This window comes from Mesorhizobium sp. M0701, from assembly GCF_040320365.1.
GTDB lineage: Bacteria > Pseudomonadota > Alphaproteobacteria > Rhizobiales > Rhizobiaceae > Mesorhizobium.
Map to the genome: position 1 here is coordinate 1 of NZ_JAMYPO010000016.1, position 112970 is coordinate 112970.

Genomic DNA, 112970 nt, shown 5'->3' on the forward strand with positions numbered 1-112970 from the left:
GTTCCCATCAGCCATCGCATCAAGAAATGCGCCTGGAACGACGACTATCTCATCAATGCCATCACTCATATGCGATAGCCCTGCCCTTGAGGGGGAGATGGCCGGCAGGCCAGAGGGGGGCGCCGTAGAGCGCCGCACCGGCGATTGCTGGATCCAAAAACACCATCAATCGCCCTCGTCCTCGTAGCCGACCAGATGCAGCGGCCTGGCGGCGATGCCTTCGAGTTCGCACCAGCGCACCAGCGCCTCCTCGCGGCCATGCGTCACCCAGATTTCTTCCGCGCCGGTCTCCTTGATCGTCGCCGTCAGCTCGTCCCAGTCGGAGTGATCGGAGATGATCAGCGGCAGCTCGACGCCGCCCTGCTTGGCGCGCTGGCGGATGCGCATCCAGCCTGAGGCGAAGCACGACATCGGATCGGGAAAACGCCGCGCCCAGCGATCGGCGAAGGCGGATGGTGGGCCGACGACGATGGCGCCGGCAAAGTCGCTTTTTTGGCCGGTCTCGACGGTCGCCGATTCCAATGTGCCGAGATCGATATTCTGGCTCTGGTAATACTCGCTGAGCTTGGCCAGAGCGCCGTGGATGTAGATCGGCTTTTCGTAGCCGGCATCGCGCAGCAGCCGCATGACGCGCTGCGCCTTGCCCAGCGCATAGGCGCCGACCAGATGCGTTCGCTCGGGAAACTGCTCGGTCGATTTCAGCAGCCGGGCGATCTCTTCGGTATCGGGCGGATGCCGAAACACCGGCAGACCGAACGTCGCCTCGGTGATGAAGACGTCGCATTTGAGCGGCTCGAACGGCTCGCAGGTCGCGTCCTTCTGGCGTTTATAGTCGCCGGACGCGACGATGCATGTGCCCTGATGCGCGACCTTGATCTGGGCCGAGCCAAGCACATGACCAGCCGGGTGAAAGCTGACGGCCACACCGCCAAGCGCAATCGTCTCGCCGAGCACGGCGGCTTGCGTCGTTCCGGCAAAACTGTCGCCGTAGCGCAGCCCCATGATGTCGAGCGTCTGCTGCGTCGCCATCACCGAGCGGTGGCCGGAGCGGGCATGGTCGGAATGGCCATGTGTGATCAGCGCCCGGTTGACCGGCCGCACCGGGTCGATGAAGAAATCGCCGGGCGGGCAATACAGCCCTTCCGGCCGGGGATGAAGCAGGTCGCTGGCGCGCATGGCCCCAAGATAGGCGCTAATTCCGGCGCGGGAAGCCTGTTGTAAGTCACTGCTGACTCCAGCATAGAGCGCAAGCCGGCTGCAAACACCCGGCGGAACCCGATCGCCATGAAACCGCTCCAGACCTCGTCCGGCGATTTGAATGCCGACCGCCGCGCCGACTATGCCGAAATGCTCTATGCATCCGGCGATCATGCGGCAGCGGCGGAATTGCTGCGCGGCGCGCTCGAACTGACGCCGCACTGGGCGGCCGGATGGTTCCGTCTCGGCGAGATGCAGGAGGCGGCAGGCGCGCGCGATCTCGCCGCGCAGGCCTGGATGACGGCGCTGCGGCTCGACCCGGCGGACAGGCTCGGCGCGGTGCTCAAGCTGCAATTGATCGGCAGGGCAGCGGCGGCCCAGGCGCCGCCCATCGCCTTTGTCGAGACGCTTTACGACCACTATGCCGGGAGCTTCGAGGGTGAGCTGGTCGACAGGCTCGGCTACCGTCTGCCCGAATGCCTCGACCGCGCCATCCAGGCAGCACGGCCGGGCCGGTTTTCGCTGGCGCTCGATCTCGGCTGCGGCACCGGCCTCATGGGCCAGAAGCTGCGGCCGATCGCCGATCGGCTGGAGGGTTACGACATCTCGGCCGGCATGCTGAGGCAGGCGCACGCCAAAGGCGTCTACGATCTGCTCGTCAAGACGGACCTGCAGGATTTTTGCTATTCTGGCCCGAAAGCCGATCTGGTGACGGCGGCCGATGTGTTCATCTATGTCGGCGCACTCGACAAGGTGGTGAACAAGATTGCCGGAATGCTTGCCGGCGGCGGTCTGTTTGCGTTCTCCGTCGAAACGCTCCCGGGCGGAGAATCGTCTGACAGCGCCGGCTTCGCCCTGCAGCCGTCGCGCCGCTACGCGCATTCGCAAGGCTATGTAGAGCGGGTTCTGGATGCCGACGGCTTTTCGATCCTGTCGCTGCAGGCAACGATCATCCGGCAGGATCGCCGCGAACCGGTCGAAGGGCTGGCCGTACTGGCAAGCTTGCTTTCCGGCAGCGTAAAATCTGGCTAAGACTCCTGCCGCTGCGCATGAGAAGCCGCAGCTGCGAACGACAAGGAGCACGTTCATGCGCTGGAACATGATGGTCTTGGCATCTTGCCTGGCGATGGCCGGCTGCGTCGGCAATTCGATGTCCGAACGGCAGGACGAAAACGTCCAGTCCTCGCTGCTATATGACAAGGTGCCTTGCGATCAATTGCTGGCGCGACGAAACGGCCTGGCGCAGCAATATCATTTGCCGGTGGACGCCAAGCCGTCCTTCTCCAATCCGGCGACGGGCTTTGGCCCGTTCACGCCGGATATGCGCTCGAAAGCCAAACGCGAAGCCGACCAGGCAAGCGGCAAGATCGACGCCATGAACCGTTCGATCAGCCGGCGCGAATGCGGCAAGCCGGCCAAGCAGAACAAGCTCGGCCTGACCTGACCGGATCCTAATCCGCTACCTTCCACTGCTCGCGCGACGCGCTGGCGGGATAGACGCCGAGAATGCGCATTTCACGCGAGAAAAAGCGCAACTCGTCGAGTGCCAGCTTCACCAGCGGATCGTCGGGATGGCCCTCTATGTCGGCGTAGAACAGCGTCGCCGTAAACGCGCCGAGCTGGTAGCTTTCCAGCTTGGTCATGTTGATGCCGTTGGTGGCGAAGCCGCCCATCGCCTTGTAGAGCGCCGCCGGCACGTTGCGGACGCGGAAGATGAAGGTCGTCATCATCCTGGCGTCGGCCGAGGGACGTTCGGCCCATTGCTTGTTCTTGGTCAGCACGACGAAGCGGGTGACGTTGCTGTCGGTGTCCTCGACATTCTCCTCGATGATGTCGAGCCCGTAGAGGGTCGAGGCCAGCGCCGGCGCCAGCGCGGCCATGGTGCGGTCCTTCATCGCGGCGACCATCTTGGCGGCGCCCGCGGTGTCGCCGGCCACCGTCGCCTTCCAGCCGTTCTTGCGGATGTATTTGCGGCATTGGCCGAGCGCGTGGATGTGGCTGTGCACGGTCCTGATCTCGTCGCGCCTGACGCCGGGCAGCACCATCAGCTGGAAGTGGATCGGCAGAAAGTATTCGCCGATGATGTGCAGCTTCGATTCCGGCAAGAGGTGATGGATGTCGGCGACGCGGCCGGCAATGGTGTTCTCGATCGGAATCATCGCCAGATCGGCCTTGCCGGTCTCGACGGCGTTGAAGGCGTCCTCGAAGGTCGGGCACGGCAACGGCTCCATCGACGGGAACATGTTGCGGCAGGCGGTGTCGGAATTGGCGCCCGGCTCGCCCTGGAAGGATATTTTGTTGGTCTTTTCAGGCATGCGCAGAGTCTCGGGAATTGGGGGAAGAATTTCTTAGTTGGAAAGGAGCGCCCTGGCGCGTTCGAGATCGTCCGGCGTATCGACGCCAAGCGGCACCGACTGCACGATCTCCGCATCGATGCGCATGCCGGCCTCCAGCGCCCGCAATTGCTCCAGCCGCTCGCGGCGCTCCAGCGGCGACGGCCTCAGCGCAACGAAGCGTTCGAGTGCGGCGCGGCGATAGGCATAGAGGCCGATGTGATGGTAGAGCGGGCCTTCGCCCCAGGGCGCGGTGGCGCGGGTGAAATAGAGCGCCCTGAGCCGCGTCGTCGAGAGTGGCGAGCCGACCAGCTTGACGACGTTCGGATTGGTCTTTTCCTCGTCGCGGACGATCTCGACGCAGAGCGTGGCGATATCGACCGCTGCGTTCTCGAAAGGCTTCAGCGCGGCGCCGATAACAAGGGGGTCGATGGTCGGCAGATCGCCCTGCACATTGACGATGGTCTCGACGCTGTTGCCAGGGTCGAGAATGGTCAGCGCTTCGAAGATGCGGTCGGAACCGGTTTCGTGGCCCGCCCGCGTCATCACCGCCTCGAAACCATGCGCGCGCACCGCCTCCGCAACGCCTTGCGTATCGGTGGCGACGACCACCCGGCCGAGCCCGGCCTCGGCAGCACGGCGGGCGACGTGGACGATCATCGGAGTGCCGGCAATGTCGGCGAGCGGCTTGCCCGGCAGGCGCGTCGAGGCCATGCGGGCCGGGATCAGGATGAGCGTGGACATGAGGCGGGCAGGGGCTCGAAAAAGAGGAGGACAAAGTGGCAAAAGGTCTCACTGGCAGCGCCCTTATAGGTGTTGCAACGCCGGAGCAAAAGACCTAGTTTCCGCGCGATTTGGCCGGTTCCACCGGGTGGATCACGATACCGACGGACGGAGTGGACGGATCGGTCCGCCGGAAAGGGAGCCTGGGGCGTATGGATTCCAACGAAGTCAACAAGCTGCTCGCCGGTCTCCTCGGAACCGTGTTCATCGTCTTTTCCGTTGGCATCGTGTCCGACGCGCTGTTTGCCTCGCCGGCGCCGGAAAAGCCCGGCTTCGCCATCGAGGCGACCGAGCCCGCCGAAGGCGGCCCGGCCGCTCCCGCCGCGGCCGTGAAGCCGATTGCCGAGCTGCTGACCACTGCCAACGCCGAAGCGGGCGCCGCCATCTTCAAGAAATGCCAGGCTTGCCACTCCGGCGAAAAGGGTGGCCCCAATAAGGTCGGCCCCGATCTCTGGGACATCGTCGACCGTCCGGTCGCCGAGCATGAGGGCTTTGCCTATTCGGCCGGCATGAAGGAGTTCTCCAAGGGCGGCAGCGAGAAGTGGACCTACGACAATCTCAACCACTTCATCACCTCGCCGAAGAAGTTCGTGAAGGGCACCGCGATGGGCTTCGCCGGCCTGCCCAAGGATGAGGACCGCGCCAACGTCATCGCCTATCTGCGCACGCTGTCGGACAATCCGAAGCCGCTGCCGGCGCCCGGCGCCTCGGCCGAAAATGAGCCCGCCAAGCCGGCCGAAGGTGCGGCCCCTGCCAAGCCGGCAGAAGGCGCGGCGCCAGCCGCTCCGGCCGCACCCGCAAAATAACAAAACCGTAATGACATAATCCTTGAAAAAGCCGGGTTCAGCCCGGCTTTTTCGTTAGGAAAAATGCATAAGCGACGACAAAGCCGCTCGGTTGCGGTTTTCAGCGCCGCCAAATGATCTAGATTGGGCCCAGACGCTATGGTGACGGCGCTATATCGCGAGAGGAGAACGCATGACGGTTGGCCGAGCGCGGACGCTTCTGAAATCGGTGCTGATGCTGGCTGCTTTTGCCGGCGGCCTGCAGGCGGCCTTCGCGGACGAATGGCGCACGACCTCGTCGCTGATCGGCGAATCCAAATACGGCGACAATTTCCAGCACTACGATTACGTCAATCCGGATGCGCCGAAGGGCGGCACAGTGAACTCGGTGGTGCTCGGCACGTTCGACAGCTTCAATCCTTACATCGTGCAGGGTTCGCCGGCCGCCGGCTTCGCTCAGTTCGGCGGCGGCCTGCTCTACGACACGCTGATGGAGCAGGCGACGGACGAGGGCAGCACCAGCCATACGCTGATCGCCGACGGCTACAAATATCCGGCCGACTATTCCTCGGCGACCTACCGGCTCGATCCACGGGCCAAATGGCATGACGGGCAGCGGATCACCACCGAGGACGTGATCTGGTCGTTCCAGGTGCTGAAGGCCAACAGCCCGATGTACAGCCGCTATTTCGAAAACGTCACCGACGCCGTCGCGGTGTCCGACCGCGAGGTCGAATTCCACTTCAGCCAGAAGGGCAACCGGGAGCTACCGAAGATCATCGGCGATCTCGTTGTGCTGCCCAAGCACTGGTGGGAAGGCACCGACGCCAACGGCAAGAAGCGCGACGTCACAAAGCCGACGCAGGAGCCGCCGCTCGGCTCCGCCGCCTACAAGATCGCCAGCTTCAAGCCTGGCTCCGAAATCATCTGGCAGCGCGTGCCCGATTACTGGGCGGCCAAGCTGCCCGTAAAAATCGGCCGCGAGAATTTCGACAGGCAGCGTTTCACCTATTTTCTCGACGACAATGCCGCCTGGCAGGCCTTCACCAAGGGCGGGCTGGACGACATCAAGCCGGAGAACAGTTCGAGGCGCTGGAACACGGCCTATAATTTCCCGGCAGTTCAGGCCGGCGACGTCATCAAGAAGGAATTCAAGACCGCGTCGCCCGAACCGATGCAGGCCTTCATGCTCAACACCAGGCGCCCGCTGTTCCAGGATCGCCTGGTGCGCGCCGCGTTGATGTATCCGTTCGACTTCGAGACGATGAACCGGACCCTGTTCTTCGGATCCAACACCCGCACCAGCAGCTATTTCCAGGGCACTGAACTGGCGTCGAGCGGCCTGCCGCAAGGCAAGGAACTGGAAATCCTCGAGCAGTACCGCGACAAGCTGCCGCCTGAAGTCTTCACCCAGGAATTCAAGCTGCCGGTCTACGACACCCCGCAGGCGGAGCGCAAATATCTGAAGACCGCGGTCGATCTGTTCGCCAAGGCGGGCTGGGTGATCAAGGGCGGCAAGATGGTCAACGCCAAGACTGGCGAACCATTCAAATTCGAAATCCTCGGCTGGAACGACACCGACCAGGTCATCGCCAGCCCGTATATCGCCAATCTGCGCAAAATCGGCGTCGACGCCACACTGCGCCTGAGCGACCAGACCCAGTACATCAACCGCGTCAAGCATTTCGATTACGACGTCATCATAGGGCAACTTGGCCAGTCGGACTCTCCCGGCAACGAACAGCGCGACTTCTGGAGCTCCAAGGCTGCCGATACGCCCGCGTCGCGCAATTACGCCGGCATCAAGAATCCGGTCGTCGATGCGCTGGTCGACCGCATCATCTTTGCCACCGACCGCGACGATCTGGTTGCCGCCACCCATGCGCTCGACCGGGTGCTGCTGTGGAACTACTATGTCGTGCCGCAATATTACCGTGCCGTGGTCTGGCTCGCCTACTGGAACAAGTTCGGTATGCCGGAGAAGCAGCCCGCCTATAGCGGCGTCGACCAGAATTCCTGGTGGATCGATCCGGTCAAGGAAAAGGCGCTGGCGGCCAAATACAAGAGTGGCAATTGATGGCGGTGCTGCCCCGTCGCGACTTCCTCGCCCTGGGCGGTGCCGCCGCGGCCGCGGCGCTGCTGCCCGGCCGGGCTTTCGCCACGATCCCGACCGGCGTGAAACTGCACGGCCTGTCGGCCTTCGGCGATCTCAAATATCCTCCGGATTTCGCGCATTTCGACTATGTCAATCCGGACGCTCCCAAGGGCGGCCGGATGAATTTCGCCCCGCCGAACTCCACCCTCAATCAGAGCTTCCTGACTTTCAACACGCTGAACTCGCTGGTGTTGAAAGGGGATTCGCCGCCGCGCACCGAGCTCTGCTTCGATTCCCTGATGGCAAGGGCAGTCGATGAGCCGGATGCGGTCTACGGCCTGCTTGCCGAATCCGTTACCTTGTCGCAGGACCGCAACGGCTTCCGCTTCAGCCTGCGGCCACAAGCGCGCTTTCATGACGGCTCGCCGCTGACGGCTGAGGACGTTGTCTTCGCATTGAACCTCTACAAAGACCGAGGACACCCGAACCTTTCCCAAGCGCTGCGGCATATGACGGATGCGGCCGCAATCGATCCGCTTACAGTCAGCCTTACCTTCAACGGCCAGCAGTCCGCGCAGAATATCCTCGCCATCGTCGTAATGCCGATCGTGTCCAAAGTTTTCTACACGGCCAATGATTTCGACGCCTCGACGATGACCCCACCGCTCAGTTCCGGACCGTACAGAGTGGGGCGGGTGGTGGCCGGGCAGACCATCGAATATGAACGCGTCGCCGACTATTGGGGCCGCGATCTGGCCGTGAACCGCGGCAGCTACAATTTCGACCGTATCCGTATCGATTTCTACCTTGATCGCCAGGCAGCCTTTGAAGGGTTCAAGAAAGGGGATACGCATTTTCGCGAGGAGTTCACCGCGCGGGTATGGGCGACCGGCTACGACTTTCCAGCGCTGAAGGATGGCAGGGTCGTCAAACGCGAATTTCCCGGCGAGAAAACGCCATCCATGCAGGCTGTCGCATTCAATCAGCGCCGTCCGCAGTTCCGCGACATTCGCGTGAGACAGGCAATCGCCTATTGCTTCGACTTCGAATGGACCAGGCGGGTTCTGTTTTTCGACTCCTACGAGCGTTCGCAATCGAACTTCGAGCGGTCGGATTACAAGGCCAAGGGCCTACCCTCACCCCAGGAATTGAAACTGCTGGAGCCGTTTCGAGCCGAGTTGCCGCCGGAGACCTTCGGCGATCCGGTGATGCAACCCGTCTCTGACGGTTCGGGCCACGACCGCAAGCTGCTGCGCGAGGCTTCGAGACTGCTTGCGGAAGCCGGCTGGAAGCGAACGGGCAATTTCCTCGTCAATGAAAAGGGCGACCGGCTGCGGGTGGAAATGCTGGCCGAGGACGATGGCCTCGTTCGCATCTTCCTTCCGTGGTCCGAGAATATGAAGGCGATCGGCATCGACGCTTCGGTCCGCCAAGTCGATTCGGCGCAGTTTGAAGCGCGGCAGAGCAATTTCGACTTCGACTTCAACATGCTCGCATGGTCGATCGGAGCGACGCCAACCGCCGATGGTTTGGAGATCCTCTATGCTTCCCGGATGGCGAAAACGCCGGGGATGCGCAACTATCCGGGCACGGAAAGCAAAGCCATCGACGCGCTGATCGAGGCAGCCGGCAAGGCGCAGAGCCGGATCGAACTCGTCACAGCGCTCAACGCGCTCGATCGGGTCTTGCGCGCGCGGCTAGACTGGATTCCAACATATCATCTGGCGAATCACCGGGCAGCCTTCTGGGACATGTTCGGCTTTCCCGCTCAAAAGCCGGATTACGACTTTCCGGTCGAGACGCTGTGGTGGTTCGACAAAGACAAGGCGGCAAAAATTGGCAAAGCCTGAGATTTTTGCACAAGCGAGGCAGGGAACCTGATGGGCGCCTATATACTGCGCCGCATCCTTTTGATGATCCCGACCCTGTTCGGCATCATGGCGGTGTCGTTCGCCGTCATCCAGTTCGCGCCGGGCGGGCCGGTCGAGCAGGTCATCGCCAGGCTGACCAACCAGGGCGGCAGCGATCGCCTCGGCGGCGGCGGCGGCGATGCCGGCGGCGCCAATGTCGACGTCGCCGGCGACGTCGGCTCGAAATACCGCGGCGCGCAAGGGCTCGATCCGGAATTCATCAAGAAGCTGGAGAAGCAGTTCGGCTTCGACAAGCCGCCGCTCGAGCGCTTCGGCATGATGCTGTGGAACTATCTCCGCTTCGATTTCGGCGACAGCTACTTCCGCGACATCTCAGTGCTCGACCTGATCCTGGAAAAGATGCCGGTGTCGATCTCGATCGGGCTGTGGATCACGCTTTTATCCTACCTGATCTCGATCCCGCTCGGCATCCGCAAGGCGGTCAAGGACGGCTCCACTTTCGACGTCTGGACCAGCGGCGTCGTCATCGTCGGCTACGCCATTCCGGGCTTCCTGTTCGGCATCTTGCTGATGGTGCTGTTTGCCGGCGGCTCGTTCTGGGACTGGTTTCCGCTGCGCGGCATCACCTCCGACAATTGGGACCAGCTGTCCTGGCCGCAGCGGATCGTCGACTATTTCTGGCATATGACCTTGCCGCTGACCGCGCTGGTGCTGTCGGCCTTCGCCACGACGACGCTGCTCACCAAGAATTCCTTCCTCGAGGAAATCCGCAAGCAATATGTCGTCACCGCCCGCGCCAAGGGCCTGTCGGAGCGGCAGGTGCTCTATGGCCACGTTTTCCGCAATGCCATGCTGATCGTCATCGCCGGTTTTCCCGGTGCTTTCATCTCGGCCTTCTTCACCGGCTCGCTGCTGATCGAGAACATATTTTCGCTCGACGGCCTCGGCCTGCTCGGCTTCAACTCGGTGGTGCAGCGCGATTACCCGGTGGTGTTCGCCAATCTCTACATCTTCTCGCTGCTTGGCCTGTTCGTCGGGCTTTTGTCCGACCTGATCTATACCTGGGTCGATCCGCGCATCGATTTCGAGCGGAGAGACGTCTGATGGCGCGGACCATGGCCGAAACGGCGCCGGCTCGGATCGCGCGGCCCTTTCTGTCGCCGCTCAATCAGCGGCGCCTGCAGAACTTCAAGTCCAACCGGCGCGGCTACTGGTCGTTGTGGATATTCCTGTTCCTGTTCGTGCTGTCGCTGGTTTCGGAATTGGTCGCCAACGACAGGCCGATCATCGCCTCCTACAAGGGCGAGATCCTGTTTCCGGTCCTGGTCGCTTATCCCGAGGAGAAGTTCGGCGGCTTCTATGCCGTCACCGACTACCGCGATCCGGTGATCCAGGACGAGATCAACGCCAATGGCTGGATGGTCTGGCCGCCGGTGCGCTACTCCTACCAGACCGTCAACAACGCTATTCCCGAAGCAGCACCGACCAAGCCGTCCTGGCTCTACGACAAGAAGACGCGCTGCAACCAGTATCCGAAAGGCGAGGCAGACCCCAATTGCAACGTCGGCAACTGGAACTGGCTGGGCACCGACGACCAGGCCCGCGACGTGCTGGCGCGCGTCATCTACGGCTTCAGGATCTCGGTGCTGTTTGGCCTGATCCTGACTGCCGGCTCGGCGCTGATCGGCGTGGCGGCCGGCGCTCTGCAGGGCTATTTCGGCGGCTGGACCGACCTCCTGTTCCAGCGTTTCATCGAGATCTGGTCGGCCATCCCGGTGCTGTACCTGCTCTTGATCGTCGCCGCCATCCTGCCGCCTGGCTTCTTCATCCTGCTCGGATTGATGCTGCTGTTCTCCTGGGTGGCACTGGTTGGCGTGGTGCGGGCCGAGTTCCTGCGCGCCCGCAATTTCGAATATGTCAACGCGGCGCGCGCGCTCGGCGTCTCCAACATCACCATCATGTTCCGGCATCTGCTGCCCAACGCCATGGTGGCGACCCTGACCTTCCTGCCCTTCCTGCTCAGCGGCTCGATCTCGACGCTGACCTCGCTCGACTATCTCGGCTTCGGTCTGCCGCCCGGCGCCGCCTCGCTGGGTGAGTTGCTGAAGCAGGCACAGCGCAATCTCAACGCGCCATGGCTCGGCATTTCCGGCTTCGTCGTCATCTCGCTGATGCTGTCGCTGCTGGTCTTCGTCGGCGAGGCCACGCGCGACGCCTTCGATCCGCGCAAGACGTTCAGATGACCGACACCCCGCTGCTTTCGGTCCAGGATCTCAGCGTCGCCTTCACGCAAGCCGGCGACCAGTCGATGGCCGTCGACCATATTTCCTTCGACCTTGCCAAGGGCGAGACGGTGGCGCTGGTCGGCGAATCCGGCTCCGGCAAGTCGGTCACCGCGCTGTCGGTTCTGAAGCTGCTGCCCTATCCGACCGCCAGCCACCCGTCGGGAAAGATCCTGTTCCTCGGCGCCGACCTGCTTGCCGCCGACGAGAGAGACCTGCGCCGCGTGCGCGGCAACAAGATCACCATGATCTTCCAGGAGCCGATGACCTCGCTCAACCCGCTGCATACGATAGAGCAGCAGATCGTCGAGGTATTGAAGCTGCATCAGGGCCTGGGGGATCGCAAAGCCAAGGCGCGCACGCTGGAACTTCTGCGCGAGGTCGGCATCCGCGAGCCGGAGAAGCGGCTCGACGCCTATCCGCACCAGCTTTCCGGCGGCCAGCGCCAGCGCGTCATGATCGCCATGTCGCTGGCCAACGAGCCTGAACTTTTGATCGCCGACGAGCCGACGACGGCGCTCGACGTCACCGTCCAGGCGCAGATCCTCGAGCTACTCGCCGGCCTGAAAAGCCGCAAGAACATGTCGATGCTGTTCATCACCCACGATCTCGGCATCGTCAGGAAGATCGCCGACCGGGTCTGCGTGATGACCAAGGGCAAGATCGTCGAGACCGGCCCGACCAAGGAGATATTCGCCAATCCGCAGCACGCCTACACGCGGCATCTGCTTGCCGCCGAGCCGAAAGGCAAGCCGCCGGCGGCCAACCAGGCCGCCAAGCCGGTGATGGTCGGCAAGGACGTCAAGGTCTGGTTTCCGATCAAGAAGGGCTTCTTCCGGCGCACCGTCGACAATGTGAAGGCGGTCGACGGCATCGACGTCACCGTGCGGGCCGGCCAGACGCTCGGCGTCGTCGGCGAATCCGGCTCAGGCAAGACGACGCTCGGCCTGGCGCTGGCCAGGATGATCTCGTCGACCGGGACCATCCAGTTCAACGGACGCGGCATCGATCAGCTGTCCTTCAACGAAATGCGGCCGTTGCGGCGCGCGTTGCAGATCGTCTTCCAGGATCCGTTCGGTTCGCTCAGTCCGCGCATGTCGGTCGCCGAGATCATCGAGGAAGGGTTGAAGATCCATGAGCCGAAGCTGTCGCCCGATGAGCGCGACAGCAGAGTCGTCGACGTGCTCGGGGAAGTCGGCCTCGATCCGGCGACGCGCAACCGCTATCCGCACGAATTCTCCGGCGGCCAGCGCCAGCGCGTCGCCATCGCGCGCGCCATGGTGCTCAACCCGCGTTTCGTCATGCTGGACGAGCCGACCTCGGCGCTCGACATGAGCGTGCAGGCGCAGGTCGTCGACCTCTTGCGCAGCCTGCAGGCCAAGCACGACCTCGCCTACCTCTTCATCAGCCACGATCTGAGGGTCATCCGCGCGCTCGCCAACGAAGTCATCGTCATGCGCAACGGCAGGATCGTCGAGGCCGGTCCTTCCGAACAGATTTTCGGCAGCCCGCGGACCGACTATACAAAGGCGTTGATCTCGGCCGCCTTCAAGATCGAAACGGCGCCGGTCGGCATCGTCAGCGAGTAGATTTTCGCCAGAGATCATGCACAAAATCAAAACGCTGCCGCGCCTTGCGCGTCGGGACTCGAACGCTGTTGGTAAAAAGGGAAAAACAATCCGCAATGGAAAAAGGCCGCATCCTGCTTGCCCTCACCGGTATTCATCCGCTGCGCTGGCGCGAACTGCTGTCGGCGGAGCGCGAGGTGGTGCTCGAGCCGAATGGTGCCGGCGATCCCTCGATTACCTATGCTGTGGTGTGGAAACAGCGGCCGAACCTGTTGTCGTCGCTGCCCAATCTGCGCGCCATCTTCTCGATCGGCGCCGGCGTCGACCACATCTTCGCCGATCCCACCTTGCCCGACGTACCGGTCGTCAAGGTGGTGGCCGACAACCTGACCCAGTACATGACCGAATACGTCGTCTGGCGGGTGCTCGACCACCATCGCCAAGGCATGCTCTACCGCGCCCAGCAGCAGAAGAAGCTCTGGCATGAACCGCAGCAGCGGCCGGCCAGCGACATCTCGGTCGGCATTATGGGGCTCGGCACGCTTGGCCGCGCGGCGGCATCGGTGCTGTTGTCGCTCGGCTTTCCCGTCAATGGCTGGTCGCGCAGCGATCGGCCGATGCAAGGTGTCTCGACTTACGCGGGCGAGGCCGGCCTGATCCCGTTCCTCAACGCCACCGATATCCTGGTGGTGCTGCTGCCGCTGACGCCAGAGACGCACGGTATCATCAACCACGGCGTGCTGAAGGAGCTGCGGAAGCGCAACGGCCTCGGCGGCTCAGTGCTGATCAATGCCGGGCGCGGCAGGCTGCAGAAGGACGCCGACATTTTGCGCGCGCTGGACGACGGCACGCTGAAGGAAGCCAGCCTCGACGTGTTCGAGGTCGAGCCGCTGCCGAAGACCAGCCCGCTATGGAGCCACCCCAAAGTGTTCGTGACGCCGCACGCGGCGGCAACCTCCGATCCGGTCCACCTGGCGCCGATCATGCTGCGTCAGATGGATGCTTTCGAGCGCGGCGAAGCGCTGGAAAATGTGGTGGATCGCGACGCCGGGTATTGATTTGTTAGAGCGCCGCTTTCCAGTCTCAGCCCCAGCCGAGCGGCACGTAGTCGATCTCCATAAACGCCTCGACTTCCGGGATCCAGCGGTCGCGGACGAAGGCGACGTGGTCGGGATGGTCGTTGTAGCCGGAATAGGCCCGCTGATCGGCGAACTCCATCGAGAAGCCGAAGCGGTAGTCGTTCTTGGGACTGACCTGCCGCAACTGCTCGAAATGCGTGACGCCCTTTATCGCCGTGAGAATCCTCTTGGCGTCGGCGAGGAACCGTTTTTCCTCGAGCGAATGCGGCGGGTGTTTCAGCGTGAACACGACGGTGTGACGGATCATTTTTTGCTCCTGCGATGTCTTCGTGTCACGCGCTGTCAGCCCAGGCGCGGATGAGGTTATAGGCGATCGCCCCCTTCGGCGGCGTCACCAGGCCGCCCGGATGCTCGCGGGCCAGCATCGAGAGCACCTCGTCGCGAAAGAACCAGCGGCAATCTTCCAGCTCGTTGAGGTCGGGCTGGATATCGTCGTTGAGCGGTTCGCCGAAGCAGCCGATCATCAGCGAATAGGGAAACGGCCAGGGCTGGCTGGCGTGGTAGACGACGCGGCCTAGCCGGATGCCGGCTTCCTCCAGCGTTTCGCGGCGCACCGCCGCCTCGATCGTCTCGCCCGGCTCGATGAAACCGGCGAGCGCCGAATACATGCCGGGCCCGAAATGCCGGCCGCGGCCGAGCAGGCATTTTTCGCGTGTTGCCGTCAGCATGATCGCTACCGGGTCGGTGCGCGGAAAGTGCTCCGTACCGCAGGCCGGGCAATGCCGCTTGTAACCGCCCGCCCGCATCTCGGCTTCGGTGCCGCATTTGCTGCAGAAGCGATGGCTGGCATGCCAGGCGAGCAGCGCCGCCCCTTGCGCCAGCGCGCCGGCCGCCGCTTCGTCGATCAGCCCCTGCATATAGACCGAGCGATAGTCGATCGCCTTGATCGTCTCGGGAAGCTGCTCGGGCTCGACCCCGGCCGGCACCGCCAGCACCGGGCCGCTTTCGGAAAAACCGAGCAGGACGCCGTTTTCGAGCGATGCTTCGAGCGGCCGGCATTCGGCCACCCCGAACCAGGGGTCGAATGCGCCTTGCGCAAGCTTCAAATAGAGCCGGCCGCCACGCATCAGCAAAAGCCGCGCCGAGGGATCGGCGAGTGCCTTTTCGACGGAATCGTCGGCGCGGTTTTCGGACTGCCGGTCGATAATGTTGCCGGCGAAGCCGACGAACTGGCTCGGCTCGCGCAAGGGCGCGTCAAACAGGCGAAAGCTCATGCAGACTCGGGAAGGTTCAAGGTGGACACGGGAGAGGCTTATAGCGCTGCCTTGATCTTTTCCGCAAACTTGCGAAGGTCGGAGCGCTGATAGGGCTCGCGCAGGCCGTGCCCCCACACCGGGCCGGGCCAGCCGGGATCGCCTTCCGAGCGCGCGACGACGTGTACATGCAGCTGGCGCACGATGTTGCCGAGTGCGCCGGTGTTGATCTTGGTGCAGCCGGTCACCCGCTTCAGCGCCAGCGCCACCATGTTGGTCTCGAAGGTCAGCATCGCCTGGTCCAGCGGCGTCATGTCGTGGATTTCCTCGATGCCCGGCCGCTGCGGCACCAGCAGCAGCCATGGCCAGCGGCGGTCGTTCATGACGCGCAATTCGCACAGGCCGAGCCACATCAGCTGTTCGCTGTCGGCTTCCAACTGGGCGTCAAGCGTGAATCCGGCCTTGAGGCCCGGCAGCATCGGCGTTTCCCTCACTTTTTGACGTTTTTTGAACTCCATCGACGCTAGAGCGGCTTCCGAAGGGCCGCAAGGGGCAGCAAGCAACATTGGCCGTCGCGGCGCTGATTGTGCGCGAAGAAGTGAGGGCCCGGGCAAATTGCATCAGGTTGGCGCTGCCCCGCCGAGGCCGACGATTTTGATCGCGGCCACATTTTGTTCTTGCTTTGTGCCGGCAGCTATGCTACTAATCTCGGTGATTATTCGCACCAACGACCCGCCCGCCGAGGCGGGTTTTTGGTTTCAGCTTTCGCCGTCGCTCAAGGCCCCTATCATCCGCACTTGCATTTCATCGCCGGATTGCCGATATGGGGGCTGGGAGGTTGGTGGTGGACGGTCCACTCGCCAACCGGGTCAGGTCCGGAAGGAAGCAGCCCTAACGAGCCCGGAACGGGTCATTGTTCCAGCCTCCCGCCTCTTCGCCTTTTGCCCTGACATTGACGGCGCCAAGCCGTGCGGGCGAAACTATGCGCAGGAATCGGCCGCCTCCAGTGGCAGCCCTTGGAGCTTAACGGGCGAATGAGCGAAGCCGGAAACGAGGCCGGGAAATTGGACAAGCCTGCCGCCTACCGCGTGCTGGCGCGCAAATACCGACCGTCGAATTTCTCCGAACTGATCGGCCAGGAGCCGATGGTCCGCACGTTGACCAATGCCTTTGCCACCGGCCGCATCGCCCAGGCCTGGATGCTGACCGGCGTGCGTGGCGTCGGCAAGACGACGACCGCGCGCATACTCGCGCGGGCCCTGAACTACAAAACATCGACCGTCGATCAGCCGTCCGTCGACCTTGCCGTGCTCGGCGAGCATTGCCAGGCGATCATGGAAGGCCGGCATGTCGACGTCATCGAGATGGACGCCGCCTCGCATACCGGCATCGACGACATCAGGGACATCATCGAGCGTGTGCGCTACGCCCCGGTGTCGGCGCGCTACAAGGTCTACATCATCGACGAAGTGCACATGCTTTCCAACCAGGCCTTCAACGGCCTGCTGAAGACGCTGGAAGAGCCGCCGCCGCACGTCAAGTTCATCTTCGCCACCACCGAAATCCGCAAGGTGCCGATCACCGTCCTGTCGCGCTGCCAGCGTTTCGACCTCAGGCGCATCGATGCGGCAATGATCAAGGCCGACCTTGCCAGGATAGCCGGTCTGGAGGGCATCGAAGTCGAAGACGATGCGCTGGCGATGATCGCGCGCGCGGCCGAAGGCTCGATGCGCGATGCGCAGTCGATCCTCGACCAGGCGATCGCCCATGGCGGCGGCGCGGTCAGCGCCGAAGCGGTGCGCGCCATGCTCGGCCTTGCCGACCGTGCCCGCATCGTCGACCTGTTCGAACATGTCATGAAGGGCGACGTCGCCGCCGCACTTGCCGAATTCCGTGCCCAGTACGATACCGGCGCCGATCCTGCCGCGGTGCTGACCGACCTTGCCGAGTTCAACCATCTGGTCACCCGTCTGCGTTTCGTGCCTGCTGCCATCGACGACGCCTCGCTGTCCGAGGACGAGCGCCGGCGCGGCGCCGATTTCGCCAGCACGATGTCGGTCAAGGTGCTGTCGCGGACTTGGCAGATGCTCTTGAAAGGTATTCCCGAGGTGCAGACCTCCAACCGCCCGGTCAGCGCCGCCGAGATGGTGCTGATCCGGCTGGCCCATGCCGCCGACCTGCCGACGCTGGACGAGGCGCTGAAATCGCTGGAGAACGGCGGTACCCTGCCGGGCGCTGCGCCGCGCGTGAATGGCACGCCGGCAAGCCCCGGCCCGGCAAACCATGCGCCTGCAAGCGGTGGTGCCGGCGCCGTGGCGCAGGCGCGGATGCCGACGGCCAATGGCGGCGCCCAGACAATGCGCCTGGTCGAGACGATGCGCCTGGTCGAAGCCGAGCCCGTGCCGACCAACTTCGTTGCTCCGCCGGAGCCGGCGGTCGAGGCGCCGCCGGTGCCGGTGAAATCGCTGGCCGACATTGTCGCCCTTGCCGACGTCCAGCGCGACATGGCCTTCAAGGTGCTGGTGAAGCGTTGCGTGCGCCTGGTGCGCATCGAGCCCGGTCGTATCGACGTCAGCCTGACCGACGATGCGCCGAAGATGTTGCTCAATGATTTGACCGCCAAGCTGCGCGCCTGGACGGGCCGCAACTGGCTGGTGTCGCTGTCGAAGGACGAGGGCGGCCAGACCTTGGCCGAGCTGGAATCGACAAAGCGCGAAAACGCCTTCCTCGATGCCAAGAGCGACCCGACGGTCGCCGCCATCCTGGCGCGCTTTCCCGGTGCCAAGATCATCGACGTGCGCATTCCCGACGCGCCGGAAGCCGACGAGGCCGAAGTGCCGGTCGAGCCGCCGGCCGACGACGACGAAACCTGAACAACCAGGACCAGCTGCAAAGGACAGTGCGATGAAAGACCTTCTCGGCATGATGGGCAAGGCAAAGGAAATGCAGGCCAAGTTCCAGGCCATGCAGGATGAGATCGCCACGCTGGAAGCCACCGGGCAGGCCGGCGGCGGCCTGGTCAGCGTGACGCTGACCGGCAAATTCGAGATGAAGTCGCTGAAGATCGACCCGTCGCTGTTCAAGGAAGACGAGGTCGAGATTCTCGAGGACCTGCTTCTCGCTGCCCACAACGACGCCAGGACCAAGGTCGAGCAGATCATGCAGGAGAAGACCAGGGCGCTGACCGCGGGCCTACCGATCCCGCCGGGAATGAAACTGCCGTTCTAAGGCTAGTGCATGTCGCGCAAAAGTGTGCAGCGGTTTTGCGATAACGACATGCATCAAAACAAGAACCTAAAGCGCGTCGCATGAGGCCGGTCGAACGCGACGCGCTAGTCAATCGTATGCCGTTACAGTGGCCGAAGAGTGCAGCGGCCCAGTGCTCGCTCTACCGCCAGCTGTGTCTATTGGGCAACGCCCCACACTTAATAACGCTTTAGCCATCTTTTTGCCTGAAAGTGTCTCATTCTTGCCGCAACCAGGGGCGGGCTGGCAGCAGAATTGAGGGGACACCTGTTGATCTCTACCCGATGGAAGACGCCGTTGCGGCTCGGCGTCGTTATCTCGCCGCTGTTTTTGGCCGCTTGCAGTCAGACCGCCTCGCACGGCATGTCCAGCCTGACCGATGCTATTACGCCGAATTTCCTGAGCTCGCGCTCCTACAATTCCACGCCGAAGGAAAAGGAATGCCTGGAGCGGGCGATGTTCTTCGAGTCCAACCGCTCCAGCCGTGACGGCATGATTGCGGTCGGCACCGTGGTGATGAACCGGCTGCGGTCCGGCAATCACGGCAACACCATCTGCCAGGTCGTCGGCGAGCGCGGCCAGTTCGCGCCGGGCGTCATGACACGGCCGATGAATTCGAAGGCGATGCCCGACGTCGAGGAGGCCGCCGAGGCGGTGCTCAAGGGCGAGCGCAAAGCCAAGCTGAAGAACACCATGTATTTCCACACCGCCGGCCTGCGCTTCCCCTACAGGAACATGCACTACACCATGGTCGCCGGCGGTAATGCCTTTTATGAAAAGCGCGGCCGCAACTGGCAGCCGCTGCCGGACGAACCGGTGGTCGCCATGGCCCAGGCCAAGCCGCAAGCGCCTGCCGCTCAGGCCATACTTGTCGCCTCGGCGGAGCCGGCTCGCGAGGTCAAGCCGACATTCGCCAAGGCGACCTATGTGACCGCCGCCGCATCGCAGCCGGCAAAGCAGACAAGGGTGACTGCCGGGATGGCGACCCCGGAGAGGGCGGCCCCAGAGAAGCCCACCCAGGAGAAGCCGGTGCTGGTGGCGCTGCAAGAACCAATGCAGGAGCCCGATGCGGCCCGTTTCGGTGGGACCGCGAGCGCACGGCCTGTCACCTCCTTCGAGGCAGCGCCGGCAGAGCCGACAATGTCGTTCGAGGCGACGCCCGAGAACACCGACGCCATCGGCGCGATGATCGCCGGCCAGACCCGGCCACTGGAAGAAAACTGAGGGCCCTAGTGGCTTGCAGTCGCTTCGGACAAATACGTGGAGTCGGCGCCGCCCCTCATCGCCCTGCCGGGCACTTCTCCCCGTATAGTGACGGGGAGAAGGGGGACGGCCGCAATCCTGGCGTACATTCTGCAACGATGATGATTGGCGAAACCGTCGATAAGAGCGTTCCTCTCCCCGTCACTATACGGGGAGAGGTCGCCGGCAGGCGGGTGAGGGGCAGCGCCAACGCCCGGACAAGGGTGACGGGCGAATTCAAGCCTGAAGCGATTGCCCGGTCGCCCGCCTCAGCAGAGTTCCAAAGCGTGCGGAAAAATCCTAAACCGGTGCGATGTCGAAGCGAATCGCCGGTCCCGAGATCGAACGCCTGATCCAGCTGCTGGCCAAGGTGCCGGGGCTCGGTCCGCGTTCGGCACGCCGCGCCGCGCTCCACCTCATCAAGAAGAAGGAACAGCTGCTGGCGCCGCTCGCCGCCGCCATGGGCGAGGCGGTCGACAAGGTGCGCATCTGCTCGACCTGCGGCAATGTCGATACCTCGGATCCATGCATGATCTGCACCGACCCCCGCCGCGACCCCACTACGCTCATCGTCGTCGAGGACGTGGCCGACCTTTGGGCGCTGGAGCGGGCGACAGCCATGAACGTGCGCTACCATGTGCTCGGCGGTACGCTGTCGCCGCTCGACGGCATTGGTCCTGATGAGCTAAACATCCGTTCGCTGGTCGATCGCGTCGCCGGTGGCGAGGTCAAGGAAGTGATCCTCGCCGTCAACGCCACGGTCGAGGGCCAGACCACCGCGCACTACCTCACCGACCAGCTTTCCGGCTTCGACATCAAGGTGACGCGCCTGGCGCACGGTGTTCCGGTCGGCGGCGAACTCGATTATCTCGACGAAGGTACGCTGGCCGCAGCACTGAAGTCGCGGACAGTGTTTTGAGCAGGTTGGGGGAAGGGTGCTCTTGAGATGACTGCGTTCCTTCGCGCCCCCCTCTGTCCAAAGCGCGCCAAACTGTTCGCGATGTCCTCGCACACCTGTTCGCGATGTCTCCGGTCCAAACACCCCCAAGTGGGGGAGATGTCCGGCAGGACAGAGGGGGGCGCGACAGAACGCCGAGCTCGCACACTAGCCTGCCTCTCGTTTCTAGCAGCCCTACTTGGGTTGATCCTCGCCACTCCCGCCTCCGCCGCAAAAATCGACGACCAGTTCCACGCCTGGCTCAGCAACGACCTCTGGCCCGAAGCCAAGGCCAAAGGCATCTCTAGGAAAACCTTCGATGCCGCTTTCGACGGCGTCAAGCCGAACCTCAGACTGCCCGACCTGGTGAAGCCGGGCGAGAAGGCGACGACGCCGCAGAAGCAGCATCAGGCCGAATTCGGTTCGCCGGGCGCCTATTTCGCTGAAAAGATAGTCCGAGCGGTGACCGCCGGCGGCCGCACCCGCGAGGCGACCAACGCTAGGACTCTTGCCGCGATCGAGAAACGCTACGGCGTGCCTGGCGAAGTGCTGCTGGCGATCTGGGGCCGCGAGAGCGGCTTCGGCGCGGCGAAGATGCCTTATGACGCCTTCGAGGTGCTGGGCACCAAGGCGTTCATGTCGACCAAGAAGGAATTCTTCCGCACCGAGCTCTTGGCTGCGCTCGAGATCGTCGAGCGCGGGCTTGCCCCGGTCGGCGCGATGAAATCGTCTTGGGCAGGCGCGCTTGGCCAGCCGCAGTTCATGCCGACATCGTTCCTCAAGCATGCCGTCGATTTCGACGGCGACGGCCGCACCGACATCTGGAATTCGACGCCCGATATACTGGCATCGATCGCCAATTATCTCGTCCATTATGGCTGGGTCAGGGGCCGCGGCTGGGGCTTCGAGGTGACTGTGCCGGACAGCGTCTCGTGCTCGCTCGAAGGTCCGGACCAGGGCAAGAAGATTTCCCAATGGGCTGATACGGGCATCAGGCGAGTGTCGGGTAAACCGTTCCCGGCGAGCGAACTGAAAGCCGAGGGCTTTCTTTTGATGCCGGCCGGGCGTAGCGGCCCGGCCTTCATCGTCACCCCCAATTTCTATGTGCTGAAGCAGTATAACACCAGCGATCTCTATGCCCTGTTCATCGGCCATGGCGCCGATCGCATCGCCCATGGCGACAGCAATTTCTCGGGCAATTGGGGCGCGGTGGGCGGGCTCTACCGCTCCGACATCGCCGCCCTGCAGCGGGCGCTGGAAGCCAAGGGCTACGATGTCGGCAGCGCCGACGGCCTGCCTGGCTTCAAGACGCGCCGCTCGATCGGCAAATGGCAGGCCAGCAACGGCCGTTCCGCTACCTGCTTTCCCGACGCCGACCTGGTTACCGCGCTGAAATAGCCGGATTTTCGCACCGCCGGTCTGGCCCAATCGACCGTTCTGCAAATGCTCGTTGCCGCGCTCGAAACCGCCGGATATGGTGAACCGGAACCGCACAAAAAATTGCCAAGACAACGGTCCGGGGATCACCGTTCGACGCGGCAAGAAATGCCACAACCCTGAGCCGGGAACTCAGGTCAACAAAAACAGGGAACAGTTAAAATGATGATGGAAAAGTTTGCTCTACGCTCCCGCTTCTTGCTCGCGGGCGCGGCCATGTCCGCGCTGCTTCTGGCCGGTGCGCCTGCCTTCGCGGTCACGCCCGCCGACACGCTGGTCGAGGGTTTCGCCATCGACGACATCATCACCATGGATCCGGGCGAAGCATTCGAATTGTCGACCGCAGAGGTCACCGGCAACACCTATGATCTTCTGGTACGCCTCGACCTCAGCGACACATCCAAGGTCAAGGGCGATCTCGCCGAAAGCTGGAGCGTCTCCGACGACGGCCTGACCTACACGTTCAAGCTCAAGCCCGGCCTCAAATTCGCCTCCGGCAATCCGATCACAGCGGCGGACGTCGCCTATTCGTTCGAGCGCGCCATCAAGCTCGACAAGAGCCCGGCCTTTATTATCGGCCAGTTCGGTATCGATGGCGGCAACGTCACCGAGAAAGCCAAGGCCGTTGATGACACGACGTTCCAGTTCACCGTCGACAAGGCCTATGCGCCGAGCTTCGTGCTGAACTGCCTGTCGGCGACGGTCGCCTCGGTCGTCGATGCCAAGCTGGTCAAGGAGCATGTCGCCGCGGTCACGCCGAGCGCCGACTACAAATGGGACAATGATTTCGGCAACGCCTGGCTGAAGACCGGCTACGCCGGCTCCGGTGCCTTCAAAATGCGCGAATGGCGGGCCAACGAGGCCGTCGTCCTTGAGCGCAACGACAATTACTACGGCGAAAAAGCCAAGCTTGCCCGCGTCATCTATCGCAATATGAAGGAAAGCTCGGGCCAGCGCCTGGCGCTGGAAGCCGGCGACATCGACGTCGCCCGCAATCTCGAGCCGAACGACCTCGATGCCATCGCCAAGAATGCCGATCTCACCACCACCTCGGCGCCGAAGGGCACGGTCTTTTATATCAGCCTCAACCAGAAGAACCCGAACCTCGCCAAGCCCGAGGTTCGCCAGGCGTTCAAATATCTCGTCGACTACGACGCGTTGGGCTCGACCATCCTCAAGGGCATCGGCGAGATCCATCAGACCTTCCTGCCCAAGGGCGTGCTCGGCGAGCTGGACGAAAACCCCTTTAAGCTCGACGTCGCCAAGGCCAAGGAACTGCTTGCCAAGGCCGGCCTCGCCGACGGCTTCAGTGTCACCATGGACGTACGCAGCACCCAGCCGATTACCGGGATGGCGGAATCGATCCAGCAGACGCTGGGACAGGCCGGCATCAAGCTGGAGATCATCCCCGGCGACGGCAAGCAGACGCTGACCAAATACCGCGCCCGCAACCACGACATCTATATCGGCCAGTGGGGCCAGGACTATTTCGACCCGAACTCCAATGCCCAGACCTTTGCCAGCAACCCGGACAATTCGGATGAAGGCAAGACCAAGACGCTGGCCTGGCGCAACGCCTGGGACATTCCGGACTTGACCAAGCAGACCGAAGCCGCCCTGCTCGAGAAGGACGCGGCCAAGCGCGCCGCAATGTACCAGGATCTCGAGAAGAAGATTCTCGATACCAGCCCCTTCGTCATCATCCACCAGCAGCTGGAAGTGGCCGGCCTGCGCAAGAACCTCAAGGGCTTTGCGCTCGGCCCGAGCTTCGACACCAACTTCGTCGGCCCCGTTTCGAAGGAGTGACGCCGGGGAGTGATGCCGGCGGACGCGCCGTATGAGCGTAGTTGAAAGCGAGGTGACGGCAGGGCGCGGCGGCGCCCGCGCCGTTGCCGTGGCCTCATCGATCGCTCGGTTCCTGGTCATCGCGATAACGACTTATCTCGGTCTGCTCGCGGTGACCTTCTTCATCGGCCGCGTGATCCCGATCGACCCGGTGCTGGCGGTGCTCGGCGACCGGGCGCCGGCCAACGTCGTCGAGCGAACGCGCCGCGAGATGGGCCTCGACCTGCCGCTGGTCGAGCAGTTCTACATCTATGTCAAACATGCCCTGAACGGTGATTTCGGCACCTCGGTGCTGACCACCAATCCGGTGATGACCGATATCCGCCGCGCCTTTCCGGCGACGCTCGAACTGGCGACATTGGGAACATTGATCGGTTCGGTGATCGGCGTGCCGCTCGGTGTGCTTGCCGCCGTGCGGCGCGGCAGCGTTATCGACCAGATCGTGCGCATCATCGGCCTTGTCGGCTATTCCGTGCCGATCTTTTGGCTGGGGCTGCTGGCGCTTGTGCTGTTCTACGCCAAGCTGCAATGGGTCGCCTTTCCCGGCCGGCTCGACGTCGTCTACGAATACACCTTCACGCCGATTACCGGCTTTTACCTGCTGGATGCTCTCTGGCAGCGGCAGTGGGACGTATTTGCCGATGCCTTCCGCCACATCATCCTGCCGGCCTCGCTGCTCGGCTATTTCTCGCTCGCCTACATCAGCCGCATGACGCGCTCGTTCATGCTGAACGAACTCACCCAGGAATACATCGTCGCAGCGCGCGCCAAGGGCCTGTCGGAAACGCGCATCATCTGGGGTCACGCGCTGCGCAACGCCGCGGTGCCGATGGTCACGGTGATCGCTCTGTCCTATGCCGGGCTGCTCGAAGGCTCGGTGCTGACCGAGACAGTGTTTTCGTGGCCGGGCATCGGCCTCTACATCACCAACTCGCTGCAGAACGCGGACATGAATGCCGTGCTTGGCGGCACGATCATCATCGGCTCGGTCTTCATCGCCATCAATCTATTCTCCGACCTGCTCTACCGGCTGCTCGATCCAAGGACCAAGGCAGGATGAGGACCAAGGCAGGATGAGCACGGAAGCGATTCAAACCCGCCGCGACTGGCTGCTCAGCGAGCGGCCGGCGTCGCGCGTGCAGGCGAGGCTCGGCCGCGCCTATGTGGCGTGGCGGCGCTTTTCCGCCAACCGGCTGGCGTTTGCCGGCCTGCTCATCATCGTCGCCCTGCTGGTGGTCGCGGCATTCGCCGATGTGCTGGCGCCCTATTCGCCGACATTCGGCGACCTCAAGGGCTCGCGGCTCCTGGCGCCGAGTGCGGCGCACTGGTTCGGCACCGACGATCTCGGCCGCGATATCTATTCGCGCATCATCTTCGGCTCGCGCTGGACACTCTACGTCGTCATTCTGGTTGCCATTATCGCCGCGCCCATCGGCTTGCTGGTCGGCACCGTCGCCGGCTATGCCGGCGGCTGGACCGATGCGATCCTGATGCGCATCACCGACATCTTTCTCGCCTTTCCGAAGCTGATCCTGGCGCTGGCCTTTGTCGCGGCGCTCGGCCCCGGCATCGAAAATGCCGTGCTTGCCATCGCCATCACCTCGTGGCCGCCCTATGCGCGCATTGCCCGCGCCGAAACGCTGACGGTGCGCAATTCCGATTATATCAAGGCGGTGCAGTTGATGGGCGCCTCGCCGTTTCGCATCGTGCTTCGCCACATCATGCCGCTCTGCATCTCCTCGCTGATCATCAGGGTGACGCTCGACATGGCCGGCATCATCCTGACCGCGGCCGGCCTCGGCTTCCTCGGCCTCGGCGCGCAGCCGCCACTGCCCGAATGGGGCGCGATGATCGCGTCGGGCCGCCGCTTCGTGCTCGACCAGTGGTGGGTGGCGGGTGCTCCGGGCTTTGCCATCCTCATCGTCAGCCTCGGCTTCAACCTGCTCGGCGACGGACTGCGCGACGCGCTCGATCCCCGAAGTGGCGACCAATGAGTGGCGACCAATGAGCACGCTTCTCGAAGTCGACGACCTGCGCGTCACCTTCCCGACGCGCACCGGCCTGATCGAGGCGGTGCGCGGCGTCTCCTTCTCGCTCGGCCGCGAGCGGCTCGGCATTGTTGGCGAGAGCGGTTCGGGCAAGTCGCAGACCGGCCGCGCCATCATGGGCGTCACCCCGCCGCAGGCCGAGGTGACCGCGAAGACGCTCGCTTTTGACGGCATCGACCTGCTGGCCGCCTCGCCGCGCGAGCGCCGCGCGCTGCGCGGCAAGCGTATCGCCATGATCCTGCAGGATCCGAAATATTCGCTCGACCCGGTGATGAGCATCGGCCGCCAGATCGTCGAGACGCTGCGCACGCATGAGAAGGTCTCCAAGGCCGAAGCCCGCGACCGCGCGCTGGCCATGCTGGAGGCTGTGCAGATCCGCGATCCGGCCCGTGTCTTCGACCTGCATCCGCACGAGGTTTCCGGCGGCATGGGCCAGCGCGCCATGATCGCCATGATGCTGATCGCCGGGCCGGAAATGATGATCGCCGACGAGCCGACCTCGGCACTCGACGTCACTGTCCAGCTCGACGTGCTCGGCATCCTCGACCGGCTGGTCAGCGAGCGCGGCATGGGGCTGATCTTCATCTCGCACGATCTGCGCCTGGTCTCGTCCTTCTGTGATCGTGTCATCGTCATGTATGCCGGCAAGGTGGTCGAACAGCTCAAAGCCTCGGAGCTCGGCCGCGCCCAGCATCCCTATACGCGCGGCCTGCTCAACTGCATGCCCAAGATCGGCGCCGACCGTCACCCGCTGCCGGTGCTCGACCGCAAGCCGGAGTGGGCGGCATGACGGCAGCCCTTTCCGTCGACAGGCTGGAGGTGGTCTTCGACCGCTTCCGCGCGTTGAAAGGCGTCAGCCTCGAGGTCGAATCCGGTGAATCCTTCGGCCTGGTCGGCGAGTCCGGCTCCGGCAAGTCGACGTTGCTCAGGGCAATCGCCGGCCTGGCGCCGGCCGCATCAGGCACCATCGCGGTCAACGGCAAAACGCTCGGCGCGCGTCGCGACAAGGCGTTTTACCGCGAGGTGCAGATGGTCTTCCAGGACCCGTACGGTTCGCTGCACCCGCGCCAGACCGTCGACCGCCTGCTGCAGGAGCCGCTCGCCATTCACGGCTTCGCCGACGGCGAAAAGCGCATCCAGCGGGCACTCGAAGAGGTCGGCCTCGGCACCGGGTTCCGTTTTCGCTATTCGCATCAATTGTCCGGCGGTCAGCGCCAGCGCGTGGCGATCGCCCGCGCCCTGATTCTGGAACCGTCGATCCTGCTGCTCGACGAGCCGACCTCGGCGCTCGACGCTTCGGTGCAGGCGGAGGTGCTGAACCTGCTGGAAGAGCTCAGGCGCCGCCGCAAGCTGACCTTCCTGATGGTCAGCCACGACCTAGCCATCATCACCCACATGTGCGAGCGGCTGATGGTGATGCAGAACGGCGAGGCGGTCGAGCACCTCAGCGCCGGCGACCTCGTCGATCGCCGCGTCACCAAGGACTACACGCGCAATCTGCTGAGGGCGAGCGAGGGGTTTGTGAGAACCGCTTGAAGCTTCTCACCGTGCGCAGGACCAACTGTCTTCGGGAGATTCCCAAGCAGCAATGGACGTTCCCAGACCCGCCCAATGTCGCGGTGTTTTTGGATCGGGTCATAATTACCCGCGGCGACTGGATTGCACACGTCTCGCATGACGATGACGACGGCAGTTGGCAATTCCACAACAGCGAAATTGGACCTGTTGACGAAGGCGACATAATGATTGTCAGCTTGCAAAACGTTGTGCAGCGGGATGAAAGTATCCTTGCGTTGGCCGACTTGCCGGAAGGCTGGCATGCTTGGCGCGAGTCAAAATCGTCGCCATGGCAGCGAGCCAGGTCGCGCCCTGTACCCTCCAACGATAACGAATGATCCGGCAAAGCCTTAAGTCGGACCTTGCACCGGTTCGCCGGTCTCCAAAACGGGTAGCTCGTTCCAGCCTTTCGGCTCCTTGACCTGAACCACGCCGCATAGCGCGCCGGCAGGAACAGCAGCATGATCGCTGCGCCGGCGATAGTGCCGGCCATCATCGCGTAGCTGCCGGACCGCAGGCCCAATCGCCCGCCGCCAGTGCCAACTTGAGGAAAACCTGAAATAAGCCCAGAAGAGTATCAACAGCCATCAAACGAGAGCGGGCGCCGGCCCGGTGAGGGATACGATGACAAATTCAGCCATTTCCGAACGCAAGAGCCAGTCGATTTCGCGCGGCGTCGGCATGACCACTCAGATCTATGCCGATCGCGCCGAAAACTCGGAGATCTGGGATGTGGAAGGCCGCCGCTACATCGATTTCTCGTCCGGCATCGCCGTCGTCAACACCGGCCACCGTCACCCCAGGGTGATCGAAGCGGTCAAGGCGCAGCTCGACCGCTTCACCCACACCTGCTATCAGGTCGTGCCCTATGAGAGCTATATCAGGCTGGCCGAACGGCTGAATGGCATGCTGCCTGGCAAGTTCGACAAGAAGACGATTTTTGTCACCACCGGCGCCGAGGCGGTCGAGAACGCGATCAAGATTGCGCGCAACGCCACCGGCCGGCCGGCCGTCATCGCTTTTTCCGGCGGCTTTCACGGCCGCACCTTCATGGGTATGGCGCTGACCGGCAAGGTCGTGCCCTACAAGGTCGGCTTCGGCGCCATGCCGGCCGATGTCTTCCATGCACCGTTCCCGGTGGCGCTGCACGGCGTCTCGGTCGCCGATTCGCTGGCGGCGCTCGACCGGCTGTTCAAGGCCGATGTCGATCCGGCCCGCGTAGCCGCCATCATCGTCGAGCCGGTCCAGGGCGAGGGTGGCTTCTACGAGGCGCCGCGCGACTTCATGACCGCATTGCGCAAGATCTGCGACCAGCACGGCATGCTGCTGATCGCCGACGAGGTGCAGACCGGCTTTGCCCGCACCGGCAAGATGTTCGCCATGGACCACCACGAGGTGGCGGCCGACATCACCACCATGGCCAAGAGCCTGGCCGGCGGCTTCCCGTTGGCGGCGGTCACCGGGCGTGCCGAGATCATGGATGCGCCGAACCCCGGCGGACTCGGCGGCACCTATGGCGGCAGCCCGATCGGCGTCGCCGCGGCGCATGCCGTGCTCGACGTCATCGACGAGGAGAAGCTCTGCGACCGCGCCAACACGCTGGGCAACCGTCTGAAGCAGCGCCTGCAAGCGATCCGCGACGAAGCCCCGGAAATCGTCGATATCAGAGGCCCCGGCTTCATGAACGCGGTCGAGTTCAACGATGTGACGAAGGGGCTGCCGTCGCCGGAACTCGCCAATGCGGTCCGGCTGAAGGCGCTCGACAAGGGCCTGATCCTGCTGACCTGCGGCGTCTACGGCAACGTCATCCGCTTCCTCGCGCCGATCACCATCCAGGACGGAGTCATGAACGAGGCGCTCGACATCCTGGAAAGTTCGATCCGCGAGGCCCGCGCCGCCTGAGCGGCGAGGATATCGCCTAGGATTCAACTGCGGCGAAGGCCGAGATAGGTGGCAAGCCGCCGTTCAACGCCCTATGCGAGCACGAAATTCGGCAGTCGAATTGGTGCGTGGAAACGGTTCGGAAGGCAACTGTACACCGAGAAAGGCACAAAGCGGCTCCCACCCTTCGGAGGCCTGATAAGTAAGAAGGCGTTCAGGTGGCAGCGTTGATTTCACGGAAGCGTTATGTGCTTCATAGACAGCGATTGCGTGATCACGGTTATCAAATCGACCGCCAAAGACAGTGTTTCCAACCACCGCCACACCAAAGGACTGTGGATCATTGGTAGCAGCATCCATCGTGAGCCCTATTGTTTGCGCCATGCTGTCATACCAGGCTTCCGGGTCACGAACTGTCAGGATAACCTTTGCATGAGGGTAGTGGTCACTCACTTCGCGCCAAAAATGCGCCGTTGGCCAATCGACCGCGGAAAGATAGCCGGCATATGCCGCATCCCAGGTCGGGAGTTGTCCCTGGCCGGCGGCGCGCCACAGCGCCTTCTGCTCGGGATTGGCGTGGACATCTGCCATGTGATGACACGGCCCGAACCCAAGATGCTCCAACGCGAGCTTCAGCGAATATGTGCCAGTGCGACCCATGCCTGCGCCAATGACATATAGAGCCATGAGCACCCCCCGACGAATTTCAATTGGTCAAAATACCGCTGTTTCCTTTACTTCGCTATATGTTTTGAAGCTCCCGGTCGAACTCGGTCATTCAGGGTGATTGGGTTTGATCTTATCCTGCCGCGCGGGCCGGCTCTGCCTGCTGGAAGGCGGCGAGCGCGGCCTTCAGCCCGTCGGGCCCGGTCGCGACAATCTGCGGCGACGGCGAAAAGCCGGCGCCGAGCATCTTGCGGCCAAGCATGTGGTCGCCGGGCCGGTTGACCGATTCGATGCCGAGCAGCCGGCTTCCAGCATAGTGGTAGATGGAGAATTTGTTCTCGGCCACGTCGCCCAGCACGACATGGCTGTCGCCACCCGCAATCAGGCCGACCATCTGCAGCTTCATGTCACCGATATCGGACCAGAACCACGGCACCGCCGAGTAATTGTCGGTGTGGCCGGCGATGGTGCGTGCGGCGAGCCGCGCCTGGTCAGTGGCGTTCTGCACCGATTCCAGCCGCACGTCGCCGCCGGTGAACCAGTGCCGGTAAGACGCCGCGTCGCCGATGGCGAGGATTTCCGGCACCGACGTGCGCATCTGCTGGTCGACGCGGATGCCGTTGGCGATGGCAATGCCGGCGGCTTCGGCCAGTTCGACATTCGGCACGACGCCGATGCCGATGACGACCATCTGCGCCGGCAATCTTTCGCCGGATGAGGTGATTGCAGCCGAAACACGGCCGTTCTCGTCCTCCAGCCGTTCGATGGTGGTGCCGGTAAGGATGCGCACACCGGTGGCCTCCAGCCGCTGGCGCACATGGCCGGCGATGACCGGTGCCACGGCGCGGCCGAGCAGCCGGTCGACCGCCTCGACCACCGTAACCTTGCGGCCTGCCGCGGTGAGCGTCGCGGCAATCTCCAGGCCGATGAAGCCGCCGCCGAGGATGACGACCTCCTCGCTTTGCGCGCTCAATTCGCGGATCAGGCGGGCATCGCCGAGCGAGCGCAGCGACACAACGCCGGAAAGCTCCGAACCCGGCAGCGGCAGCAGGCGCGGCCGCGCGCCGGTGGCGAGGATCAGCCGGTCAAACGGCAACACACCGCCGCCCGATATCTCCAGCCTGCGGCCGCCTACGTCGATCCGCTCGACCCGGATGCCTGGCCGGAAGTCGATGGCGCTGCCGGTATAAAAAGCCTCGCCGCGCAACGGCTGCGGCTTTGCTTGCTGATCCTTGATGAAGGTCTTCGACAGCGGCGGCTTGTGGTAGGGCAATTCGTTTTCGTCGCCGACCAGGATCACCGGGCCGTCATAGCCTTCTTCGCGCAGGCTGGCGGCCGCTTGCACGCCCGCATGACCCGCACCGACAATGACGACCCCGTTCTTCATAACAGCCCGATTCCTCATCCAAATCTAGGACGTCTCGCCAGGTGGCGATTGTCCGGCGCCGCCGCAAGAGCGCCGATCCGGGTCGCACCCGGAACGGCCGCCTGTCAACTGCGTCATGCGCCGGCATTCCTCATACGTCGGTGTTAAAGTTGACAGTTCTAGTTTAGAATAATTCTAAACTATTGTTTCAATTGAATTTTTTCTACGCCACCAGTTGACATCCGGCGTCTTCGCCGTTTTATGGAAGCTCGCGCGTCAGCGCATCCCTTTGATGTCTGGGCCTTGAACCCTTTCGATTGGAGGCATTTCGGTGTCTTTCTTCCGCGATGGCGCGACCCTTCTTTGCCCGCTGGCAGCTGCCCGCCGAGGCGCCGGCATTTCATTGATTCCCGAGGAGAGACAATCATGAGAACGATGATCACGGCACGGTATGGCGGCAGGCTTGCGGCGATCGGCGCCACCGCAATGCTGACGGCGGCCGTGTTCGTGCTGCCGGCCAAGGCGCAAACCGATGCCAAGGCGGTCATCAAGACCTATTCCGACATTGCGCTCGCCAAATACGAGGATTCGCTGATCGCGGCCGAGGCGCTCGACAAGGCTGTCGATGCGCTGCTCGCCAAGCCATCTGCCGAAACGCTGAACGCCGCCCGCGAGGCCTGGAAGGCATCGCGCGTTCCCTATCAGCAGACCGAGGTCTATCGCTTCGGCAATGCCATCGTCGACGACTGGGAAGGCAAGGTGAACTCCTGGCCGCTCGACGAAGGCTTGATCGACTATGTCGCCAAGAGCTACGGCACTGAGTCGGACGCCAACGCGCTCTACACCGCCAATGTGATCGCCAACAAGTCGATCGAGATCAACGGCAAGAAGGTCGACGCCACCGACCTGACGCCGGAGTTCCTCTCCGGCACCCTGCAGGAGGCCGGCGGTATCGAGGCCAATGTGGCGACCGGCTATCACGCGATCGAATTCCTGCTTTGGGGTCAGGACTTACACGGCACCGGTCCGGGCGCCGGCGAACGGCCCTACACCGATTACGACCTCGCCAATTGCACCGGCGGCAATTGCGACCGCCGCGGACAGTATCTGAAATCGGCGAGCGACCTTCTGGTTTCCGATCTAAAGGATATGGTCGACGACTGGAAGGAAGGCGGCGCCGCCCGCAAGAACCTTGTCGATGGCGAGCCGAACGCCGCCATTTCGACCATCTTCACCGGCATGGGCTCGCTGTCCTATGGCGAGCTCGCCGGAGAGCGGATGAAGCTCGGCCTCTTGTTGCACGACCCGGAAGAGGAGCACGATTGCTTCTCCGACAATACCTACAACTCCCATCTTTACGATGCGATCGGCATCCGTGCCGCCTATCATGGCAGCTACAAGCGGCTCGACGGCACTGTCGTCGAGGGGCCGTCGGTCGCCGACATGGTCAAGGCGGCCGACCCGGCGGTTGACAAGGAATTGTCGGACAAACTGGACGTCACCGTCGCCAAGATGGAGGCCATCAAGGCACGGGCGCTTGCCGGCGAGGCCTATGACCAGCAGATCGGAGAAGGCAACACGGAAGGCAATGCCACTGTGCAGGCGGCGATCGACGCGCTGGTCGATCAGACCAAGTCGATCGAACGCGCCGTCGGTACCCTGAAGCTCAATGCGATAGCCTTCGAGGGCTCGGACAGCCTCGATTCACCGGACAAGGTGTTCCAATAGACTATCGAAACCACCAGCCACGCGACGCAACGAAGCGCCGTTAGCCAGAGCGACAAATGCTGATCTGCCATTGCAACATCATCACCGAAAAGGAGATAGAGCAGACGATCGTCGGACTGCTGGATGAGGACCCCTGGCAGCTGATCGTGCCGGCGAAGGTCTATCACGCCATGCACAAGCGCGGTCGCTGTTGCGGCTGCTTCCCAAATGTGGTCGAAACGATCATTCGGGTCACCGAAAATTACCATGCCCGCTCGGCGGCGAGTGGCGTGGACATCGTTTCACACCTGGATCGCGTCAGAGGCCTGCGCGTCCAATACGGGAGCAGAACCCATGAAAGGCGAACAGCAGATCATAGAGCGGCTTAACGAGGCTCTGTTTCTGGAACTTGGGGCGGTCAATCAATACTGGGTGCATTTCCGGCTGCTGGAAGACTGGGGATATGCCAAGCTAGCGAAGAAGGAACGCGCTGAATCGATCGAGGAAATGCACCATGCCGACCGGCTCGTGGCGCGCATCATCTTCCTCGAGGGCCATCCGAACCTGCAGTCCGTGGCACCGCTGCGCATCGGGCAGAATGTCAAGGAAGTGCTCGAATCCGATCTTGCCGGCGAATATGACGCGCGCACCGCCTACAAGCGTTCGCGCGAGGTTTGTAACGAAGCAGGCGACTACGTGACGATGAAGCTGTTCGAGGAATTGCTGGCTGACGAGGAAGGTCACATCGACTTCCTCGAGACGCAACTCGACCTGCTCGCCTCGATCGGCGAAGAAAAGTACGGCCAACTCAACGCAGCGTCGGCCGACGAGGCGGAATAAGGACATGCCGGAATGCGGCGCCCCCTAGATTTCATGCGCCGCTTGCGGCCGGCCGAGCATTGTGGCCTGCCGCCTCCGCGATACGGTATCCTTCGCGGCGCCTTTCTTGCCGTGGTGGCGACGCTCACAGCCTCGGCGCTGGCCGGGGCGCCGCAACCGGCGGGGCTTGCCACCAGCCGCACGGATCTGACGCCGAAGGATCTGGCGCGCGTCATCGCCATCACCAGGCCGACCAGCGATTTCTCCAAGCCCGAGCAATTCGAGCTGATGCAGGGCGGCGCCGGCACCTCGAAGAAGGACGTCAACAAGGACGCCTTCTCGCAATCCTCCGCCAACATCAGCTTCGAGGAAGAGGGTACCTTCAAGCTCGGCAATGCCATTTTCCGCAAGAACTGGGTGTCCTCGCCATCCTCGACACAAGCCTCGGATGGGCTCGGTCCGCTGTTCAACGAGCGCGCCTGCCAGAACTGTCATCTGAAGGACGGTCGCGGCCATCCGCCCGAAGGCGACAGCGGCACCACCTCGATGTTCCTGCGCCTGGCAAGGGAAGCCAGTACCGAGGAGGAGAAAGCCGCGCTCGCCGATCACAAGGTGCTCAACTTTCCCGACCCGGTCTATGGCACGCAGCTGCAGGAATTGGCCGTTCCCGGCCTGCAGGGCGAAGGCAGGATGCATGTCGACTATCAGGACGAGAAGGTGAAATTGGCGGACGGCAGCACGGTGTCGCTGCGCAAGCCGAGCTATTCGGTCGACGGTCTCGCCTACGGGCCGCTCGATCCGCACACCACGCTGTCGCCGCGCATGACACCGCCGATGATCGGTCTTGGCCTGGTCGAGCAGATCGCTCCTGCCGACATCCTTGCGCGTGCCGATGCGGCCGACCGCGATGGTGACGGGATTTCCGGCAGGCCAAACATAATACGCGACGCCAGCAGCGGTGAACTGACGCTCGGCCGTTTCGGCTGGAAGGCGCAGGCGGCATCGATCCGCCAGCAATCGGCGGACGCTTTTGCCGGCGATATCGGCATTTCGACGCCTGAGGTGCCGAAGCACTGGGGCGATTGCAGCGCCGCGGAAAAGACCTGCCTTGCCCTACCTAACGGTGTACAGGAGCGCCTCGGTCCGGTCGAAGCGCCGCCGCCGGTCATGGACCTCGTGACCTTCTATTCGCAAAACCTTGCTGTGCCGGCCCGGCGCGATCTCGACAGACCGGACGTGCTCGCCGGCAAAAAACTGTTCTACGATATGGGCTGCATCTCCTGCCATACGCCGAAATTTGTCACCCGTCGCGGCACCCCGAACAAGGCGCAGGCCTTCCAGCTGATCTGGCCTTATTCCGATTTCCTGCTGCATGACATGGGACCCGGTCTTGCCGACGGACAGGCGGTGGGCGAGGCCACGGGAAGCGAATGGCGCACGCCGCCACTGTGGGGCATCGGGCTCACCCAGACTGTCAGCGGCAACACCTTCTTCCTGCATGACGGGCGCGCACGAAGCCTGGCCGAGGCGATTCTGTGGCATGGCGGCGAGGGCCAGAAGGCGCGTGACCGCTTTGCCGCTGCCGATGCCGCCGACCGCGCCGCGCTGATCAAGTTTCTGGAGTCGCTCTGATGCGGAAGCGTCTTGCATTCGCTCTGATGCTGGTCCTCGCCGGTGCGCTGCCGGCATCCGCGGCGGTGAAGGCTTCGGATGTGATCCAGCGGGCGATCGACGGCTTCGTCCGCCCGGCCTATGCCAGACTGCATGACCATGCGGACAGCTTGGCCAAGACCATGCACGCGCTTTGCCAAGCGCCCTCGCGAGACAATCTCGATGCGGCACGCGCCGAGTTCGCCGGTGTCGTGGATGCCTGGTCGGTGGTGGAAATCATCCGTTTCGGGCCGATCGCGGAAAACAACCGGCTTGAGCGCATGCTGTTTTGGCCGGACCGCAAGAGCATCGGCCTGAAGCAGGTGCAGGCGGCACTTGCCGGCAAGGATCCGACAGCCGCCGATCCGGCCCAGCTGGCTACAAAGAGCGTCGCCATGCAAGGGCTCGGCGCACTGGAATTCGTCCTCTACGGCGACGGAGCCGGTCAATTGGTCGGCAGGGACGACGCCTATCGCTGCGCCTACGGTGCGGCCATTGCCGGCAATGTCGAGACGATTGCCGGCGAGGTTGGCGATACCTGGAACGAGCCCAACGGCTTTGCCGCGCTCTGGGCCAATCCGGGTCCGCAGAACGCGCTCTACCACGACGGAACTGAAGCGGTGACCGAACTGGTCGGCGTCTTCATCAACGAGCTGGAAATGGTCCGCGACGTACGCCTGAAAGGCTTCCTGGGCGCCAAGCCGGAGGCCGACAAACCGAAACAGGCGATCTATTGGCGCTCGCAAAACACCGCCCGCTCGCTGACCGGGAATCTGGCGGGCATGGACACGCTGTTCCAGGCCTCGCAGCTTGGCGACGCGCTGCCGGCCGATGCGCGCTGGATGGCAGAATCGGTCCACATCCAGCTCACCAACGGGATCGAGGCGGCCAAGGCGATCAGGGGACCGATCGACAAGGCACTTGCCGATCCGGCGCTGCGCCAGAAGCTCGACTATTTCTCGCTGGTGACATCCAGCCTGACGACCCTGATCGGCACCAGGCTGACCGCCGAATTCGGCCTGACCGCCGGGTTCTCGTCATTGGATGGCGACTGATCATGAGGACGCCGCTGATCGATCGGCGCGATTTCCTGAGGGCCGCAGGCGCTGGTTTCGTAGCGGCGATGGCGCCGTCGGCCTGGGCAAAGACACTCGACGCCGACTCGGTCTTCGCCACCGCTTTCGTCAAGCGCGACGGCAGCTATGGCGCGGCCGTCCTGTCCGAGGCCGGCAAGTTGTTGCACACGATCGATCTGCCCGATCGGGGCCACGACGTTACCTTCGACCCGGTGTCCAAGCGTTCGGTGGTGTTTGCCAGGCAGCCGGGCACCTTTGCTGTCGTCTTCGACCATACCGGCCGCGATGAACCGCAGACCGTTGCCAGCGTTGCCGGCCGGCATTTCTTCGGCCACGGCGTGTTCTCGGCCGACGGTACGCTGCTCTACGCCACCGAGAACGATTTCGACAATGCCGCCGGCGTCGTCGGCGTCTATGACGCGCATGCGAAATTCAAGCGCATCGGCGAGTTCCCGACCTACGGCATAGGCCCACACGAGCTTTTGCTGCTTTCCGACGGCAGGACGATTGCTGTGGCTAATGGCGGCATCGAGACGCATCCGGATTATGGCCGCGCCGAGCTCAACATCGCAACGATGCGGCCATCCTACGTGCTGGTCGACCGTCTCACGGGCGATCTCACCGAAAAGCACGAATTGCCGCCGGCGCTGCACCAATTGTCGATCCGCCATATGGATGCCGACCGGTCCGGCACCGTCTGGTTCGGCTGCCAGTACAGGGGGCCGGGCACCGATCGTCCCCCGCTGCTCGGCCGCGCGCCGCCGGGCAAGGACTTGAAATTGCTCGACATGTCGCAGGACGTGCTCTCGGCCTTCAGGAACTATATCGGCTCGGTCGCCGCCAACCCTGCCGCCGGCACTATCGCCGTGTCTTCGCCTGAGGGCAATTCGCTCGCCGTGATCGACACGGCCAGCGGCCGCATCGTCGCCACCAAGGCGCTGGTCGAGGTTTGCGGCGTTGCAGCCGATGGGGAAAGCTTCATGGCGACGACCGGCGCCGGCGAAATCATCGAAGCCGGTGGTGCGACCCGTTCCGAGCCGGACTATGTCTGGGATAATCACGTGCTGCGTATCGAGCAGATCGGCTAGTCCTGGCACCGATTTGTGGCAGTTACGTTCGTCGAAACTTACCGTCTTGAACCTGAGCCGAAGCAAAGTCGCCTGACGATTTATCCATTATGCCCTTGCGGTGATGAGCCCTGGCGGGCAGAGGGAAGCTGTTTTCGAAACTGTCTCAACCGGCCGCTTCATGAATTTACTTGCCATCGACTGTGCCGCCAATCTCTGCGCCGCCTGCGTCTACGACGCGGCGGCTGGGAAGGAACTCGGCCGTTCGGTGATCGATCTTGGCAAGGGCCATGCGGAACATTTGATGGCCGTGATCGAGGGAGCATTGAAGGCGGCTGGAACCGATTATGCCAGCCTCGGCGCCATTGCCGTTTCCACCGGTCCGGGCTCCTTCACCGGTCTGCGCGTCGGCGTCTCGGCGGCGCGCGGCCTTGCGCTGGCGCTGAAAATCCCGGCGATCGGCGTGACGACTCTGGAGGCCCTGGCGGCGCAAGCGAGAGCGGCATTTCCCGGTCGCGCCGTGCTCGCCGCGCTCGATGCAGGGCGCGAGGAAATCCATGCGGCACTCTACGATGAAGCATCCGTTTTGATTTACGGTCCCTCGGTGACCACGCTCTCGCAAGCCGCCGCCATCGCGGTTGACAGCTCCGCGGTTCTCGCCGGTACGGCGGCAACGCAAATTGCCGCCTCGGCCGGGCGCGCCTTCGACGTCGGCGCGACAGCGGCCACCGCCGACATCGCCGTCTATGCCCGGCTGGCCGCCGCCCAACGTGCCGGTAAAAAGGGCAAGGGCGAAAAGCCGAAACCGCTCTATCTGCGCGGCGCCGACGCAAAGCCTCAGGGACTGCGCGGCGCCGACGCAAAGCCTCAGGGAGGCTTTATTCTATCGAGGCAAGACCATGATCCCAAAAAGTGGAAACCGGTTTTGGGAAAAGATCATGGTCCAAACGGAAACAAGTCCTGATGCGCATTCCCTTCCTCCAGTCGCGCCGCAGGGACTATGCGCTCGAGCCGTTGACGGTTGCCGATAGCGCGGCCATGTCGGTGCTGCATCGCGAGGATTTCGCGCGGCCGTGGACCGACGACGAATTCGCCGCGCTGCTCGAGCAGGACACGGTGTTCGGCTATGCCGCGCGCGAGACCGGACAGGGTGCCAAGCCGCCGGTCGGCTTCGTGCTGGCGCGGCTGGCGGCCGGCGAGGGGGAGATCCTGACGGTCGCGGTGGCACGCTCGCATCGGCGCCGGGGGCTCGGCTGGCAATTGATGGATGCGGTGCTGCGTGAACTGCACGCACAGCGCGCCGAGGCGCTTTTCCTGGAGGTCGACGAGACCAATGTCGCCGCGACCGCGCTCTACCGGCGGTTCGGCTTCCGCGAAGTCGGCAAGCGTGCCAACTATTACAAGTCGCCGGAGCACGGCCCGACCGGCGCGCTTGTCATGCGCCGCGATCTTCGTTAGCCAAACGCCGGGGTGGTGCGGATGATCGGAAAAATCAGGATTTTCCTGGCGCTGGGGCTGGTTGTCGTCGGCTCGCTGGTGCTTGTGCCGCTGCAGATCTTGTCGATGCGGACCGGGCTCTGGCGCGAGACCTTCATCCTGAAAATCTGGCACAGGATGATTGTCAGGACGCTGGGGCTGCGCATCCATGTCAAGGGAGCGCTGTCCGGCCAGCGCCCATTGCTGATTGCTGCCAACCACATCTCCTGGACCGACATCATGGTGCTGGGGTCGATGGTCGACGTGACGTTCATCGCCAGGGCCGATATGGCCGGCTGGCCGTTGATCGGCATGCTGTCGAAGCTGCAGCGCACGGTATTCATCGAACGTGAGCGCAAGCGTTCGTCGGGCGACCAGGCCAGCGAGATCGCCGACCGCATGGCCAAGGGCGACGCCATGGTGCTGTTCGCCGAAGGCTCGACCGGCGACGGCAACATGATCCTGCCGTTCAAGAGCACGCTGTTCGGCGCCGCCACAATGGCGATTGCGGAAGGGGCGGCCGAACAGGTCTTCATCCAGCCGGTGGCGATCGTCTATACGCGCCTGCATGGCGTGCCGCTCGGCCGCCGGCATCGGCCGGTTGCCGCCTGGATCGGCGACGAGGAGCTGATGCCGCACCTCAAGGTGCTGATGGCCGAGGGCGCCCTCGACGTCGAGGTGCATTTTGGCGAGGCGATTGCTTTCTCCAAGGGCTCAAGCCGCAAGGAGACGGCAAAGCAGATGGAACGCCAGGTGCGCGAGATGGTGCAGGCGGCGCTCGCCGAACCGCGTCCGAGCCGGTAGGCTGCGCAGGTCCCGGCCAGATTCGTCTGTTTTTTGTCGGGGAAAGGCGCTAGAAGCCGCGAAATGGAATTGAACACGATAGAACGCGACGACATCGGCGCTGCCGCCGAAAACCTGGTCGTTCCGCCTGCCGCGACCAGAAAGGTCTTCGTCAAGACCTATGGCTGCCAGATGAACGTTTACGATTCGCAGCGCATGACCGATGCGCTGGCGGCCGACGGCTATGCCGCGACAGACGCTATCGGCGAGGCCGATCTGGTGCTGCTCAACACCTGCCACATCCGCGAGAAAGCGGCGGAAAAGGTCTATTCCGAACTTGGGCGCATCCGTGAGTTGAAGGCCGAGCGTGCAAAGGCCGGGCGCGAAATGCTGGTCGGCGTCGCCGGCTGCGTGGCGCAGGCCGAGGGTGCCGAGATCATCCGCCGCTCGCCGGCCGTCGACCTGGTCATCGGCCCGCAGACCTACCACCGGCTGCCCGGTGTGCTGGCGAGGTCGCGTGGCGGCGAAAAGATCGTCGAGACCGACTATGCCGTCGAGGACAAGTTCGAGTATCTGCCGCAGCCGAAGCGCGCCGAACTGATCAGGCGCGGCGTGACGGCGTTCTTGACCGTTCAGGAAGGCTGCGACAAGTTCTGCACCTTCTGTGTCGTGCCCTATACGCGCGGCTCGGAAGTCTCGCGGCCGGTCGCACAGATCGTCGCCGAGGCCGAGCGCCTGGCAGATGCCGGCGTGCGCGAGGTGACGCTGCTCGGCCAGAACGTCAATGCCTGGCATGGAAGAGGCGAAAACGGCGAGGAATGGGGCCTTGGCCGGCTGCTGTTCAGGCTGGCCGAGATTCCAGGCCTGGCGCGGCTGCGCTACACAACCAGTCATCCGCGCGACATGGACGATGAATTGATCGCCGCCCATCGTGATTTGCCGACGCTGATGCCCTATCTACATTTACCGGTGCAGTCCGGCTCCGACCACATACTCAAGGCGATGAACCGCAGGCATATGGCCAAAGACTATCTGACGTTGATCGACCGCATCCGTGCCGCACGGAACGATATTGCACTGTCGGGCGATTTTATTGTCGGCTTTCCCGGCGAGACGGAAGACGATTTCGAGGCGACCATGCAGTTGGTCGAAGACGTCAACTATGCCTCGGCCTTTTCGTTCAAATATTCGCCGCGCCCCGGCACGCCGGGCGCCGAGATGAGCGATCACGTGCCGGAGGCCGTCAAGGACGAGCGCCTGCAGCGGCTGCAGGCGCTGCTGCTGAAACAGCAGCAGGATTTCGGCACCAGCCTGATCGGCAGGACCATCGACACGCTGATCGAAAAGCCGGGCCGCCAGGCCGGCCAGAAGGTTGGCCGCTCGCCCTGGCTGCAGCCGGTTATTGTTGATGAAAAGGCCGGCGAAATCGGTGACATTATCCAGGTACGAATCACGAAGACGGGCTACAACAGCCTGTTCGCCGAATTGGCCTGAAGGTCTCGGCAGATGAGGAGAGACGGTTGAGCGCTGCTGAAGTGAAGAACCTGCCCCAGAACCTACCCTCGGGGGCCTCGGATATCGCGCACATCGTACTGACTTTCGACAACAACAAGCTTGCCAGCGCCCTTTACGGCCAGTTCGACGAGAATCTGGCCCGACTCGAGCAGAAGCTCGGCGTCGATATCCGCTCGCGCGGCAATCAATTGACCATCAAGGGCTCTTCCTCGGCCGCCGAGCAGGCACGCCGCGCCTTGGACAATCTTTACGGCATTCTGCAGAAAGGCACCGACATCGGCCAGTCCGATGTCGATGGCGCCGTGCGCATGGCGATCGCCAGCGACGATCAGCTGACGCTGCCGACGCTGGAGCGCAAGGGCAAGGTGTCCGCCGCCCAGATATCGACGCGCAAGAAGACGATCTATGCCCGCTCGCTGAACCAAGACGCCTACATGCGCGCGCTGGAGCGGTCGGAACTCGTCTTCGGCATCGGCCCGGCCGGCACCGGAAAGACCTATCTGGCGGTGGCGCATGCGGCAATGCTGCTCGAACGCGGCATGGTCGAACGCATCGTGCTGTCGCGCCCCGCGGTCGAGGCCGGCGAACGGCTTGGCTTTCTGCCGGGTGACATGAAGGAGAAGGTCGATCCCTATCTGCGGCCGCTCTATGACGCGCTCTACGACATGATGCCGGCCGACAAGGTCGAGCGGGCGATTGCCGCAGAGGTCATCGAGATCGCGCCGCTGGCGTTCATGCGCGGCCGTACGCTGGCGCACGCTGCCGTCATACTCGACGAGGCGCAGAACACCACGCCGATGCAGATGAAGATGTTCCTGACCCGGCTCGGCGAGAACTCGCGCATGATCGTCACCGGTGATCCGACCCAGATCGATCTGCCGCCAAACACCAAGTCCGGCCTGGTCGAGGCGCTGAGAATCCTCGACGGCGTCACCGGCATGGTGACGGTCCGCTTCAACGAAGGCGACGTCGTCAGGCATCCGCTGGTCGCCGAGATCGTCAAGGCCTACGACCGGGACGGCAAGCTGGCCAGGGGTTTGGGTGTCGAAAGCTGATACGATTATGCGGCCGCATGGCTGAGGAGCAAAAGGCGGGGGGACCGCTTCCCGTCGAAATCGATATCGCGATCGAGGCGGGCGACTGGCCCGACGAGACGACGCTGACGCGGCTGGTCGACCACGCCGTCTCGGCCGCCTTTGCCGAAACCGGTGCCGACGGGCGTTCCGAGCTCAGCATCGTCTTTTCCGACGATGCCCGTATCGGCACGCTCAATGCCGGCTGGCGCGGCAAGGACAAGCCGACCAACGTCCTGTCTTTTCCCGCTTTTCCGTTTGCCAGGGGCGGGCCTCTGCCGCCGATGCTCGGCGACATCGTGCTGGCCGCCGAGACTGTCGCGCGCGAGGCGGCACTGGAAGACAAGCCCATCGAGGACCATATCTCCCATCTCGTCATCCATGGCCTGCTGCATTTGCTGGGCTATGATCACGAAACCGATGCCGAAGCGGAACTGATGGAAGCGACAGAGCGCGCAGCACTTGCGAGGCTTGCCATTCCCGATCCCTACACGTAATTACAAAAGACCAATTGACCGGACGATGATGAACGACAAACCAGAGACTGCCGCCCGCTCCGACGCCGGCAGTGTGATCAAGCCTTCCGAAACGACGGAAGAGGGCTCGAGTCCGAGTACCACGACCGGCAGCTTCGCCAGCGAGGCATCGCCTGCCGGTCCTTCCCTGTTCGATCGCGTGCTCGGGCTTTTCAGGCACCGCAACGGCACCAGCCTGCGCGAGGAGATTGCCGGTGCGCTTGCCGAAACGGCGAGCGATGCAGAATCCTTCTCGCCCGGCGAACGCGCCATGCTTAACAACATCCTGCGCCTGCGCGAAGTGCGCGTCGAGGACGTCATGGTGCCGCGCGCCGACATCGAGGCGGTCGAGATCACCACGAAGCTGGGTGATCTTCTGGGGCTGTTCGAGCAGTCCGGCCATTCCCGCATGCCGGTCTATTCGGAGACGCTCGACGATCCGCGCGGCATGGTTCATATCCGCGACGTGCTGGCGCACATCACCAAGGTCGCCCGCGTCAGAAAGGGCAGGACGACCAGGAAAACTCCGGTCGCGACGGTTCTCGATCTCGCCCAGGTCGATCTGGCGCGCACCATCGGCGATCTCAACCTGATCCGACCGGTGCTGTTCGTGCCGCCGTCGATGCTCGCCTCCGACCTGATGGGGCGGATGCAGACGACGCGGACCCAGATGGCTTTGGTCATCGACGAATATGGCGGTACTGACGGTCTCGTCTCGCTCGAGGACATCGTCGAGATGGTGGTCGGCGACATCGAGGACGAGCATGACGAGGACGAGCCGATGATCACCCAGGCCGGTGAAGGCGTCTTCATCGTCGACGGCAAGGCCGAGATCGACGATGTCGCCAAGATGATCGGCGAGGATTTCGCCGCCGGCGAGCACGGCGAATATGTCGACACGATCGGCGGCATGATCTTCAACACGCTTGGCCGGGTGCCGGCGCGCGGCGAAGTGGTGCAGGCCATACCCGGCTTCGAGTTCCATGTGCTCGACGCCGATCCGCGCCGCGTCAAGCGCGTGCGCATCGTCGAGACCCTGAAGGGCGAGCGCCGCCGCCGCGCCGTCCGCACCGAGCAGGCTTGAAGGACGCGGCTTGCCCGATGCCGGTTGAGGACCCGTTCAAGCACTCAACCTTGGGCTCGGGTGTCTTCTACCAGAATCCGCGGGCCGCATTGACATGGCTTGAAAAGGCTTTCGGCTTCGAGCCGAGCATGGTGGTCAGCGATGCTAATGGCAGGCTCGTCCATTCCGAGATGCGGTTCGGCGACGACTATATCATCGTCGATTCCGAATGGGCCGACCATATAGCCAGCCCGGCTTCAGTTGCAGGCAAGAACACGCAGTCGGTCTATGTACGCCTGAAGGACGGGATAGATGCCCACTGCGATCGTGCAAGGGCGGCGGGAGCCGAGATCGTCGAGGAGCCTGCCGACCAGCTCTACGGTGAACGGCAGTACAGGGCGCGCGATCCTGAAGGCCATGTCTGGACCTTTTCCCAGACTGTCCGCTCCGTCCCGCGCGAAGAGGCTGAGCGGCTGGGCGGGCTGAAGATACAAGGCTGGCATCGATAGCTATGAGCGGACTAGGTCGCCCGGTTTGGAGCCAAGCCCGCAGCCTGATAAATCTTGCTTCCTGATTCGCACGACTCGGAAGCATAGATGGAGCGCCAGGCCGGCCGGATAATTCTGCTTTGGGGCTGGCGGCGCGCGCTGGTGGCGTTTCTTGCCGGCGCGCTGGCGGTTCTTGCCCAGGCGCCGTACGATTTCTTCGCCGTCTGTTTCGTTTCGTTTCCCCTGCTGGTGTGGCTACTCGACGGCGCGACCGGCGAAGCCTCGGACGGTTTTCTGCGACGCTTGCTGCCGGCTTTCGCCATCGGCTGGTGGTTCGGTTTCGGCTACTTTCTTGCCGGTCTCTGGTGGGTCGGCTCGGCGCTTCTGGTCGAGGCCGACAGCTTCGCCTGGGCCTTGCCGTTCGCGGTGGTCGGCATCCCCCTCGCGCTCGCCTTCTTCTATGGCTTCGCCGCCGTGGTCGCCCGGCTGTTGTGGAGCAATGACATCGGCCGCATCGCGGCACTTGCCTTCGGCTTTGCCTTGGCGGAATGGCTGCGCGGCTTCCTGTTCACCGGCTTTCCCTGGAATGCCGTCGGCTATGCGGCGATGCCGGTGCCTTTGCTGATGCAGAGCGTATCGGTGACCGGCATGGTCGGCATGAACGCGCTTGCGGTCTTCGTCTTTGCGCTGCCGGCGCTGCTTGCGGCGCGCCGGCATCTCCGCCTCGGCGCGGCATTGCTTGTCGTTCTCGTCGCCGCCCATGCCGGCTTCGGCTATATCCGGCTCGCCGCCCCCGAAAAGCCGGCCGCCCGCAGCCTTGACGTCCGTATAGTGCAGCCTGCCGTCGACCTTACGGAAAAATGGGATACCTCGGTGCGTGACCGCATCTTCGCCACCATGATGGGGCTTTCGGCCAAGGCGCCGGAACCCGGCCATGACAGGCCGCAATTGATCCTGTGGCCGGAGACGTCCGTGCCGTTTCTATTCACCGAACGTCCGGATGCCCTGCCTGCGATCGGAGAGATGCTTGGCGATGGCCAGATGCTGGTCGCCGGCGTCGTTCGCGAGGAAGGCGGCTCGGCGGCCGGCAGCCGTTACTACAACTCTGTGGTGGCGATCGACGAAAGGGGCGAAATCGTCGATGCCGTCGACAAGGTCCACCTGGTACCCTTCGGCGAATACCTGCCTTTCGCCGATCTGCTCGGCCGCTTCGGGCTTGAGCAGCTTGTTGCCGGTCCAATGACCTTCGCGGCGGGCAATGAGCGGCATCCGATCGCGCTGCCCGGCGGTATCCGGGCGCTGCCGTTTATTTGCTATGAGGTCATCTTTCCCGATCTGGTCGCAGTTGACGCAACGTCAGCCGAGCTTATTGTGAACGTCACCAATGACGCCTGGTTCGGCGACACGCCGGGGCCGTACCAGCACTTCAGGCAGGCGCAGATCCGGGCGGTGGAGAATGGGGTGCCCCTGTTGCGCGCGGCTAATAACGGCATTTCGGCCGTTGTCGACCCGCGCGGTCGCATCGTTGACGCGCTGGCAATCGATGCACGCGGCGCGATCGATGTGCGTGTGCCGATCTCCAACACAGCCATCGTTTCCTCCGGCCAACGACGCATTAACGGAATGCTGATCATGTTTTTGCTTGCCGTTGCGGCATGCATTTTGAACGTAAGGCAAAGGCTACGGGCGAATTGACAGCCGACACATTAGAAACTCATACTGTAAGCGCCTGAAAATTTTCGAAGTCGATAAGGTCGTTCTGTTGGGGCACGGGCCGCGGCGTCGTTTGGGCAGCAAAATAGAAAAAGCCGGAAAAATTCGGCGAGGAAAAAATGACAGAAGAAAACAAGAAAAAGCCGAATCCGATCGACATCCACGTCGGAAGCCGCATCCGGCTTCGCCGCAATATGCTGGGAATGAGCCAGGAAAAACTGGGTGAAAACCTCGGCATAACGTTCCAGCAGATCCAAAAGTACGAAAAGGGCACCAATCGCGTCGGCGCCAGCCGTTTGCAGGCAATCGCCTCCATACTCGGCGTCCCCGTCGCCTTCTTTTTCGAGGATGCGCCCGGTCAGGAGCCCGTGGGCAACCGTGGATTTGCCGAGGATGCTTCGATGACCTCCGCCGTCGAATTCTGCGGCAGCCCGGAAGGCCTCCAGCTGAATCGCGCCTTCGTCAAGATCGCTGACGTGAAAGTGCGCCGCAAGATCATCGAGCTGGTGAAGTCGCTTTCCACCGACGAAGTCGATTGACTGGCCCCTGAAGAGTTCAACAAGGAAGGGGTCGTCGTAGCTGGGCATGCAATTTCTCGCGGCTGCGCGCATTGAGGGATGTTCATTCCGCAGATGCGCTAAAGCGCAGATCGATTTCGCTCGACACGCTTCCTCGAAGCCGGTTTCCTCAGTCTGTTGGTGCCAGGGCTGATCGCAGTGCGCCCTGCGGCCGTCTCGGGATGCAAAGATAATAACGTCAAAATTCATGCCGGGACGGCTGCATGGCTTGACGAGCGACGCCCGGCACCGTTAACAACTGGCGCGCCAAAATCGGCGGCCTGCCGATATTTTTTTCAAGAGGGGACACCCGTGACGCGGCACAATTACTTCTTCACCTCGGAATCCGTTGCCGAGGGCCATCCCGACAAGGTCTGCGACCGCATCTCCGACGAGATTGTCGATCTCGTCTATCGCGAAGCCAGAAAGACCGGCATGGACCCGTGGAAGGTCCGCGTTGCCTGCGAGACGCTTGCGACGACCAATCGCGTTGTCATCGCCGGCGAGGTGCGCGTCCCCGAGACGCTGCTCAAGAAGGACAAGGAGGGCAACGTCCTGAAGGATGCGGCCGGCCATCCGATTGTCAACCCGGCCAAGTTCAAGTCGGTCGCTCGCAAGGCGATCCGCGAAATCGGCTACGAGCAGGCCGGCTTCCACTGGAAGACAGCCAAGATCGAGGTCCTGCTGCACGGCCAGTCGCCGGATATCGGCCAAGGCGTCGACAACGCCTCCGACCGGCAAGGCGAGGAGGGAGCCGGCGACCAGGGCATCATGTTTGGCTATGCCTGCCGCGAAACCCCGGACCTGATGCCGGCGCCGATCTATTACAGCCACAAGATCCTCGAATTGCTGGCGGCTGCGCGCCATGAAGGCAGCGGTGATGCCGGCAGGCTCGGGCCGGATGCCAAGAGCCAGGTCACCGTCCGCTATGTCGACGGCAAAGCGGCGGAAGTGACGCAGATCGTGCTGTCGACCCAGCATCTCGATGAGACGTGGGATTCGAAGAAGGTGCGCAACGTCGTCGAGCCCTATATTCGCGAAGCACTGGGCGACCTGAAGATTGCCGACAATTGCAACTGGTACATCAATCCGACCGGCAAGTTCGTCATCGGCGGGCCTGATGGCGACGCCGGCCTGACCGGCCGCAAGATCATCGTCGACACTTATGGTGGAGCTGCGCCTCATGGCGGCGGCGCTTTTTCTGGCAAGGACACCACCAAGGTCGACCGCTCGGCGGCCTATGCGGCGCGTTATCTCGCCAAGAACGTGGTTGCCGCAAAGCTCGCCGATCGCTGCACCATCCAGCTTTCCTATGCGATCGGTGTCGCCCAGCCGCTGTCGATCTACGTCGACCTGCACGGCACCGGCAAGGTCGACGAGGCAAAACTCGAGCGTGCCCTGCGCGCCGTGATGGACCTGTCGCCGTCCGGCATCCGCCGCCACCTCGATCTCAACAAGCCGATCTATGCCAAGACGTCGTCCTACGGCCATTTTGGCCGCAAGGCCGGCCGCGACGGATCCTTCTCCTGGGAGAAGACCGATCTCGCCAAGGCGCTCAAGGACGCTCTCGCCGAACCGGTCGCCGAAGCAGTCGCCGCCTAACCGCGGCGCCTATGGATCCGAAGGACCGGCCAAGCCGTGCGACCGAGGCCTTTTTCGGTCGCCGGCGCGGCAAGGCCATTCGACCACAACAGGCAGCGGCGCTGGAGAGCGGCTTCGCCGCCTACAGGCTCGATCTGACGGTTGAACCGCCGGCCGACTTGCGGAGCCTTTTCGAAGCCGAAGTTTCGGCTGTCCAGCTCGAAATCGGTTTTGGCGGCGGCGAACATCTTCTGCACCGTGCTACGGCCAGCCAGGCGACCGGCTTTATCGGCGTCGAGCCTTTCGTCAACGGCATGGCCAAGATGATGATGGCGGTCCGGGAGCGGCCGCTTGCCAATCTGCGCGTCTACGACGACGACGCCACACGTCTGCTGGACTGGCTGCCGCAGGCTTCGCTTGACGGCATTGACCTTCTCTATCCGGATCCGTGGCCGAAGAAGAAGCACTGGAAGCGGCGCTTCGTCAGCCCGGTCAATCTCAACCGCTTCGCGCGCGTCCTGAAGCACGGCGGAAAGTTCCACTTTGCGTCCGATATCGATAGCTATGTGAACTGGACGCTCCTGCATTGCCGGGCGCACGACGCCTTCACGTGGCAGGCAAGCGAAGCAGCCGACTGGCACCGGCCCTATGATGGCTGGCCGGGGACGCGCTATGAGGCCAAGGCCATTCGCGAAGGCCGACGGCCCGCCTATCTCACCTTCGTGCGGAAATAAGCGGGAAATTAGAGCTGAGCACAAGGCGAGCGGGCCGAAGGCTCTCGGCGCTCACTTGGCTCAGAAGCGACGGATCTTGTCGAAGGCTGCCGGCTCCATGCCGAGATTGCGCAGATCATGCGCACGCGGCTTGCGACCGCTTTCCACAGCCCGCGACGCGGCTACGGCGCTGCCGAACACGCTAAAGACATCGCCTATGGCTGAAAAAAATCCACGATTGTTCATGATGGTACCCTTTTGAGCGCAGTGAGCGCTCCAATTGTGCAATGCAACATAGATAGTCGTGCGTGGCCGGTGCTCAAAGGGGGATCACTGCATGGGCGCCATGCATTTGGCGCAGCGCTGCGGACTCGGAGCCTTGCCGTCATGCAGGACGGGCTTGAAACGAGGACCACGATCGTCTATATCAGCTTCAAATTCTTGGTCGCTATGACGAAGAGTGGGTCCACCCGGTCCCGCTCTTTTTTATTACCTGCCGACCAACAGAAATCGAGTGACAGGACCGAATGACAGTGACGGCAAGCGAAGGCGACGACCGCATCATCCGCGAAAGCGGCATCGATGCGCGCATCGCGCTGATCGTTCAGCCGGTACTGCGCGCCATTGGTTTCCGCTTGGTACGTGTGCACGTGTCGGGCCAGAACGGGCTGACGCTGCAGATCATGGCCGAGCGCGAGGACGGCACCATGACGGTCGAGGATTGTGAAGAGGTCAGCCGCGCGGTGTCGCCGGCGCTCGATGTCGATGATCCGATCGAGAAGGCTTATCATCTCGAAGTGTCGTCGCCGGGCATCGACCGGCCGCTGGTCCGCAAATCGGACTTTGCAGCCTGGACCGGCCATCTGGTGAAGATGGAAACGTCGGTTCTCGTCGCCGACGGTAAGCGCTTCAAGGGCAAGATCGCCGAAAGCGACGCGGACGGTGTGCTGATCGAGCGTGACAAGGCCGCTTACGGCGAGGAGCCGACGGTACGTGTTCCCTACGATGCGATTGCCGAAGCGCGGCTGATTCTGACCGACGACCTTATCCGCGATGCGCTGTCGAAGGACAATCGGGCGCGCAAGGAAGCCAGGAAACGCCGCGGCGAACCCGAAGACGCACCAGAGGGTGCGGAAGACGAAACCGAACAGGAAATGTGATTGGGCTGCCGGCCGTAAAGGTCGGCAACAAGCTCGGGAGAAAGAAGATGGTTGTAAGCGCCAACAGGCTTGAACTGCTGCAGATCGCCGATGCGGTCGCGCGTGAAAAGTCGATCGACAAGTCGATCGTCATCGCCGCCATGGCCGATGCGATCCAGAAGGCCGCGCGCTCGCGCTACGGCCAGGAAACCAATATCCGCGCCGACATCAATGCCAACACCGGCGAGATGAAGCTGCAGCGGCTGATGGAAGTGGTCGAGAAGGTCGATGACTACGCGACGCAGATTGCCATTTCCTCGGCGCGCGAGCGCAATCCGGACGCCCAGCTCGGCGATTTCATTGCCGAACAGCTACCGCCGATGGATTTTGGCCGCATCGCCGCCCAGTCCGCCAAGCAGGTCATCGTGCAGAAGGTGCGCGAGGCCGAGCGCGACCGGCAATATGACGAATACAAGGACCGTATCGGCGAGATCGTCAACGGTACCGTCAAGCGCGTCGAATACGGCAACGTCATCGTCGATCTCGGCCGCGGCGAAGCGATCATCCGCCGCGACGAGCTGATTCCGCGCGAAAACTACAAGTATGGCGATCGCGTCCGTGCCTATGTCTATGACGTGCGCCGCGAACAGCGCGGCCCGCAGATCTTCCTGTCGCGCACCCATCCGCAGTTCATGGCGAAGCTGTTCACCATGGAAGTGCCGGAAATCTACGACGGCATCATCGAGATCAAGTCAGTCGCCCGCGATCCGGGTTCGCGCGCCAAGATCGCTGTCATCTCGCGCGACAGCTCCATCGATCCGGTCGGTGCCTGCGTCGGTATGCGCGGCAGCCGCGTCCAGGCGGTCGTCGGTGAATTGCAGGGCGAGAAGATCGACATCATTCCATGGTCGCCTTCGGCGGCGTCCTTCATTGTCAATGCATTGCAGCCGGCGGAAGTCGCCAAAGTCGTGCTCGACGAGGATGCCGAGCGCATCGAGGTCGTCGTTCCCGACGATCAGCTGTCGCTGGCCATCGGCCGCCGCGGCCAGAACGTCCGTCTTGCCTCGCAGCTCACCGGCTGGGATATCGACATCCTGACCGAGCAGGAAGAGAGCGAACGCCGCCAGAAGGAATTCGTCGAACGGTCGTCGCTGTTCATGGAAGCCCTCGACGTCGACGAGATGGTCGGCCAGGTGCTCGCTTCCGAAGGCTTCACCAGCGTCGAGGAGGTCGCGTATGTCGACTCCGGCGAAATCGCGTCGATCGACGGCTTCGACGAGGACACGGCTTCGGAAATCCAGACCCGCGCCCGCGAATATCTGGAGAAGATCGAAGCCGAGCATGACGAGAAGCGCAAGGCGCTCGGCGTCAAGGACGAGCTGCGCGAGATTCCCGGCATCACCACCGCCATGATGGTGACGCTCGGCGAGGACGGCGTGAAGACGATCGAGGATTTCGCCGGCTACGCCGCCGACGACCTGACCGGTTGGAAGGAACGCAAGGACGGCGAGACGAAGGTATTCCCGGGTGTGCTCGCCAACCACGGCGTATCACGCGCCGATGCCGAGCAGATGGTCCTGGCCGCTCGCCTGAAGGCTGGCTGGATCACCGAAGACGAGCTTGCCGCCGAGGGCGTGCCGGCTGACGAAACCGTCGGTGCGTGAGGTGAAACCGCATCGCACCGAACCCGCCCTTGGACGAGATGAACGATCGCACCTGCATCGTCACCCGCAGGCAAGCCGAACCGGATGAACTGATCCGTTTCGTCGTCGGCCCGGATTCGGCCGTCGTTCCGGACATCAAGAGAAACCTGCCCGGCCGCGGTTGCTGGGTGACGGCCGACCGCCTACATATAGAAAAGGCAGCGGCCAAAAACCTGTTTGCCCGTGCTTTTAAGGCGCAGGTGAGCGTGCCGGCCGATTTTGGCGGCATGGTCGACGCGCTGCTTTCCAGGTCCGCTCTGGGCATGCTTGGCCTGGCCCGCAAGGCGGGCGCCATAGCGCTCGGAGCGACCAAGGTCGAGAGCGCCGTGCGCGGCGGACTTGCACTTTTCGTGCTCCACGCGACCGAGGCTTCCGACGATGGCGTCCGCAAGATAAGCCAGGCGCGACGGGCAACCGTCCACCTCGGCGGGCCTGCGATCCGCGCTTACAAACTTTTCTCCGAGGCCGAGATGAGCTTGGCATTGGGGGGTACAAATGTGATACATGCTGCCGTTCTCGCGGGAGACGCGGGCAGGGCGGTCCAGAAGCGCATGGTTGCGCTCGACCGATATCGGGGCGGTTCCCCGGACGATCTGGCAATGCTTGCGGCCGTTGCTGACGAAGATGATGCCGCAGAGGATATGGAATGAGCGATACGAAATCGGGCGACGACAAGACGCTGAGTGTTACGCCGAAGAAGACCTTGACGCTGAAGCGCCCCGGTATGGAACAGGGCACGGTGCGCCAGAACTTCTCGCACGGCCGCACCAAGTCGGTGGTCGTCGAGACCAAGAAGCGCAAGTTCTCGCTGCCCGGCGACAAGCCGGAGCCGGCGGCAGCGCCTGTGTCTGTCTTCACGCCGAAGCCGGTCGCGGCAGCGCCTGCCGTGCAGGAAGCTCCCAAGGCGCCTCCCCCTCCGCCGCCGGTCGAACGCGGCGGCATGGTGCTGAACGAGTTGTCGCGCCAGGAAATGGAAGCACGCCGCCGGGCTCTCGAGGGCTCGAAGGTCCGCGATGTCGAGGATCGCCAGCGCGCCATCGAGGAAGCCAAGCGCCGCAGCGAGGACGAAGAGCGCCGCCGCCGCGAGCGCGAGGAATCGGCTCGCCGTCAGGCCGAGGAAGAGGCACGGCTGCAAGCCGAGGCCGAATCCCGCCGCCGTGCCGAGGAAGAGGCGCGCCGCCGTGCGCCGCTCGCCGCCGAACTGGCAACAGTCGATGACGAGGAAGAGGTCAAACCGAAGCGGACCGGTGCCGGCGCACCAGTGCGCCGTCTGGTCACGCCGGAAGTGGCGCGTCCGGCCAAACCGACGAAGGGCGAGGAAGACCGCCGCCGCGGCAAGCTGACGCTGAATTCGGCACTTTCCGACGAGGATGCGCGCGCCCGCTCGCTCTCGTCGATGCGCCGCCGTCAGGAGAAATTCAAGCGCGCGTTGCATAACGAGCCACGCGAGAAAGTCATGCGTGAAGTGATCCTGCCCGAAACCATCACCATCCAGGAGCTAGCGCAGCGCATGTCCGAGCGCGCTGTCGACGTGGTCAAGTTCTTCATGAAGCAGGGCCAGATCCTGAAGCCTGGTGACGTCATCGACGCCGACACGGCCGAACTCGTCGCCACCGAATTTGGCCACACGGTCCGCCGCGTCGCCGAGTCCGACATCGAAGAGGGCTTGTTCAACATCGCCGATCGTCCCGAGGATCTGCAGCCGCGTCCGCCGGTGGTAACGATCATGGGCCATGTCGATCACGGCAAGACCTCGTTGCTCGATGCCATCCGCAATGCCAACGTCGTCTCCGGCGAGGCCGGCGGCATTACCCAGCATATCGGCGCCTATCAGGTCGAGAAGAACGGTCACAAGGTTACCTTCATCGACACGCCCGGCCACGCCGCCTTCACGGCGATGCGCGCCCGCGGTGCCCAGGCGACCGATATCGCCATCCTCGTGGTGGCAGCTGACGACAGCGTCATGCCGCAGACGATCGAATCGATCAATCACGCCAAGGCGGCCGGCGTTCCGATCATTGTGGCGATCAACAAGATCGACAAGCATGACGCCGACCCGCAGAAGGTGCGTTCGGAACTGCTGCGCCACGAGGTGTTCGTCGAATCCATGGGCGGTGAGGTGCTGGATGTCGAGGTGTCGGCGACCAAGGGCATCAATCTCGACAAGTTGCTCGAAGCGATCCTGCTGCAGGCCGAAATCCTCGACCTGAAGGCCAATCCGGACCGCACCGCCGAAGGCGTGGTCATCGAAGCCCAGCTCGACAAGGGCCGCGGCCCAGTCGCTACCGTGCTGGTGCAGACCGGCACGTTGATGCCGGGCGACATTCTCGTCGCCGGCAACGAATGGGGCCGGGTACGCGCGCTCGTCAATGATCGCGGCGAGCAGGTCAAGGAAGCGCCGCCGGCAATGCCGGTGGAGGTGCTCGGCCTGCAAGGCACGCCGCAGGCCGGCGACCGCTTCGCCGTTGTCAACAACGAAGCCCGCGCCCGCGAGATCACCGAATATCGCCAGCGTCTGGCGCGTGAGAAGGCGGTGGCCAGGCATGCCGGCCAGCGCGGCTCGCTTGAACAGATGATGTCGCAGTTGCAGACCAGCGGATTGAAGGAATTCCCGCTGGTCATCAAGGGCGACGTGCAGGGCTCGATCGAGGCGATCAACGCCGCGCTCGACAATCTCGGCACCGACGAGGTGCGCGCCCGCATCGTCCATGCGGGGGCTGGCGGCATTACCGAAAGCGACGTGTCGCTGGCGGAAACTTCGGGGGCTGCGATCATCGGCTTCAACGTTCGCGCCAATGCGCAGGCCCGCGCAGCCGCGGCTGCGGCAGGCATCGAGATCCGCTACTATTCGATCATCTACAATCTGGTCGATGATGTGAAAGCGGCGCTCTCCGGCCTGCTCTCGCCGGAGCGTCGCGAGACCTTCATCGGCAATGCCGAGATCCTCGAGATCTTCGACATCACCAAGGTCGGCAAGATCGCCGGCTGCCGTGTCACCGAAGGCAAGGTCGAGCGTGGTGCGGGCGTGCGCCTGATCCGCGACAACGTCGTCATCCACGAAGGCACGCTGAAGACCCTGAAGCGCTTCAAGGACGAGGTTTCGGAAGTTCCGGGCGGCCAGGAATGCGGCATGGCCTTCCAGAACTACGAGGACATGCGCGTCGGCGACGTCATCGAGTGCTTCCGCGTCGAGATGGTGACCAGGACACTATAAAGCGCTTGGCACCGATATGGGCCAGGACGTTCCAAATTTGGAAGGTATGTTCCCTCTATGGGAGTATACCTTCCAGACAAATGATACGCAGCTTAAACGTGCTGCGCGTTCGTTTTCCGATCTGAGGTATGGTCGATCCAGGCGTTGGATTCTTACAGGGCTTGCTTGGCTGATTTTGATAGCCGCAATTCTTTTGATTATCTGGACATCTGCGTTGGTCGTCGCTCTGCTGGAGTACCTTGCAAAGGGCGTGGTTTCCAGTGAGACAATTTACGTTCTGGCCCCAATTGCTATGGGGACAATATATATAATAATAGCTCGTAGTTTTTTGGTTCTTTTAACAAGGAAGGCACATAATAAGAAGCTTGGCAATATCGCTGAATCGGTTAAGATTTTCGACGGGTATATTATCCAGTTTTTGGACGAGAGCTCGATAAAGAATCGAAAGATAGAACGGGTGCATCTCAGCAGCGATTATTTATTCTTCGTTATTGACGACGGCACCCGTTTCGTTTTTGTCCCGAGAGATGTCGTTACCGCCGATGCGCTTGCGAAAATAAAAATCTGGGTAGCTGACGCGCGGTTATAGAATGAGGACCAATTAACGCAGGTTCCCAAGGGTAGCCAAGCCAGTTCAACAGCGCTAAGTGGGCGGCTTGAGGCGGTTCGAACCCGCGCGAAGGAAGAATTTTCATGCCTAGACCATCAACGGCTGGCCCATCCCAGCGCATGCTGCGCGTCGGCGAGCAGGTGCGCCATGCGCTGTCCGAGACCTTGCAACGTGGCGAGATCCTCGATCCGTTGATCGAGAATGCCGTGGTGTCGGTCTCGGAAGTGCGCATGTCGCCCGATCTGAAGATCGCCACCGCCTTCGTCTCGCCGCTTGGCGCCAAGGATGCCGGCGTGGTGGTCGAAGCGCTCAACAAGCATGCGAAGTTCGTCCGCGGCCGTGTCTCCGGCGCGCTGCGGCAGATGAAATACATGCCGGAATTCCGCTTCCGGCTCGACACCAGCTACGACAATTTCCAGAAGATAAACGAGTTGCTGCACTCGCCCGAAGTGGCGCGCGATCTCGACCCCGACGACAAAGACAAAGACGACAGGAAGGACAGCGAATAGTGGCGCGTCGCGGCAAGAAGAAGGGCCGGCCGATCTCGGGCTGGCTGGTGCTGGACAAGCCGGTCGGCATGGGCTCGACTGAAGCCGTCTCCAAGGTCAAATGGCTGTTCCAGGCGGAAAAGGCCGGCCATGCCGGCACGCTCGACCCGCTGGCGTCCGGCATGCTGCCGATCGCGCTCGGCGAAGCGACCAAGACCGTGCCATACGTCCAGGACGGCGCCAAGGTCTACCGCTTCACGGTTGCCTGGGGCGAGGAGCGTTCGACCGACGACCTCGAAGGCCCGGCGACCAAAAGCTCGGACCGCCGTCCGGCGGAAGCCGACGTACGGGCGCTGCTTTCGAAATATACCGGCGTCATCATGCAGACGCCGCCGCAATTTTCGGCGATCAAGATCGCCGGCGAGCGCGCCTACGACCTTGCCCGCGATGGCGAGACGATCGACATTCCGGCACGCGAGGTCGAGATCGGCCGGCTCGATCTGGTCGAGCACATGGCCGATCGCACCATCTTCGAGGTCGAATGCGGCAAGGGCACCTATGTCCGCTCGCTGGCGCGCGACATGGGCCGCGACCTTGGCTGCTTCGGTCACATCGCCGAGCTGCGGCGGGTCGAGGTCGAGCCGTTCACGCAGGAAGATTTCGTTACCCTGGCCGAGCTGGAAGCCGCCCGCTTCGGCGAGCAGGGCGAGCCGCAAGCAGCAGACGCCCCGATCGACTTCGGTGCCATCGATGCACTTCTGGTCGACACCGCCGCCGCGCTCGAATGCCTGCCGCAGGTCGCGATCAGCGATGATGCGGCAACCAAAATCCGCCTCGGCAATCCGGTCATCATTCGCGGCCGTGACGCGCCGGTAGAAGCGGAGGAGGCCTGCGCCACCGCGCGCGGCAAGCTGGTCGCCATCGGCGCCATCGAGCAAGGCATGTTCAAGCCAAAGCGGGTCTTTATCGGGTAACAGCTGTCTCTCGGCGCATGATCTCCAACCGGATTCTATTTTGGGAAAGGATCATGCGCTAAATCAACAGGGCGACGGCGTCGTTTGCCGTCCGAAGGGATGCGCGGCACCGACGCTGCATTCGAGGGGGCACATGGCAAAGGCTGAGACGGGCAGGAAGCGGGCGGCGCTCAAAACACGGAGGCCGCCGGTCGGGGCCTCGCCCGGCACGCTGATCGCCGACCCGGCGGCACGCCGTTCCGAGCTCAGGCTGACATTGATCTCGCCCGAAAAGTTCAAGACCATCGACAATGCCAGCATCGACGACGTCAACACCCATTGCCACAATTGGCCGGTTATCTGGCTCGATTGCACAGGTCTCGCCAACATCCAGCTGATCGAGGAGATCGGCCGGATCTTCAACCTGCATCCGTTGGCGCTGGAAGATGTCGTCAACACCGGCCAGCGGCCGAAGGTGGATTTCTTCGAGGACCATGCCTTTGTCGTCGTCAGGATGATCGACGATGTCACCGCGCATCGCTACGAACAGATCGCCGTCTTCTTCGGCAGGAACTTCGTCGTCACCTTCCAGGAACGCGAAGGCGACCCGTTCGATCCCGTGCGCAAGCGGATCGCAAGCTCGGTGCCCAACCGCTTGCGCTCGCGCGGCCCCGACTATCTCGCCTATGCTTTGATCGACGCCATCGTTGACAGCTATTTCCCGCCGATCGAGGCTGCCGGCGAATTGGTCGACAGCATTGAGGACCAGATGCTGAACCAGGCGCACAAGCATCAGATGCGGCAGCTTCACGAATTGCGGCGCGATGCCAATGTGCTGAAGGGCGTGCTTTGGCCGATGCGCGACGCGCTGGCGACCATGATCCGCAATGACGTCTCTTATGTGAAGGCCGAAACCAAGATATTTCTGAACGACACGCTCGATCATTCGCTGCGATTGATCGAACTGGTCGAAACCCAGCGCGACATGCTGACCGGCCTGATCGAGATGCACTTGTCGCTCAGCCAGGCGCGCACCAACGACGTCATCAGCTATCTGACGATCGTCTCGGTGATCTTCATGCCGCTTACCTTTCTCGTCGGCGTATGGGGCATGAATTTCGACCCCGACACCTCGCCCTGGAACATGCCGGAGCTGAAGGCCTATTACGGCTATCCCCTGTCGCTCGTCTTCATGGCGCTTGTTGCGGTCGGGCTCTTTGCGTACTTCAAATGGAAGAAATGGCTCTGACTAGGCGGAAGTGCCCGTTTATGCAGCAAAAAGCCGGCTTGTGAATTAGGCTGGCCTTTTTGTCGGAATTGCACTATATGCGCCGCAGCCTCGCGCTTTGACGCGTTGCTTGCACCGGCCCCTGCTGGACGACATCCCGGCTGAGGGCGTCCCGTTTCCTCAAACAGACAAGGAAAAACACGATGTCGATTACTGCCGAACGCAAGAAGGAATTGATGGGCGAATTCGCTACCGCCAAAGGCGATACCGGGTCTCCGGAAGTCCAGGTGGCCATCCTTTCGGAGCGCATCAAGAACCTGACCGACCATTTCAAGGACCACAAGAAGGATAACCATTCCCGCCGTGGTCTGCTCGCTCTCGTTTCCCAGCGCCGCAGCCTGCTTGATTATCTCAAGCGCAAGGACGACGCGCGCTATCAGACGCTGATCGAGAAGCTCGGTCTGCGCCGTTGACGAATTGACCGGCGGGTTCTTTCGAGAGCCCGCCGGTCGCGCATTGGAGCATCGGGTCATCCAAGGCTCCATGAAGGAAGTAGAGCGCCGCGCATCGGTTTGGATGCGCAAAGGACGCTCTGAAGTTTAGATTTGCGCAGGATATTTTCCGAAAACCTGGTTTTCGGGTTCACGCGCAAGGCCACTCGGATCGATTGGCCAACCCGGTTTCGAAACAGCAGAGGGCCGCTCGAAACCGCCCATGGACGGTCATGGGGCAGGATTGCAGGACGCTCGTGCGGCACCGCGCCGAATAAACCGAGCCTCCCGTTGTCTTGCCCGTGGCTGCCCGAGAAAGGAAGCCAAGGGAAAGGGGCATCCGCGCACGCTGAAACGGCGCGGCCCTTTCCGCATATGAAGGACAAGACATGTTCAATTACCACAAAGTGGAAATCGAATGGGGCGGCCGTCCGCTCATTCTCGAAACCGGCAAGATCGCACGTCAGGCTGATGGCGCGGTGCTGGCCACCTACGGCGAAACCAAGGTTCTCGCCACCGTCGTCTCGATGAAAGAGCCGAAACCCGGCCTCGATTTCTTCCCGCTGACGGTCAACTACCAGGAGAAGACTTACGCGGCCGGCAAGATCCCGGGTGGCTATTTCAAGCGTGAAGGCCGTCCGAGCGAGAAGGAAACGCTGGTTTCCCGCCTGATCGACCGCCCGATCCGGCCGCTCTTCGCCGAAGGCTACAAGAACGACACCCAGATCGTCGTCACCGTCGTCCAGCACGATCTCGAAAATGACCCGGACATCCTGTCGATCGTCGCCACCTCCGCCGCCCTGACCTTGTCCGGCGTGCCGTTCATGGGTCCGGTTGGCGGCGCCCGCGTCGGCTACATCAACGGCGAATACGTGCTCAACCCGCATGTCGACGAGATGCAGGAATCGAAGCTCGACCTAGTCGTCGCCGGCACCGCCGACGCCGTGCTGATGGTCGAGTCCGAAGCCAAGGAACTCGGCGAGGACCTTATGCTCGGCGCCGTCATGTTCGGCCACAGGGGCTTCCAGCCGGTGATCGACGCGATCATCAAGCTGGCTGAAGTCGCGGCCAAGGACCCGCGCGACTTCACCGCGCCGGACTATTCCGCACTTGAAGCCGAGATGCTCAAGATCGTCGAAGGCGAGCTTCGCGACGCCTACAAGATCACCGACAAGCAGAAGCGCTATGCCGCCGTCGACGCCGTCAAGGCGAAGGTCAAGGCCGCGTTCGCGCCGGCAGAAGGCGAAGAGGCCAAATACACGTCCGAACAGATCGGCACCGTGTTCAAGGAGCTCCAGGCCAAGGTCGTGCGCTGGAACATCCTCGACACCGGCTCGCGCATCGACGGCCGCGACCTGAAGACGGTCCGCAAGATCGTCTCGGAAGTCGGCGTCCTGCCGCGCACGCACGGCTCGGCGCTGTTCACTCGCGGCGAGACCCAGGCACTGGTTGTCGCCACGCTCGGCACCGGCGAGGACGAGCAGTATGTCGATTCGTTGACCGGCATGTACAAGGAGAAGTTCCTCCTGCACTACAACTTCCCTCCCTATTCGGTCGGTGAAACCGGCCGCATGGGTTCGCCGGGCCGCCGCGAAATCGGCCATGGCAAGCTCGCCTGGCGCGCCATCCGGCCGATGCTTCCGACCGCCGACCAGTTCCCCTATACGTTGCGCGTCGTTTCGGAGATCACCGAGTCCAACGGCTCGTCGTCAATGGCTACCGTCTGCGGCACCTCGCTGGCTCTGATGGATGCCGGCGTGCCGCTTGCCAAGCCGGTCGCCGGCATTGCGATGGGCCTGATCAAGGAAGGCGAGCGCTTCGCCGTGCTCTCCGACATCCTTGGCGACGAGGACCACCTCGGCGACATGGACTTCAAGGTTGCCGGCACCGCCTACGGCATCACCTCGCTGCAGATGGACATCAAGATCGAGGGCATCACCGAGGAGATCATGAAGATCGCCCTCGACCAGGCCAAGGATGGCCGTCAGCACATTCTCGGCGAAATGGCCCACGCGCTGTCCGGCGCACGTGCCGAGCTCGGCGAGTTCGCGCCGCGCATCGAGGTCATGCACATCCCGACCGACAAGATCCGCGACGTGATCGGCTCGGGCGGCAAGGTCATCCGCGAGATCGTCGAAAAGACCGGCGCCAAGATCAACATCGAGGACGACGGCACCGTCAAGATCGCCTCGGCCAATGCCAAGGAGATTGAGGCGGCGAAGAAGTGGATACACACCATCGTCGCCGAACCGGAAGTCGGTGAAATCTACGAAGGCACGGTCGTCAAGACCGCCGACTTCGGCGCTTTCGTCAATTTCTTCGGTCCGCGTGACGGCCTCGTCCACATCTCGCAACTCGCCAATGATCGTGTCGCCAAGACCTCCGATGTGGTCAAGGAAGGCGACAAGGTCTGGGTCAAGCTGATGGGCTTCGATGAGCGCGGCAAGGTCCGCCTGTCGATGAAGGTCGTCGACCAGGCCACCGGCAAGGAAATCGTGCGCGACAAGAAGAGCGAAGGCGAAGAAAACGCCGCCTAAGCTGATCTAACTATGCAATCGAAGCGGGCGCGCCGGAAGGTCGCGCCCGTTTGCGTTTCAACAACAGCCTTGCAGTTCAAGAGTCGTGAATGTTCGCCGAGCCGCTGAAAACGCTTTTCCATCCGTTCGAGGCCGGTGCTGTTTCCCTGCCACGAAAGGATGAACGCACACTCTTTCTCGGTGCCGAGCCCGGCTTTCGCTTGCCGGAAGGGTCTGATGCCAAGCTTCATCTTGTCCAAGGCTTCAGGCCGCACTTTCGCGCCTTGCAGGCGTCCGGCTTCGCGGTCACGCCGCAGGTCGAAGGCGAGGCTTTCGACGCGGCATTTGTGCTCGCTGGCCGCCATCGCGGCCAAAACGAGTTGCGCGTTGCCGAAGCGGTCGAACGCGCAGCACCAGGCGGGTTGATCGTCGTCGCCGGCAGCAAGGACGATGGAATCGCCAGCCTGCGCAAGCATGTCGGCGCCCTTGTGCCGCTCGAAGGCCACCTGCCGAAGCATCACGGCATTGCCTTCTGGTTTCGCCGGCCGGCCGATACCGTTGCCGCGGCAACGCTTCGCGCCGCCAATCCGGACTTGGTGGTCGAGGACCGCTTCCGCACGGCCCCAGGCATGTTTTCCTTCGACAAGATCGATGCCGGATCGAAGCTGCTGGTCGAAAATCTGCCCAACGATCTGCGTGGCAGCGTTGCGGATTTCTGTGCCGGTTGGGGCTATGTCGCCGCCGAAGTCGCCGCCCGCTCACCCGGCATATCGGCGCTTGACCTTTACGAAGCGGATTTCGAGGCGCTGGAGGCGGCCAAGGCCAATGTCGGCAACACAGGCGTGGAGCCACATTTCTTCTGGATAGATCTTTTGAGCGAACCGGTCGAGCGCCGCTACGACGTGGTCGTCATGAACCCGCCCTTTCACCGCAGCCGGGCGACTGAGCCGGAAATCGGTGCCGGCATGATCCGCGCGGCAGGCAAGGCGCTGAAGCCCGGCGGCCGGCTGTTCATGGTGGCAAACCGTCAGCTTCCCTACGAACCGGTGCTGGCGGCCGCCTTCTCCAGCCATGCGGAGCTCGCCCGCGACGGCATGTTCAAGGTCTTATCGGCGCGACGCTGAAATCCTGCGGGGCAAGCCCGCGATACGTCGCTCGCGCTATTCCCGCCCGCCGTCGGTCTGCTTCAATTCGTCAAGCGTCGGCATGGAAACGATGTGATAGCCGGAATCGACATAGTGGATTTCGCCGGTGACGCCGGAGGACAGGTCGGACAGCAAATAGAGCGCGGAGCCGCCGACTTCGTCGATCGTCACTGTACGGCGTAGCGGCGAGTTGCGCTGCTGGTAGGAGAACATGTGGCGTGCGTCGGAAATCCCGGCGCCCGCAAGCGTCCGTACCGGTCCCGCCGATATGCCGTTCACCCTGATGCCGCGCGGGCCGTAGTCGTTGGCGAGATAGCGGACGCTGGCCTCCAGCCCCGCCTTAGCGACACCCATAACGTTGTAGTTCGGCATGACGCGGACCGAGCCGGCATAGGTCAGCGTGATCATCGAACCGCTATCCTTCATCAATGTGGCGGCGTGACGGGCGATCTCGGTGAAGGAGTAGCAGGAGATCACCATGGTGCGGATGAAGTTGTCGCGGCTCGTGTCGGCGTAGAGGCCTTTCAGCTCGTTCTTGTCGGAAAAGCCGATGGCATGGACGACGAAATCCAGCCCGCCCCACGCCTTCCCCAAAGTCTCGAAAGTCGCGGCGACCGACACGCTGTCCTCGACGTCGCAAGGCACCACCAGGGATGCGCCCAATTTCTCGGCGAGCGGCTTGACCCGGCGCCCGAAGGCCTCGCCCTGATAGGTGAAGGCGAGGTCCGCGCCATGTTCGGACAGTTTGCGGGCGATACCCCAGGCGATCGAATGATCGTTGGCAACACCCATGACAAGCCCGCGCTTGCCCTTCATCAATCCGTCCATGGTCGGCAAATCCTTATGCGGAATAGCGCTGGAAAATCAGCGTTGCGTTGGTGCCACCGAAACCGAACGAATTGGACAAAACGGTGTCGATCCTTGCATCGTCGATGCGCTTGCGCACGATCGGCATGCCCTCGAATTCCGGATCGAGGTTCTCAATGTGGGCGCTCTCGCCGATGAAGCCGCCTTGCATCATCAGGATCGAGTAGATCGATTCCTGCACGCCGGCGGCGCCCAGAGAATGGCCGGTTAGCGATTTGGTCGACGTGATGAAAGGCATCTTCTCGCCGAACACCTCGCGGATGGCGCCCATTTCCTTGGAGTCGCCGACCGGCGTCGAGGTGCCGTGCGTATTGATGTAGTCGACCGGCGAGGACACCGTTGCGAGCGCCTGCTTCATGCAGCGCGCCGCGCCTTCGCCCGACGGCGCCACCATGTCGTAGCCGTCCGATGTCGCGCCATAGCCGACGATCTCGGCATAGATCTTGGCGCCGCGTGCCTTGGCATGCTCAAGCTCTTCAAGAATCAGCACGCCGGCGCCGCCGGCAATGACGAAACCGTCGCGATCGACGTCGTAGGCGCGTGAGGCGACCGATGCCCTGTCGTTGAACTTGGACGACATGGCGCCCATGGCATCGAAGAGATCCGACATCGTCCAGTCGAGATCCTCATGGCCGCCGGCGAAGACGATGTCCTGCTTGCCCCACTGGATCAGCTCGTAGCCATTGCCGATGCAATGCGCAGACGTCGAGCAGGCCGATGAGATCGAATAGTTGACGCCGTGGATCTTGAACCAGGTGGCAAGCGTCGCCGACGCGGTCGACGACATCGCTTTTGGCACTGCGAACGGCCCGATCCGCTTGGGGCTGCCGTTTTTGACCGTGGTCTCGGCCGCCTCGACGATTGCACGGGTCGACGGTCCGCCGGAGCCCATCACGATACCGGTGCGCTCGTTGGTGATGTCGGCCTCGTCGAGGCCGGCGTCTGCGATCGCCTGGTCCATTGCGACATGGTTCCAGGCAGCACCCTGCGACAGGAAGCGCATGGCGCGACGGTCGATCATGCCCGATGGGTCCAGCGTCGGCGCACCCCACACCCGGCAACGGAAGCCATGCTCAGCGAAAGAGTCGGAGAAGCTGATGCCGGATCTGGCATCGTGCAGCGAGGTCTGCACCTCGTTGGCATTGTTGCCTATCGACGACACGATGCCGAGACCTGTGACTACGACCCGTCTCATTCGCAACTCCTTCCAGCGCGGACCCCGAACCTGAAATCAATTTCCGGAATGGAACCATGCGCAAAATTAAAAGTGCTACAGCGTTCATCAGACGTCCAAGACGTCGTACTGTAGGGTCTTCGTTCAGACGGCGGCCGATTGCTTGGACAGACCGACCTTCAGATCCGTTGCCGCGTATATGGGCTCGCCATCTGCCTTCAGCCAGCCATCGGCGATGCCAAGCACAAGCCGACCGCGCATCACTCGCTTGAAGTCGACGCCATACTCCACCTTCTTGACCGAAGGCGTGACCATGCCTTTGAACCTCACCTCACCGGTCGACAGCGCCATCCCCTTGCCGGGTTCACCGAGCCATCCGAGATAGAACCCCGTCAACTGCCACATGGCGTCCAGGCCTAGGCATCCTGGCATGATCGGATTACCGATGAAATGGCAGGCGAAAAACCACAAATCCGGCTTGATATCGAATTCCGCGCGGATGAAACCCTTGTCGAACGCACCGCCGGTCTCGCTGATCTCGGTGATGCGGTCGAACATCAGCATCGGCGGATAGGGCAGCTGCGCATTTCCCGGTCCGAACAGCTCGCCGCGGGCGCAGGCAAGCAATTCCTCGTAACCGTAGCTGGATTTCGAACCCGCCATCAATCTCGTCCCCGTGATCGTCCCGGGCGATAGGCGCCCTTGTCGGTGGTTTCCTAACACAATCTGTTTCAGGCCGGAAACCGGCGCTTGCGCTTAACCTGCCCGTCTGCCCGGGTCAATGCGCGCTATTGATCGCATTCGGTCGACAGAATATATGTCAGGACACGTCCGGTTTCGGCAGATGCTCAATTTCTGCCATTTTGGACCTGTGTGAGGCGGAACTGTGAGCGCGACGGATAGATGGATCTGGGTTGCCGGAAGGATAATGTCGCTGTGGACAAGCGCGTTCGCGAGGCCGGTCTGAGGCCGACACGCCAGCGCATCGCGCTGGCCGATCTGCTTTTCGCCAAGGGCGACCGCCATCTTTCGGCCGAGGAACTGCACGAGGAGGCGCTTGCCGCCGGCGTGCCGGTGTCTCTGGCCACCGTCTACAATGCTCTGCACCAGTTTACCCAGGCCGGTCTTCTCCGCATCCTTGCCGTCGAGGGATCGAAGACTTATTTCGACACCAACACCTCCGATCACCATCATTTCTATATCGAGGGCGAAAACAGGATCTTCGATATCGACAGCGGCCCGGTGACGGTTTCCAACCTGCCGGAACCGCCGGAGGGCATGGAGATCGCCAATGTCGATATCGTGGTGAGACTGCGTCCGAAACGCTGCGACTGACCGGCGCCTTATGAAATTCCTGGATTTGACGCTCCGGCTCGAATGGGTCGCCGTCGCGGTGGCGGCTATTGTCTTCTATGCAATCGCCGGTGTTTCCTGGTGGCTGTTTGCCGTGCTCATTCTGGCGCCCGACCTGTCGATGCTGGGTTACATGGCCGGGCCGCGCGTCGGGCCGTCGCCTACAACGCCTTGCACATACTGATCTTGCCCGTTCTGCTGGCGCTTGTCGGCAGCGTCTTTGACAATGCAATGGCGATAGCTGTCGCACTGATCTGGATCGCCCACATCGCCATCGACCGCGCTCTGGGCTATGGTTTGAAGCTGTCGAGCAGTTTCCAGGATACCCATCTCGGCCGCATCGGCCGCTAAACCATCCCCGAACCGAAGATCAGCGAAACAAATGCCGGATCCGGTGCTTGCAGCGCTGGCCTGACCTCCGGTTCGGAAAGGTCAGTTCTTGACCTTTTCGCCGGGATAGGCACCCCAGACGAGCGACTGTGCGAGCCAGCCGGTATGGCCGTCGAAGGTCATTTCGCACCATTGGCCATCGCAGGACTTGATTGTGCCCATCACCCCCGGTTCGAGGATCGCAATGACGCCTGCATCTTTTGCCGGGTCGTCAAGGAGGTTGACGCGAGCGTCCTTGCCGCGCTGCCAGGGGGCGACAATCGCCGTGCGACGGCCCGAAAGCAGCGACTGATTGATCCAGCCTTCCGAGCCGTCGGCATCACGCACACGGCGCCACGTATCGAACTCCTGGATGATCTCCATCGGCAGGCCTGGCTTCATATACATCCAGTCGACGGAATAATTGACGCCCGGCCCAACGCGCGAGTTGACGCGGCCGGATTTCAGGCTGACGAAGCGCGGCAGCGGCAAGCCGCTTGGTCCGAGCGTGACGCGCTGGGCGGGTGCGGCGGCACTTTGCGCCATCACCAGTGGGCTGTGGATGAGAGCGCCGAGGAATGCTGCACTGAGGGTCAGGCGGAGCGACGCGAAACCAGACACTTTCGTTCCTTTCGGCGCCCGCCCATCGGCCTTCGCGCCCATTTTTCTTTGTCTTCGGCGGAACCGCTTGTTACATGGATGACCGGTACCGCGATCGGCTCTCAGTTTCGCCGTTCTTGGTTAAAGAGGTCTCAACGAGATCGGGTTCGAGGAAACAATGACAGGCAAAAAGAAGCCCCTCGTCGTCATCACGCGCAAGTTGCCCGACGTAGTCGAGACCCGCATGCGCGAGTTGTTCGACGCCCGCTTGAATGTGGAGGACAGGCCGATGACGCAGCCGGAACTGGTGGCGGCGGTCAAGGAGGCCGACGTGCTGGTGCCGACTGTGACCGACAATATCGACGCGGCGCTGATTGCCCAGGCCGGCGACAACCTCAAGCTGATCGCCAACTTCGGTAATGGCGTCGACAAGATCGACGTTGCGGCAGCGGCCAAGAAAGGCATCACCGTCACCAACACGCCGAACGTGTTGACCGAAGATACGGCCGACATGACCATGGCGCTGATGCTGGCCGTACCGCGGCGGCTGGCTGAAGGCGCCAACGTGCTGACCGGCGATAAGAAATGGGCGGGCTGGTCGCCGACCTGGATGCTCGGCCGGCGCATCTGGGGCAAACGGCTCGGCATTGTCGGCATGGGTCGCATCGGCACCGCTGTCGCCAGACGCGCCAAGGCGTTTGGCCTCTCGATCCACTACCACAACCGCCACCGCGTACTGCCGGCAATCGAGGACGAGTTGGAAGCCACGTATTGGGAAAGCCTTGACCAGATGCTCGCCCGCATGGACATTATCTCGGTCAATTGTCCATCGACACCGGCAACCTTCCACCTGCTTTCGGCGCGGCGGCTGGCGCTTCTGCAACCGTCAGCTTACATAGTCAATACCGCGCGCGGCGATATCATCGATGAGGAATCGCTGGTCAAGCTCATCCATGACGGCAAGATCGCCGGCGCCGGCCTCGACGTCTACGAGCACGAGCCGGCGCTGAACAGCAAGCTGCTGAAACTTGCCCACAAAGGCAAGGTCGTGCTGTTGCCGCATATGGGCTCGGCGACGCTCGAAGGCCGTATCGACATGGGCGAGAAGGTAATCATCAACATCCGCGCCTTCTTCGATGGTCATCGCCCGCCCGACCGCGTGCTGCCGCTGCGGGCGTGACCGGCCAGCGAATTCTGGTCGGGGCAGCTGCCGGCTCGCTTTTGGTTAGCGTTTGCTTACAAAAGCACCTTGCGCATGGTGATTGAGGTCGGCCGGTCGTAACCTTTGTGCGCTGTCCGTTCGGTTTCGCGAAAGCCGAGGCGGGCGAAGGCAGCGTGGTTTCCAGTCAGTTCGACCCGGGTCTGGAGCTCGATGGCGGTCCTGTTGCGGCTGCGGGCAAGATCTTCGACGGCCTGCATCAGCTGTTTTCCGACGCCTTGTCCCTGAAGCGTCGGCTCGACCGCGAGCTTTCCAATATAGAGGTCGTCTGCGCGCTTCAGGACGAAGACGCAACCGACGATCTCGTTTCCCTTCAGTGCCAGGAATGCTGTCTCCTCCAGCGCTCTAGCCCTGAGATTTTCAACGGTGAGCCGATGCGCCGAGGACGGCGGGTCAATAACCTCGTCCATAAAGGCGAAGGCGCGCATGACCAGCGCCAGCACCTCGTCCCAACGGTCGAAATCGGCCGCAAGCTGCACGATGGAAACGTCGGCAGGCAGGCTCACGGGCTGGTTCGCTTGTAGCGGATCGTGTCGAAGCGTGCCGCCAGCGCATCGTAGAGCAGCAGTCGTCCGACCAGCGGCTCGCCAATCCCGGTGATCAGCTTGATCGCTTCCATGGCTTGCAGCGTGCCGATGACCCCGGTCAACGCGCCGACAATGCCGGCCACCGCGCAGGATGGCACCAGTCCCGGCGGCGGCGCCTCGGGAAAGAGATCGCGGTAGCTTGGGTTCAACTTGCCGTCCGGGCCGGTTTCGAATGGCTTCAGTACGGTGACCGAGCCGTCGAAGCGGCCAACGGCGGCATGCACGAGCGGCCGGCTTTCCGCGGCGCAGGCGTCGGCCACCGCGTAGCGTGTCTCGAAATTGTCGGAGCCGTCAACGACGATGTCATAACGGGCAATGAGGGTAGGGGCGTTGTCCACGGTCAGCCTGAAATTGTGCTCTTCCACGACGACGTTTGGATTGATGCGGATGATCGCCGCTCTGGCGCTGTCGGTTTTCGCCACCCCGACATCGCCCGTGGCGTGGATCACTTGTCGTTGCAGGTTGGAAAGCGAAACGATGTCGTCGTCGACGACACCGAGAGTGCCAATCCCTGCGGCGGCGAGATATTCGAGCACCGGCGCTCCCAATCCGCCGGCGCCAATGACGAGCACCCGCGCCCGCTTCAGCCGCTGCTGGCCGGCGCCGCCGATCTCGGGCAGCACGATGTGGCGGGCGTAGCGTTCGAGCTCTTCATCGGTGAGGGCGGCTGTGATCATCGCCGGACCATATAGCGGAGGAAAAAGCTTGTCAGGTATCAATGCATGCCGCTCAGAAGTGCGCCATGAACCAAGTTCAAATGGTCGGCCTGACCGTGCCGTGATCGACGGTCAGGAATTGCGCGCGTCCCTTGAGGCTGTCAAACAACGCGGCATCGGTCCCGGTCATGAAGGCCTGGCAGTTTAGTTCCTCCAGGATCGAGAACAAGGCCGCCCGTCGACCGCCGTCGAGATGGGCGGCGATCTCGTCGAGCAGCAGGATCGGTGTCATGCCCGACATCTCGCCGGTTAGCCGCGCATGCGACAAGACAAGGCCGACCAGCAGCGCCTTCTGCTCGCCGGTCGAACAGAGCTCGGCCGGCATCGCCTTGGGCCGGTGGCGCACCACGAGGTCGGAACGGTGCGGGCCGTCGAGCGTGCGTCCGGCGGTGCGGTCGCGGTCGCGCCCCTGGGCAAGCGCACGACGGAACCGTTCCTCTACGTCGACGGCCGGCAAAATACCGAGTTCGCCTTCCAGTTCGCCAGAGATGCCGATGTCGGCTTGCGGAAACGGTCCGTCGCCGGGCAGCCGGTCGATCATGGCGGCGAGCAGGCGCACCAGTTCGGCACGCGCCGCGGCAATCGCCACGCCGGTCTCGGCCATTTGCATCTCGATCGCATCGAACCAGGCACCGTCGCGTGAACCGTCGGCGAGCAGTCTGTTGCGGCCGCGCATTGCCTTTTCGTAGTCAAGCGCGCGCTGGCCGTGGCCAGGATCGATCGCCAGCACCAGCCGGTCTAGGAAGCGCCGGCGGTCGGCAGCCGGCCCGGGGAACAGGCCGTCCATGGCCGGTGTCAGCCAGACCACGCGCAGCCATTCCAGCATGTCTTCGGCTGAGCGTGCCGTCGCGCCGTTGATCCGCACCCGGCGGCCGGCTTCGCCGTCGCTGCTCGATATTCCGGTACCGATCTCGACCTGGCCTTCCGGTCCGTCAAGCCGGGCATGCAGCGCAAAGCCACCGTCGCCACCTTCGCGCGCCACCTCGGAATAGGGTGCGCGGCGCAGGCCGCGGCCCGGCGTGAGCAGCGAGATCGCTTCAAGCAGATTGGTCTTGCCGGCGCCATTGTCGCCGGAGAAAACCACAGCGCCGGGATCAAGGTCGATTGCCAACGCCGCATAGTTGCGGAAATTCGTAAGTGTGAGCTTACTTATGTACATCTGCTGCGGTTTTGCAGATCTGGTCACGACAGCAAGATGGTCCCGTTCGGGCCCTACACCCGCATCGGCATCAGCACGTAGAGCGCGGTCTCGTCGGCCATGTCGTGGATCAGCGTCGGGGAACCGGCATCCGCCAGCATGAACTTCGCCTCCGTGCCGGTCAGTTGCGCGGCAACGTCGAGCAGGTATTTGGCGTTGAAGCCGATTTCGATCGGATCGGACGAATAGTCGGCCGCCAGTTCCTCGGTGGCACTGCCCGAATCCGGGTTGTTGACCGCAAGCGTGACCTGCCCTTCGGCGATCGAAAGCTTCACCGCCCGGCCGCGTTCGGACGAAATGGTCGAAACGCGATCGACGGCAGCGGCGAAACTCTGGCGATCGATAATCAGCTTCTTGTCGTTGCCGGTCGGAATGACGCGCTGGTAGTCCGGGAAAGTGCCGTCGATCAGCTTGGAGGTCAAGATAACGCTGCCGATGGTGAAACGGATCTTGGTGTCGGACAACTCGGTGGTGACTGCAACATCGGGATCGTCGACCAGCTTTTGCAGCTCGCTGACCGTCTTTCGCGGGATTATGACGCCAGGCATGCCCTCAGAGCCTGCCGGCGCATCGATCTCGGCGCGCGCCAGCCGGTGGCCGTCGGTCGCGACAGAGCGCAGCTTCAGCTTGCCGCCGGCCTCGTGCGTGTGCAGATAAATGCCGTTCAGATAATAGCGCGTCTCCTCGGTCGAGATGGCGAACTGGGTCTTTTCGATGAGGCCTTTTAGTCCGACGGAATCGAGCCGGAAAATATGCGAGAACGACCCGGCTGAAAGCTCGGGAAAGTCGGACTGCGGCAGGCATTGCAGGCGGAAGCTCGAGCGCCCCGACGTCACCGTCATGGCGTTGCCGTCTTCGTCGGTCTTCAGCGCCACCTCCGCGCCGTCGGCAAGCTTGCGCACGATGTCGTAGAGCAGATGTGCCGGGACCGTCGTCGCCCCGCCACGTTCGACCTTTGCCGGCGTTGCTTCGGTCACCTCCAGGTCGAGGTCGGTCGCCTTCATTTCAAGGCTGGCCCCCTCGGCGCTAAGCAGCACGTTCGACAGGATCGGAATGGTATTGCGCCGCTCGACCACGCGGTGAACATGGTTGAGCGACTTCAGGAGATTTGACCGTTCCAGGATAACACGCATGACGAAACAGGCTCGCTTGAATGAATGAACGGGTCTCCGGCAAGCGGCGCCCCGCGAAAGGTCTGAACAGGCTCAGAATCTGCGTAAACTGACAGGAAAAACCCGGCAAACGCAAGCCCGCGCCACCGGTTCGGACCGGCTGCACGGGCTTTCTGGGGATAAAAAGGCCGGAGTCCGCGAGCCGGCGTTTTTCGGGCCGTCAGGCCTGGTCGTTGATCAGCCTTCTCAGCAATTCGAGTTCCTGCGCCAGTGTGTTGTCGGCACCGGAAAGATCCTCGATCTTGCGCACCGCATGCAGCACGGTCGTATGGTCACGACCGCCGAACCGCCGCCCGATCTCCGGCAGCGAGCGCGGCGTCATCACCTTCGACAGATACATGGCGACCTGCCGTGGCTTGACGATGGTGCGTGTGCGCCGGTTGGACAGAAGTTCGGTCTTCGACACGTTGTAGTGGCGCGCGACGATGCGCTGGATGTCCTCGATACGCACCCGCTTGGGTTCGCCCGAACGATAGATGTGGCCAAGGATCTCGTCGATGCGGTCGATGGTGATCTGCGGTTCGAAGGATTGACGAAACAAAAGCTGGTTGAAGGCACCTTCGAGCTCGCGTCCGCTGCCGGTCACAGTGCGGGCGACGTGGTTGAGGATCTCTTCGGAAATATCGAGCGACGCATCATCGAGCTTGGCGGTGGCAAGCCTGAGCTTGAGCATACCGATACGCATGGCGAAATCCGGGGCTGACATTTCCAGCGCGACGCCGCCGTTGAGGCGCGAGCGGACGCGTGGCTCCAGCGACTCCAATTCCGACGGCGGCCGGTCGGCAGCGACCACCACTTGCTTGGCGCTGTCGAGCAGCATGTTGATCAAATGGCAGAATTCGTGCTGGATCGACTTGCCCTGCAGGAACTGCATGTCGTCGATGATGAGGAGGTCGATGTCGCGCAGCTGTTCTTTCAGCGTCAGTGCGTTGTTGTCGCGGATCGCGGTGGCGAACCGCCACATGAAATACTCAGCCGTCAGATAGACGACCCGCGATTTCGGATTCTGCTTCAGCGATTCTGCGGCGATCGCCTGCAACAGGTGCGTTTTGCCCAGCCCGACCGTCGCGTGAAGAAAGAGCGGATTGAAACGCACCGCGCTCGACTGCGATTCCGCGACCGCCTTGGCGGCGGCAAAAGCCACTCGGTTCGATGGTCCTTCGATGAAGGAGGTGAAAGTATAGCGTGGATCGAGTGGCGAACCGAGAACATTGTGCCGGAACTCGGTTTCTGCCGGCATCCCCGGGCGGGGTACCGGGACCCGTTCGACCCTGCTGGGGCTCGCCGTGCCCGCAGAGAGCGCGGTTTGCGTCTGCCTGGTCATCTTGCGCGCCGGGGCCACTTCTGGCTCGACGCTGTTGCGGCCCTGCCGTGTGGCGGTGCGAACCACGATCTCGATCTTGAGGATCTCCGGATCCTCGTGCTTCCACAACTCGGTGATGAGATCGAGATAGTGGCCGTTGATCCATGAACGCAGGAATGCGGTTGGCACTGAGATGCGGACAATGCCCTTAGAGGATTCAGCGACCTTCATGCGCCCGAACCAGCTCGAATAGACCTCGGTTCCCAGACGCGCCTTCAACTGGGCCTTGACCCGATCGAACTTCTGTTCAGCTTCATTGGAAGCCGCCATGTCGTTCCTTCCGATTAACGTTCCAGGAAATGGGAGGTCGCCTGTAAGCTCCCTTTCGATGCCGCCGCTCTGCATGATCGAGTTCCTTGTCTCTTGTACCTGTTTTCCGCCGGGGATGCGCCTCCTGCATCCATGTTTCCGGCGACCGTGTCTTCGCTGCGACACCATCGCCGCCGCCGGCTGATGAATCGCCTCGTTGTCGGTCCGGCGCCGAAGAGCCGATCCGCTTTGGTCATGTCAGGGCAACAAAATGCCGTCCGGCGAAAAACCGCCGGCGCACCGTCGACCTGCCATGTACAATTACGCCAGTCCCCTACCGTATCGAAAAGACAAACCAACCCCGTCCGCGGAGTTGAATCCGCGGTGTAAACTCTGCCAATTTGAGCTGGCCGGTTTCAGGCTGGTCAAGGGCCAAGGGCCCGTCCCTTCGATGGACAGACATTACCGAAATCGCTGTGGATAGGGCAAGGCCACCCCTAACGGATTTTTAAGGAATCTGACTAGCAAGGGACGTTTCGAACGCCATGCTGCAACAGTAGATTTTGACAAAGCCATTGTGATTCAAACCCTTTTCCGGCGAATATGAAAAAGGCCACACAACGCGAAATTTTCTGAAATAATTCACTTGACAGCCAATTGTCGCCTATCGGCCGCAGCTGATGTGAACAAGCTGTGGATCACCATCGGTAAGCTTCTGAAAAGAAAAGGTAATCTGTGACGCTCGGAAATTTTCGCATTGGCAGTTTCGAAGGCTCCGAATATCAGCGGGCATGTATATGCCGGCAAAGCATTTCGAACTTTGAAATGCACCCGGAGCGCCATTTTGCGGGCTTTCTTTTAAGTACTTGCCGGCAAACGAAAAAAACCCGGCGCGATTGGCCGGGTTTGAAGAAGCGCAGTTCAGGAAAAGGTATATTAGGCCGACAGCACCTTGACCCGTTGGGCCAACCGCGACACCTTGCGCGATGCCGTGTTCTTGTGCACCACGCCCTTGGTCGCGGCGCGCATCAATTCCGGCTCGGCCACCTTGAAGGCAGCCTGTGCGGCCGCCTTGTCGCCAGCCGCGAGCGCCTCTTCGACCTGGCGGATGTAGGTCCGGACGCGGGAGCGGCGGTTCTTGTTGATCGCTGCGCGACGGGCGATCTTGCGCGTTGCCTTTTTGGCCGAGGAGGTATTGGCCATGGTGCCTCTCTTCTGATCTGGTGGGCGCTTGCGGGATACCGCAGGGCGCAAAAAACAAACGGGCAGCCACAGGGCCGCCTCGGTTGGTGCGGCTTATAGTTCAGCTTTTCCGGCGCGTCAACGCTGCAGCGATTTCTTTTTGACCGGCGCCTTCGTCATCTCATCGGTTCGTGAAATTCGGCTTCCGCTTGCCGCTGAAGGCCGCCATGCCTTCCTTCTGGTCATCCAGCGCAAACAGCGAATGAAATAGCCGGCGCTCGAACCGCAGACCCTCGGTGAGCGTCGTCTCATAGGCGCGGTTGACGGCCTCCTTTGCCATCATCACCGACGGCAAGGAAAAACCAGCGATCTTGGACGCTGCCTTAAGCGCTTCCTCGATCAACTCGCCGGCTGGCACCACGCGCGAGACAAGGCCGGAACGCTCGGCCTCGGCTGCGTCCATCATTCGACCCGTCAGGCACATATCCATCGCCTTCGACTTGCCGACAAAGCGGGTCAGGCGCTGCGATCCGCCCATGCCGGGCATGACGCCCAGCGTGATCTCGGGTTGGCCAAACTTGGCGGTGTCGGCGGCGATGATGAAGTCGCACATCATCGCCAGTTCGCAGCCGCCCCCCAGCGCATAGCCCGCCACCGCCGCGATGATCGGCTTTCGTGCCCGCGTAAATTCTTCCCAGCCGACGAAGAAATCCTGCAGATAGGCATCCACATAGGAGATGGACTGCATTTCCTTGATATCGGCACCTGCCGCGAAAGCCTTTTCCGAACCAGTGATGACCATGGCGCCGATGTCGGCATTGGCGCCCATGCTATTCACCGACGCGACCAGTTCCGCCAGCACTTGTGAATTCAGCGCGTTGAGCGCCTGCGGCCGGTTCAGCGTAATCAGCCCGACCTTGCCGCGGGTTTCGACGATGATGGTTTCATAGCCCATGCTTTGCTCCTCCTCGCTTCTGGTTCAAGCCTGACAGGCCCGGCAGTGGAAAGTCGAACGACCGCTTTGCACGATACGCTCGATGTGGCCGCCACAACCAGGCTTGGAGCAGGCTTCCCCCTCGCGATCGTAAACCGCGAAGGAATGCTGGAAGTAGCCCAGCGATCCATCGGTCTGCATATAATCGCGCAACGACGAGCCGCCGGCGGCGATCGCATCGGCGACGACCGAGCGGATTGCTTCGGCCAGGCGTTCGCTCTGCTCTTTGGCTTTCTTGCCGGCTCTCGCGAGGGTGCCCGCTTCGCGCAGCGGCGACAGGCCGGCCCGCCAAAGCGCTTCCGAGACGTAGATATTGCCTAGCCCGGCAATCAGCCTCTGGTCCAGAAGTGCCGCTTTCAGCGGTGACTTGCGACCTTTCAGCAACGAAGCGAGCAGCGCGCCGTCCAGTGCGTTGCCTGTAGGCTCGACGCCTAATCCCGCCAGCATCGGATGCATGTCGGGCTCGCCTTCCGAAAACAGCATGAACCCGAAGCGGCGCGGGTCGTTGAAGATCACGCGAGAGCGGACGCCGGCAGGGGATGCGATGTCGAAGACGACGTGATCGTGAGCAGTGTTTTTCGAACGTTCGTGGTGGAACGCGCCGGGCGTTGCGCTCTCGTCGGCCGTTTCGATGCGAAACGAACCCGACATGCCGAGATGGCAGATCAGAACCGGGCCGTTGTCCATGTGCATTGTCAGATATTTGGCACGGCGGCCGAGCGCCGCAATCGTCTTGCCGGTCAGCCGCTCCGAAAATCTCTCGGGGAACGGAAACCGCAAATCCGGCCGGCGTGCCTCGACACCGACAATGCGGGCACCTTCAAGGGCCGGCTGCAGACCGCGCCTGACTGTCTCTACCTCCGGCAGCTCAGGCATGGCCACCTATCGTGGCATGGAAGGAGGTGCCGTAACGGCCGCGCGCCAGCCCGAGATGTTCGGCCACGGTTTCGCCGATGTCGGCAAATGTTGTCCTCAGTCCGATGTCTGCGCCTTTGAAACCCGGCCGTGTCCCGATAATCGGAATACGCTCGCGCGTGTGGTCGGTGCCGCGCCACGTCGGATCGTTGCCGTGATCGGCGGTCAAAATGAGCAGATCGCCTGGCCTCAGCCGTGCGAATGCCTCGGGCAGGCGCCGGTCGAAAGCTTCGAGTGCGGCGGCATATCCCGCAACGTCGCGCCGATGCCCGAACTCGGTGTCGAAGTCGACAAAGTTCGCGAAGACGAGGTCGCCGTCGCGGGCGTCTTCCATGGCACCAAGCGTTTTGTCGAACATCGCCATGTTGCCGGCAGCCTTGCGGACTTCCGAGATCCCGCGATGGGCGAAAATGTCGCCGATCTTGCCGATCGCGATAACCCGGCTGCCGCGCGCCGTCAGCCGATCGAGCAGCGTCGGTTCCGGCGGCGGTACGGCATAGTCGCGACGATTATGCGTTCGCTCGAACGTGGCGGCGGTTTCACCGATAAACGGCCTCGCGATGACGCGGCCGATATTCAGCGGATCGACGAGCCTGCGCACCACTTTGCAGAACTCGTAAAGCCGTTCCAGGCCGAAATGAACCTCATGCGCGGCGATCTGCAGGACGGAGTCGATCGAGGTGTAGCAGATCGGCTTGCCGGTGCGGATATGGTCTTCGCCGAACCGTTCGATAATCTCGGTGCCCGGAGCATGGCAATTGCCGAGGATGCCAGGCACCTTCCCTTCACGCACCATTGCTTCGGTCAACTCGGCCGGAAAGGCGGGAATCTTGTCTGGGAAGTAACCCCAGTCGAAACGGACCGGCAGGCCGGCTATTTCCCAATGGCCCGATGGCGTGTCCTTGCCGCTCGAAACCTCTTGGGCCGCGCCGTGAAAGGCGGCGGCAAGCGGCGCACTGCCGGCATTCTCGAACCTGAAACCCGTCGCCGTTGCCGCGGCCTGGCCGAGGCCGAGTGCGAGCATGTTTGGTACAAGAAGGGGTCCGGCACGCAGGCCTTCGCGATCGGCGCGGCCTTCTGCGCAGGCCCGCGCGATGTGTGCGAACGTATTGGAGCCGGTGTCGCCATAACGTTCGGCATCGGCCGCGCCGCCGATGCCGAAGGAGTCGAGGACAAAAAGGAAGGCGCGTGCCATCGAAAGGTTCATCATTGCCTGTGCGTTGGCTCAGACATAGGGTTCCGCGCTGCCATTGGCAATTCGGAAACCCAAACAGCACGGCTTGGCGTGCTGGTCCCGGAGAGACGAATCGCGGCATGGTCGATCCGCGGATGGAAATGCGCGGCGCGGAGCTCGCATGAGGCTTGCCCTGACAGCATTCGCCGCCGTACTGGCTTTGCTGCCGGATGCGTCTTGCACAAATCTGGCGCGAGCCGACTGGCGCGATGTTATCGGAACGTTCCGTATCGGTATCGTCGCCGAACCGTTGCCGGTCCGAGGGACTATGTGCTGGCTGCAGCCATCGTGCGTCTAGTCTCGGCCCGCGGTCGCAAGCAATAGCAACAGACCGGTTAGCGGGCTTCAGGCGTCAGCAATCGCTGCACGGAATGGTCGGGCTCCTGCGCGGCCGCAGATAATAAGTTTCCGCCATCGATATCGAATTGAAGACCGAGCTCAACCCGAACCGGCTTTGGCCGTCCGCCGACCAGGTGATGATTGGCTTGTAGGCGAGATCGCTTTCGACCCGAATGAGGAACGTGCCTTTGATCTTGAGCGCGCTCGGGACCGTTGTGGTGGAATCCTTGACAGCGTCGACGCTAGAGACGCCATCGACCAGTTTGCGCGACCACACGACCAGGACTTTCGGCGTCGTCTCGTTGGTCACCTGTATCGCCGTGATAATGATCTTCGGTTTCGAGCGGTTGTAGGGCTGGAGCGTGGAACTGCCGATCGCCATGATGGCATCGACATCGGCCGCCTTGACGGTCTGCTGCTGCGTGACGAGGTCCGCTACCATGCTGCCGATGCGGCTGACCTTCTTGCTGGTCTCGATGGCTTGCGAGGCCTCCATTGTCATAAAGTACATGATCAACAGGACAGGCACGATGAGGGCAAACTCGACAGCCGCAATACCGCGGCGGTCCGAGCAAAGCCGGACTGCTCTTGTACAAATCCCTGCGATGCCCAGCTGTGCCCCCGCACGAATCATGGCTTTGCCCTTTTCAAGCGACTACGTGTTTCAGTTGTCGAACGGCTCGTTCTGCCAAGTGATCGAAGCAAAATGCAGCGTTTTGCCGTCCTTCAGGTTGGCCATCGATTTGGCCATGAAGTCGGTCATCACCGGCCATTTGTAAAAAACACGCAGCATGTTTCTCGACTCCGCCAGGCCAGGTGCGACGGTGAAGGTCTGTGTGCTCGTGCCCTTGGTCAGCACGACGTCGCCATCCTGGATCTTGAAACCGGCCAGCGCCGCATCGGCGAAGGTCGGATATTCGCGCAAGTCCACCAGCAATCCGGGACAGGTCTTGGCGACCATGATCTCCAATTTGGTGCAGATCATATCCCGCAGCTTGGTGCCGGACACATCGGCCGGTCTTAGTTGGCCGGTACGCAGCTGGCGCGCGATGTCGTCGGTTGCGTTTGCCATCACTTCCTGTGCGGCGAAAGAAATGCAGCTCTCCAGGATGGCGAAGACAAGAAGCGCGAAAGGAATTGCAAGCATGGCGAATTCGATCGCCGTGCTTCCGCGGCGGTCGCCCAAAAACCGTCTTGGAGAACCTGCTCGTCCTGCCTTGCTCATGTCCTCTGCCCGCCGATGCCGCTTCTGTATCGGTCCCACCCTTAGTCGGAACCGATTGAAGTCCGGTTGGAATGACCGTTAAATTCAACGGGAAGGCCTTAACCCGGCGATAACCGAAGCACGTACTCGCCAAAGACGGAGACGTCGGCTACTAATGCGCGGCGCTCATTTCGGCTTCAGAGGCCTTCTCGGCATCGCTCTTATACGAGCTTTCGCAATATGGCGCGCAGGACATGGTCTGTACTTCGGAACGCCGATAGATGCGCACCGACGACGCTGCCTGGCGTACGACGGTTATTTGCTCATCGACGATCGGGTTGCCCTCCTGGTCGAGGACGACGAGATTGGTGACGCCAAATCCCTTGCCGGTCAGTACGATCGTCGATGCGTCCTGCACGGAGGCGTCGGCGATCGCCGGATTGCCGACGACAATCGTATCGGCGGCGCGCGACAATTTGATGATCTTTGCCTGGTTCATCGTCACCTCGATGCCGGCGCCGGCCTTGGCTGGAAAGGCGAAAGCCGCTGCGGCAAAAAGCACGGCAACTGGAAATGATGATCTCGGCCCGGCCATTGAGGCGCCCCCTGGCAAACTGTTCAACGGAACATGAACGAGATTGGTGAACCAACCGTTAAGCGGCTGGAGTTCAGGATCAAGCCGGAACCGGCATTGGGCCTAGCCGGCACGGCTGGAACGTCTTTGCCGAATTGCGCCTTTTGCGCCTTTTGTCAGCCCGGTGGCCTGGCGGCGGGTATTTTAGTTCTGGGTTAACCACGCAATGTCGTCGAAGCGGGAAAGGAATCGGTAAGCCTGTTTATTAAGCCGATTGAAACAGCTTCTCCTTAGATTCGCAGTATCCGATCAGCCACCAAGAGAAGTTGACGGAAGTGCTGTAACAATTGGAGTAGGAGCTCGAATGTCTAACCTCATCGCACGTTTTGTGAAGGACGAATCCGGCGCAACCGCTATCGAATACGGTCTGATCGCCGCTCTTATCGCACTCGCCATCATGGTCGGCGCCGGCCAGCTCGGCAACTCGCTGAACGCCAAGTTCACCGCCATCTCCACCAAGGTGAACGGTAGCTGACCGTAACGGGTTCGGTTGTTCTGAAATAAGGGCCGCCGCTCTGGCGGCCCTTATTTAGTCCTGGTATGATTTGAAACTTAGGCCTCATCAGTCGTTAATCGAATAGGATTAGGTTGGGGCCAGATGCAATTGGGTCATAGGCGCGCCGATGCTTGAAGCCTTGATCTTCGTCGTGTTTCCGTTTTGCATGCTTTTTGCCGCGATCTCCGACATGCTTTCGATGACGATCGCCAATCGCGTGCCGGTGTTGCTTGTGGTTGTCTTCGCCTTGGTTGCGCCTTTGACCGGTATGGACTGGGCCACCTATGGCTGGCATTTCGCCGCCGCCGGCCTGGTTCTCGCGGTGACGTTCGGCCTGTTCGCGCTGGGCGGCATGGGCGGCGGCGACGCCAAGCTTCTGGCTGCCACTGCCATGTGGATGGGACTGAACATCCATCTCATCGAATACCTCGTCGCCTCGACATTCATCGGCGGCCTGCTGACGCTAGCCATCCTCGCCTATCGAAAATCGCCGCTTGCCGCCGTCACAAGCCACAATCCGTTCCTGCGCCATTTCGCCGATGAGGCGACCGGCGTTCCGTACGGCATCGCGCTTGGCATTGGCGGTCTGCTCACCTATTCCGACTCGCCATTGATGGCCTGGGCACTTACCAGGCTGGCGGGCTGAATTTCGCTTTACGCCTTTGGCGCCGAGCAGGCGAGTTGACCACGTTTTCCTTCGGGCCGGGCTTGTCGGTCCAATTTATATAAACGTTAAATTAATCACGATCGTAAGTATAACATTAACCTTGTTTTGACGATTGCCGCTGCAAAGTCCCGCTTGGCTACGTGGTTTGCCAAGGCGAGGTTCGGACAGATGCCAGCATCCCGATTGATTATTCTGAGCGTGGCGATAGCCGCGGCCGGTGGTGCAGGCTATGTCGCGAAGAACATGGTCGTGGCTCCGCCGCCTCCGGTTGTCGATTCCGGTCCTCAGGCGCCGGCGATCGCGCTGCAGGATGTGCTTGTCCTTTCCGGCGACGTTCCGATGGGCAGTCCGCTTGAAAACAACATTTCCTGGGAGTCATGGCCGTCCGCCGGCATCAACGCAAATTTCATCACCCGCGCCGCCGAGCCTGAAGCGCTGGACAAGCTGAAGGGCGCCGTCGCTCGCGTGGCGCTCTACGCCGGCGAGCCGCTGCGGCGCTCGAAGCTGATCGGTGAAGGGCAAAGCTTCATGTCGTCGATCCTGCCCTCCGGCATGCGGGCCGTTGCCACAAGCATCTCGGCCGACACCTCGGCCGGTGGCTTTATTCTTCCCAACGATTTCGTCGACGTCATCATGACCCGCAGAGCCGATCCCGCCAATGGCGGTGGTCCGGGCTTCACGACCGAAACTATCCTGAAGAACATTCGCGTCCTGGCGATCGACCAGACCATTCAGGAGGACGAGGAAGGTAAGAAGACCAGGGTTGGCCAGACCGCCACCCTGGAACTGACGCCGCAGCAGTCCGAGATCATCACCGTCGCACAGCAGATGGCGGATCGCCTGACATTGGCGCTGCGCTCGATCAAGGACAGTCAGGACAAGAATGTGGGCGAAGCCGATTACCTGGTTTCCGGCAATGGCCGGCGCGGAACCGTGCGGCTGATCAAGTCGGGCGAAGTTTCCGAAGTGGGGGCAAGGAAATGAGGCTAAAAACCAAACTGCCGCTCATCCTGGCTGCGGCGATCGGCCTGTTTCTCCTTGGAACGAATGCATATGGCATTGTCGATGCCAGTGCGGCGGGCAATGCCAGGGTGACGGCTTCGACCGCCACCCAGCGGGTCAAGCTCGGACTGAACAAGTCGGTGGTCATCGACCTCCCGAGCGATGCCTACGACATTCTCGTCGCCAACCCCGCTGTAGCCGACGCGGTGACCCGCACTGCCAGGCGCATCTATCTGTTTGGAAAGGCGGTCGGCGAGACAAATATCTTCGTCTTTGGCCCGAATGGCGAGCAGATCGTCAGCCTTGACCTAGCGGTCGAACGTGACGTTGCCGGGCTGGAGGATTATATCAAACGCTTCATCCCGTCATCGGAGGTTAAGGTCGAGTTGCTGAACGACAACGTCGTTCTGACCGGAACCGTGGACACTCCTCTGGACGCCAAGCGCGCGGCCGATCTGGCAACCATTTTCGTGTCCGGCGGCGAGGCAACCACGGGTCAATATTCGCAGACCGCTGCCGGCGGTTCGGCTGAAGCCGGCGTCGCGATCGATAACCCGGATGCCGAGCGCCGCGTCAGCAAGATCGTCAACTTGCTGCAGATCATCGGCGACGACCAGGTGACGCTGAAGGTGACGGTCGCGGAAGTCAGCCGCTCGGTGATGAAGCAGCTCGGCGTCAACATGGTGGGCAACGGCAGCAGCAACGGCATCAGCTGGGGCGCGGTAAGCGACAATTTCACTGGTTTGGGCAAGTCGCTGTCGAACTCGGGCCTCTCTATCGGCAGCTCGACGCTGCAGGCCTACATCAATGCCATGGAACAGTCCGGTGTCATGAAAACCCTCGCCGAACCAACATTGACGGCCGTATCCGGCGAGAAAGCGACCTTCAAGGTTGGCGGCGAATACAATATGGTGACCAGCGTTTCCCAAGCCGTATCAAATGATAACCAGACCGGTCTGAAGACGTATTCTGTCGAGAAGATCGAATACGGCATTGGCCTGGAATTCCAGCCGGTGGTGCTGTCTCCCGGCCGTATCAGCCTGAAAGTCAGAACCTCGGTTTCCGAGCCGACAACGGAGGGGTCTGTGTCTTTGTCCGAAGGTGTAACGAGCCCGGGCATGAATGCCCTGTCTCTCCGCAAGCGCTTGGCCGACACAACGGTGGAACTGCCTTCGGGCGGCTCGATGATGATTGCCGGCCTTGTCCGCGATGATCTCAGGCAAGCTGTTAACGGCTTGCCCGGTCTGACAAAGATTCCAGTGCTTGGCGCGCTGTTCCGCAGCAGGGATTTCGTTCGCAACGAGACCGAGCTCGTCATCATCATTACGCCCTATCTGGTGAAGCCGGTGGCGCGCAATGATCTTGCCAAGCCGGATGACAATTTCAACGCCGCCAGCGATGGCGCCGGCATTTTCCTTGGCCGCGTCAACCGTGTCTACGGCACCATGCAGACCGACAAGCCCAACGGCCGTTACCACGGCGTTGTCGGCTTTATCTACAAGTAAGCGGGGAAGCGGTCATGTCTAAGGCAACATCGAAGGCACGGGCGATCACCGCGACGCGGTCAGTCCATTCGCGAATCTGGCGGCCGGCCGTTCCCATTATGGCGATCGCGGTGGCGGCATTGCTGGCCGGCTGCGCCAATCGCGACAGCGTCACGGTGGGTGCCATACCGGACGATTATCGCACCACCCATCCGATCGTCATAGCCGAGAAGATACAGAAGATCGACCTTCCGGTCGGCGCCGGCGACCGTGGCATGACCAGATCCCAGCGTGACACGCTCCTGGGCTTTCTGGACGGATACGACAGGAGCGCGGCTCCGGTGCTGACGATCGAGATTCCGAGCGGCTCAGCCAACGAAATCGCAGCGGCCGCGGCCGGCCGCGATTTCGCCAGGCTGGCCATAGCCAGCGGCATCAGCCGGAAGCGGATCGACATGCGGTCCTACCAGTCTGTTTCGGCCGAAGCGTCGGCACCGGTCCGTGTTGCCTACGTCTCGGTGAAGGCTCAGACGGATAAATGCGGTCGCTGGCCCGAAGACCTGCTGCAGACTTCGGAAAACAAGCACTATGCCGATTTCGGCTGTTCGTATCAGAACAACCTGGCTGCCCAGATGGCCAATCCGTCCGATCTGATCGGGCCACGCAAGCCGACGCCGATCGACGCGGAAAATCGCGGTGCTGTGATCGACGTCTATCGTGACAGAGGTATTTCGGACGAATTCCTCGGCAATTCGGAAGTCGAATATTAACGAGTGTTGAGGCTCAACAAACCCTAAGCCGCGCAAGTCACGGAAAGTGATGACAATGAGCAATCTTGCCTACGACACAGAGGTACCGGGCGGCGAAACTTCGGAGCAGGATATTGCCGCGATGCAGGCGTTGCGGCCGATCCCGCGCATTTCGATCCAGGCATTTTGCGAGACCGAAGGCGTAGCCAATCCGGTCGAGCGCGCCGGCGAGGATCGCCGCATGGCCAAGGCCCATCTGAAGGTGCATATGGGGGGCATCCCCACCGCTATCGAATTCTATCAGTCGGCGCCGACACCAAACCTGATCCTGCTTGAATCGCGCAGCGAGCCGAAGCTGTTGCTGGAACAACTCGCGCAGCTCTCCGAGCATTGTGACCCGAGCTCCAAGGTGGTGGTTGTCGGCCACTACAACGATGTCGGCCTGTACCGCGAACTCATCCGTTCGGGCATTTCCGAATATGTCATCGCGCCCGTATCGATGGCCGACATCGTCAGCGTGGTGTCTTCGATCTTCGTTGATCCGGAAGCTGAGCCGATCGGCCGCTCGATTGCGTTCATCGGCGCCAAAGGCGGCGTCGGCTCCTCGACCATAGCCCATAATGTGGCCTGGGCCATGTCGTCCCTTTTCAAATCCGAAGTGGTTGTCGCCGATCTCGACCTCGCCTTCGGAACGGCCAATATCAATTTCGACCAGGATCCGGCGCAAGGCATTGCCGAGGCAGTCTTCTCGCCGGAACGCGTCGACGAGGTCTATCTCGACCGGCTGCTCGCCCAATGCGCCGAGCACCTGTCGCTGCTTGCGGCCCCTTCGACCCTGGAGCGGGTCTACGATTTCGATCCCGACGCCTTCACCCAGCTTATCGACATAGCCCAGCGTAGCGCGCCGCTCCTCGTGCTCGATGTTCCCCACGTGTGGGCCGGCTGGACCAAGAACACGCTGGTCAAGGCTGACGAGATCGTCATCACGGCGACGCCCGAACTGGCCAATCTGCGCAACACGAAGAACCTGGTCGACATGCTGAAGCGGCTTCGTCCGAACGATCCCGCGCCAAAGCTTGTGATCAACCAGGCCGGTGTGCCGAAACGTCCTGAGATTACGCCGTCCGACTTCTCCGAATCGCTCGGCCTTTCGCCGATGTCGGTCATCCCGTTCGAGCCGCTTTTGTTCGGAAATGCTGCCAACAACGGACGTATGCTCGGTGAAATGGATGCCAAGAGTCCGGTTGTCGCCACGATCAACGAGATCGCCCATGTGCTGACAGGGCGCAGCGAAATCAAGGTGAAGAAAAAGGCTGGCCTCGGCAATCTGATCGGCAAGCTTTCGCGCAACAAGAAGTGATGCCTCAGCGGTGGAATTGGTAAGCGATCATGTTTGGTAAAAGAGGCAGCGACGACGGCAACCGGACCATTCCGGAATTCCGTCAGCCAGCACCCGCACCTGCTGCGCCGGCGGCCGCAAACCCTGTGGAAGCGGCTATAGCTGCCAGACCCGCGACGCTGCCGCCATCCGGCGCGCCTGCCGCGCCGGTTCGCCGTGCGGTCGAGCCGCCGCCATTGGCCCCGGAGCCGAAAAGTATCCAGCGCCAAAAGAGCGAAACCTACTACGACACCAAAAGCCAGGTCTTCGCCGCACTGATCGACACGATCGACCTGTCGCAGCTGGCCAAGCTCGATCCCGAAAGCGCGCGCGAGGAAATCCGCGACATCGTCAACGACATCATCGCGATCAAGAATTTCGCGATGTCCATCGCCGAGCAGGAAGAGCTTCTCGAGGATATCTGCAACGACGTTTTGGGCTACGGGCCGCTGGAGCCACTGCTTGCCCGCGACGATATTGCCGACATCATGGTCAACGGCTCCAAGAACGTCTACATCGAAGTCAACGGCAAGGTCGAGCAGACCGGCATCCGTTTCCGCGACAACCAGCAGCTCCTCAACATCTGCCAGCGTATCGTCAGCCAGGTCGGCCGCCGCGTCGATGAATCAAGCCCGATCTGCGATGCGCGTCTTCCTGATGGCTCCCGTGTCAACGTCATCGCACCGCCCCTGGCTATTGACGGCACCGCACTTACCATCCGCAAGTTCAAGAAGGACAAGCTGACGCTCGACCAGCTGGTCAAGTTCGGCTCGATTTCGCCGCAAGGGGCCGAGATTCTCAAGATCATCGGCCGTGTCCGTTGCAACATCGTCATCTCGGGCGGTACCGGCTCGGGCAAGACGACGCTGCTCAATTGCCTGACCAACTATATCGACCGGGAGGAACGCGTCATCACCTGCGAAGACTCGGCTGAGCTGCAATTGCAGCAGCCGCATGTGGTGCGTCTCGAAACCCGTCCGCCCAACCTCGAAGGCGAGGGCGAAGTGACCATGCGCGACCTGGTCAAGAACTGTCTGCGCATGCGCCCCGAACGTATTATCGTCGGCGAAGTGCGCGGACCCGAAGTGTTCGACCTGCTGCAGGCGATGAACACCGGCCATGACGGCTCGATGGGAACGATCCACTCGAACAGCCCGCGCGAATGCCTCAACCGTATAGAGTCGATGATCGCTATGGGCGGCTACACGCTGCCGCAAAAAACCGTGCGCGAAATCGTCGTCGGCTCCGTCGACGTGATCATACAGGCTGCACGCCTGCGCGACGGATCGCGGCGTATCACCCACATCACCGAGGTGATCGGCATGGAAGGCGACGTCATCATCACCCAGGACATCGTTCTCTATAACATCAAGGGCGAGGACGCGAACGGCAGGCTGCTGGGCGAGCACGTGTCGACTGGCATCGGCCGTCCGCATTTCTGGGAGCGCGCCCGCTACTACGGTGAGGAGCAGCGCCTCGCGGTTGCGCTCGAGGCGATGGAGAAACGCGCTGATTGATCCGTCTGGAAGCGTGGGGGCCAGGGTCGATGTTCGGAATTGACGGCACCGTATTGGCATTCGTCGTGCTCGCCGGCTTCAGCGCCGGCGCTGTGGCCTATGCTTTCCTGTTCAACCGGATCAGCACCGAGAAGCAGGTCGGCAAGCGGCTTGAATCGATCAAGACCGCCGAGACGGATCGTTCCGTCGTCAAGGCGTCGCGCGATCGCGTGGCGGAAGCGGCCAAGCGTCGCAAGTCCGTCCAGGATTCGCTGAAGGATCTCGATCAAAAGCAAAAGTCCAATCAGAGCCTGGTCAAGAAGCCACCGCTGAAGATCCAAATCCGTCAGGCCGGCATGAAGATCTCGCTTGAGCGCTTCTATGTCTACTCGGCGGTCTGCGGCGTCGTCTTGACGGCTCTTGTCTATTTCATCGGCGCACCGTTGCTGGTCTTGCCGGCTGCGCTGCTGGTCGGCGTCTTGGGTCTGCCCCGCTGGTTCGTCTCGTTTCGCCGCGCGCACCGCGTCAAGGCGTTCCTCAACGAATTTCCGAACGCGCTCGATATCATCGTGCGTGCGGTAAAATCCGGCCTGCCGCTGAACGACGCCGTGCGCCTGATCGCCAACGAATCCCCCGAGCCGGTCAAGACCGAGTTCCGCCGCATGGTCGATTCGCAGCAAATGGGTTTGTCGATCCCCGACGCGGCCATGCGCATGCCAGAAACGATGCCGTGCACCGAGGCGAGCTTCTTCGGCATCGTCATCCAGATCCAGTCTCAGGCCGGCGGCAATCTTTCCGAAGCGCTGGGCAATCTTTCGCGCGTGCTTCGCGACCGCAAGAAAATGAAAGCCAAGGTCCAGGCACTGTCCATGGAAGCCAAGGCATCCGCCGTGATCATCGGCGCGTTGCCTTTCGTCGTCGCCTTTCTCGTCTATTTGACGAGCCCGAACTACATCATGCCCCTCTTCATCACCAGCACCGGCCATCTGATCCTCGGTTGTTCCGGCATCTGGATGTCGATGGGCGTCCTCGTAATGCGCAAGATGATGAATTTCGAAGTCTAGGACTCGCGTATGACCGATCACGTCATCAGAACTCTCACCGACCCGTCCCTGCTGATCGCACTGCTGGTCGGCATCGCGGTGTTTGCGACCGTCTTCACGCTGCTGCCCGCTTTTGGCGGGAACCAGCTCAAGGCGCGCATGAAATCCGTAGCGCTGGAGCGCGATGAGCTGCGCGCCAAGCAGCGCGCGCGGCTGGCAGTCGAAGCCGACCGCCGCCGCAAGGGCCTGCGCGAAGAACAGTCGGTCGGCATGCGCAATATTGTCGATCGCCTGGATCTCAGGCGTGCGCTGGCGGATGAAGGTACCTTGCAGAAATTGAAAGTGGCGGGTTTTCGCGGGCAAAATCCGCTGACGCGCTTCCTTTTCTTCCGTCTCGTCCTGCCCTTCATCGGCTTTGCATTGGCGGCGATGTATCTGTTCGTGCTCGGCGGATTACCCGAGCAGCCGCTTTTCGTGAAGCTGTTCGTGTGCATCGTGGTAGCCTATGCGGGATTCTACGCGCCGGTGCTCTACGTCAACAACCGCGCTACCAAGCGCAAGCAATCGATTCAGATGGCGTGGCCGGACGCGCTCGACCTGTTGCTGATATGCGTCGAGTCCGGCATGTCGGTGGAAGCGGCGCTTCGCAAGGTCGCCGATGAGATCGGCGCGCAATCGGTGGCATTGGCGGAAGAATTCATCCTGACAAACGCCGAGCTTTCCTATCTGCAGGAGCGCAAGCAGGCCTACGAGAACCTTGCAAGCCGAACTGGCCTGGAATCCGTCAGGTCGGTGTCCCAGGCGTTGGTTCAGGCCGAGCGCTACGGCACGCCCGTGGCGCATGCGTTGCGGGTGCTTGCCAGTGAGAGCCGCGACATGCGCATGAATGCCGCCGAGAAGAAAGCGGCCGCGCTGCCGCCGAAGCTCACCGTGCCGATGATCCTGTTCTTCCTGCCAGTGCTGTTCGCCATCATTCTGGGTCCCGCCGGCATCCAGGTGAGCCAGCGCGGCATCTTTGGCGACCAGCCGAAATCCAGCAGCGAGTAGCGCCAGCGGCGTTGCCAGAAACGCTGATACGATTCAGAGCCACGCTGCCGGTGCAGCGCGGCTCTTTGCGTTAGACATGTTGCGGAATTCGCGCGCCGGTTCGGCGCTCGAAGCGGTCAGTTGGTGGCGGGCTTTGCCTTGTCCTGGTCCTTGAGCTGGCTCCAGGCATTCTGCTGCGCCAGCATCTGGCGAAGGTAAGCGACGTTAGCCTGCGCCTGATCCGGCGACAGCTCTTGCGAGGCGATCTTCTCTGCCTCGTCGAAACGGCCTTGCAGACCGACGACCAGCGCAAGGTTCTGGCGGACGCGGCTATCTGCATTCGGCTGCTGGGCGGCTGAGCGCATATAGGTTTCGGCTGTGCGCAAATCGCCTTCCAGCACGTACGACATGCCGAGATTGGACAGGATCGACGGTTCGTTCGGCCTGAGATCAAGCGCCTTGCGATAGCCTTGGCGCGCCTCGTCCTTCTGGCCGAGCTGGTCGAGAATAGCAGCTTCCGCCGATACCAATTTCCAGTCAGGATATTCGGGCGTCTGGGCGCGGCGCACGGCATCGAGAGCCGGCTCGAACTGTCCGTTGGCGGCAAGCGCCTTGCCATAGGCGGCGAGCACGTCGCGATCCTTCGGCAAGGCGATCGCCAGCTTGCGCATCACCGCAAGCGATTGGTCTGCGTCGCCGTCCATCTGCAGCGCCGCGGCATAATTTGTCGCGATCCGCTTGTCGCTGGGGTTTTTCGAATAGGACTGGCCGAGCGCCATCGTAGCGTTGTGCAGTTCGCCCGCCGACATTGTTTCCAGCGGCTTGCCGCTTGGACGAGAAATCGAGCCAGTCGTCAATTTGCTGGTTCCGCAGCCAGCGACGCCTGCGGCAAGCGCCATCATCAACGCCGTGCTGATCAGCCTATTTGCGCTGGCGTTCATCCTGCGGTTGGTCGGCATCGGCACCAGGGCTCCGTTCATGCGCGTGACCATTTGCGAGGTCATCTTTCCTCCCGCAGAAATATTCTGTTAACCCTAACGGAGAGTTAAGAAACGCCGACTCGGAAGCCGGAGGCCAGCGAATGCCTGTCGAACTCGTCGAGAAAGAATTGAGCAATGCGCTGCCGGTCCATCTGGTGGCGAAGGATGCTCTGGCGGCGGCGGGCCTTGCGCCATCGTCGGTCGCCTGGGCCAAGGCCAACGGCTTTTCCGGCGAGCCCGGCAGGACGCTGATCGTGCCTGGCGACAACGGCGCGATTGCCGGAGCCCTGTTCGGCACCGGTGATGGCGAGGGCGCACTGGCCATCGGCGCACTAGCGAGAGCCTTGCCCGCAGGCGAGTGGCATTTTGCGTCCGCACCGGCCAAGCCGGAGCTTACGGCACTCGCCGTGGCGCTCGGCGGCTATGTCTTCACCCGCTACGGCAAGAAGCCAGGCAAGACGCTTCGCCTCGCGCTGCCGGCAGGCACCGACGCCGCCCGCATCCGCCGCCTCGCCGATGGCATTTTCCTGGCGCGCGATCTGGTTAACACGCCGACCAGCGATATGGGCCCCGGGCAGTTGGAGAAGGCCGCCCGGACCTTGGCCGCGACGCACAAGGCCGAAATATCGGTGACCAAAGGCGACGATCTTCTTACCGCCAACTTTCCGATGATCCACGCCGTCGGTCGGGCTTCTGCCGACGCGCCACGCCTGATCGACATGATTTGGGGGCCGAACAATGCCCCCAAGATAACGCTGGTCGGCAAGGGCGTCTGCTTCGATACAGGCGGTCTCGACATCAAGCCGTCCTCGGGCATGCTTTTGATGAAGAAGGACATGGGTGGCGCTGCCAACGTGCTGGGTCTCGCCTCCATGATCATGGCCACCGGGTTGAAGGTTCGGCTGCGCGTGCTCATCCCGGCTGTCGAGAATTCGATAGCCGGCAACGCCTTCCGGCCAGGCGACGTGCTGGTGAGCCGCAAGGGCATTACCGTCGAAATCGGCAACACCGACGCCGAAGGACGGCTGGTGCTCGCCGATGCCCTGGCCTTGGCCGATGACGAAGAGCCGCAGATGCTGGTCGATATGGCAACGCTGACAGGCGCTGCCCGTGTTGCGCTCGGTCCCGACTTGCCGCCGTTCTATACCGGTGACGAGACGCTTGCATCCGAGCTGGCGGACGCCTCCGTTGCGGTCGAGGATCCGCTATGGCGGATGCCGTTGTGGAAGCCCTATGACGCCAAGCTGGCGTCGAAGGTGGCCGACGTCAACAACGTCACGCCGGACGGTTTCGCCGGCTCGATCACGGCGGCGCTTTTCCTGAAGCGCTTCGTGGAAAAGACCGCCGGCTGGGCGCATGTCGACATCTTCGCCTGGAACCCGTTCGACCGCCCGCACGGCCTTGCCGGTGGCGAAGCGCAAGGCATCCGGGCGCTGGAGCAGGTCATTTCGAACCGCTACGGCTGATTCTCGAGCATAGCCGACGAAGGTATTGACTGAAACGGAACCGAAACAATTTTCCGTCATGCTGGACGGATGTCGATTATCATGCGTCCAAGCCAGGCCTTGCGACTATGGCAACAGGTGGTGCTGTCCGAGGTGCGTGACGACGCGCCCGATCTCACTATGCGCCAGACGGCGATCCTGTTCACCATCTATCTCGATCCGCCGCCACATACGGTGCGGGGGTTAGCCGCCCGCCTCAACGTCACCAAGCCGGTGATCACCCGTGCGCTCGATACGATGGGGGCGCTGAAACTGGTGTCGCGCCACCGCGACGAGCTCGACAAGCGCAACGTGCTGGTCAGGCGTACAGTCGAAGGCGCGCTCTTTGTCGAGCGCTTTGGCGATGTTATCATTGCCAGAGCCCAAGAGTTGCCCATTTGAACGAGTTGCCGATTTGACCGCCAGGGATGCCCGCCTCCATGCCTTCCGCTCCGATCTCGCCGACGCCAGGCTGAGAGGCGAGGTCGCTGCCGACCGTTTCGTCGCCGGCCGGCCGGCTCGCATATCAGCCTCCGTCGCCGACATCCGCAAGGCGCCGTGCCCGGACGCCGGCGTCGATACCCAGCTTCTGTTCGGCGAAGACGTCCTCGTCTTCGAGGACGTTGAGGGCTGGGCCTGGATACAGGCCGAGCGCGACGGCTATGTCGGCTACGTCGCCGACACCGTGCTGGGCGGTCGGGAGCATGCGCCCACCCATGTTGTCTCGGTGCCGCGCACTTTCCTCTATCCGGGACCGGATTTGCGGTTCCCGGTGGGCGGGGAGCTCTCGATGGGGTCATTGGTGGCGGTGACGGGCTCAGCGGAAACGCGCGGCACGCATTATGCTCTGCTGCCGTCCGGCCAGGCGGTCATCTCGGGTCATCTCAGGCCGGTCGCCGAGGTTCACCCCGACTACGTCGCGGTCGCCGAGGCGTTTCTCGGCACGCCTTATCTGTGGGGCGGCGTCTCCGGATTCGGCATCGATTGTTCCGGTCTCGTGCAACTTGCAATGCACATGGCTGGCAGGCAAGTGCTGCGCGACACCGACATGCAGGCGGCGACCGTTGGTGAACCGCTCGACCCCGGGCCGGATTTTGCCGGGCTGCGGCGCGGCGACCTGGTCTTCTGGAAAGGCCACGTCGCGATCATGACGGACCCGGAGACCATGATCCACGCCAACGGCCACACCATGCTGGTGTCGCGTGAAGGACTGAGGGAGGCGGTCGCCCGTATCGGCTATCTCTATGGCGGACCGACCGGGTTTCGCCGGCCGTAACGCGAATCGATCACCTTTTGTTCTGATTCTGCTTGGCGATTGCGCGCCGCCGCGCTACCTCTGGCGCGTGACAGAGCAGCCGCGCCTTGCCCAACAGAATGCCGCCGTCGTCCTGCCCGAGCCATTTGTCAAATGGTTTGAGGAAAAGGGCTGGTCGCCGCGCGCCCACCAGATCGATTTGCTGGCCAAAGCCCAGGGCGGCCGGTCGGTATTGCTGATCGCCCCGACCGGCGCCGGCAAGACGCTGGCCGGGTTCTTGCCATCGCTGACCGAACTGGCCGGCCGACCGAGGAGAAGGCCGGGGCAGGCGCATCGAGGCATCCACACGCTCTACATCTCGCCGCTGAAGGCGCTGGCCGTCGACATCGAGCGCAATCTCGGCAAACCCGTCGAAGAAATCGGGCTGCCGGTCACCGTCGAGACGCGCACCGGCGACACGCCCGCACACAAGCGCCAGCGGCAGAAGCTGGCGCCGCCCGACATTCTCCTGACCACGCCCGAGCAATTGGCGCTGCTGATTGCTGCGCCCGATGCCAGGCGCTTCTTCGAGGACCTGCGCTATGTCGTGCTCGACGAATTGCATTCGCTGGTGACCTCGAAGCGCGGGCATCTCCTGTCGCTCGGGCTGGCCCGGCTGCGCTCGTTTGTGCCCGCACTGCAGACGATAGGCCTGTCGGCGACGGTCGCCGAGCCTGACGAATTGCGGCGCTGGCTGGTCAGCCAGAATCCACCGGGGCCGATGGCCGAACTGATCGTCGTCACTGGCGGCGCCAAGCCCGATATCTCCATTCTCGATTCGGAGGAGCGCGTGCCGTGGGCGGGACATTCGGCCCGCTACGCAACGCCGGAAATCTACAACGAGATCAAGCGCCACAAGACAACCCTGCTGTTCGTCAACACGCGCAGCCAGGCGGAGTTGCTGTTCCAGGAGTTGTGGCGGGTCAACGAGGAGACCTTGCCGATCGCACTGCATCACGGTTCGCTCGACGTCGCGCAGCGCCGGCGTGTCGAAAAGGCAATGGGCGAGAACGCCCTGCGCGCCATCGTCGCCACGTCGACGCTCGACCTCGGCATCGACTGGGGCGATGTCGACCTGGTCGTCCATGTCGGCGCGCCGAAAGGTGCCAGCCGGCTGGCGCAGCGCATCGGCCGCGCCAACCACCGTATGGACGAGCCGTCTAAGGCGATCCTGATACCGGCCAACCGCTTCGAGGTGCTGGAATGCAGGGCGGCGCTCGACGCCAATTATCTCGGCGCCCAGGATACCCCGCCGCTGGTCAACGGCGGGCTCGATGTGCTGGCGCAGCACGTGCTGGGCTGCGCCTGCGGTGCGCCGTTCCATGCCGATGCGCTGTTCGAAGAAGTGCGGACGGCCGCGCCCTATGCCGATCTCGACCGGCCGACATTCGATCGCGTCATCGATTTCGTCGCCACCGGCGGCTACGCCTTGAAGAACTACGAACGTTACGCCCGTATTCGTCTCAACAAGGACGGGCTGTGGCGGGTCTCAAATCCTCGCGTCGCCCAGCAATACCGGCTCAACGTCGGGACCATCATCGAAGTGCCGGCGCTCAACGTCCGCTACGTCCAGGCCGGCAGCAGAGGCGCGGCCTCGCGTGGCGGCCGGGTTCTGGGCAAGATCGAGGAGGCGTTCCTCGAAACGCTGACGCATGGCGACACCTTCATGTTCGCCGGCAAGGTGCTGCGCTTCGAAGGTATCCGCGAGAATGAGTGCTTTGTCTCGAATGCACCCGGCAGCGACGCCAAGGTGCCGTATTACGGTGGTGGCAAATTCCCGCTTTCGACGTACCTGGCCGAACAGGTCCGCGCTATGCTGGACGATCCGCAGCGCTGGAAGAAGCTGCCGGAGCAGGTCGCCGACTGGCTACGCTTCCAGGCCGACAAGTCGGTGCTGCCGAAACGCGACGATCTGCTGATCGAGACCTTTCCGCGCGGCAACCGCCACTATCTGGTGGCCTATCCGTTCGAGGGCAGGCTGGCGCACCAGACGCTCGGCATGCTGCTCACCCGCCGCCTCGACAGGGCGGGAGCCAAGCCGCTCGGCTTCGTCGCCACCGACTATGCGCTTGCCATATGGTCGCTGGCCGATATGGGGCATATGTTCAGGGCGAAGAAACCGTCGCTGGCTGCGCTATTCGATCAGGACATGCTGGGCGACGACCTCGAAGCCTGGCTCGCCGGCAGTTGGTTGTTGAAGCGCACCTTTCGCAATTGCGCGCTGATCTCGGGATTGATCGAGAAACGCCACCCGGGGCAGGAGAAGAGCGGCCGCCAGGTAACCGTGTCGACGGATCTCATCTACGACGTGCTGCGCAGCCACGAGCCCGACCATGTCCTTTTGCAGGCGACGCGTGCCGATGCCGCGACCGGTCTCTTGGATGTCAGCAGACTTGCCGAGATGCTCTCGCGCGTCCAAGGTCGAATCATGCATAAGAACCTCGAGCAGATATCGCCGCTCGCCGTGCCGATCATGCTCGAGATCGGCAAAATGCCGGTGCACGGCGAGGCCGATGACACGCTGCTGATGGATGCAGCCACGCTGGTCGAGGAGGCCATGGGGACGAAATGACTGTCGCGCTCGCCATGGCTGCGCCTCTGGCGGATGCGGGCGCTGTCCGTATCGCCGGCGAACGCGCGATCTGCGACCGTCGCGGCGTGCTCTATTTTCCCGAATTCCGGCTTCTGACCGTATCCGACCTGCATCTGGAAAAAGGCTCATCACTGGCCAGGCGCGGCACGCTGGTCCCACCTTACGACACCGGTGCGACGTTGCTCCGGCTGCAGGCGGTGATCGCCGATTATCAGCCTGCGATCGTTATCAGCCTGGGCGACAGTTTTCACGATGGCGGCGGCGCCGCACGTATGCACGCGAGCTTTCGCCAAAGGCTGGAAGGGCTGATGGTCGGGCGCGACTGGTTCTGGGTCGCCGGCAATCATGATCCTGAAGCGCCGGCCGACTTGCCAGGCGAGACCGTGCGCGAGCTGGCCATAGGCTCGCTACTCTTCCGGCACGAGCCTTCGGCGATGAGAGTGGAAGGCGAGATATCAGGCCACCTGCATCCTTGCGCCCGCATCGTGCAGCAAGGCCGTTCGGTGCGGCGTCGTTGCTTTGCCGGCGATGGCGGCCGCATGATCATGCCGGCTTTCGGCGCCTATACCGGCTCGCTCAACGTGCTCGATCGCGCCTATGCCGGGCTGTTCCGCCGCGAAACGCTGATGGCCTATATGCTTGGCACAGAGCGCATTTTCGCGATTTCCCACGCGATGCTCAGGCCGGGCTGAACCTACCTGCCGTAGTACAAAGTGACCGTGTGCTTGGCCTCGGCGAAGAACAGCCAGCGCTCGACCAGCATTCCGGCGAGTTGGGCGATTGCGGCGAGTATCGACAGTGCTGCCGCATAGGGCCACGGCAAGGCGAACGCCGCGACCAGCAGCAACGCGGGCAAAGCAAAGGCCAGCACCTGCGTGATCTGGCGGAGTTTAGCGCTGTGCTTGCGCGCAATGCGAAAACCCATCTCCTTGAGCAGATAGTTTTCCTCGGTATGCGGCCATTCCAGCGACCGCACCGTGCCGCCGGAAAGCCCGGTTGCAGTGTTGGCATTGGTCGGGATCTCCAGCCTGTCATTGTATCGCCAGGTCGCCAGCTTCAAACCCCAGCCGAGCGCGGTCAGCAACAGGGCACCCGCCAGAAGCATATTCGAGCCTGCGGCAAATCCCTGCAGCAGGGCGTTGAGCAGTACGCTGCCGGTCATCGCCGAAAAGACCAGGTAGGCGGGCAGGGTGAAGCGGCTGTGCCACTGGGCAATCGGCTTCAACGACGCGTAGATCATGCCGGTGGTGCAGACGGTTGCGACCGCGCCGATGGCAGCGAGCAGCCCGGCGACAGCCGCCCAGCCGCTCGTACGGCCGAGGACCACCCAGCCAATAGCGAACAACCCCGCCGGCACGAAGGTGGCGACCGAGGCAACACCTTCGCGCGACAGCCATGAGCTACGCCATTGCGAGAAGGCACGCCAGGCGCGTTCGGGCCGGCCGAGATGGCCGGCCGACGACAGCAGGCCTGTCGAGATCAGGCCAAGCGCCAGCCCCATGCCGGTGAGGCCAAGCCAGAAATCGGGCGGGATAAAGCCCTGTCCGGCGAGCACGCCAAGCAGCGCGAGCAGGCCGTAACCGGCGCCCGTGGCCGTGGTGAAAAAGACGACGGAGAAGGCTGGATGCATGAAGGCACGGGTCAGTTCGAAAGCATGCGGTCGACCCAGCCGAGGAAGCCGCCTTCAGCCTGCACCGCTTCAAGCGCTGGCGCCGGCACCGATGCGGCGCGGGTGGTGTGGGCACGTGGCGGCAGATATTTGTTGGTCGGCTTATAGCCCATTTCCGGCATCAGATCGACACCGCCGCGCTCGGCCACCAGTTGCGAGATAGCGGATGCCGGATCGCCCAGATCGCCAAAATGCCGCGCGCTGGTCGGGCAAGCAGCGACGCAGGCGGGCACGCGATCTTCCTCCGCCAGATTGTCGTTGTAGATGCGGTCGACGCACAACGTGCATTTCTTCATCACGCCGACATCGGTGTCGAATTCGCGTGCGCCATAGGGACAGGCCCAACTGCATAATTTACAGCCGATGCATTTGTCCTCGTCGACCAGCACGATGCCGTCCGACGCCCGCTTGTAGGAGGCGCCGGTCGGGCAGACGGTGACGCAGGCCGGTGTCTCGCAATGCAGGCAGGAGCGTGGGAAATTGACCGTGCGCCCACCCATCTCCGTGATGTGCTCATAACTGTGCACCCGATTGAACCAGACGCCGTCGACATTGCCGCCATAGGGGTCGATGTCGGTCAGCGGCGCCATGTGGCCGCCGGTGTTCCATTCCTTGCAGGCGGTAACGCAGGCCTGGCAGCCGACGCAGGTGTCGAGGTCAATGACCAGGCCGAGCTTTTTGTCGGTGTGGGTGGGAAGGCAAGTCATTTGGCAGCTTCTCTTTCCCGACGGAATTCGGCGCCGAAACTAAGCTTATCGGGCGGGGGCTCAAAATGCGGTGGCTGTCGGAACCGCTCGAACTGCGGTTCGGTGAAGCCTGCTTCCTCGTCTGCGCATTTGACGATGCGCACGCGCAGGTCGAACCATGCCGCCTGGCCGGTGACAGGATCGGAATTCGAATAGTGTTTGCCATTCGCATCGGCAGAGGTCTGGTCGCCGATGATGTGGTTGAGCAGGAAGCCGCGATTGGATTCGGCCGCATCATCCTTCAGCCCCCAGCTGCCGCGACGCTTGCCGATCGCATTCCAGGTCCACACCGTATTGGCGTTGACGCCGTCGACCAGCTTGATCTGTCCTTTGACCTTGCCGTTGATGCTCTCGATCCACACCCAGTCGTCATCGGCAAGCCCGAGGCTGGCGGCGGTCCGATTGTGCACGAACAGCCGGTTCTGGCTGGTGATCTGCCTTAGCCACGCATTCTGCCCGCCCCAGGAATGGTACATGTGCATCGGCCGCTGCGTCAGCGCGTGCAGCGGATAGGCTTGGCTGTCGACCGCAGCCTCTTCGAAGGGCGCGTACCAGAACGGCAGCGGATCCATATAGGTCTCGATACGGCTGCGCTCCGCCTCCGGCGGCAGCACCCCGCCATGGCCGCGCGCCGCAAGGCGAAAGCGCTGCATCGGCTCCGAATAGAGTTGGAAGACGATCGGCTCGGCCTTCGGCATGAAGCCCATGCTCTCAGCGAATTCGAGATACGAGCGGTTGGCCATCTTGTAGTAGCGCTGATCGGCGGCGAAGTCCTGGTGCCAGAAGCCGCCATTATCTATGTAGCGTTGCAACTGGTCGGGATTGACCTCGCCCTTGCCGACCGAGGCCCCGTCCTTGCCGCGCCAGCCGGCGAGCGGACCGACACCTGGCGTGCGCTCGTGATTGACGATGTAGTCGGCATAGTCGCGGTATTTGGCGGAGCCGTCGTCGTCAACGAAGCCGGGCAGGCTGAGCCGCGCGCCGAGTTCGATCAGCACCGTCTGGAACGGCCTGACGTCGCGGTCCGGCTCGACGACGGGATGGCGGATCGCGTCGCCCGGCCCGTCGGCATGGCTGATCGGCCGGTCGAGCAGACTGATACAGTCATGACGCTCGAGATAGGTCGTGTCCGGCAGCACCAGATCGGCAAAAGGTACGGTCTCGGAATAATAAGCGTCGGAATAGATGATGAACGGAATCTTGTACTCGCCCGACGCATCGATATCGGTCAGCATCGCCATCGTCTCGACCGTATTCATCGACGAGTTCCAGGCCATGTTGGACATGTACATGAACAGAGTGTCGATCTTGTAGGGATCGCCCGCCCAGGCGTTACGAATGACCGTGTGCATGAGCCCATGGGCGGCCAGCGGCGCGTCCCAGGAGTATGCCTTGTCGATACGAACAGGCTTGCCGCCTTCATCGATCAGCAGGTCCTCCGGTCCGCAGACGAAGCCGAGCGGCATGCCTTCGAGCGGTGTCATCGGCTTCACATTCTTGCCGGCGGGCTTTGGAGCCGGCGGCGCGGGCCGCGGATAAGGCGGTTTGAAGCGGAAGCCGCCCGGCGCGTCCACCGTGCCGAGAAGCACCTGAAGCAGATGAATGGCGCGGCAAGTGTGAAATCCGTTCGAATGGGCCGAGATGCCGCGCATCGCATGCATCGACACCGGCCGACCCTTGATCGTCTCGTGCCGGCGGCCGGCCCAGTCCGTCCAGGCCACCGGCAATTCGATTTGCTGTTCGAAGGCGACATGGGCGAGTTCTGCGGCAATGCGTCGGATGGTGTCGGCGGAGATGCCGCACCGGTCAGCGACGGCGTCCGGTGAATAGCTCTCGTCCAGATAACGGTCGGCGACGAGTTGGAAGACTGGCACGCAGCGGCGGCCGTCGACGAGAACGCTGCCGGTCAATGCGGGCTTCGCGTCGGCATCGCTGGCATTGACAGGCATCTTCGCCACCCTGTCCCAAGCCAGCGGATTGCCGTCGCCATTGCGCATGAACAGCCCGTCATCGACAGCTCCAGGCTCCTGAACGACCAGGATGTGGGCATTGGTGTAGCGCAAGAGGTACTCGAGATCGATGCGGCCAGCCTTCAGCAATTCGTGGATGAGGGCGAACACGAACAGGCCGTCGGTGCCGGGCCGGATGCCGATCCAGTCGTCGGCAATCGCGTTGTAGCCGGTGCGGCAGGGATTGATTGAAACCACCTTGGCGCCGCGCGCTTTGAGCTTGCCGAGGCCGATCTTGATCGGATTGGAATCATGGTCTTCGGCAACCCCGAACAGCATGAAATACTTGGTGTTGTCCCAGTCGGGCTCGCCGAACTCCCAGAACGAGCCGCCAATCGTGTAGAGGCCGCCGGCTGCCATGTTCACCGAGCAGAAACCGCCATGGGCCGCGAAGTTCGGCGTGCCGAACTGGCTCGCCCACCAACCGGTCAGCGATTGCGACTGGTCGCGGCCGGTGAAGAAGGCGAGTTTCTTCGGATCGGTCTGGCGGATGTTGGAAAGCCGTTCTGTCGCGATCGACAAAGCTTCCTCCCACTCGATCTCGCGGAACTCGCCCGAGCCGCGCAGTCCGGTGCGCAGCAATGGTTTCGTCAGCCGCGCCGGGCTGTAATGCTGCATGATGCCGGCGCTGCCTTTGCCGCACAGCACGCCGCGATTGACCGGATGATCCTTGTTGCCGTTGATATACCGAACCTTGCCGTTTTTGATATGGACGTCGATGCCGCAGCGGCAGGCGCACATATAGCAGGTGGTCTTGGCGATGCTGTCGGAGACATCAGGCGAAGTATCGACGCCGTCGCGTTCAGCGGGCGCGCGCGTATCGGCAAGCGGCCGTTGTGATGGTGCCGAATTGGCTCCGCGCAGCAGGTTGTTGGTCATGATCCGGTGATGCTCTTGCGCTCCGCGACCTTGGCTCTCGTCTTCGGGCCGGGGCCGCGCATGTAATGCTCTTCCGGCCGATAGCGTTCACCCAAGAGCCGCCGCCGCAGGCTGCGGGTCCAGTGCGCAAACACGGATTTGAACCGCCCCACCAATTCTACCCTCGACTGCTAGGCGCGACTTTTTTCCAATTTCGGGTCAAAATTTAGAACAAAGCGACCGATCCGTCTAACAACTTGCTCTTGTAATTCCAATCGGATTTGCTTCTTAGTGCCGGAATGACCCTGGACCAGTTGCGGATCTTCGTCGCCGTCGCCGAACGGGCGCACATGACCAAAGCGGCCGAGTTGCTGGGCATCTCACAGTCGGCCGCGTCGGCCGCCATCCGCTCGCTCGAACAGCAGCACGGCGTCCAGTTGTTCAACCGAGTGGGCCGCAATATCGAGCTCGCCGAGACCGGACGCCGATTCTTGCCCGAGGCCAAGGCGGTCCTCGAGCGGACTGCGGCCGCCCACAATGTGCTGGAGCATGTCGCGCAGACGATATCAGGCAGTCTCTCGATCGCTGCCAGCCAGACCATCGCCAGTTATTGGCTGCCGCGCCGGCTCGCCTCTTTCCACGAAGCCTATCCTGCCGTCAGGCTGAGCGTGAGCATTGGCAACACCAGGCAGGTCGAGACCAATGTACTTGATGGCGCAGCCGATTTTGGCCTGGTCGAGGGGCGCACCGAATCCGACATTTTGCGCCGTGCCAAGGTCGATATCGATCGCATGATGCTGGTCGTGGCGCGCTCGCACCCTGAGATCGCAGAAGTTTCGCCTGGACATCCCGACCTTGGCGGGCTTCGCTGGATCATTCGCGAAGGCGGATCGGGCACGCGCGAGGCGCTGGAGGACCTTGCCCGACGCGACGGGATTTCGTTCGCGGACCTGCAGATATTCCTGGTATTGCCGAGCAATGAGGCTATTCGCCAGGCGGTCGAGGCCGGCGCCGGCGCCAGCATCATTTCGGAACTCGTCGTCGCGCGCGCGGTCGCCGAAGGCAGTCTGCGTTCCGTGCCGATCGATCTGCCGAAGCGCGAATTTGCCATGATCACGCATCGCGACCGGCAGCCAAGCCTGGCCCAGATGGCGCTCAAGGCGCATCTTGGCGGCAAAGCTGAGAGATCCGCGCCGCTTTAAGCCGATCAGCCGAACTTCCGCTGCGCGTCGAGCGCCAGCCCAAGCCCGACCGAGCCGAACACATCGCCTTCGATTACCGACGCCTGCGGCACCAGCGCCAGGATCTGCTGCCTGGCCAGCGGGATCGCGGTCGATCCGCCGGTCAAGAACACCGCGGTGATATCCGAGGCCTTCACCTGTGCGTCGCGGATGGTCTGCTCGACCGTAGCCGCAACACGCTCAATGTCCCTGGCTATGGTGGCTTCGAGACTCTTGCGCGTGATTTCTGCCGTGAACCTCACCTCCGGCAGCGCGACCTCGACATCGGCCGACGATCGGTCCGTCAGCTCGATCTTGGCCTTTTCGACCAGTGCCGCCAGCGCGTGGCCGTAACGATGCTCGACGATGTGGATGAACCGGTCGACCAGGTCCGCGCGCTCCGCCTCATAGCGGATCTGGCGCAGATGCGTCATCGCCCTCGCGGTATAGACCAGGTTGATGCGCTGCCACGTCGCCAGGTCGATGAAGTAGCTCGCCGGCAGATTACGTTTGCCATCCTTGGTCGGTGAGAGATGGCCGAGCTGCGGCATCACATGGGCGATGCTCAACAGCCGGTCGAAGTCGGTGCCGCCGATGTGGATGCCGCGGCTGGCCAGGATGTCGTCCTTGCGGTCAAGCGAGCGGGCGCGCTCGGGCGAGACCCGCACGATTGAGAAGTCGGACGTGCCGCCGCCCATGTCGACGATCAGCGCCAGTTCCTCGCGCGTCACCTTTTGTTCGTAGTCGAGTGCCGCGGCAATCGGTTCGAACTGGAAGGCGATGTGCTTGAAGCCGTGGGCACGAGCGGCATTTTCGAGTTCGTGCTCCGCCTTGGCGTCGGCCTCGGCATCGTCGTCGACGAACTGCACGGGCCGTCCCAGCACGACGCTGTCGACCGCGTCATGGGCTTCTTCTTCCAGCTTCTTTTTCAGATGGCCGACGAACAGGCCGACAATCTCCATGAAGCCGATCGAGCGCGCCTTGATGCGCGTCTTTTCGTGGGCGAGCGAGCTGCCGAGCACACTCTTCAACGAGCGCATCAGGCGGCCTTCGATACTGTCCGTATAGTTGGCAAGGGCGCGTCGCCCGAAATAGGTGCGGTTGTCCTCGAAATTGAAGAATACCGCACTGGGCAGCGTGACCTGGCCGTCTTCCAACGCCACCAGCCGCGGCTGCCCGTTCCTGACCACGCTCACGGTGGAATTCGAAGTGCCGAAGTCGATACCGGCAAATGCTGGTCGCATCGTGCGTTCCTGTAGTTCTGATTTGGGGAGCAGCAGCTCGTATCCGGTCGAGCCGGGGGTCGCGGTCTAACCCATACCCTCGGAAAGGGAAACCACTTTTACGAGAGTTCAGTCTTTCCTGAACACCAGTCTTCCGAGCCAGCCGGTCAGCATGGCCAGCGATACGGCAAAGACGCCGTAGAGGAAGGAATAGTCGTGCGCGACGCGGAAGATCGACTGTTCGAAACCGGACTTGCGGATTTCGAGCTGGGCGGAGCTTTCCTTGATGAACAGGCCGCTCTTGAACAGGAAGGCGCGGGCCTTATGGGTGCCGACCGGAACGTTTGGGGCGAGCCTGACGGTGGCGCGGAACAGGTTCTGCGACAGGAACTGCACACCGCCGACATTCTCGCTGTAGAGGCCGGTCGCCGCCTTGCGTTCGCGCAGCGCGGCGGTGAACTCCTCGATTGTCGCCGGGCTGTCCTCCGCGTCGGCCGGCTGCAAATAGAGGTTGGAGGCGCCAAGCGACAGCTGCTTGTAGCTGTTCGGATCGGTGACGTCCTGCAGCGGCCGCGTCGTCGCCACCGAATAGGAGACAGGTACGTTTTTGAAGGTCTCCGACTCCAGATTGACCCAGACGCCGAGCACCCGGTCCTTGCGGCGCACGACGACCGGCCGAGCCGGGCCTTCCAGCACGACGATCACGTCGTAGCGCCCTTGCCGCGCGACAAGCGGATCGGCATTTTCCAGTGAGCCGAAAATGGTCAGGTCGGCGCCGGAAAAGCCGGCGGTAATCGAGACATTGTCGGTGGAAAGGCCGATCTGGATGTTTTCGGTCAGTGGCGCCTGCGCCTTCGCCGGTGGCGCAGCAGCCAGCAGCGACAGCAAGGCGGCGGCCGCGAGCGTCCTTAGGCCGGCCATCAGCTCAGGCCCACGCCGGACAGAGAATAGAGATTGGGCGGCGTGACGAAAAGATCGATGGCAAGCCGGATGGCTACCGCCAGCACGAGCAGCGCCAGCAGCGCCCTGAGTTGCTCGCCCCGCAGCCTCTGACCAGCCTTGGCGCCATATTGCGCGCCGGCGACGCCGCCTGCCATCAACAGGAAGGCGAGCATGACGTCGACCGTCTGGTTGGTGGTGGCGTGGACCAGCGTGGTGTAAGCCGAGGTGAAGATGATCTGGAACAGCGAGGTGCCGATGACGACGTTGGTCGGCACTTTCAAAAGGTAGATCAGGGCCGGCACCATGATGAAGCCGCCGCCGACGCCCATGATCGAGGACAGGAAGCCAATCGCCGCGCCCAGCCCAAGCACCGGAATGACGCTGACGAAGAGCTTCGAGGCCCTGAACCGCATCTTCAGCGGCAGGCGGTGGATCCAATTATGCTGGCCGGATTTCTTCAACACCGGTGCGGCGCCGCTGCGAGTGGCGCGCAGCGCATTGACACTCTCGACCAGCATCAGTCCGCCGACGGTGCCGAGCAGCACGACGTAGAGCAGCGAGATGAACAGGTCGAGCTGGCCGAGCCGGCGCAGCAGCGCAAAGACATAGATACCACCGGTCGAGCCGACGATGCCGCCGGCTAAAAGCACGCCGCCGAGCTTGAAGTCGAGCGTGCCGCGCTTCATGTGCGACAGGGCGCCGGAGAAGGAGGAAGCGATGACCTGGTTGGCGCCGGTGGCGACCGCGATTGCCGGCGGTATGTTGTAGAAGATCAGCAGCGGCGTAATGAGAAAGCCGCCGCCCACGCCGAACATGCCCGACAGGAAACCCACCGCCGCACCCATGGCCAGCAGCACGAAGATGTTGACGGAAATTTCCGCGATCGGGAGATAGATGCCCACCCGTCAGTCTCGATCAGTTTGCCTCCTGGCGAATGCAACCGTTGCGGGCATTTTGCGTCAGAAGGCTATCTCGTTCTTGCGCCGGCCGGGCCGTGAAGTCAAACTTCGCCGCACCGCCGAAACAAAAAACAACTCAATCAGTTAACAGGCAAATCTGTGGCAAGGGCGTCGCGGAAACGACGCATCCGCCGTTATTTACGCGCAAGCAGCGCCTTGACCAGCTTTTCGTCGATCGCGCCGGTTGCCTTCATATCGTTGTCGGCCTGGAAGGCCATGATCGCGTTCTTGGTTTTCTGGCCCATCATGCCGTCGGGATTGCCGGCCTCGTAGCCGTTCTTGTTGAGAATGCGCTGGATGTTCTGGACCGCTTTCTTCATGTCGATGCCGGCGGTCGTCTGCGGTGTTCCGTCCTGCCACGATTCAGGAACGTCGGCCGAATTGGCGGCTGGATCGAGCGGCTTGGCCTTCCACAGTTCAGCCGCGGCCCGCGCACGCTCCAGCTGCTCGGGCCTCAGCGCCTTGGCGATCTCGTCGCGCTTGGCCGCCGCATCCTTGTCGCCGGTCTTGGCGACGAGTGCGAACCATTTGTAGCTCTCCTCAAGGTTCCGCTTCATGCCGACGCCCTTCGCCGCGAGGATGCCGAGATTGAACTGGCTATCCTTGACACCGAGATCCGCCGCCGCCTGGAACCAGCGCGCTGCCGATTCATTGTCGGTCACGCCATCCGCCGCCATCGCAAACAGCACGGCAAGATTGTGCATCGCGCTGGCATTGCCCTGCGCTGCGGCAAGCTGGTACCAGGTTTTCGCTTTCTTGATGTCGCGTGCGACGCCGATGCCCTTCTCGTAGAAATTGCCGATGCGGTATTCTGCCGGTGCGAAACCGAGTTCGGCAGCTTTCTCATACCATTTGGCCGCCGCCGCCATGTCTTCTTTGACGCCGCGAGACTCGGCGTAGCGCGAGCCGATCTCGAACAGCGCCTTGGCGTCTCCGCCGGCCGCTGCATCGCGCAGGGCGGCCGGACCGGCATCGGCCGGAACGTCGATCTTGGCAACGCCTGCCGCGGCAGCATCCGCCGGCGGCACCGTGCCGGTCGTGTCCTGCGTCGCAGCGGTGGCTATAGCAGGCGCGGCAGCCATTGGCTCGGCGTCGCTGGCCGTCGCCGCTGCCGGCGCGGGCACTGCGGCCGCGGTGTCTTGCGCCGCCAGGTCAGCGGGCGCCGCGGAAGCCGAGGGCGCCGTCGATGTCTCGGCTGCCGGTGTAGCGGGGCCGGTTTGTGCCGCCGCGTCGTCCTTGGTCATCGATGCGGATGGCTCTGCCTGCCTGACCGTGGGCGACGGCGCGCTCTCCTGTGTTGTCGTCTGCGCGTCCGCCTTCGGCTCGCTGGCAACGCTGGCCAAAGCGGTTTCCGCCGGCTGTACGGCCACGGCCGGTGCCGCCTCATTGTCGGTGACTTCGACCGGGTCGGAGAAGAAGGCTTTGCCCAGTTGCAGGCCGGCAAGCGCCAGCATGATGGCGATTGCCCCCATCAGGATCGGCTTGCGCCGCGCCTTGAGCAGGTCGCCGATCCTGAGTGCCTTGACCGGGCCTTTCATCGTCGACTGGCGCTTGAGGGCGTCCGCCTCGGCGGCCGCCGCTTGCGCAGCCCGTCTGGCTGCCTTGATGAAGTCCGATTTCGCCGCCTCAGCGCCGCCTTCCCGGGTCGGCTGCCCGCGCTCGTCGCGCACGCGCTTCATGATGGCGCTGAGGTCGGGTGCGCCGGAGCCGGGTTCCAGTGGCCGGTTGGCGAGCTTGGGGTCGAGGGGCTCGTCGAGATCGACGCTCGGTACCTCGGCGCTCTGCGCCGAGCCTGCAAGCGGCGGCATCTCGGCGTCCTTCTTGCCCTTCAAGGCGCGCGCCAGCCCGCCTAACATCGATTTCCTGCCGCCGCCTTGCTCGGTTTTTTCACGCGTCGTGTCTGAACCGAGAGCCGCCAGGGCTGCTGCGGCGGCGGCCTCGGCTGGCGTACGCGGACCTGGCTCGTCGCGCACGAGCGCCGCGGCGCGGCCGTCGAGATCGGCCATGCTGCCCGTCAACGGCAGCGGCTGGTCGAGGTCCATCGACGGTGCGTCCTGCACCGAGATCTTGGATGGCCGGCCGAAACGCTTGCTCAACTCCGCGCTTGCCGGTTCGCCCGTCTCCAATGAACCAAGCCTGTCAACGATCTTGAGCAGCGTATCGTGGATAGCCTCGAACGTTCTCGAATTGCGCTCGTCCGAACGGCGCGTCAGTGCCTCGAGCGTCTTCAGGTCCTGGGCGAGGCCGGTAACGGCCGCCGTGTTGGCGCTTGATCCGGCCAGTGAGCGGACGGCGCTCTCAGCCGCCTCGCGCGCCGCGCCGAGGATGGAATCGCGGGTTCCGGCCAGCGACTTCTCGATTTCGTTGAGACGCGGGCTGATGTCGTCGAATTCCGGCAGCGGCGTGCCGGGCTTGGAAAGATGCGCCGTCAGGCCGGCGACCTGCGCTTCAAGGCTGCGGATCAACGCCGGGTCGATGCTGGCGACCTGTGCCGCGGACGAATCCAGCCGGCTTGAGATGTCTTCGAGCCGGCTCTCCAGGCCACGGATCGCCGCCTCGTTGGCGGGATCTGGAACGCGCGTCTCAATCCGCTTGGCCAGCGCGGTGAAGCGGGCGTCGATGGCATCCATAATGCCGGCGCTATCGACCTGCGGCATGCGCTGGTCCAGCCTGTCGGCGACCTCGTCCAACCGGCGCTCAAGGTCGCGAAACAGCATGTTGCCTTGTTCGATTGCGTCGCCCTGGCGACGTTCCATCATGCTGGACAGCACGTCGAAGCGCTGCTCGAGCCCCTGGAAGATGTAGTCGGCGTCGGGCATGGCAGGTGCGTGGTCGATCTTGTCGGCAATAAGCGCGACTTGCCTGGCAAGGCGCTCCATCGCCTGTTCCGGCAGATTGGCTCGGCCGGCCAGTTCATCCACGCGGCTCGACAATGTGTTGAGACGGTCAATGACCTCCCGACCCGGACGATCCTGCGACACTTCTTCGATTTGCTGGGCCAGTGAATCGATCCGCTTCTCGATGCGTTCGAAGGGCTCGGGGTCGAACGAATTGGCTTGCGCGGCAACCGTCGAGGCGACGATCGCGCGGGAAATCTCGTCGAGCCGCTCGTCGATCTGACTGAATGTGTCGCCGCCGCGATTGTCCTGCTGGCGGGCGAAATGGTCGACCGCTCCGGCAAGCGTGCGGACCTTTTCCTCGAGCGAGCGCAGCGACAGCGATTCCGGCAGATTGCTGACGGCATTGCTGATCTGTTCGAGCCGCTCCGTCAGCGCCGACAGGCCGGGTGCATCGGAACGCTTGCGCTGATCGGCCTCGACGCGATCCTCGAAAGCGTTCCAGCGGCGGTCGAAATCGTCCCAGCGGCGTCCGACCGCCTGCACGCTCTCCTCGCGCGCCAGCGTATCGAGCGCGGCTTTGACCTGCTCAAGCTCGAGCCGCAGCATATTGACGCTTCTGTCGTCGCTTTTTTCGGCCAGTGTCTGGATGGCGCCGGAAAGCCGCTCGAATTCGACGCTGAGTTCGGCGCTGCCTTTGCCGCCGCCATTTGACTGGAAGGCTCGCCCAATATTCTTGCGCAGTACCTCGAACTCGCGTTGCAGGCCGGAGGTCATCTGCTGGCGCAAGTCTTCGCGCAGGCCGCGCAATTCCCCGGCGATCTTGCCGGCTAGGGCGACGCTGTCCTCCTGGCCGCGCACCCGGTCGATATCGCGGGCGATCGCCTGGTAATTCTGGTCGAAAGCCGCTGCCGGACCTTTCGGCCGCTGCGCGCGTGGATCCTCATACCGGCGCTGCTGGCCATAGGGTTGGGCGCTGGGATAGCGTGGTTCTGCCGCTGGTCGGCGCGGATCGGGGTGGCTTGCCGTCTCCTCGCGCGTCCGCTCCAGCCGCTGCTCCAGAGTTTCCAGGGAGCGGTTGAGCTCTTCAAGCGTCGTGTGCGGCCGGCGTTGCCTGCCGGCGTTGAGTGTATCGAGGTAGGACCGCTTGCTGTTCATCAATGCGCCCGTTTCAGAATTGCTGGCTTTCACCAGGTTCCCAAAGTCCTGCCGGGACGAACGCGACTGCCTGGCTTGTTGCAGTGGAAGACGAGCTTCCCGGGTCTCATCCGCGCTCCGAAAAACCGTGAAAAATTCAGTACAGGATAGACACGGGTAACCGACATGCGCACATTTCGCCCCAACGTGGTAAACAACGCGTTAACCAAGCTTAAGAAGTTGCAACTTTGTCGGCTGGCTGCCGACGGCGCCGGGTGTCTTTTTTGGACGCGCAAAAGACGTTGTAGAATTTTGATCAGCCGCATGATCGCTCCCGAAATCGGCAACGACCTTTTAGGTTGTCCGCTGGTGCTGCGGCATAAAGTTGCAAGACCAGAACGCTCTTGCGTGGTGAGGCGGCTATCGATATAGAATTGACGTAAACGTAAATGAGCGGATTACGCCGTTTGCGATTTGTTTGTTGAAACCACGAGTGGAAGCACGCCCCCGCTTTCACTCAGGCGACGCAAGGTCCGCGACCGCGACGCCACCAGACGGGGAAAGCCAGTGACCATGAAACTTATTTCGCCCGGCCAAGCCGCGGCCAACACCAACGATATGTCGAGCGAAGCCGGTGAAGAGCTTGTCCGCATCGGCGAAATGGCCAAGAAATATGGAGTGACGCTGCGTACGCTGCGTTTCTATGAGGACAAGGGTCTGCTCAACCCGCAGCGCGACGGCTCGACCCGTCTCTATACACGCCGCGACAGGGCCCGGCTGAAGCTGATCCTGCTTGGCCGCAAGGTCGGGTTCTCGCTGCGTGACGTCAAGCAGATGATGGACCTCTACGATCCGAACGGCTCCAACACCAAGCAATTGCGGCTGGCGCTCGACAAGTCGGAGAAGCAGCTTGCCCGTCTGCAGAAGCAGCGGGCGCTGATCGACGACGCCATCAGCGAACTGAGTGCTTCGATGTCGACCGTCCGGCAAATGCTGATCGAGCGCTCGACGCCGCAGGCCAGCGTAGCGAGCTAAACTAAGCTTTCGATTTGTGACGAATAAGAGCCGCGTGGCTTTCGCTGCGCGGTTCTTCGTCGTTTGCCGTGCTTTGTCGTTTGTCGTCCTGGCGCGCGGGAGAAAATTTGCCGCACCGCCGAATTGACGTTTACGCAAACGTCAATATTTGTTATCTCGACCACAACGTTGGTCCGTCTGCCATCCTCATATGCTGGGGCTGATTTCGGGGCCAAGACCGCATGGTGGAGGAAACGCATGCCGATCTACAGAGCGCCGGTCCGGGACACGCTGTTCGTGCTGAACGAAGTGCTGGGATATCAGCGTTATTCCAATCTTCCCGGATTTTCCGACGCGACGCCGGATGTGCTCGAGGCCATCCTTGCCGAGGGCGCGAAGCTCGCCGAAAACGTGATGCAGCCGCTGAACCGCGTTGGCGACGTGGAAGGCTGCATGCGCCATGACGACGGTTCGGTAACGACGCCGAAAGGCTTCAAGGAAGCTTTCGACCAGTATCGCGAAGGCGGCTGGATGGGGCTCGCGGCACCTGTCGAGTTTGGCGGGCAAGGGTTGCCCTACGCGGTGCACACTGCGGTTGCCGAATACATGGTGTCGGCCAATATGTCGCTGATGATGTATGCCGGCCTGACGCAAGGCGCGATCGCTGCGATCATCACCCATGGCACCAAAGAGCAGAAGGCAACATGGTTGCCGAAGCTAGTCGAGGGCGCCTGGACCGGCACCATGAACCTGACCGAGCCACACTGCGGAACCGATCTTGGCTTGCTGCGCACCAAGGCCGTCCCCAATGGCGACGGCACCTACAGGATCTCCGGTCAGAAGATCTTCATCTCGGCCGGCGAGCATGACATGTCGGACAATATCGTCCACCTGGTGCTGGCCCGTATCGAGGGCGCGCCGGATGGCGTGAAGGGCATCTCGCTGTTCATCGTGCCGAAGCTCAAGCTCGATGCCTCAGGCAATCCGGGCGAGAAGAACACCGTCTCCTGTGGCTCGATCGAGGAGAAGATGGGTATCCATGGCAACTCGACCTGCGTCATGAATTACGACGACGCTGAAGGCACGCTGCTCGGCGAGGCCAATGGCGGGCTGAAAGCAATGTTCACCATGATGAATGAGGCGCGGCTTGGCGTCGCCCTGCAGGGACTTTCGCTATCTGAGGTTGCCTACCAGAATGCGGTTTCCTACGCCAAGGATCGTCTGCAGGGCCGCTCGCTGTCAGGGCCGAAGGCGCCGGACAGGAAGGCCGATCCGATCATCGTCCATCCGGACATCCGCCGCAGCCTGATGACCATGAAGGCTTTCAACGAGGCCGGCCGCGCGCTGGCGCTGTGGACGGCGATCAAGTCCGACATCGCTCACCGCTCCGGTGACGACAAAGATCGCCAGGTCGCAGACGACTACACCGGCCTGATGACGCCGGTGGTCAAAGGCGTGCTCACCGACAAGGGGTTCGATCATGCGGTAATGGCGCAGCAGGTCTTCGGCGGCCACGGCTATATAGAAGAGCACGGCATGAGCCAGTTCGTCCGCGATGCGCGCATCGCCATGATCTATGAGGGTGCCAACGGCATCCAGGCGCTCGACCTCGTCGGCCGCAAGCTGGCCTTGAATGGCGGCCGCGCGGTCCAGGCTTTCTTTAAGGAAGTCGGAGAGTTCTGCGAGGAAAACCGCACCGACGAGACGATGGCGCCCTTCACCAAGGCGCTGAAGAAGGGCCTCAACGATCTGCAGACGGCGACGATGTGGCTGGTGCAGAACGGCATGGCCAAGCCCGATAACGCCGGTGCCGCCTCGACCGATTACATGCATCTCTTCGGCCTGGTGGCGCTGGGCTATATGTGGGCCCGGATGGCCAGGGTGGCCGCAGCGAAATTGGCGAATGGCGCCGACGGCGCTTCGTCTTTCTACGACCACAAGCTGGTGACGGCGCGCTTCTTCATAGAGCGGATCATGCCGGAGACGTCGGCGCATCTTGCCCGCATCTCCAGCGGTGCCGACACATTGATGACACTGCCGGCGGAAGCGTTCTAGCTTCGGCGTTCCCCTCCCCCTCGAGGGGAGGGTGGCCCGAAGGGCCGGGAGGGGGTCCTGCGTGCAGTGCGCCGACCTCCATTCTGGTGCATGCCTTGGAGGAAAATGATCGCAATGCCGTGGCACATGGCGCAGGTTGTAATAGATAAGGTCAAGCAAGTCATCGGCGACCCCACCCGGCCGCTTCGCGGCCACCCTCCCCTCGAGGGGGAGGGGAACGTCGGCGCGAGGGAGAAACCATGACCCACCCCGCCGAAATCCTTGGCCTTCCCAAGCCCGCCTGGGCGGCGGACGAGGTCGGCATGCTTTACGACATGGCGCACCGCTTCATGTCGGAAGAGATCGCGCCGCGTTACGACGAGTTCGAGAAGAACGAAATGGTCGACCGCGAGAGCTGGCTGAAGGCGGGTGCTGCCGGCCTGCTCTGCGCCTCTATGCCGGAGGAATATGGCGGATCGGGCGGCACCTTCGCGCATGAGAGCGCCA

103 protein-coding genes, 1 other RNA gene and 2 pseudogenes (1 of these 106 running past the window's edge) are annotated in these 112970 nt (G+C 62.6%); 73 read left to right on the forward strand and 33 right to left on the reverse strand.

All coding sequences use genetic code 11. From position 1 onward, the window contains the following. Positions 1-165 precede the first annotated feature (165 nt). A complete protein-coding gene (locus NKI24_RS17075) occupies positions 166-1176 on the reverse strand; it encodes a ligase-associated DNA damage response exonuclease (protein WP_352746857.1) in 1011 nt (336 codons plus the stop codon). Positions 1177-1284: 108 nt separating this feature from the next. Here NKI24_RS17075 and NKI24_RS17080 point away from each other — a divergent pair, with 108 nt between their 5' ends. Together NKI24_RS17080 and NKI24_RS17085 are read left to right on the forward strand one after the other, a co-directional pair. Then, on the forward strand, positions 1285-2229 hold the full coding sequence (locus NKI24_RS17080; protein WP_352746859.1) for a class I SAM-dependent methyltransferase: 945 nt from the start codon (positions 1285-1287) through the stop codon (positions 2227-2229). Between the two features lie 55 nt (positions 2230-2284). Further along, a complete protein-coding gene (locus tag NKI24_RS17085; RefSeq protein WP_352746862.1) occupies positions 2285-2641 on the forward strand; it encodes a hypothetical protein in 357 nt (118 codons plus the stop codon). Between the two features lie 7 nt (positions 2642-2648). Here the strand turns inward: NKI24_RS17085 and NKI24_RS17090 are convergent, their stop codons facing one another. Next, the gene (locus NKI24_RS17090; protein WP_023717847.1) at positions 2649-3512 is read right to left on the reverse strand and encodes a prephenate dehydratase; all 864 of its coding nucleotides are present in this window, start codon (positions 3510-3512) and stop codon (positions 2649-2651) included. 33 nt (positions 3513-3545) lie between these two features. Continuing rightward, complete coding sequence (locus NKI24_RS17095; RefSeq protein ID WP_352746865.1) at positions 3546-4274, reverse strand: 3-deoxy-manno-octulosonate cytidylyltransferase; 729 nt, start codon at positions 4272-4274, stop codon at positions 3546-3548. Positions 4275-4465: 191 nt separating this feature from the next. Here NKI24_RS17095 and NKI24_RS17100 point away from each other — a divergent pair, with 191 nt between their 5' ends. The 7 genes from NKI24_RS17100 (at position 4466) to NKI24_RS17130 (ending at position 13972) form a co-directional block, all read left to right on the forward strand. Further along, positions 4466-5119: a c-type cytochrome gene (locus NKI24_RS17100; protein WP_352746867.1), complete on the forward strand. Its 654-nt coding sequence runs from the start codon at positions 4466-4468 to the stop codon at positions 5117-5119. 172 nt (positions 5120-5291) lie between these two features. After that, positions 5292-7175 (forward strand): extracellular solute-binding protein, encoded by a 1884-nt coding sequence (locus tag NKI24_RS17105; protein WP_352746869.1) that lies wholly within the window; start codon positions 5292-5294, stop codon positions 7173-7175. After that, positions 7175-9043: an extracellular solute-binding protein gene (locus NKI24_RS17110; RefSeq protein WP_352746872.1), complete on the forward strand. Its 1869-nt coding sequence runs from the start codon at positions 7175-7177 to the stop codon at positions 9041-9043. The genes NKI24_RS17105 and NKI24_RS17110 overlap by 1 nt, the downstream gene beginning before the upstream one ends. A 30-nt stretch (positions 9044-9073) precedes the next feature. Next, positions 9074-10168, forward strand: coding sequence for a microcin C ABC transporter permease YejB (locus tag NKI24_RS17115; protein WP_352448571.1), 1095 nt, complete (start codon positions 9074-9076; stop codon positions 10166-10168). Next, positions 10168-11307, forward strand: coding sequence for an ABC transporter permease (locus NKI24_RS17120; protein ID WP_352746875.1), 1140 nt, complete (start codon positions 10168-10170; stop codon positions 11305-11307). The genes NKI24_RS17115 and NKI24_RS17120 overlap by 1 nt, the downstream gene beginning before the upstream one ends. After that, entirely contained in the window at positions 11304-12935 is a 1632-nt protein-coding gene (locus NKI24_RS17125) for an ABC transporter ATP-binding protein (RefSeq protein ID WP_352746877.1), read from the forward strand. The genes NKI24_RS17120 and NKI24_RS17125 overlap by 4 nt, the downstream gene beginning before the upstream one ends. 95 nt (positions 12936-13030) lie before the next feature. Then, entirely contained in the window at positions 13031-13972 is a 942-nt protein-coding gene (locus tag NKI24_RS17130; RefSeq protein WP_352746880.1) for a 2-hydroxyacid dehydrogenase, read from the forward strand. Between the two features lie 25 nt (positions 13973-13997). On the opposite strand, the gene NKI24_RS17135 is transcribed toward NKI24_RS17130, so the two are convergent. The 3 genes from NKI24_RS17135 to NKI24_RS17145 are packed head-to-tail and all read right to left on the reverse strand — an operon-like array spanning position 13998 to position 15725. Beyond that, positions 13998-14300 carry a Dabb family protein gene (locus NKI24_RS17135; protein WP_023676866.1) on the reverse strand — a complete coding sequence of 101 codons (303 nt, stop codon included), beginning with the start codon at positions 14298-14300 and terminating at the stop codon, positions 13998-14000. A 25-nt stretch (positions 14301-14325) separates the two neighbouring features. Then, positions 14326-15267, reverse strand: coding sequence for an NAD(+) diphosphatase (gene nudC, locus NKI24_RS17140; RefSeq protein WP_352621955.1), 942 nt, complete (start codon positions 15265-15267; stop codon positions 14326-14328). Between the two features lie 38 nt (positions 15268-15305). Then, positions 15306-15725 carry an HIT family protein gene (locus NKI24_RS17145; RefSeq protein WP_352448577.1) on the reverse strand — a complete coding sequence of 140 codons (420 nt, stop codon included), beginning with the start codon at positions 15723-15725 and terminating at the stop codon, positions 15306-15308. A 354-nt stretch (positions 15726-16079) separates the two neighbouring features. Between NKI24_RS17145 and ffs the strand changes: the two genes are divergently transcribed. The 13 genes from ffs (at position 16080) to NKI24_RS17210 (ending at position 29460) form a co-directional block, all read left to right on the forward strand. Further along, positions 16080-16176: signal recognition particle sRNA small type (ffs, locus tag NKI24_RS17150), an RNA gene on the forward strand. 104 nt (positions 16177-16280) lie between these two features. Beyond that, the gene (locus NKI24_RS17155) at positions 16281-18119 is read left to right on the forward strand and encodes a DNA polymerase III subunit gamma/tau (protein ID WP_352746884.1); all 1839 of its coding nucleotides are present in this window, start codon (positions 16281-16283) and stop codon (positions 18117-18119) included. Positions 18120-18150: 31 nt separating this feature from the next. Further along, on the forward strand, positions 18151-18474 hold the full coding sequence (locus NKI24_RS17160; protein ID WP_023676870.1) for a YbaB/EbfC family nucleoid-associated protein: 324 nt from the start codon (positions 18151-18153) through the stop codon (positions 18472-18474). A 288-nt stretch (positions 18475-18762) separates the two neighbouring features. Next, on the forward strand, positions 18763-19716 hold the full coding sequence (locus NKI24_RS17165; RefSeq protein ID WP_352746887.1) for a cell wall hydrolase: 954 nt from the start codon (positions 18763-18765) through the stop codon (positions 19714-19716). Between the two features lie 331 nt (positions 19717-20047). Further along, positions 20048-20653: a recombination mediator RecR gene (gene recR, locus NKI24_RS17170; protein WP_023676872.1), complete on the forward strand. Its 606-nt coding sequence runs from the start codon at positions 20048-20050 to the stop codon at positions 20651-20653. 138 nt (positions 20654-20791) lie between these two features. Continuing rightward, positions 20792-22069: a lytic murein transglycosylase gene (locus NKI24_RS17175; RefSeq protein ID WP_352746890.1), complete on the forward strand. Its 1278-nt coding sequence runs from the start codon at positions 20792-20794 to the stop codon at positions 22067-22069. Between the two features lie 201 nt (positions 22070-22270). Further along, complete coding sequence (locus NKI24_RS17180; RefSeq protein WP_352613869.1) at positions 22271-23914, forward strand: ABC transporter substrate-binding protein; 1644 nt, start codon at positions 22271-22273, stop codon at positions 23912-23914. Between the two features lie 31 nt (positions 23915-23945). Then, a complete protein-coding gene (locus tag NKI24_RS17185; RefSeq protein ID WP_352448583.1) occupies positions 23946-25013 on the forward strand; it encodes an ABC transporter permease in 1068 nt (355 codons plus the stop codon). A gap of 13 nt (positions 25014-25026) precedes the next feature. Beyond that, on the forward strand, positions 25027-25947 hold the full coding sequence (nikC, locus tag NKI24_RS17190) for a nickel transporter permease (RefSeq protein ID WP_352448584.1): 921 nt from the start codon (positions 25027-25029) through the stop codon (positions 25945-25947). A 10-nt stretch (positions 25948-25957) separates the two neighbouring features. Beyond that, complete coding sequence (locus tag NKI24_RS17195; protein ID WP_254816190.1) at positions 25958-26791, forward strand: ABC transporter ATP-binding protein; 834 nt, start codon at positions 25958-25960, stop codon at positions 26789-26791. Further along, entirely contained in the window at positions 26788-27537 is a 750-nt protein-coding gene (locus NKI24_RS17200; protein WP_352746894.1) for an ABC transporter ATP-binding protein, read from the forward strand. The genes NKI24_RS17195 and NKI24_RS17200 overlap by 4 nt, the downstream gene beginning before the upstream one ends. Further along, a complete protein-coding gene (locus NKI24_RS17205) occupies positions 27534-27896 on the forward strand; it encodes a hypothetical protein (protein WP_352746897.1) in 363 nt (120 codons plus the stop codon). The genes NKI24_RS17200 and NKI24_RS17205 overlap by 4 nt, the downstream gene beginning before the upstream one ends. Positions 27897-28182: 286 nt before the next feature. Beyond that, positions 28183-29460, forward strand: a complete 1278-nt coding sequence (locus NKI24_RS17210) for a 4-aminobutyrate--2-oxoglutarate transaminase (protein ID WP_352448587.1) — start codon at positions 28183-28185, stop codon at positions 29458-29460. 63 nt (positions 29461-29523) lie between these two features. On the opposite strand, the gene NKI24_RS17215 is transcribed toward NKI24_RS17210, so the two are convergent. After that, complete coding sequence (locus NKI24_RS17215) at positions 29524-30126, reverse strand: sulfotransferase family protein (RefSeq protein WP_084643033.1); 603 nt, start codon at positions 30124-30126, stop codon at positions 29524-29526. Between the two features lie 112 nt (positions 30127-30238). Further along, complete coding sequence (locus tag NKI24_RS17220) at positions 30239-31492, reverse strand: NAD(P)/FAD-dependent oxidoreductase (RefSeq protein ID WP_352746900.1); 1254 nt, start codon at positions 31490-31492, stop codon at positions 30239-30241. A gap of 414 nt (positions 31493-31906) precedes the next feature. Between NKI24_RS17220 and NKI24_RS17225 the strand changes: the two genes are divergently transcribed. The 18 genes from NKI24_RS17225 to trmB all read left to right on the forward strand — a co-directional run bounded on the left by NKI24_RS17225 (position 31907) and on the right by trmB (position 49288). Continuing rightward, entirely contained in the window at positions 31907-33199 is a 1293-nt protein-coding gene (locus NKI24_RS17225; protein ID WP_502901468.1) for an imelysin family protein, read from the forward strand. 56 nt (positions 33200-33255) lie between these two features. Beyond that, a complete protein-coding gene (locus NKI24_RS17230; protein ID WP_023676882.1) occupies positions 33256-33567 on the forward strand; it encodes a (2Fe-2S)-binding protein in 312 nt (103 codons plus the stop codon). Then, positions 33533-34018 (forward strand): bacterioferritin, encoded by a 486-nt coding sequence (bfr, locus tag NKI24_RS17235; protein WP_023676883.1) that lies wholly within the window; start codon positions 33533-33535, stop codon positions 34016-34018. Before NKI24_RS17230 ends, bfr begins: the two co-directional genes overlap by 35 nt. A 12-nt stretch (positions 34019-34030) precedes the next feature. Continuing rightward, on the forward strand, positions 34031-35629 hold the full coding sequence (locus NKI24_RS17240; RefSeq protein ID WP_352448589.1) for a di-heme oxidoreductase family protein: 1599 nt from the start codon (positions 34031-34033) through the stop codon (positions 35627-35629). Continuing rightward, a complete protein-coding gene (locus NKI24_RS17245; protein WP_352746903.1) occupies positions 35629-36702 on the forward strand; it encodes an imelysin family protein in 1074 nt (357 codons plus the stop codon). Before NKI24_RS17240 ends, NKI24_RS17245 begins: the two co-directional genes overlap by 1 nt. 2 nt (positions 36703-36704) lie before the next feature. Continuing rightward, positions 36705-37811, forward strand: a complete 1107-nt coding sequence (locus NKI24_RS17250; RefSeq protein WP_352448591.1) for a DUF1513 domain-containing protein — start codon at positions 36705-36707, stop codon at positions 37809-37811. Between the two features lie 160 nt (positions 37812-37971). Further along, on the forward strand, positions 37972-38754 hold the full coding sequence (gene tsaB / locus NKI24_RS17255; RefSeq protein ID WP_352448592.1) for a tRNA (adenosine(37)-N6)-threonylcarbamoyltransferase complex dimerization subunit type 1 TsaB: 783 nt from the start codon (positions 37972-37974) through the stop codon (positions 38752-38754). Next, positions 38754-39248 carry a ribosomal protein S18-alanine N-acetyltransferase gene (gene rimI, locus NKI24_RS17260; protein ID WP_352448593.1) on the forward strand — a complete coding sequence of 165 codons (495 nt, stop codon included), beginning with the start codon at positions 38754-38756 and terminating at the stop codon, positions 39246-39248. Before tsaB ends, rimI begins: the two co-directional genes overlap by 1 nt. A gap of 21 nt (positions 39249-39269) precedes the next feature. Continuing rightward, positions 39270-40070 (forward strand): lyso-ornithine lipid O-acyltransferase, encoded by an 801-nt coding sequence (gene olsA, locus NKI24_RS17265; RefSeq protein ID WP_352448594.1) that lies wholly within the window; start codon positions 39270-39272, stop codon positions 40068-40070. A gap of 63 nt (positions 40071-40133) precedes the next feature. Beyond that, positions 40134-41543 (forward strand): tRNA (N6-isopentenyl adenosine(37)-C2)-methylthiotransferase MiaB, encoded by a 1410-nt coding sequence (gene miaB, locus NKI24_RS17270; protein WP_352746908.1) that lies wholly within the window; start codon positions 40134-40136, stop codon positions 41541-41543. Between the two features lie 26 nt (positions 41544-41569). Beyond that, on the forward strand, positions 41570-42619 hold the full coding sequence (locus NKI24_RS17275; protein WP_023676891.1) for a PhoH family protein: 1050 nt from the start codon (positions 41570-41572) through the stop codon (positions 42617-42619). A 17-nt stretch (positions 42620-42636) separates the two neighbouring features. Further along, entirely contained in the window at positions 42637-43134 is a 498-nt protein-coding gene (ybeY, locus tag NKI24_RS17280) for an rRNA maturation RNase YbeY (RefSeq protein ID WP_352746911.1), read from the forward strand. A gap of 28 nt (positions 43135-43162) precedes the next feature. After that, positions 43163-44236, forward strand: a complete 1074-nt coding sequence (locus tag NKI24_RS17285) for a hemolysin family protein (protein ID WP_352448597.1) — start codon at positions 43163-43165, stop codon at positions 44234-44236. A gap of 17 nt (positions 44237-44253) precedes the next feature. Then, positions 44254-44724: a VOC family protein gene (locus NKI24_RS17290; RefSeq protein WP_352448598.1), complete on the forward strand. Its 471-nt coding sequence runs from the start codon at positions 44254-44256 to the stop codon at positions 44722-44724. A gap of 87 nt (positions 44725-44811) precedes the next feature. Beyond that, complete coding sequence (gene lnt / locus NKI24_RS17295) at positions 44812-46398, forward strand: apolipoprotein N-acyltransferase (RefSeq protein ID WP_352746914.1); 1587 nt, start codon at positions 44812-44814, stop codon at positions 46396-46398. A gap of 137 nt (positions 46399-46535) precedes the next feature. Beyond that, positions 46536-46955, forward strand: a complete 420-nt coding sequence (locus NKI24_RS17300) for a helix-turn-helix domain-containing protein (RefSeq protein ID WP_023676895.1) — start codon at positions 46536-46538, stop codon at positions 46953-46955. 330 nt (positions 46956-47285) lie between these two features. Continuing rightward, positions 47286-48575, forward strand: a complete 1290-nt coding sequence (gene metK, locus NKI24_RS17305; protein ID WP_023676896.1) for a methionine adenosyltransferase — start codon at positions 47286-47288, stop codon at positions 48573-48575. A gap of 11 nt (positions 48576-48586) precedes the next feature. Beyond that, positions 48587-49288, forward strand: coding sequence for a tRNA (guanine(46)-N(7))-methyltransferase TrmB (gene trmB, locus NKI24_RS17310; protein ID WP_352448600.1), 702 nt, complete (start codon positions 48587-48589; stop codon positions 49286-49288). A gap of 60 nt (positions 49289-49348) precedes the next feature. On the opposite strand, the gene NKI24_RS17315 is transcribed toward trmB, so the two are convergent. Beyond that, positions 49349-49513, reverse strand: coding sequence for a hypothetical protein (locus NKI24_RS17315; protein WP_352448601.1), 165 nt, complete (start codon positions 49511-49513; stop codon positions 49349-49351). A gap of 281 nt (positions 49514-49794) precedes the next feature. Between NKI24_RS17315 and rimP the strand changes: the two genes are divergently transcribed. The 11 genes from rimP (at position 49795) to NKI24_RS17370 (ending at position 62733) form a co-directional block, all read left to right on the forward strand. After that, entirely contained in the window at positions 49795-50427 is a 633-nt protein-coding gene (rimP, locus tag NKI24_RS17320; protein WP_352746918.1) for a ribosome maturation factor RimP, read from the forward strand. A 47-nt stretch (positions 50428-50474) separates the two neighbouring features. Then, the gene (gene nusA, locus NKI24_RS17325) at positions 50475-52070 is read left to right on the forward strand and encodes a transcription termination factor NusA (protein WP_023676901.1); all 1596 of its coding nucleotides are present in this window, start codon (positions 50475-50477) and stop codon (positions 52068-52070) included. Positions 52071-52108: 38 nt separating this feature from the next. Further along, entirely contained in the window at positions 52109-52759 is a 651-nt protein-coding gene (locus NKI24_RS17330; protein WP_352746921.1) for an RNA-binding protein, read from the forward strand. Further along, positions 52756-55323 (forward strand): translation initiation factor IF-2, encoded by a 2568-nt coding sequence (infB, locus tag NKI24_RS17335; RefSeq protein WP_352589066.1) that lies wholly within the window; start codon positions 52756-52758, stop codon positions 55321-55323. Before NKI24_RS17330 ends, infB begins: the two co-directional genes overlap by 4 nt. 16 nt (positions 55324-55339) lie before the next feature. Beyond that, entirely contained in the window at positions 55340-55912 is a 573-nt protein-coding gene (locus NKI24_RS17340; RefSeq protein ID WP_352746924.1) for a hypothetical protein, read from the forward strand. 104 nt (positions 55913-56016) lie between these two features. Further along, a complete protein-coding gene (rbfA, locus tag NKI24_RS17345; protein ID WP_352746927.1) occupies positions 56017-56442 on the forward strand; it encodes a 30S ribosome-binding factor RbfA in 426 nt (141 codons plus the stop codon). Beyond that, a complete protein-coding gene (truB, locus tag NKI24_RS17350; RefSeq protein WP_352746929.1) occupies positions 56442-57395 on the forward strand; it encodes a tRNA pseudouridine(55) synthase TruB in 954 nt (317 codons plus the stop codon). Before rbfA ends, truB begins: the two co-directional genes overlap by 1 nt. A 133-nt stretch (positions 57396-57528) precedes the next feature. Beyond that, complete coding sequence (gene corA, locus NKI24_RS17355) at positions 57529-58623, forward strand: magnesium/cobalt transporter CorA (RefSeq protein ID WP_352746932.1); 1095 nt, start codon at positions 57529-57531, stop codon at positions 58621-58623. A 140-nt stretch (positions 58624-58763) separates the two neighbouring features. Next, positions 58764-59075: a 30S ribosomal protein S15 gene (rpsO, locus tag NKI24_RS17360; protein WP_280940423.1), complete on the forward strand. Its 312-nt coding sequence runs from the start codon at positions 58764-58766 to the stop codon at positions 59073-59075. Between the two features lie 407 nt (positions 59076-59482). Next, the gene (gene pnp / locus NKI24_RS17365) at positions 59483-61630 is read left to right on the forward strand and encodes a polyribonucleotide nucleotidyltransferase (protein WP_292654001.1); all 2148 of its coding nucleotides are present in this window, start codon (positions 59483-59485) and stop codon (positions 61628-61630) included. An 89-nt stretch (positions 61631-61719) separates the two neighbouring features. Further along, positions 61720-62733, forward strand: a complete 1014-nt coding sequence (locus tag NKI24_RS17370; protein ID WP_352746935.1) for a class I SAM-dependent methyltransferase — start codon at positions 61720-61722, stop codon at positions 62731-62733. Positions 62734-62769: 36 nt separating this feature from the next. Here NKI24_RS17370 and fabI read toward each other — a convergent pair whose 3' ends face one another. From fabI to fabA, 3 genes are all read right to left on the reverse strand, one after another. Further along, positions 62770-63582: an enoyl-ACP reductase FabI gene (gene fabI / locus NKI24_RS17375; protein WP_023676910.1), complete on the reverse strand. Its 813-nt coding sequence runs from the start codon at positions 63580-63582 to the stop codon at positions 62770-62772. A 13-nt stretch (positions 63583-63595) separates the two neighbouring features. Next, positions 63596-64816, reverse strand: a complete 1221-nt coding sequence (gene fabB, locus NKI24_RS17380; protein ID WP_352448609.1) for a beta-ketoacyl-ACP synthase I — start codon at positions 64814-64816, stop codon at positions 63596-63598. Between the two features lie 123 nt (positions 64817-64939). Beyond that, positions 64940-65458 carry a 3-hydroxyacyl-[acyl-carrier-protein] dehydratase FabA gene (gene fabA, locus NKI24_RS17385; RefSeq protein WP_023676912.1) on the reverse strand — a complete coding sequence of 173 codons (519 nt, stop codon included), beginning with the start codon at positions 65456-65458 and terminating at the stop codon, positions 64940-64942. Between the two features lie 240 nt (positions 65459-65698). Between fabA and irrA the strand changes: the two genes are divergently transcribed. After that, the gene (gene irrA, locus NKI24_RS17390; protein ID WP_023676913.1) at positions 65699-66130 is read left to right on the forward strand and encodes an iron response transcriptional regulator IrrA; all 432 of its coding nucleotides are present in this window, start codon (positions 65699-65701) and stop codon (positions 66128-66130) included. Between the two features lie 10 nt (positions 66131-66140). Then, positions 66141-66499, forward strand: a pseudogene (locus NKI24_RS17395) (DUF4260 domain-containing protein). A gap of 81 nt (positions 66500-66580) precedes the next feature. Here the strand turns inward: NKI24_RS17395 and NKI24_RS17400 are convergent. Next, entirely contained in the window at positions 66581-67138 is a 558-nt protein-coding gene (locus NKI24_RS17400) for an SH3 domain-containing protein (protein WP_352746938.1), read from the reverse strand. A 157-nt stretch (positions 67139-67295) separates the two neighbouring features. Between NKI24_RS17400 and NKI24_RS17405 the strand changes: the two genes are divergently transcribed. Further along, positions 67296-68297, forward strand: coding sequence for a 2-hydroxyacid dehydrogenase (locus tag NKI24_RS17405; RefSeq protein WP_352448610.1), 1002 nt, complete (start codon positions 67296-67298; stop codon positions 68295-68297). Positions 68298-68353: 56 nt separating this feature from the next. Here NKI24_RS17405 and NKI24_RS17410 read toward each other — a convergent pair whose 3' ends face one another. The 9 genes from NKI24_RS17410 to NKI24_RS17450 form a co-directional block, all read right to left on the reverse strand. Next, entirely contained in the window at positions 68354-68842 is a 489-nt protein-coding gene (locus NKI24_RS17410; protein ID WP_352746941.1) for a GNAT family N-acetyltransferase, read from the reverse strand. Then, on the reverse strand, positions 68839-69600 hold the full coding sequence (locus NKI24_RS17415) for a molybdopterin-synthase adenylyltransferase MoeB (RefSeq protein WP_352746944.1): 762 nt from the start codon (positions 69598-69600) through the stop codon (positions 68839-68841). The genes NKI24_RS17410 and NKI24_RS17415 overlap by 4 nt, the downstream gene beginning before the upstream one ends. Before the next feature lie 76 nt (positions 69601-69676). After that, on the reverse strand, positions 69677-70798 hold the full coding sequence (gene recF, locus NKI24_RS17420) for a DNA replication/repair protein RecF (protein ID WP_352746994.1): 1122 nt from the start codon (positions 70796-70798) through the stop codon (positions 69677-69679). A gap of 53 nt (positions 70799-70851) precedes the next feature. Beyond that, positions 70852-71970 (reverse strand): DNA polymerase III subunit beta, encoded by a 1119-nt coding sequence (gene dnaN, locus NKI24_RS17425; protein WP_023676920.1) that lies wholly within the window; start codon positions 71968-71970, stop codon positions 70852-70854. 199 nt (positions 71971-72169) lie between these two features. Further along, a complete protein-coding gene (gene dnaA / locus NKI24_RS17430; protein ID WP_023676921.1) occupies positions 72170-73642 on the reverse strand; it encodes a chromosomal replication initiator protein DnaA in 1473 nt (490 codons plus the stop codon). Positions 73643-74557: 915 nt separating this feature from the next. Beyond that, positions 74558-74824: a 30S ribosomal protein S20 gene (gene rpsT, locus NKI24_RS17435; RefSeq protein ID WP_023676922.1), complete on the reverse strand. Its 267-nt coding sequence runs from the start codon at positions 74822-74824 to the stop codon at positions 74558-74560. Between the two features lie 160 nt (positions 74825-74984). After that, a complete protein-coding gene (locus NKI24_RS17440; protein WP_352448613.1) occupies positions 74985-75758 on the reverse strand; it encodes an enoyl-CoA hydratase in 774 nt (257 codons plus the stop codon). Between the two features lie 24 nt (positions 75759-75782). Continuing rightward, the gene (gene mutM, locus NKI24_RS17445) at positions 75783-76673 is read right to left on the reverse strand and encodes a bifunctional DNA-formamidopyrimidine glycosylase/DNA-(apurinic or apyrimidinic site) lyase (protein WP_352448614.1); all 891 of its coding nucleotides are present in this window, start codon (positions 76671-76673) and stop codon (positions 75783-75785) included. Beyond that, positions 76666-77907, reverse strand: coding sequence for a phosphopentomutase (locus NKI24_RS17450; protein ID WP_352746948.1), 1242 nt, complete (start codon positions 77905-77907; stop codon positions 76666-76668). Before NKI24_RS17450 ends, mutM begins: the two co-directional genes overlap by 8 nt. Positions 77908-78067: 160 nt before the next feature. On the opposite strand from NKI24_RS17450, the pseudogene NKI24_RS35960 reads away from it, so the two are divergent. Further along, a pseudogene (locus NKI24_RS35960) lies at positions 78068-78196 on the forward strand (phosphate/phosphite/phosphonate ABC transporter substrate-binding protein); the annotation flags it as partial. 102 nt (positions 78197-78298) lie between these two features. Here NKI24_RS35960 and NKI24_RS17455 read toward each other — a convergent pair. From NKI24_RS17455 to NKI24_RS17465, 3 genes are all read right to left on the reverse strand, one after another. Next, a complete protein-coding gene (locus tag NKI24_RS17455) occupies positions 78299-78919 on the reverse strand; it encodes a TadE/TadG family type IV pilus assembly protein (protein WP_023676926.1) in 621 nt (206 codons plus the stop codon). A 30-nt stretch (positions 78920-78949) separates the two neighbouring features. Next, the gene (locus NKI24_RS17460) at positions 78950-79510 is read right to left on the reverse strand and encodes a TadE/TadG family type IV pilus assembly protein (RefSeq protein WP_023676927.1); all 561 of its coding nucleotides are present in this window, start codon (positions 79508-79510) and stop codon (positions 78950-78952) included. A gap of 151 nt (positions 79511-79661) precedes the next feature. After that, entirely contained in the window at positions 79662-80084 is a 423-nt protein-coding gene (locus NKI24_RS17465; RefSeq protein WP_352448617.1) for a pilus assembly protein N-terminal domain-containing protein, read from the reverse strand. Positions 80085-80427: 343 nt separating this feature from the next. On the opposite strand from NKI24_RS17465, the gene NKI24_RS17470 reads away from it, so the two are divergent. The 9 genes from NKI24_RS17470 (at position 80428) to NKI24_RS17510 (ending at position 89485) form a co-directional block, all read left to right on the forward strand. Next, complete coding sequence (locus NKI24_RS17470) at positions 80428-80598, forward strand: Flp family type IVb pilin (RefSeq protein WP_023676929.1); 171 nt, start codon at positions 80428-80430, stop codon at positions 80596-80598. A 148-nt stretch (positions 80599-80746) separates the two neighbouring features. After that, a complete protein-coding gene (locus NKI24_RS17475; RefSeq protein WP_352448618.1) occupies positions 80747-81265 on the forward strand; it encodes an A24 family peptidase in 519 nt (172 codons plus the stop codon). 189 nt (positions 81266-81454) lie between these two features. Next, on the forward strand, positions 81455-82270 hold the full coding sequence (gene cpaB / locus NKI24_RS17480; RefSeq protein WP_023676931.1) for a Flp pilus assembly protein CpaB: 816 nt from the start codon (positions 81455-81457) through the stop codon (positions 82268-82270). After that, positions 82267-83793 (forward strand): type II and III secretion system protein family protein, encoded by a 1527-nt coding sequence (locus tag NKI24_RS17485; RefSeq protein WP_352448619.1) that lies wholly within the window; start codon positions 82267-82269, stop codon positions 83791-83793. The genes cpaB and NKI24_RS17485 overlap by 4 nt, the downstream gene beginning before the upstream one ends. Positions 83794-83807: 14 nt before the next feature. Next, positions 83808-84542 (forward strand): CpaD family pilus assembly protein, encoded by a 735-nt coding sequence (locus tag NKI24_RS17490; RefSeq protein WP_352448620.1) that lies wholly within the window; start codon positions 83808-83810, stop codon positions 84540-84542. A gap of 55 nt (positions 84543-84597) precedes the next feature. Then, the gene (locus NKI24_RS17495) at positions 84598-85881 is read left to right on the forward strand and encodes a CpaE/TadZ family protein (RefSeq protein WP_352470086.1); all 1284 of its coding nucleotides are present in this window, start codon (positions 84598-84600) and stop codon (positions 85879-85881) included. A gap of 29 nt (positions 85882-85910) precedes the next feature. Then, positions 85911-87416, forward strand: a complete 1506-nt coding sequence (locus NKI24_RS17500) for a TadA family conjugal transfer-associated ATPase (RefSeq protein ID WP_352746952.1) — start codon at positions 85911-85913, stop codon at positions 87414-87416. Positions 87417-87445: 29 nt separating this feature from the next. Continuing rightward, complete coding sequence (locus NKI24_RS17505) at positions 87446-88459, forward strand: type II secretion system F family protein (RefSeq protein WP_352746955.1); 1014 nt, start codon at positions 87446-87448, stop codon at positions 88457-88459. A gap of 9 nt (positions 88460-88468) precedes the next feature. Further along, the gene (locus NKI24_RS17510) at positions 88469-89485 is read left to right on the forward strand and encodes a type II secretion system F family protein (protein WP_023676936.1); all 1017 of its coding nucleotides are present in this window, start codon (positions 88469-88471) and stop codon (positions 89483-89485) included. 116 nt (positions 89486-89601) lie between these two features. Here NKI24_RS17510 and NKI24_RS17515 read toward each other — a convergent pair whose 3' ends face one another. After that, positions 89602-90423, reverse strand: coding sequence for a tetratricopeptide repeat protein (locus NKI24_RS17515; RefSeq protein ID WP_352448681.1), 822 nt, complete (start codon positions 90421-90423; stop codon positions 89602-89604). A 122-nt stretch (positions 90424-90545) separates the two neighbouring features. Between NKI24_RS17515 and NKI24_RS17520 the strand changes: the two genes are divergently transcribed. From NKI24_RS17520 to pdeM, 5 genes are all read left to right on the forward strand, one after another. Then, complete coding sequence (locus tag NKI24_RS17520; RefSeq protein WP_352746958.1) at positions 90546-91910, forward strand: leucyl aminopeptidase family protein; 1365 nt, start codon at positions 90546-90548, stop codon at positions 91908-91910. A 69-nt stretch (positions 91911-91979) separates the two neighbouring features. Further along, positions 91980-92330: a MarR family winged helix-turn-helix transcriptional regulator gene (locus NKI24_RS17525; protein ID WP_023676939.1), complete on the forward strand. Its 351-nt coding sequence runs from the start codon at positions 91980-91982 to the stop codon at positions 92328-92330. Next, on the forward strand, positions 92293-93204 hold the full coding sequence (locus tag NKI24_RS17530) for a C40 family peptidase (protein ID WP_502894789.1): 912 nt from the start codon (positions 92293-92295) through the stop codon (positions 93202-93204). The genes NKI24_RS17525 and NKI24_RS17530 overlap by 38 nt, the downstream gene beginning before the upstream one ends. A gap of 67 nt (positions 93205-93271) precedes the next feature. After that, the gene (locus tag NKI24_RS17535) at positions 93272-95794 is read left to right on the forward strand and encodes a ligase-associated DNA damage response DEXH box helicase (protein WP_352746963.1); all 2523 of its coding nucleotides are present in this window, start codon (positions 93272-93274) and stop codon (positions 95792-95794) included. After that, positions 95791-96507 carry a ligase-associated DNA damage response endonuclease PdeM gene (gene pdeM / locus NKI24_RS17540; RefSeq protein WP_352746965.1) on the forward strand — a complete coding sequence of 239 codons (717 nt, stop codon included), beginning with the start codon at positions 95791-95793 and terminating at the stop codon, positions 96505-96507. Before NKI24_RS17535 ends, pdeM begins: the two co-directional genes overlap by 4 nt. Before the next feature lie 2 nt (positions 96508-96509). Here the strand turns inward: pdeM and NKI24_RS17545 are convergent, their stop codons facing one another. From NKI24_RS17545 to NKI24_RS17555, 3 genes are read right to left on the reverse strand one after another with little or no spacing between them, the layout of a single operon-like run. Then, entirely contained in the window at positions 96510-97445 is a 936-nt protein-coding gene (locus NKI24_RS17545; RefSeq protein ID WP_352621897.1) for a dimethyl sulfoxide reductase anchor subunit family protein, read from the reverse strand. 11 nt (positions 97446-97456) lie between these two features. Then, positions 97457-98191, reverse strand: a complete 735-nt coding sequence (locus tag NKI24_RS17550) for a 4Fe-4S dicluster domain-containing protein (protein ID WP_352621895.1) — start codon at positions 98189-98191, stop codon at positions 97457-97459. Then, a complete protein-coding gene (locus NKI24_RS17555; RefSeq protein WP_352746969.1) occupies positions 98188-101118 on the reverse strand; it encodes a molybdopterin oxidoreductase family protein in 2931 nt (976 codons plus the stop codon). Before NKI24_RS17555 ends, NKI24_RS17550 begins: the two co-directional genes overlap by 4 nt. A gap of 278 nt (positions 101119-101396) precedes the next feature. Between NKI24_RS17555 and NKI24_RS17560 the strand changes: the two genes are divergently transcribed. Next, positions 101397-102299 (forward strand): LysR substrate-binding domain-containing protein, encoded by a 903-nt coding sequence (locus NKI24_RS17560; RefSeq protein ID WP_352448629.1) that lies wholly within the window; start codon positions 101397-101399, stop codon positions 102297-102299. A 5-nt stretch (positions 102300-102304) separates the two neighbouring features. Here the strand turns inward: NKI24_RS17560 and NKI24_RS17565 are convergent, their stop codons facing one another. From NKI24_RS17565 to NKI24_RS17580, 4 genes are all read right to left on the reverse strand, one after another. Beyond that, positions 102305-103561, reverse strand: coding sequence for an Hsp70 family protein (locus NKI24_RS17565; protein WP_352746972.1), 1257 nt, complete (start codon positions 103559-103561; stop codon positions 102305-102307). A gap of 108 nt (positions 103562-103669) precedes the next feature. Continuing rightward, a complete protein-coding gene (locus tag NKI24_RS17570; RefSeq protein WP_352455141.1) occupies positions 103670-104461 on the reverse strand; it encodes a TIGR02186 family protein in 792 nt (263 codons plus the stop codon). Next, entirely contained in the window at positions 104461-105384 is a 924-nt protein-coding gene (locus NKI24_RS17575) for a sulfite exporter TauE/SafE family protein (RefSeq protein WP_023676949.1), read from the reverse strand. Before NKI24_RS17575 ends, NKI24_RS17570 begins: the two co-directional genes overlap by 1 nt. A gap of 191 nt (positions 105385-105575) precedes the next feature. Next, a complete protein-coding gene (locus NKI24_RS17580) occupies positions 105576-109436 on the reverse strand; it encodes a peptidoglycan-binding protein (protein WP_352746975.1) in 3861 nt (1286 codons plus the stop codon). Between the two features lie 552 nt (positions 109437-109988). Between NKI24_RS17580 and NKI24_RS17585 the strand changes: the two genes are divergently transcribed. The 3 genes from NKI24_RS17585 to NKI24_RS17595 all read left to right on the forward strand — a co-directional run. Continuing rightward, entirely contained in the window at positions 109989-110450 is a 462-nt protein-coding gene (locus NKI24_RS17585) for a MerR family transcriptional regulator (RefSeq protein WP_023677331.1), read from the forward strand. Positions 110451-110687: 237 nt separating this feature from the next. After that, entirely contained in the window at positions 110688-112484 is a 1797-nt protein-coding gene (locus NKI24_RS17590) for an acyl-CoA dehydrogenase (RefSeq protein ID WP_352744456.1), read from the forward strand. A 239-nt stretch (positions 112485-112723) separates the two neighbouring features. Continuing rightward, on the forward strand, positions 112724-112970 hold the 5' portion of the coding sequence (locus NKI24_RS17595; protein WP_352744459.1) for an acyl-CoA dehydrogenase family protein. Its footprint extends 923 nt past the window's final position; the window shows 247 of its 1170 coding nt (coding positions 1-247); it begins with the start codon at positions 112724-112726; the stop codon falls past the right edge of the window.

What these genes read in the sequence shown, in the direction of transcription:
- NKI24_RS17085 (WP_352746862.1), top strand. Translation starts at nt 2,285, where the DNA reads ATGCGCTGGAACATGATGGTCTTGGCATCTTGCCTGGCGATGGCCGGC.
- tsaB (WP_352448592.1), top strand. Translation starts at nt 37,972, where the DNA reads ATGAATTTACTTGCCATCGACTGTGCCGCCAATCTCTGCGCCGCCTGC.
- NKI24_RS17465 (WP_352448617.1), bottom strand. Translation starts at nt 80,084, where the DNA reads ATGGCCGGGCCGAGATCATCATTTCCAGTTGCCGTGCTTTTTGCCGCA.
- NKI24_RS17450 (WP_352746948.1), bottom strand. Translation starts at nt 77,907, where the DNA reads ATGGCACGCGCCTTCCTTTTTGTCCTCGACTCCTTCGGCATCGGCGGC.
- NKI24_RS17340 (WP_352746924.1), top strand. Translation starts at nt 55,340, where the DNA reads ATGGGCCAGGACGTTCCAAATTTGGAAGGTATGTTCCCTCTATGGGAG.
- miaB (WP_352746908.1), top strand. Translation starts at nt 40,134, where the DNA reads ATGGAATTGAACACGATAGAACGCGACGACATCGGCGCTGCCGCCGAA.
- rimI (WP_352448593.1), top strand. Translation starts at nt 38,754, where the DNA reads ATGCGCATTCCCTTCCTCCAGTCGCGCCGCAGGGACTATGCGCTCGAG.
- NKI24_RS17195 (WP_254816190.1), top strand. Translation starts at nt 25,958, where the DNA reads ATGAGCACGCTTCTCGAAGTCGACGACCTGCGCGTCACCTTCCCGACG.
- rpsT (WP_023676922.1), bottom strand. Translation starts at nt 74,824, where the DNA reads ATGGCCAATACCTCCTCGGCCAAAAAGGCAACGCGCAAGATCGCCCGT.
- NKI24_RS17405 (WP_352448610.1), top strand. Translation starts at nt 67,296, where the DNA reads ATGACAGGCAAAAAGAAGCCCCTCGTCGTCATCACGCGCAAGTTGCCC.
- NKI24_RS17460 (WP_023676927.1), bottom strand. Translation starts at nt 79,510, where the DNA reads ATGAGCAAGGCAGGACGAGCAGGTTCTCCAAGACGGTTTTTGGGCGAC.
- rbfA (WP_352746927.1), top strand. Translation starts at nt 56,017, where the DNA reads ATGCCTAGACCATCAACGGCTGGCCCATCCCAGCGCATGCTGCGCGTC.
- fabB (WP_352448609.1), bottom strand. Translation starts at nt 64,816, where the DNA reads ATGAGACGGGTCGTAGTCACAGGTCTCGGCATCGTGTCGTCGATAGGC.
- olsA (WP_352448594.1), top strand. Translation starts at nt 39,270, where the DNA reads ATGATCGGAAAAATCAGGATTTTCCTGGCGCTGGGGCTGGTTGTCGTC.
- NKI24_RS17125 (WP_352746877.1), top strand. Translation starts at nt 11,304, where the DNA reads ATGACCGACACCCCGCTGCTTTCGGTCCAGGATCTCAGCGTCGCCTTC.
- NKI24_RS17245 (WP_352746903.1), top strand. Translation starts at nt 35,629, where the DNA reads ATGCGGAAGCGTCTTGCATTCGCTCTGATGCTGGTCCTCGCCGGTGCG.
- recR (WP_023676872.1), top strand. Translation starts at nt 20,048, where the DNA reads ATGTCGAAGCGAATCGCCGGTCCCGAGATCGAACGCCTGATCCAGCTG.
- NKI24_RS17110 (WP_352746872.1), top strand. Translation starts at nt 7,175, where the DNA reads ATGGCGGTGCTGCCCCGTCGCGACTTCCTCGCCCTGGGCGGTGCCGCC.
- lnt (WP_352746914.1), top strand. Translation starts at nt 44,812, where the DNA reads ATGGAGCGCCAGGCCGGCCGGATAATTCTGCTTTGGGGCTGGCGGCGC.
- NKI24_RS17330 (WP_352746921.1), top strand. Translation starts at nt 52,109, where the DNA reads ATGAACGATCGCACCTGCATCGTCACCCGCAGGCAAGCCGAACCGGAT.
- NKI24_RS17130 (WP_352746880.1), top strand. Translation starts at nt 13,031, where the DNA reads ATGGAAAAAGGCCGCATCCTGCTTGCCCTCACCGGTATTCATCCGCTG.
- NKI24_RS17160 (WP_023676870.1), top strand. Translation starts at nt 18,151, where the DNA reads ATGAAAGACCTTCTCGGCATGATGGGCAAGGCAAAGGAAATGCAGGCC.
- NKI24_RS17570 (WP_352455141.1), bottom strand. Translation starts at nt 104,461, where the DNA reads ATGGCCGGCCTAAGGACGCTCGCGGCCGCCGCCTTGCTGTCGCTGCTG.
- fabI (WP_023676910.1), bottom strand. Translation starts at nt 63,582, where the DNA reads ATGGACGGATTGATGAAGGGCAAGCGCGGGCTTGTCATGGGTGTTGCC.
- NKI24_RS17115 (WP_352448571.1), top strand. Translation starts at nt 9,074, where the DNA reads ATGGGCGCCTATATACTGCGCCGCATCCTTTTGATGATCCCGACCCTG.
- NKI24_RS17510 (WP_023676936.1), top strand. Translation starts at nt 88,469, where the DNA reads ATGACCGATCACGTCATCAGAACTCTCACCGACCCGTCCCTGCTGATC.
- NKI24_RS17210 (WP_352448587.1), top strand. Translation starts at nt 28,183, where the DNA reads ATGACAAATTCAGCCATTTCCGAACGCAAGAGCCAGTCGATTTCGCGC.
- NKI24_RS17300 (WP_023676895.1), top strand. Translation starts at nt 46,536, where the DNA reads ATGACAGAAGAAAACAAGAAAAAGCCGAATCCGATCGACATCCACGTC.
- ybeY (WP_352746911.1), top strand. Translation starts at nt 42,637, where the DNA reads ATGGCTGAGGAGCAAAAGGCGGGGGGACCGCTTCCCGTCGAAATCGAT.
- infB (WP_352589066.1), top strand. Translation starts at nt 52,756, where the DNA reads ATGAGCGATACGAAATCGGGCGACGACAAGACGCTGAGTGTTACGCCG.
- NKI24_RS17485 (WP_352448619.1), top strand. Translation starts at nt 82,267, where the DNA reads ATGAGGCTAAAAACCAAACTGCCGCTCATCCTGGCTGCGGCGATCGGC.
- NKI24_RS17525 (WP_023676939.1), top strand. Translation starts at nt 91,980, where the DNA reads ATGTCGATTATCATGCGTCCAAGCCAGGCCTTGCGACTATGGCAACAG.
- NKI24_RS17215 (WP_084643033.1), bottom strand. Translation starts at nt 30,126, where the DNA reads ATGGCTCTATATGTCATTGGCGCAGGCATGGGTCGCACTGGCACATAT.
- dnaN (WP_023676920.1), bottom strand. Translation starts at nt 71,970, where the DNA reads ATGCGTGTTATCCTGGAACGGTCAAATCTCCTGAAGTCGCTCAACCAT.
- corA (WP_352746932.1), top strand. Translation starts at nt 57,529, where the DNA reads ATGGCAAAGGCTGAGACGGGCAGGAAGCGGGCGGCGCTCAAAACACGG.
- NKI24_RS17555 (WP_352746969.1), bottom strand. Translation starts at nt 101,118, where the DNA reads ATGACCAACAACCTGCTGCGCGGAGCCAATTCGGCACCATCACAACGG.
- NKI24_RS17135 (WP_023676866.1), bottom strand. Translation starts at nt 14,300, where the DNA reads ATGATCCGTCACACCGTCGTGTTCACGCTGAAACACCCGCCGCATTCG.
- nikC (WP_352448584.1), top strand. Translation starts at nt 25,027, where the DNA reads ATGAGCACGGAAGCGATTCAAACCCGCCGCGACTGGCTGCTCAGCGAG.
- NKI24_RS17290 (WP_352448598.1), top strand. Translation starts at nt 44,254, where the DNA reads ATGCCGGTTGAGGACCCGTTCAAGCACTCAACCTTGGGCTCGGGTGTC.
- pdeM (WP_352746965.1), top strand. Translation starts at nt 95,791, where the DNA reads ATGACTGTCGCGCTCGCCATGGCTGCGCCTCTGGCGGATGCGGGCGCT.
- NKI24_RS17145 (WP_352448577.1), bottom strand. Translation starts at nt 15,725, where the DNA reads ATGCTGCCGGGCCTCAAGGCCGGATTCACGCTTGACGCCCAGTTGGAA.
- NKI24_RS17500 (WP_352746952.1), top strand. Translation starts at nt 85,911, where the DNA reads ATGTTTGGTAAAAGAGGCAGCGACGACGGCAACCGGACCATTCCGGAA.
- recF (WP_352746994.1), bottom strand. Translation starts at nt 70,798, where the DNA reads ATGTACATAAGTAAGCTCACACTTACGAATTTCCGCAACTATGCGGCG.
- NKI24_RS17475 (WP_352448618.1), top strand. Translation starts at nt 80,747, where the DNA reads ATGCTTGAAGCCTTGATCTTCGTCGTGTTTCCGTTTTGCATGCTTTTT.
- nudC (WP_352621955.1), bottom strand. Translation starts at nt 15,267, where the DNA reads ATGAGCTTTCGCCTGTTTGACGCGCCCTTGCGCGAGCCGAGCCAGTTC.
- NKI24_RS17580 (WP_352746975.1), bottom strand. Translation starts at nt 109,436, where the DNA reads ATGAACAGCAAGCGGTCCTACCTCGATACACTCAACGCCGGCAGGCAA.
- NKI24_RS17545 (WP_352621897.1), bottom strand. Translation starts at nt 97,445, where the DNA reads ATGCATCCAGCCTTCTCCGTCGTCTTTTTCACCACGGCCACGGGCGCC.
- NKI24_RS17315 (WP_352448601.1), bottom strand. Translation starts at nt 49,513, where the DNA reads ATGAACAATCGTGGATTTTTTTCAGCCATAGGCGATGTCTTTAGCGTG.
- pnp (WP_292654001.1), top strand. Translation starts at nt 59,483, where the DNA reads ATGTTCAATTACCACAAAGTGGAAATCGAATGGGGCGGCCGTCCGCTC.
- NKI24_RS17105 (WP_352746869.1), top strand. Translation starts at nt 5,292, where the DNA reads ATGACGGTTGGCCGAGCGCGGACGCTTCTGAAATCGGTGCTGATGCTG.
- NKI24_RS17230 (WP_023676882.1), top strand. Translation starts at nt 33,256, where the DNA reads ATGCTGATCTGCCATTGCAACATCATCACCGAAAAGGAGATAGAGCAG.
- NKI24_RS17090 (WP_023717847.1), bottom strand. Translation starts at nt 3,512, where the DNA reads ATGCCTGAAAAGACCAACAAAATATCCTTCCAGGGCGAGCCGGGCGCC.
- NKI24_RS17490 (WP_352448620.1), top strand. Translation starts at nt 83,808, where the DNA reads ATGTCTAAGGCAACATCGAAGGCACGGGCGATCACCGCGACGCGGTCA.
- NKI24_RS17285 (WP_352448597.1), top strand. Translation starts at nt 43,163, where the DNA reads ATGAACGACAAACCAGAGACTGCCGCCCGCTCCGACGCCGGCAGTGTG.
- NKI24_RS17470 (WP_023676929.1), top strand. Translation starts at nt 80,428, where the DNA reads ATGTCTAACCTCATCGCACGTTTTGTGAAGGACGAATCCGGCGCAACC.
- NKI24_RS17155 (WP_352746884.1), top strand. Translation starts at nt 16,281, where the DNA reads ATGAGCGAAGCCGGAAACGAGGCCGGGAAATTGGACAAGCCTGCCGCC.
- NKI24_RS17440 (WP_352448613.1), bottom strand. Translation starts at nt 75,758, where the DNA reads ATGGGCTATGAAACCATCATCGTCGAAACCCGCGGCAAGGTCGGGCTG.
- NKI24_RS17175 (WP_352746890.1), top strand. Translation starts at nt 20,792, where the DNA reads ATGTCCGGCAGGACAGAGGGGGGCGCGACAGAACGCCGAGCTCGCACA.
- fabA (WP_023676912.1), bottom strand. Translation starts at nt 65,458, where the DNA reads ATGGCGGGTTCGAAATCCAGCTACGGTTACGAGGAATTGCTTGCCTGC.
- NKI24_RS17250 (WP_352448591.1), top strand. Translation starts at nt 36,705, where the DNA reads ATGAGGACGCCGCTGATCGATCGGCGCGATTTCCTGAGGGCCGCAGGC.
- NKI24_RS17180 (WP_352613869.1), top strand. Translation starts at nt 22,271, where the DNA reads ATGATGATGGAAAAGTTTGCTCTACGCTCCCGCTTCTTGCTCGCGGGC.
- NKI24_RS17225 (WP_502901468.1), top strand. Translation starts at nt 31,907, where the DNA reads ATGATCACGGCACGGTATGGCGGCAGGCTTGCGGCGATCGGCGCCACC.
- cpaB (WP_023676931.1), top strand. Translation starts at nt 81,455, where the DNA reads ATGCCAGCATCCCGATTGATTATTCTGAGCGTGGCGATAGCCGCGGCC.
- NKI24_RS17080 (WP_352746859.1), top strand. Translation starts at nt 1,285, where the DNA reads ATGAAACCGCTCCAGACCTCGTCCGGCGATTTGAATGCCGACCGCCGC.
- irrA (WP_023676913.1), top strand. Translation starts at nt 65,699, where the DNA reads ATGGATCTGGGTTGCCGGAAGGATAATGTCGCTGTGGACAAGCGCGTT.
- NKI24_RS17415 (WP_352746944.1), bottom strand. Translation starts at nt 69,600, where the DNA reads ATGATCACAGCCGCCCTCACCGATGAAGAGCTCGAACGCTACGCCCGC.
- nusA (WP_023676901.1), top strand. Translation starts at nt 50,475, where the DNA reads ATGGTTGTAAGCGCCAACAGGCTTGAACTGCTGCAGATCGCCGATGCG.
- NKI24_RS17585 (WP_023677331.1), top strand. Translation starts at nt 109,989, where the DNA reads ATGAAACTTATTTCGCCCGGCCAAGCCGCGGCCAACACCAACGATATG.
- NKI24_RS17455 (WP_023676926.1), bottom strand. Translation starts at nt 78,919, where the DNA reads ATGATTCGTGCGGGGGCACAGCTGGGCATCGCAGGGATTTGTACAAGA.
- NKI24_RS17520 (WP_352746958.1), top strand. Translation starts at nt 90,546, where the DNA reads ATGCCTGTCGAACTCGTCGAGAAAGAATTGAGCAATGCGCTGCCGGTC.
- NKI24_RS17495 (WP_352470086.1), top strand. Translation starts at nt 84,598, where the DNA reads ATGAGCAATCTTGCCTACGACACAGAGGTACCGGGCGGCGAAACTTCG.
- NKI24_RS17550 (WP_352621895.1), bottom strand. Translation starts at nt 98,191, where the DNA reads ATGACTTGCCTTCCCACCCACACCGACAAAAAGCTCGGCCTGGTCATT.
- dnaA (WP_023676921.1), bottom strand. Translation starts at nt 73,642, where the DNA reads ATGGCGGCTTCCAATGAAGCTGAACAGAAGTTCGATCGGGTCAAGGCC.
- NKI24_RS17565 (WP_352746972.1), bottom strand. Translation starts at nt 103,561, where the DNA reads ATGCGACCAGCATTTGCCGGTATCGACTTCGGCACTTCGAATTCCACC.
- rimP (WP_352746918.1), top strand. Translation starts at nt 49,795, where the DNA reads ATGACAGTGACGGCAAGCGAAGGCGACGACCGCATCATCCGCGAAAGC.
- NKI24_RS17515 (WP_352448681.1), bottom strand. Translation starts at nt 90,423, where the DNA reads ATGCCGACCAACCGCAGGATGAACGCCAGCGCAAATAGGCTGATCAGC.
- trmB (WP_352448600.1), top strand. Translation starts at nt 48,587, where the DNA reads ATGGATCCGAAGGACCGGCCAAGCCGTGCGACCGAGGCCTTTTTCGGT.
- NKI24_RS17505 (WP_352746955.1), top strand. Translation starts at nt 87,446, where the DNA reads ATGTTCGGAATTGACGGCACCGTATTGGCATTCGTCGTGCTCGCCGGC.
- NKI24_RS17560 (WP_352448629.1), top strand. Translation starts at nt 101,397, where the DNA reads ATGACCCTGGACCAGTTGCGGATCTTCGTCGCCGTCGCCGAACGGGCG.
- NKI24_RS17220 (WP_352746900.1), bottom strand. Translation starts at nt 31,492, where the DNA reads ATGAAGAACGGGGTCGTCATTGTCGGTGCGGGTCATGCGGGCGTGCAA.
- NKI24_RS17075 (WP_352746857.1), bottom strand. Translation starts at nt 1,176, where the DNA reads ATGCGCGCCAGCGACCTGCTTCATCCCCGGCCGGAAGGGCTGTATTGC.
- NKI24_RS17095 (WP_352746865.1), bottom strand. Translation starts at nt 4,274, where the DNA reads ATGTCCACGCTCATCCTGATCCCGGCCCGCATGGCCTCGACGCGCCTG.
- NKI24_RS17530 (WP_502894789.1), top strand. Translation starts at nt 92,293, where the DNA reads ATGTTATCATTGCCAGAGCCCAAGAGTTGCCCATTTGAACGAGTTGCC.
- mutM (WP_352448614.1), bottom strand. Translation starts at nt 76,673, where the DNA reads ATGCCTGAGCTGCCGGAGGTAGAGACAGTCAGGCGCGGTCTGCAGCCG.
- NKI24_RS17200 (WP_352746894.1), top strand. Translation starts at nt 26,788, where the DNA reads ATGACGGCAGCCCTTTCCGTCGACAGGCTGGAGGTGGTCTTCGACCGC.
- NKI24_RS17185 (WP_352448583.1), top strand. Translation starts at nt 23,946, where the DNA reads ATGAGCGTAGTTGAAAGCGAGGTGACGGCAGGGCGCGGCGGCGCCCGC.
- NKI24_RS17370 (WP_352746935.1), top strand. Translation starts at nt 61,720, where the DNA reads ATGTTCGCCGAGCCGCTGAAAACGCTTTTCCATCCGTTCGAGGCCGGT.
- NKI24_RS17590 (WP_352744456.1), top strand. Translation starts at nt 110,688, where the DNA reads ATGCCGATCTACAGAGCGCCGGTCCGGGACACGCTGTTCGTGCTGAAC.
- bfr (WP_023676883.1), top strand. Translation starts at nt 33,533, where the DNA reads ATGAAAGGCGAACAGCAGATCATAGAGCGGCTTAACGAGGCTCTGTTT.
- NKI24_RS17240 (WP_352448589.1), top strand. Translation starts at nt 34,031, where the DNA reads ATGCGGCGCCCCCTAGATTTCATGCGCCGCTTGCGGCCGGCCGAGCAT.
- NKI24_RS17120 (WP_352746875.1), top strand. Translation starts at nt 10,168, where the DNA reads ATGGCGCGGACCATGGCCGAAACGGCGCCGGCTCGGATCGCGCGGCCC.
- NKI24_RS17100 (WP_352746867.1), top strand. Translation starts at nt 4,466, where the DNA reads ATGGATTCCAACGAAGTCAACAAGCTGCTCGCCGGTCTCCTCGGAACC.